Raw genomic sequence first — 114,084 nt, 5'->3', positions numbered from 1 at the left:
GCACTGCTCGTTTATGGCGACGCGCCGGTCGATTACGCACCGTCGCTGGTGCTCGCTCAGGAGGCCTATGGCGCGCTCGCTGCGGAGCACCTCGTGCGGCTCGGGCACGGCGTGCTCTGCTACTTGCTTCCGGCCGCCCAAGAACTCGACAGCCTTTCCGCCGCTCGGTTTCGAGGAGCGGATGCCGTCGCGCGCGCGGCCGGCGCGCGACTCAAGGCGGTGCGGGCATCCGCGACGAGTACCTCGTTGCGGGACTGGGCGCACGGCTGGCGCTACGACGTGCAGGCGCCGACCGCTGTGATCGCCTACGACGACCGACACGCCGCCGCCGCGGTGCGGGCACTGACGGATGCCGGGGTGCATGTTCCCGCAGACGTTTCCGTCATCGGCGCGGGTGACGATCCGATCGCAAGCGAGTACTGCCCGCGCCTGAGTTCGGTCACCTTCTCGCCTGCACTGTTGGCCGCGTCGATCGGCGACGCCTTCACCGCGATGACCGCCGGCGAGCGCGTTGAACTCGTGCCGACGCCCGCGATGCACCTGTACGAGCGAGAGTCGACCGCGCCCGCTCCAGCTGTCTGAAGCCGGCCGCGTCATCCGCGAGCGCAGCGAGCAGCACGCCTGAACCGCTCGCGACTCGAATCAGCCGACAAGCTCTTCGAGCACCGACTCCAGCTGCGCGACCGCCCAGTCGATGTCGGCCGGATCGACCACGATCGGCGGCGATAGGCGGATCGTCGACTCGCCGACGGCCGTGGCCAGCAGCCCGCGGCGCGCCAGTCGTTCGCACACCTGGTCTGCGCTCGCCAGCAGTGGGTCGATGTCGACGCCGACCCACACGCCGACACCACGCACCGCGAGAACGCCACGCCCGACCAGTCGATCCAGTTCCGCGAGCATCCGGGTGCCGAGTAACTGCGCCCGCTCCTGCAACTCGCCCGTCTCGAGCAGTCCAACTACGGCACGCCCGATCGCCGCCGCCAGCGGGTTGCCACCGAACCCGCGGCCACGCCCGCCAACGCGGGCAATCGCGCCCAGAACGTCGCCGTCTCCCACGACGGCTGCTGCCGGGACGATCCCGCCGCCGAGCGCATTGCCGAGCAGATACAGATCGGGGACGACGTCGACCAGTTCGCAGGCGAACGTCTTTCCGGTGCGGCCGAGGCCGCTGTGCGTCTCGTCGGCAATCAGCAGCACGTCGAACCGTGTGGCCAGTTCACGCACAGCCGGAAGATAGGCGGCAGGCGGAACAACAATCCCCGCCTCCGCTCTGATCGGCTCGACCAGCACAGCGACCGTGTTCTCGTCGACTGCTGCCGCAATCGCGTCGGCGTCACCGTACGTAACCCGGCGGATGCCCGCACCCCCCACTTCGAGGCCGGCCACGATGACGTTCGCGCGATCGACGTCGATCCCCTTCACCCGTCGCCCCCACGACCGCACCGCTGCGACCGCAGCGGCAACCGCTTCCACGGCCGTTGCCATCGGTAACGCCAGTTCTTTGCCGGCGAGTGTTGCAAGGTCGTCGGCGAACAGGTCGAACTGCGCGTCCGGGAACGCGGTTCCCGTCAACGCGATACTGTCGAGCCGTTCATGTGCTGCCGCCAACAGAGCCGAGTTCGAATGGCCGAAGCTCACAGCGGAATTCAGAGCAAGGCAGTCTAGATAGCGTCTGCCGGAGGCATCCGTCGCCCACGCACCGTCTGCGGGGGTTGCGCCGATCGGCAGGTGGGTTGGCAGCAAATCGAGCGGCGTTCCACCCAGGTTCTCCCCGGGTCGGTCGTTGTTGTCCTCGCGTAGCGTGCGCATGGTCAGCGGCCCGTCAACATCACGTCAACGCCGCAGCTCAAGGGTGCAACACTTGACTCCACCGCCCCCAAGCAGCAATTCCGAGAGATTGACGCCGATCGGGTTGTAGCCGCGCTCGCGCAGCTGCGCCTCGAACCCGTTCGCACGGGAGGAGATCACCACGTTGTAGCCGTCACTGATCGAGTTCAGTCCGAGAACGGTCGAGTCCTCTTCGCTGACCAGAATCGCATCCGGATAGCGAGCTTCGAGGATCGCCAAGCTAGCCGCATCGAATGCGCTGGGCAGGTAGGCGATGTTCGCGTTCTCGGCACCGGTCACCGGATCCAGCACGGAGACCGCGGTGTCCAAGTGATAGAAGCTCGGATTGACGAGGCTCAGCGTGACGACCTCACGGTCGAAGACCCGCTCGACCTCGTCATGGCTCTCTGTGCTCGTGCGAAAGCCTGTGCCGGCCAGCACCGTGTTGCCGACAAGCAGAAAGTCACCTTCGCCCTCGTTCACGTGCTGCGGCTCCGTGACGTCGAAACCCTGAGCACGGAACCAGTCCATGAACGCAGGACCCTCCGGCTGTCGTTCCGGGTAGGCGAAGCTCGCCCCGTACACGCGGTTGTCGATCACGAACCCACCGTTTGCCGTGTAGACCATGTCGGGCAGACCCTCGATCTGGTCGATCAGGGTGACCTCGTGCCCGAGTTCACGATAGATGTCGTACAGCGACTGCCACTGCCGGACCGCGAGCGCGGTATCCGTTGGCACGGCCGGGTCCATCCATGGATTGATTCGGTAGGCGACGGTGAAGAAATCCGGGCGGCACATCAGATAGTGGCGCGTTGTGGCGGTATGGATCGCGTCTGCCGGAGAGGCCTCGTCAGCTGTGGTGGGAAGTGCGGACATGTTCCCAGTCTCGCACGCAGCTATCCGGTGATTCTCGGCTTCGTGCGCTGCTTTTTGGCGCGATTCGTCGCCTCTGCGCAAGGATCTCTCATAGGATGGCGATGTGGACAACCTCGATCGCAGCATCCTCGATCTCCTGCGACAGAACTCTCGCGCCGGTTACGGTGACATCGGGTCTGTTGTCGGGTTGTCGGCATCCGCGGTCAAGCGCAGGGTGGACCGCCTCGCTGCGGACGGGGTGATCCGCGGATTCACGATTCAGGTCGACCCCGCCGTTGACGGCATGGGCACCGAGGCGTATGTCGAATTGTTCTGCCGCGGCACGGTCGCGCCCGACGAATTGTTGCGCATCCTGTCCGCCGTGCCCGAGGTGGTCGACGCCGGCACCGTTACCGGCAGTGCGGATGCGATCGTGCACATTCGCTCGCGCGACATCGCGAGCCTCGAGGCGGCTCTCGAACGGGTGCGCCTCGCACCGAATGTCGACCACACCCGCAGCGCCATTGTGCTCTCACGACTAATCCACCGCACGCAGGAGTAGCGGCTCGTCACCGTCGCTGTGCTCGGTTTCAACGACGCGCTGGCTGGGGATACGCAGGCAACGCTCGGCTTGCGCAACGATGGTCCACAGGTGATATCCGTTGGATTCTGAGACGATATGAACGTGAAACTGCTCGTAGTAGAAGACGACGAAGATCTGGCCCGCCTCTTGAAACGCAGCCTGACGGCCGAGGGCTACGACGTGACGACCGTTGGCGACGGTATCCAAGCGATGATCGCCGTGCGCGACACCGACTTCGCGGCGGCGGCCGTCGACGTCATGTTGCCGGGCATGAGCGGCTTCGAATTCTGCAAGCACGTGCGGGAGGCCGGAAAGACCATGCCCGTGTTGATGCTCACGGCTCGGGATTCGATCGAGGATCGGGTGTACGGTCTCGACTCAGGGGCAGATGACTACCTCACGAAGCCATTCGCGTTCGCGGAGTTGAGCGCACGCATCCGGGCGCTGTTGCGTCGTGACCCCGCGACGGCTCGCCCGCATCTGACCATCGGCCAGCTCACGATTGACTCGCTGGAACATCGTGCACTGGTGAACGGCAAGGAGCTGCCGCTCAGCCCACGCGAGTTCACCCTGCTGCGACTGTTCGCCACCCACGCCGACGACACCCTCACGCGTACCACCATTCTCGAAGAGGTGTGGGGGTCGAGCGAGAATATCGGTCAGAACGTGATCGACCAATACGTCTCCTACCTGCGCAAAAAGCTCGACGCATCGGGCGCCGGTCTGCGCATCATCACGCTGCGCGGTCTCGGGTACCGCTTGACCGCGCTCGGCGCGTCGCCCGCCAACTAGTGAACGCTGCCACGCCGTGAACGCGTTCCGACGCCTGTCGATCTCGGCGCGCATCACGATCGGCAGCCTCATCGTGCTGATCGTCTTCGGCGCTGCGGCGGTCGTCGGGGTGCGCATGGGCGTCGCCGCTCTGCAGCACAATGCGACCGTGACGCTGCTGCAGCACGACGCTGCGCCGTTCGCGGAGACGCTTGAGAGCCATCCGACGCAAGCCATCGGCACCCCAGGCGAGAGTCAGGACATCGCGATCGTCGACCCGACCGGCGCGGTGCGACTGATGGCTCTTCCGCGCAGCTTGCGGCACCGGGTCGCCGAACTGGCAGCGGTGCGGGATAAACCGCAGGAGATCACCACTTCCAACGCCACCTATCTGGCCTTTGCGACGAGCACGCACACCCCGACTGGAACGTGGCAGGTCATCGCCGTGCGCAACGAGGACTCCAACGCTCTCGTGCTCGACCGGCTGAGCATTGCCCTGATCGTCGGTGCTGCTGTGCTCGTCGTGGCCTTCGGAATCGCATCATGGCTGCTGTCCCGCACCGCGCTGCGGCCCGTGAAGAACATGCAACGGCAAGCCGATCGGTTGTCTGCGAAACCCTCGGACGAGCTACTGCCTGTCGGTCCTGCCCGAGATGAACTGTCTGCCCTCGCCCTGACGCTCAACAGCCTGATCAGGCAGCTGCGGGCATCCGCCGATCGCGAAAAGCAGATGGTTTCGGATGCCAGTCACGAACTGCGAACACCGCTCGCCGTACTGCAGGGCGAGCTCGAACTTGCCGAACTCGACAGCGGGGATCCGGATGCGCTGCTGCACGACATCCGCTCCTCGCACGGCACCGTGCTGCGGCTGTCGCAACTCGCCAAGAACCTTCTGGAACTTTCACGGATCGAGGCAACTGCTTCGACCGGGCGCACCGCTTGGCGCGAACTGACCGACGAACTGGCCGACGCGATCGACCGTGCCCGCTCGCTCGAATCCGGCAGCCCGGGCGAGTCCGGCCCCGCGATCGATTTCGACTACGCGCCTCGGGACTCGTCCGATGCCGCTGTCGGGCTGTCTTCGAGCGACTTCGGGCGCATCCTGGACAATCTGCTCGGCAATGCGGTCGCCGCGATCGCGGATGCACGTGCCGCTGACGTCGGAGGCGATGCGTCCGGAGGCCATTCATCGCCGGGCGATGCGCCCGGGGGTAATACGTCCGGAGGCGATGCGTCAGGAGGCGCGGACCACGCGAGCGTGGCCGCCTCCATGACTCGCACAGCGGACCTGGTGCGACTGACCGTCGAAGACAGCGGACCCGGCATGCCGGAGGACTTCATTCCGGTCGCCTTAGACCGCTTCACCCGGGCGGATGCGTCGCGCGCCGCCCACAGCGGCGGCGGACTCGGCCTCGCGATCGTCAACGCGCTCGCGACCTCGGCCCACGGGACGGTGAGCCTGGCGAACGTTCCGAGCGGCGGCCTGCGCGTCACGATCGAGCTGCCCGTGGTGCCCGGTGCTGCACCGGACGTCGCGTCCTGAGTGCTGCGGGCTCCCGACCGGCGGATGCCCCACCTCGTTCGTCAACCGGTTCGCACGGTGGTGCTGTGCGCCCGTTTTTGCGGTGCGCGCAAATAGACCCTTGTGGCCGCGGACGAATCGCGCTACGTTAACCGAGGTTCATAGATCGCATCCACAGGAAGGGAGAACTGCCATGATGATCATCACTCGCGCAACGCCGGCATCGACGGTCGCAGCATCCTCCTGCGGAATTCGTTCGATCTGACTCCGGCGCTGCGGCGCTGACGTATCGCCACGCCTGAGCGCTGATTGCGTGATGGCCCCGGCGGCCGCGCCGCCTGTGGACACCGCATCGAAACGGTGCGCCTCCACGCTGCCGTAGCGCAACGCGCTATGGCAGACCAACTCGTCGCGATGCCACTACGGCGCGGTGTCGTCGGCGTGTGGGCGTCGGCCCTGCACACTTCCACCCCTTCTCCACCCGCAGTCGGAGGTACCGACAATGCCAACGCGCGACGATGAAATCACTCGACGTGCATCGCGCGGCATCCGGCGGAGGAATCGTCGAACAACGTGAGCCAGTTCTCCACGCCGAACTGTCCACACAGAACCCACCCCATCGAACGCTCCACACCGAACCCACCACACCGAACAGGATCATCATGAATACGCAACTCGTCGAGGCGCCCGTCGCCTCGACCACCGTTGAACGACAATCACCGGCGCGGCCGGTGCCCTCTCAAGTACTGCACCCTCCGAATACGCTCGAGCGCGTCGCCCTCCGGGTCGGCATCGCCTTGATCGTGTGGGGGCGCCGCCGGGCGCGCTTCGGCCCGACGAGGGACCAACTGGTACGTCGCCGCGCCACGATCAGCGCGCGCGAACGATTCGAGCGCGAACACGAACGCCGCTGGCACCTTGAAGGCCCGCGCCGTTGACTCGCGCCGCAACCGCGCCGCTCGACCGCTCGCCACTTCATAGTGCGCGAAGTGCTGTTTTGCCCGGGCAATCGAGCACTTCGCGCACTATGAAGGCGGCACGCCGTGCCACGCCCCTGGATACCAGTCCCCGTGGTCCTAGGACCACGGGGGACACTCGCGGCGCTAGCGCGATAGAGGGATCGTAGACACATGACATCGACACCCGCAGACAATCTCTCCAGCTCGACACTCCCGGGCGGCTCTTTCACGCTCGCCGCCGACCTCACCCTTACACGCATGGGTTACGGGGCGATGCAACTCGCCGGCCCGCGAGTATTCGGGCCGCCCGCCGATCGCGACGGCGCACGTGCTGTTCTGCGGGCGGCCGTCGAACTGGGGATCACCCACATCGACACCGCCGACTTCTACGGGCCATACGTGACCAACGAAATCATCAAGGAGGCGTTCTTCCCCTACCCGAGTGACCTTCACATCGTGACGAAGGTCGGTTCGCTGAGGGACGCAGGCGGCAACTGGAATCACGCGCGATCCCGCGAACAACTCCGCCAAGCGGTGCACGACAACCTCACGCGCCTCGGCCTGGACAGTCTCGATCTGGTCAACCTGCGCGTCGGCGGGTTCGCCGGCCCAACCCCGGGATCCATCGCCGAACCGTTCACCGTGTTGGCTGAACTGCGGCAGGAGGGCTTGATCCGGCATCTGGGTGTCAGCACGGTCAGCGCTGATCAAGTGGCCGAGGCGCAGGCGATCGCACCGGTCGTCTCGGTGCAGAACTTCTATAACATCGCCAACCGGCAGGACGACGCGCTGATCGACTCGCTCACCGAACAGGGGATCGCGTACGTACCGTACTTTCCGTTGGGCGGGTTCTCTCCATTGCAGTCCGACACCCTGAACCGGGTCGCCGATCGCCTTGGCGCTGCCCCGATGGGGGTGGCGTTGGCTTGGCTTCTGCAGCGCTCCCCCAACATCTTGCTCATCCCCGGCACGTCCTCGGTCGCGCACCTGCGCGAAAACGTCGCTGGCGCCGGAATTGAATTGACCGGCGAAGACGTTGCGGAGTTGGATTCCATCGCCGACTGATGCCGGCGCCCCGCTTGCCTGCCGCACCCTCTTGGTACATGATCGATACAAAGAAGGGGCGGCGAGATGGCTGAGCAGCCAACCCGAGGTAACGGATGTTGAGCATCGACCCTGGCTCTGCGACACCGCCGTTCGAGCAGTTGCGCATGCAGATCATCGAGGCGGTGCGTAACGGCGAACTCGTTGCAGGCGCACGCCTGCCGACGGTGCGCAAACTCGCAGATGACCTCGGGCTCGCCCCGAACACGGTCGCGCGCAGCTATCGCGAACTTGAACAAGGCGAGGTGATCGAGACGCGAGGCCGGCAAGGCTCGTTCATCGCGGCGACAGGAGATGTGACGCACCGGCAAGCGCAGGTGGCGGCATCCGCTTTCGCGCTGCGGATGTCTGAACTCGGCATCCCCACGGACGAGGCGACCAAGCTGGTCACCGCCGCGCTGCGGCATACGAGCGGCCCGCGATGACCGACACTGCGGCGCTCCCAGAGTTCAATGACCCGGGCGGCGAGGAAGTACCACTGCTCGGCGGCGACGTGACCGATGGGCTCGTGCGAGTCGGAGACACGGTGCGGCGCCCGCGCGGATCCGCGCCGTCTGCCGTGCCTCGCCTGCTGACCGCCCTCGCCTCGATCGGGTTCGCGGGTGCACCCCGCTACCTCGGCGTCGACGCACAGAATCGCGACGTACTGACGTATCTGACCGGCGAGGTGGCGGGGCGACCGTGGCCGGCCTGGGTGGCCGACGAGTCTCGTATCGCCAGTGTGGCGCGTTTGGTCCGCGCGTACGACGACGCTGTTGCGCCGCTCGGCGTACCAGAATGGGCGCGCGCAATGCGGATGCCAGACCCGCCAGGAACCCCGCCATCCATCGCAGGCACCCCCGTGCTCATCGGGCATCTGGACATCACGCCGGAGAACGTGGTTTTCACCAACGGCCGCGCGAGCGCACTCATCGACTTCGACCTGGCCCGCCCTGCGACTCGTGCCGAGGAGGTGTGCAACATGCTGCTCTGGTGGGGCGCATGGATGCCGCCTGCCGATCGCGAACCCGTGCTTCGCAACACGGATGCGAGCGCACGCGCGGCGGTCCTCGTGAATGCGTACCGGCTCGATCCCGCCGACCGTGCCCGCCTGGTCGCGCTGTCAATCAACGGCGCCGACCGGTCCTGGCACCTGATGAAGTATCGCAGCGAAACACTCGGAGGCGGTTGGCGCCGAATGTGGGATGCGGGCGTGGGCGAGCGCATCCGTCGCCGTCAGTTTTGGCTGGAACGCAACCGCTCCACGCTCGACGCCGCTGTGACGGCTACCCCTGCGGCAGAAGCACAGTAGCGACTGAGCACGTCACGGGGCAGGGGCGAGGCGGTCAGATGACGCCTTCACTCAGGTGCGTCGGGTTGCCGAAGCGGTGATTCGTGATCGAGATCGCCTGTTCGTGCACGAACGGCAGCAGCTCAACTCTGCCAGACGGCGTCACCGCGCCCGCATACACCGCGATGTCCGGCGTTCCGCGCAGCGCCCCGGCAAGGGCCAGCGGGTCTCCCCCGATCAGGCGGATGCGATGCACCTCACGTTCGACTCCCCCGATCACTGTTCGGCTCGGTGTGGCGCCGTTCAACGCAGCAGCACCAGCGCGACTCACGCCCGGGCCGGATGCCGCAACGCGGCCGAGCCACGTCGCATCCGATTCGACGACCACCGGAATGTCGCGCGAGCGCAACACCTGGCGGAGCGTGCTCGGCAGTTTCTGCGGTGCGCTCACGTCGAACGGCGACTTCACGACGGTCGCAGCCGCGAGAATGCGGAGCAGGTCGGGAAGCTCGGAGCCCTCGGACAGCCGGATGCTGACCGGCACCGGCCGGTAGCGGAACACATTGCGTTCCACGCCGAGCCCGGAGACGTCTTTCACCTGATTGAACTCGGTCGCGGCGGCGATCGCGTCGCTCAATGCCGAGCGGCGCACCCGATCGAAGTCCTCATAACTCATCGACGACTGACCGGATTCGATCAACTGTGTGACTCGTGCCTCGAGCCCGCGCAGATGCAGACTCGAACTGGAATGTCCGGTCTCCGGCAGCCACGAGCCCAGCCCGAACAGATAGTTGGGGCCGCCGGCTTTCGCTCCGGCGCCGACCGACGAGCGCTTCCAGCCGCCGAACGGCTGGCGTTGCACGATCGCACCGGTGATGCCGCGATTCACATAGAGGTTGCCGGCCTGAACCGTGGCGAGCCACAGAGCGAGTTCGTCGGAGTCGAGTGAGTGCAGCCCTGCAGTGAGTCCGTAGTCGACCGCGTTCTGATAGCGGATTGCCTCCGTCAGATTGCGAGCGTGCATGATCCCGAGCACAGGGCCGAAGAACTCGGTGAGGTGGAAGTAGGACCCGGGCTGCACACCGGTGCGCACGCCGGGCGACCATAGGCGGCCAGTCTCATCCAGCTGCCGAGGTGTGACCAGCCACTCCTCGCTGCCTCCGAGCGTGGTGAGCGCGTGCAGAAGCTTGCCGGACGCCGGCTCGATCAGCGGCCCCATCTGACTGAGGGCATCCTGCGGGTAGCCGACGTGCAGGCTGGTGACAGCGTCGACGAGCTGGTTGCGGAAACGCTCCGACTTCGCCACCGACCCGACCAGGATGACCAGGCTCGCAGCAGAGCACTTCTGGCCGGAATGCCCGAACGCACTCTTGACGATGTCGGCGACCGCAAGATCGTAGTCGGCGTTCGGTGTGACGATGATCGCGTTCTTGCCGCTGGTCTCGGCGAGCAGGGGAAGGTCCGGCCGCCAAGACCGAAACAGCTTCGCCGTCTCATACGCGCCGGTCAGAATGACACGGTCGACGCGAGGGTCTGAGATCAACTGCTGTCCGAGGGCTCCCTCGTCAACATCGACGAGCGCGAGCAACTCGCGGGCGATCCCGGCCTCCCACAGCGCTTCGACCATGATCGCCGCCGAGCGCTTCGCCTGTGGCGCAGGCTTGATGATCACGCCGCTTCCCGACGCGAGTGCGGCAAGCACGCTTCCGGCCGGAATTGCCACCGGGAAGTTCCAGGGCGGCGTCACCACGGTCAGCTTCGACGGCGAGAAAACGGCGCCCTGCACCGTGTCGAGCTCACGCGCCCGCGCCGCATAGTAGTGGGCGAAATCGACCGCTTCGCTGACCTCAACATCTGCCTCCGCGATGGTCTTTCCGGTCTCGGACGCCATCACCTCGATCAGACGATCACGGTTGGCGGAAAGCGCCAGCCCCGCCCGATCGAGCGCTGCCCCCCGGTCGACGCCGAGCCAGTAACCCCAGCGCTGGCCGGCATCGCGCACGCTAGCGATCACACGATCGAGCGCGGCGGCATCCGTTACGCCCGCGTTCAGAATCGTGGCCATCCCCAATTCGGATGTCGCCACCCGGCTCAGGATGCGACGCCCCCACGCGCGGTTCGCAGGCAGGGCGGGGTCGGTGTCCGCCTCGTTGCGGAAGCCATCGCGCTCGGTCCCTGAGCCTTCCCCGGTCTCTGAGCTTGCCGCGGTCCCTGCGCTTGCCGCGGTCCCTGAGCTTGCCGAAGGGCCTGAGCGGATCACCTGAACCATTTCCGTGAGAGGCGCACCGGTGTCGGCACCATCTGATCCGCCGGAACCGCCTCGCTGCAATCCCAGCACCGCAGCGGTCAGGCCATCCTCGGTTGAAGCGGGGTCGAGGAGGATGGGCGACGGGCGGAACAGTGTGGTGTCGGCGGCGTCCTGCCACTCGCGGCCGCGGTCCTGGGTGCGGTTCGGCAGAGGAGCGAGCCCGTGCGGGCCCTCATCCGCTTCGAATTCCGCGACCGACGCAAGAAAACGTTGCTTTTCGCGCTCGAACAGGGCCCGATTCTCGGTCAATTCGAACACCGCAGACATGAAGTTCTCGCTGCTGGCGTTCTCTTCCAGACGGCGAATCAAGTAGGAGATCGCGACGTCGAATTCGTGCGGGTGAACGACCGGTGTGTAGAGCAGGAGGCGGCCGACGGTGCGGGTGACGGCATCCGCTTGTTCTGTCGCCATGCCGAGGAGCATCTCGAATTCGACGCGATCCTCGACACCGCGCCGGGTGGCCAGGAGCCAGGCGAAGGCGACGTCGAACAGGTTGTGCCCCGCGATGCCGAGCTTCACCGCGTGCGTGTGATCGGGGGTGAGCGCCCAGTCGAGCACACGCTTGTAGTTGGCGTCGGTCGACTGTTTGCTGCCGTACGGCGCCTGCGGCCAGCCGTGCACGATCGCATCCACCCGCTCCATCGCGAGGTTCGCACCCTTGACCAGGCGTACCTTGATCGGCGCTCCTCCGCCTGCCCGGCGGGCCTGCGCCCACTCGGTGAGACCCTGCAGGGCATCCAGCGCGTCGGGCAGATAGGCCTGTAAGACGATGCCTGCCTCGAGCTGCTGCAATTGCGGCTGGCTCAGGATGCGCTGAAACACCGCGATGGTCAGGCCCAAGTCGTGGTATTCCTCCATGTCGAGGTTGATGAACTTGGTGGGGCGACTGGCAGCGGCCAGCTCGTACAGAGGAGTCAATCGTTCGACCACGCGCGTGACGGCCTCGTCGAACGACCACATCGACAGTTGGCTGGCGATCGAAGAAACTTTGATCGACACGTAGTCGACGTCGTCCCGGCTCAACAGGGTACGGGTGCCGTCGAGGCGGCGGGCCGCCTCCTTCTCGCCGAGCACCGCCTCGCCGAGCAGGTTGAGGTTCAGGCGCGGACCGGGCGCACCACCCGAGCCGGTCGCTGAGCTTGTCGAGCCGGTCGCTGAGCTTGTCGAGCCGGTCGCTGAGCTTGTCGAAGCGCGGAGCTGTGCGATGGCAGCACCGAGCTTGGCGGGAGTCGCATCTACGACGAGATGGCCGACCATTCGGCGAAGGACGGCGCGAGCGATCGGGATGACGATCCACGGCACGACTGGCCCGAAGACGCCGCCGAGCCAGATCGCGAAACGCATGTACCAGGGCAGGAACGCCGGCACCTTCTTCGCGATGCGCTGCAGGTTGTACCCGGCGACGAACAAATCCTGTGGCCGGGCTACGCCGTCCACGAAACCGACGGCGAAATCCAGCCCGTTCGGGTCTTTCAGCACGCCGGCAAGCCGTTCAGCGGCCCGGTCGACGGTGGTGCGCTTGCCGTCTTCGCCGACCGTGCCGGTGCCTGATGCCAGCCATTGTTCGACCAGTGCGATTGCAGCGATGGAAAGTTCTGACGGGCGTGTTTCAGCTCCGGCGGATGGCGGGGTCATATTTCGAGGATATGCGGTGAGTTGCGCATTTTAACGGGTTTCAGCGCAAGAGTTCGCTGCATCCTCCCGCGAATGTGCAGCACCCTTGCGCTACGGCGCCGTGGATCACCCAGCGTGAGGGCGAGTGACGGCGCCGCAGCGCGCTGGATCAGGCGCGAGCCACCCGCTTGGATGCATCGCCCCCGTCGCCGATGTACTGCGAACCGCCAAAGCCGACGATGAGGTAGCCGATGATCGACAGCAGCCACAGCATGAAGAAGCTGAACGCCCCGCCCCTGCCGAATGCACGGCCGACGCCGAGCGCAACGATGATCGCCATGACGATGTTCGCAATCGGAATGAAGTACAAAATGACCAGCGCGCCGTGGTATCCGGCGATCTTGACCAGCAGATAGATGTTGTAGATGGGAATGATCGCGCCCCAGCCAGGACGGCCGGCCTTGGTGAAAACAGGCCACAGGGCAATGATCGAAATGATCCACCCGAGCAGCCCGCCGATGATCGACGCCGTCGGGTTGAACGCTGTCGTCTGGGTGGCGATCAGGCCGGTGAGCACGTGGAGCTCGAACATGGTGTCCTTTCAGGAAGAATACTGTAAGCCCGAAGGATATTGGCTTGGTGGTGCCATTTCACGGTTTTACGGCAGCGACACGCCTAAATCGGTGAATTCACACCCAAACGGGTGACGAGTCGACTGTCGTTTGCGACGTATGTGCGGTGCGCGTGCAGCGCGCCGCTCACATCATCGTGTCGAGGATGCCGGTGAGCTGCTCGAATGTCGTCATCGGGTTCACGATGGCGAACCGGGTGTTCGGCCGGCCCTGATGTGAGCTCGGGGTGACGAACGCGAGTTGCTCCGCAAGGAGCCGCGCGGACCAAGCGGCATAGTCGTCGCGCGTCCAGCCGTCGCGTTCGAACACCACCACAGACAGTTGCGGCGGGCGCACGAGACGAAAGCCCTCTCGCGACTCGATCTCCCTCGCGATGTCCTGTGCGAGCGAGATCGACGCACCGATCGCCTGGCGGTACGCGTTCTCGCCATAGGTTGCGAGCGAGAACCAGAGCGGAAGCCCGCGCGCCCGGCGCGTCAGTTGCACCGCGTAGTCCGACGGGCTCCATTCGGCCGCGTCGGTGAGGGTGTCCAGATATTCGGCGTGCTGCGTGTGGGCGTGGCGGCCCGCCTCAGGGTCGCGGTAGATGAGCGCGCAGGCGTCAAAGGGTGCGAACAGCCATTTATGCGGGTCGACGATCACCGAGTCGGCGTGTTCGACACCGGCGAAACGGTGCCGAACCAACGGCGAGAGCATCCCGGTGAGCCCGTACGCACCATCCACGTGCAGCCAGAAGTCGAAGTCGCCTTTCAAGGCTGCGATCGAAGCGATGTCGTCGACGATTCCGAAGTTCGTCGATCCTGCTGTCGCGACGACCGCGAAGATGGATGCTCCGCCCTCCTCGAGCGCTGCCTGCACGTTGTCACCGCTCAGCATTCCGCCCGCCGACGGGGACACCGGCACAACGTCGACATCCATCACCCGCGCCGCCGACGCGATCGACGAGTGCGCCTCGGCGCTGCAGACGATCTTCCAGCGCGCGGGCAGCTTCGCGCCGACACTCTCCCGCTGCGATCGCGCGTGATCACGTGCCGCGACCAGGGCGGAGAGGTTGCCCAGCGTGCCACCCTGAACGAAGACCCCGCCGGCAGTGGCGGGCAGCCCGAACTCACGCGCCAACCAGGCAAGCACCTCGTTCTCGGCGAACACAGCGCCGGAGCCTTCCAGCCAGGAGCCCGCATAGAGCGCACTTGCCGAGACCACGAGGTCGAAGGCTGTGGCTGCCTTGGTCGGCGCGGTCGGAATGAACGACAGATATTGCGGATGATCCGTGGTGATGCACGCGGGCGCCAGCACGTTTTCGAAGAGGGCGAGGGCGCGCTCGGCACCGAGGCCGTCTTCGCAGATCGAGCCCGATGCCTGCTGCCTCAACTCGCCTTCCGAGAGTGGTTTGTCGAGCTGCGTGTCGCTGCTGAGGATGCGACGCCGCGAATAGTCGAGCACCAGATCGACCAGCGCCGTTGTCTCGCCCGATACTTCGTGCATCCGTTTCGGTGACTGCTGGCTCATATTCCGAGGATATGCGCTCACCTCGCGCACTTTCTCGGGGTTTTGCGCAAGAGATCGCCGCATCCGCCCGCCAGAAAGCAGAAGCCTTGCGCCTGCGCCGCGTAGGCTCCTGCCATGACGGATGCGCAGGCGCCAGTAAGTCCCACCCACGATGTCGTGATCGTCGGCGGCGGGCACAACGGGCTGACGGCGGCTGCCTACCTGGCGAAGGCCGGCAAGAGCGTGATTGTTCTCGAGCGACTGGATGCCGTCGGCGGCGCCGCGGTCAGCGCGCAGCTGTTCGACGGGGTCGAGGCGTGGCTGTCCCGATACTCGTATCTGGTCAGCCTGCTGCCGCAGCGTATCATCGACGACCTGGGCCTGGACATCCGCCTGGCTCGGCGGCGCTACTCTTCGTACACGCCAGTGCCAGGCGATGCGGATGGCCGCGGCCTGCTCATCGACAACGAGAACGCCGCGGCGACCGCGGAATCGTTCACTCAGATCGGGGCAGGCGCGGATGCCGGCCCGTTCTCTCTGTTCTACGAGCATTGCGCCCGGCTCACGCGAGCGCTGTGGCCGACGCTGACGGAGCCGCTGCTGACTCGCAGCGAGGCGCACACGCTCGTCGCGGATGATGCTGTTTGGCAGGCCATGATCGAGCGGCCGATCGGCGAGATCATCGAGAGCCAGCTTGCCGATGACCTCGTGCGCGGTGTCGTGTTGACGGATGCCCTGATCGGCACGTTCGCACGTGCCGGCGACCAGTCGCTCGACCAGAATCGTTGCTTCCTCTATCACCTGATCGGCGGCGGCACCGGCCGCTGGGACGTGCCGATCGGCGGCATGGGCGCGGTCACGACCGAGCTCGCCCGGGCAGCGCGAGATGCCGGCGCCCGCATCGTCACGCGCGCCGAGGTCACGAGCGTCTCGCCGACCGGCGAGGTGTACTACCGGCGTGGTGAGCACGAACGGGTGGTTGTCGGTGCCTGGGTGCTCGCGAACGTCGCACCGTATCAGTTGGAACAACTGTTGACACCCGCTGGTCGAGTAGCGAGCGAGGAACGAGCACGCGTATCGAGACCAACACTCCCCGAGACCACCGTGCCGGATCTCGATACGGGTCTCGATACGGGTCTCGATACGGGTCTCGATACGGGTCTCGATACGCTCGCTGACGCTCGCTACTCGACCACCGTCTTTAATGCTCGCGACTCGACCACCGTCTTTGGCACTCGCTACTCGACCACCGTCTTTGGCGCTCGCGACTCGACCGACGAAACACCGGAGGGCGCCCAGGTCAAGGTGAATCTGGCGGTGAGGCGCCTGCCGAGGCTGCGCGATGCATCCGTTGACCCGGCAGCGGCGTTCGGCGGCACATTCCATATCAATGAGGGCTACCACCAGCTCGAAAAGGCACACAGGGATGCTGAACTCGGCATCATCCCCGATCCCTTGCCCTGCGAGATCTACTGCCACACGCTGGCCGACTCGACGATCCTCGACCCGGAGCTCGCTGCATCCGGAGCCCACACACTCACCGTGTTCGGCCTGCACACGCCGCATCGCTGGCTGACCGCCGAGAACAACGACGAGATGCGACGCAGGTTGCAAGCCGCGGTACTGACGTCGCTGAACTCAGTGCTCGCCGAGCCGATCGAGGATCTACTGCTGACGGATGCACATGGCGCGGCGTGCATCGAGACTAAGACGACGCTCGACATCGAAAACGCGCTCCGGATGCCCGGAGGCAACATCTTCCACGGCCCGCTGTCCTGGCCGTTCGTGGAGGACGATGCCGAGTTGCGCACGCCGGCCGAGCGCTGGGGGGTCGCGACGCGGCATCCGCAGATCTTGGTGTGCGGGTCAGGTGCGCGGCGCGGCGGCGCGGTCAGCGGTCTCGGCGGTCACAATGCGGCGATGGCCGTGCTGGAGAGCGACTGACAGCCCGCGGTCGGGCAGAAAAGTAGAATTGGGTGATGACTGCTCGAACCCGCGGCATCCTGATCGATGAAGAGAGCCTCGGTGAAGCGTGGCTCGCCGCCGCGGCACGCATTCTCGAGCACGGTAGAGAGACACACTACGACGCGCTGCCGATCCGAGAGCTCGAGCAGGTCACCATCGAGGTTGCCGAGCCGGACCCGAATGATGCCATTATCGCGGAGCTTGCGGACCCGGAGCGACTGGCGTGGATGCACGCGAACTTCACCGATCACTCGTTGGTTTCGGAACTCGGCGACGCCGCCAGCTACGCGAGCCGCTTGCATGACTACGGTCGAACCGGCCGCGACCAGGTCGCCTGGGTCATCGATCGGCTCCGGTCGGATGCGGCATCCCGATCCGCGACGATCAGCACCTTCGAACCGCTCACCGATACCAGCTACGTCCCGTGTGTGAGCATGCTCGACTTCTGGCTGCCCGATGGCTCACTGGAACTCATCGCCTACTGTCACAGCATCGACTTCGGCACCAAGGGCTACGGGAATTTGGTGGAGCTGGCTGCCCTGCAGTGCGAAGTCGCTCGAGCCGTGGACGCTCCGGTCGGCCGACTGACGATGATCGTGAAGTCCGCACACGTTTACGCGACGGAGTATGACTCGATGCGCTCCACGCAGGCCGAGTTGTACACAGCGCTCGGCGCCCGGCCACGGGATTGATAGCGCGATTGCGGGGCGGCCGCGCACTGCTCGTCGTCGGTGTGCTGCAGGCTGGCCCCTTGCGGTTCACCGCGCTGCAGCACCGCGTGCGCGGCATCTCCCAACGGATGCTCACCCTCACCCTCAGGCAACTCGAGCGAGACGGCCTCGCCTCTCGAACCAGCTTTCCCGAGTCCCCGCCGCGCGTCGAGTACGAACTCACCCCGCTCGGACATACTCTCATCGAGCCCGTGCTCGGGCTGGCCGCGCGGACGAGCGTTCACGGCGGCACAATTGAAGCGAACAGGGCGGCCTTTGACGAGGCCCGTGAGGAGGCGTGACATGAAGCGCGAACACGTTCGACACGAATTGACCGTGCGGCACCTTCGGGTGCTCGCGCGGCGCGAACTGACGCCGAGCATGGTCAGGATCACGCTGGGCGGCACCGGGCAGGGCGGCGCCCAGCAGGCCGACGGCGCCGAGCTGGCTGGCGCTGACGGCCTCGACGGGTTTGCCAGCCTCGGCCCGAGCGATCACGTCAAAGTCTTCTTTCCCGACCCGGCGACCGGGATCGTGACGGCACCGTCCATCAGCGCCGACGGCGTGCACCGGCCCACAGACGGCATCGTCATCTCGCGTGACTACACGCCGCGAGCATTCCGTGCGGCCGCCGACGGTGTGCCCGCGGAACTCGACGTCGACTTCGTGCTGCATGGGGCGCCCGGTAGTCGCGCGGAGGCGGAAACGGCAGACGGCGGGCCGGCATCGGCTTGGGCGGCCGCGGCATCCGTTGGTGATCCGTTGGCGATTGCGGGACCGCGCGGTTCGCGCCTCGCGCCGGATGACGCCGCTCACGCCGTGCTCATCGCCGACGAGACCGCACTGCCCGCTTTCTCGCGCTGGCTCGAGCTTCTACCGGCGACCACGCGGATCACGGCCATCCTGGACGTGGCCAACGAGGACACAGAGCACTATCTGACCGACGCGCAGCGAGCGCGCGCATCCATCGAGTGGACTTATCGCGAAGACGGCTCAGGTCAGTTGGAGGAGTCGGTGCGTTCGCTCGGCCCGATCGATAGCGACACCTATGTCTGGGCGGCCGGCGAGGCGACGACCCTGGTGCCGGTTCGACGTCATCTGCGGCGCACACTCGGCCTCGACCATGATCAGTTGACCGTTGAGGGCTATTGGCGGCGCGGCATCACGAATCTCGACCACCACGCACCGATCGACCCGAGCGACCCGGACTGAGTTAGCCGGATCGAGTTAGCCGGATCGAGTAAGCCGGATCGAGCGAGCCGGATCGAGCATAAGCGCAGCACAACCGAAAGGGCACCACGATGGTGAATCTGATAGTCGGCACCGACAGTGACGACGTCGGCGTCGATGTAACACTCTCGGCCGAGCGGTTCAACCGGCACACCTTCTGGTGCGGCCAGAGCGGCTCGGGCAAGACCTACGCTTTGGGGGTCGTGCTTGAGCAGTTGATACTCCAGACAGAACTTCCCCTGCTCATCTTTGATCCGAACGCAGACTTCACACGTATGAATCGCCCGCGCCGCAGCGCGAATGCGGATGCTGCTGGGGCCTTCACCGAATCTGATATCCGGGTTTTTCACTCGACCAGTAAGGATGCGCCGCAGCTGCGCACGCGATTCATCGATTTGTCGGCCGCCTCAAAGGCAGCCGTTCTTCAGCTCGACCCGATCGCGGATGCAGATGAGTACAACGTTCTCCTCCATGCCGACGTCGATGTGTTGCGGTTCGACGGCTCGAACTTTCTCGCGACGCTGCGTGATTCCGGCGATCCCGGAAAGCAGCGTCTCGCCACGCGGGTCGAGAACCTCCAGGTGCTCGACTGGGAACTCTGGTCACGAGGTGGCGATTCCGTTACGGACACCATCGATGAGCGGCCGCGCGCCACGGTTCTCGACCTCGGCGGCTTCTCGCACCCTGCCGAGCCCAAGGTTGCTGCGCTCAGTGTGCTGGAGCATCTGTGGGCCAACCGCGAAAAGCGACGACCTCTGCTCATCGTGATCGACGAAGCCCACAACCTCTGCCCGCCGAACCCGACCACGCGGGTCGAGCGAGCGGTCACAGAGCTGCTCGTTCAGATCGCCGCCGAGGGTCGAAAGTTCGGGTTGTGGCTGCTGCTTTCGACGCAGCGGCCGACCAAGATCCACCCGAACGTGCTGTCGCAGTGCGACAACCTGTGCCTGATGCGCATGAATGCACCGCGCGACCTTGCCGAACTCGCCGACGTGTTCGGATTTGTGCCTGAGGAGTTGTTCGAACGATCCCCAGAGTTCCACCAGGGTCAGGCGCTCTTCGCCGGCGGTTTCATCCAGGCACCGACGATCGCGCAGATGGGTGGGCGCATCACCGAGGAGGGCGGCGCAGACGTTCAAGTGCCGATGCGAGCGGCAGTTCGCTAGAACGTGGGCAGCCGTTCTTTAGAACGTGAACAGCGGCCCGAGAATGAGCAACGCGATCACCAGCAGAACGATGATGCCGCCGACCGCGCCAATGGTCTTCGCGGACAGTCTTGCGACACCGAATCCGACGAAGAACGGGAGCGCCGCGAGCAGCAGCGACAGAATCCACCAAAAGGCGAGGAAGCCGCCCCGTGATGCGTCGGCCAATCGGCCGCCGAACAGAGTTTGGGTGGCCGGATGTGTCGCAAACGACAGGCTGGCTGAGAGCGGGAAGGCGATGACGACGGCTGTGATCGTACCAGCAAGCATGCCCCAGACGCCTTGCTTTTCGTGCAGTGGGCCGCTGCCGCTTTCGGATCGAGATGTTTGCTTGCTCTTCGAACTCATTGCCCCATCCTAAGGGTTCGCTGAGGGTCGCGGGGGTGCTTGTGAGGCAGCCTCAATGCCACCGATGATCGGTTATCGCCGCGCGCGGACCGTGTCGCGGCGGCATGACTCCGCTGGCTCCGATGAGCCGCACCACGCGCTGTCGCTGGCCTTCCCACGGTGCGAGTAATTCGAGCATTCCGTCGTCGTCGGTCGCGCTGCCGGTGAGAGCGTAGCCGACGATCGACGCGAGGTGATAGTCGCCGACGCTGACGGCATCCGGATCGCCGTGCGCACGCTGCGCGGTCTCGGCCGCGGTCCACACACCAATGCCGTTGACCGAGCACAGGCGCGCCGCGACAATCGCACCGGGCAGCGGCGCGCCGTCGACGCGGTCGGCCGTGCGCTCCAGACCGGCTGCAACGCGCGCAGCGCTCACCAGAGTTCGCGAACGCTGCGGATCGACGCCGGCCCGATGCCACTCCCACGACGGGATGCGCCGCCAGGCCTCCGCGCTTGGAACTACCCTCATGTCGGCGGGTGCGGGCCCCGGGGCTACCGTGCCGTGCGCGCGCAGCAGCCTCACCCACGAGCGATACGCCTCCAGACTGGTGACCTTCTGCTCGATGATGGCGGGCGCAAGAGCCTCGAACACCCGCCGCGTGCGCGGCAGTCGCAGCCCTTCGGTGCGCCGCCGGGCCTCTGCCAAAAGAGGGTGCATCGACACGTCGAGCGCGCTCCAATCATCGGATGCGCCGAGCAGCTCGGGCAGGCAGTGCAGCGCCCACGGCGCCCCAGCCCCCCACGCGATCGCGTCAACTCCAGCGCGCGTCTGGGTCAAGCGCAGGGTCGCGGGTCCGGTCGGTGCGAGCAAGGTGCGCCAGAGGCCGGCGGCGTCCCACCTGGACGTCGGGTCGTGCGGTCCGCGGCCAAGGATGCCGAGCGTGAGTCGCAGCTCGACCGGTTCGCGCGGCGTGTAACTGCAGCGCAGCGGCGCAGAGTCACGTGACGCGGCCTCGGGTGCGGGCACGACCTCCGTCGCATCCGCCAGTTGCACGTCCATGGCACCGAAGCTTACGTGAGCGCACCGACTCCGCCCGCCACCTCCACCAGGGTCAGCCCTGAGATCTACCCTGAATCAGCCTTTCGGTCGTTGCCGAGTGTCGGAGGCGCCCCGTAAGGTCTCACCATGACAAATTCGACCGCTCTATCCCCCGCGTCCATTGCGTCACTTCCCATTGCCACCCTGCGCACAGCTGTCGCGGGCCCCGTCTTCGTTCGCGGCGACGACGGCCTCGCCTCCGAGATCGCAGCCTTCAATACCGCTATTACTCACGATCCGGATGTCGTCGTCGGCGTCGCATCGGAGGCCGACGTCGCGCATGCGGTGCGCTTCGCCGCCACCCACGGTCTCCCGGTGCACATCCACGCGACCGGGCACGGCGCCTCCGCTCCGTTCGAGGGCGGAATGGTCATCTCGACCAGCCGGCTCGACACGGTGCTGGTGGACCAGAAGAAACGCCTGGCCGCGATTGGCGCCGGGGTGCGCTGGAAGCCGGTGATCGAAGCGGCCGCTCCGTTCGGTCTTGCGCCGATCACGGGCTCATCCGTGACGGTCGGCGCCGTCGGCTACACGCTCGGCGGCGGGCTCGGCCCGCTGGCGCGCAGCCACGGGTTCACGTCGGACTGGGTACGCGCCTTCCGTGTGGTGACGGCCGCCGGTGACATCGTCATCGCCGACGCAACCACGAACCCAGACCTGTTCTGGGCGTTGCGGGGCGGCAAGGGCGGTCTCGGTGTCGTCACGCAGATGACCTTGGAACTGGTGCCACTGCCCGACCTCTATGCGGGCAGTCTGATCTTCGACGGCGCTGAGAACATCGAGGCAGCGCTGCGGGTGTGGACTGAGTGGCTGACGGATGCGCCGGCGAACGTCACGACATCCGTCGCGCTGCTGAAGATGCCCGAGCTCGAGTTCATTCCTGCGCCGCTGCGCGGGCGGGATCTGCTCGGCTTGCGTTTCGCGTTCCCGGGCGTGGCAGCTGAGGGCGAACGACTGATCGCGCCGCTCCGCGATGCCGCGCCCGTCTACATCGACAATGTCGACGCCATGGCACCACGCGATGTCGGCATGATTCACAACGACCCGGAGGAGGGTGGACCCGGTTGGGAATACGCCGCGACACTGTCCGGGATCGATCAGGAGCTTGTCACCGATTTGCTGGAGCATCTCGGCCCGGACTCCAATTCGCCGTTTCTGTCTGCGGAGCTCCGACAGTTGGGAGGGCGCACGACTGTGGACGCCGATGTGCCGAGTGCCGTCGGCGGTCGCGGCGGCGGCCTGCTGCTGAGCCTGATCGCACTGGACCCGAGCAGGTTTGCCGCAGCCCCGGAGGTCGCCGCCTCGTTCACCTCCGCGGTGGCGCCGTGGCTGGCCGAGGTGACGAATGTGAACTTCCGCGGCGACACAAGCGAGCCCGACGTGTTCGCATCGTCCTGGCCGGTCGAGATCCACGACCGATTGCGTGCCGTGCGATCCGAATACGACCCGAACGGCGTCTTTGCATTCGGTCCCGCTTCGCCGGCCGAGTAGCCCGCGAGCGCAGCGAGCGCGCGTATCGAGACCCCGACAGGCCGACGCGGCGCACTCGGCCGCTGGCCCCTAACGAACCCAGACTCGCAGATCACCGAGCTCGCTGAAGCCGGCGCCGAGCGGTGCGATGAGGTCCGCGCCCGATTCGTAACCGACCAGTCCCAGACCCGGGAACAGGCGCGAGACCTGGTCCACGATGCCAGGCCAGACCGACTCTGTCGCAAACCCCTGCGTCGCGACCACATTGCTGACGCCGACGATGGCACCCGTATGGCTGAGCACGGCGCCGGCAGCGAGCGCACCGGCAGCGTCGGCGCGCAGCAGCACGATCCCGGGTTCGGTCAGCAGTGACTGTCGGAAGACGGCGCCTTGCGGATGCAGCGTGGCCCATGCGTGCAGGTCGTGCCGCTCGAGCACGCTCCACGACAGGCCCTCGATGGGACCGGCTTCGCGGTGGGCGTGCCGCCCGCTCTCCGCATGCTCCCGAGCGGGTGCGCGATAGATCCACCGGGCGTCGAGCAGCACGTCGAAGCCGTCGCCGCTGAGGTCGAGGGCCGCGAAACTGTCCTTCACGGAGCATCCGTCCGACGCGTCGATGCCGGTCAGCAGCTCTCGGCTGGCTGATCGTCGGAGCGTGACGGCATCCGGATACGTCGGCGGCGTACGCGACGCGGCGATCCAGGCATCCGCAGTGAAGCGCGAACGGATGCCGTGACTGCGCACCAGCGCCTCGCACCATTCCGCGTTGTCGCGTGCCGCCTGCTCGAGAAGGGGCACGCTACTGCCAGATGCTCGGCGCGGCGGCGCGAGTCGGCGGCAGCGCGGCATCCGCTCCCCACTGGGCAAGCCAGGCCGGCAGTTCGAGGTGGGCCGGATCGCTGCCGACTGCGGCGAGCAGGTCGGGCATTGGCACGGTGCCGCCCTTGCGGCTCAGGAAGCGCCCGCGAATGACGGCCTGTGCGTAGATCTCTCCGCCCACGACGGCGCGCTGCTCGACATACACGGCTTTGGCGTCGAAGCCGACGATGCGCGACTCGACGGTGAACCGTTGCCAGAGTGTCAGCGACTTGCGAAAGCTGATCGTTTCACTGACGACGACCGGGTACCAGCCGCGTTCTTTGAAGATCGCCCAGATGCCGCTGCGGGTCAGCATGTCGAACCGGCCGATGTCGAAGATCGACAGGTACACGCCGTTGTTCATGTGCCGGAGAATGTCGAGGTCGGTCGGCATCACCCGAAACCGGGTACGTGCGACGTCAAAGTGGCCGAGCCGGCGGCCGAAGCGCGAAATGAAGCCGTGGAGAATCGTTCGAAAGAGCATGTGCACCCGGCAATGCTAGCGAGCCGAACGGTGTGCGGCATCGGCGCTGTGGGGGTCCTACAGTCGGCCGCGCGAACGCCGGTTCATCTTGTCGAGTGCGTCCAAACGGTCGTTATGGATCGTGAAAAGGTGGCGCCCGCGTGCGTTTGGGCGCACTCGCCCGCGATCACGAAGGTCAGGCTACGAGGGGGCCGCTACGACAAGTGACGCTCGGCTGGACCGTTGTAGGCGGACAGCGGGCGAATGAGTGCATTCGCGGCGTACTGCTCCATGATGTGTGCGGTCCACCCGGTCACCCGGGCGGCCGCGAACAGCGGTGTGAACGTTGCGGTGTCGAATCCGATCAGGTTGTAGACCGGGCCGCTCGGGTAGTCGAGATTCGGCTTGATGTTCTTGCGCTCAGCCATCCCGCGCTCCAATGCGGTGTAGAGGGCAAGCAAGTCGGGGCGGTCATAGTGTTCGACGAGCTTGTCGAGGGATGCCTTCATCGTCGGCACCCGGGAGTCACCGTTCTTGTACACCCGGTGCCCGAAGCCCATGATCTTGCGCTTGTGCTCGAGTGCATCGTCGAGCCACGCGCCCACTCGGTCTGCGGCGCCGATCTCGTCGAACGCGTGCATCACAGCCTCGTTCGCGCCGCCATGCAGGGCTCCCTTCAACGCGCCGACCGCGCCGGTCACGGCCGAATACAGGTCGCTCAGAGTCGAGGCGATCACGCGCGCGGTGAACGTAGAGGCGTTGAACGAGTGCTCCGCATACAAGATGAGCGAGACCCGGAACACATCGGCGACGACATCATCGGCCTTCTCACCAAAGGTCATCCACAAGAAGTTGTGCGCGTAGTCCAGGTCGTCGCGCGGCTCCACGAGGTCGAGTCCGTGGCGGCGGCGCTGGTCGTATGCAACGATCGCCGGCAGCTGCGCAAAGAGGTGCACAGACTTGCGCAGGTTGTGCTCCTCGTCGTTCTTCTCAGCATCCGGATCGTTCGCCCCGATCACGCTGACGGCGGTGCGCACGACGTCCATCGGGTGGGCTGATGTCGGCAGCTCGTCGATGATGCGCCGCACATTGGCCGCGAGCGCGCGCTGGCTGTGCTCGAGGAGTTCGAACTCGGCCAGTTCGACATCCGTCGGCAATTCACCGTGCCAGAGAAGGTAAGCCACCTGTGCGAACGTGCAGTTCGCCGCGAGCTCCTGCACGGGGTACCCGCGATACAGCAGCGAATTCGTTTCGGGGTTGACGCTTGAGATCGCGGTCGAATCGACGACGACGCCAGCCAATCCTTTGCGGATCTGCGGTGCTTCGCTCTCGCTCATCGGGCGCTCCTTCGCGTTTGTATGTCCATCGTTTGTCCGTCTGTCTAACCTGCGCTCGGCTGCGTGAAAACCGGGCGGATGCCTGCAGTCGAGTATTGCATCTCGGAAGCGCGTGTCGCTATCCGGGTGCCGGGCCCGCCCGGGACACCGTGTCGCCGCACGGCTCGGCGTGCCGCTCGGCGCGCCGCTCCGCGCGCCGTCGTGCGCCGTCAGGTGCCGTGAGGTGCGAGGTCAGGTGCGAGGGCGCGCGCCGTCCCAGGTTTGGGACCCGATGACGGCGAGAAGCTGCAGCTTCTGGGCGCTTTCGCTGCCCGGGGTCGCCGTGAAGACGAGCAGAAACAGCCCTTGGTCCGGATCGCTCAGTGTCTGGCAGCTCAGTTCGAGAATGCCAAGTTCTTGGTGCTGGATTCGCTTGACCTGCGTGCCCTTCACCGCGACTTCGTGCTGACTCCAGATCACTGAGAACTCCGGGCTGACGCGCAGTAGCTCGTTCACGATGTCGCCGACTCTCGATCGACTGCCGGCTCGAGAATAGGCGGCGCGCAGGTCGGCGACAAACGTCCTGGCGCGCAATGGATGATCGGTCTCCGGATAGATGCTGCGGGAGGAGGCATCCATGAACCATCGGTAGACGGTGCTGCGGTTCAGACCCGTGTACCCGCGCTGATCGCCGAGCAGCGCGATCGCGAGCGGTGTTTGCAATAGCGTCTCGCCGATGTCGTTGATCACGAGAGCCGGTGTGTCTGTGAGTCGGTCGAAGATGCGCAGCATCCCGGGTGAGACGTGGTCCGACATGCCGACGCGCGCCGGAGCGGGGTGACCGGCGAGCCGGAAGAGGTGGTCGCGCTCATCGCGGGTGAGATGGAGGCCGCGGGCGATCGCCGCAACCATCTGTTCGGATGGCTGTGGCCCGCGGCGCTGTTCGAGGCGACTGTAATAGTCGGTGGACATCCCTGACAGCGACGCGACTTCCTCGCGGCGAAGGCCGCTTGTGCGCCGGCGCGGCCCTCGGCTCAGCCCGACGTCTTCGGGCTGCAGCGCTTCGCGCCGCTTGCGCAGAAAATCCGCCAGTTGTTCTCGATCCACCCGCCCATCCTTTCGCACCGACCCGGGTCGAACAAGGGAGCGCCAATCCGTGGATAACAGATCCGTGGATAACCGCGGCCTGAATGCGGCAGCCGGATCGCGGCATCGTTCATTCGTGGGCGGGCCGCCCGAGACATCGCAAACGTCGACTGTCGGCCCGACGAAACCGCACGGACGGAATCACCAGGAGGAAATGACATGACAACGCAAAGAATCGCACTTATTACGGGAGGCAATCGAGGCCTTGGCCGAGCATCCGCCATCGCTTTGGCGCGCAGCGGCGTCGACATCGTGCTGACCTACCGGTCGAATGCCCAAGAAGCAGCCGATGTGGTCGATTCGATCACGGCGCTGGGGCGGAGCGCATTCGCTCTCCGACTGGACACGACGGCATTCGCGGACTTCGACCGGTTCACCGCAGAACTCGGTGAGGCCTTGACGGCCGGCTGGGGTCGTGCTGATTTCGACATCCTCGTCAACAACGCCGGATTCGCGCTGCCGACGCCGCCCGGCGCCGCAACAGCCGACGCGATCGATCGGTTGATGGCCGTGCATTTCAAGGGCGTCGTGCTGCTGACGCAGAGCCTCGTTCCGCTCATCGTCGACGGTGGGCGCATCCTGAACGTGTCAACCGGGCTGACCCGGTTCTATGGTCAGGGTTTGTCGATGTACGCCGCCGCGAAGGGTGCCGTCGAGGTGTACACGCGGTATCTCGCCGAAGAGCTCGGCCCGCGCAGAATCTCGGTGAATGCGATCGCTCCAGGGGCCACGGCAACAGATTTCGGGGGCGGAATGGTGCGAGACAGCGACGCTGCACGTGCTGCATTGTCGTCGGTAACGGCGCGCGGTCGTGTCGGCGAAGCGGATGACATCGGTGGCGTCGTCGCCGCGCTCCTCGGTGAAGCGACGGGATGGATGACCGCGCAGCGCATCGAGGCATCCGGCGGTCAGCGACTCTGAGCGGCCGGGAACGGCGGGGAACGGCCGGGAACGGCGAGGAACGGCGAGGAACGGCGAGCGAGCCTATCGGGGCCCGGGAGCCCACTACCCGTCCGTGCTCGTCGAACAAAGCAACCCGCGCCCGCGGGAAATGAATGCCCGTTGTCGCTGTTTCAAATCCGCCTTATGTAAGGCGGACTTGAAACAGCAAAAAATGGGCACATCGCATCCGGGGCCGGTGGTTGCGGGTCAGCCGCGTGCACTCAGGTCGATCTGCACCGGATAGCCTGCCCTCAACGCGGCGACGGTCGACGGGGGCGTGATGACGTTGGCCGCTCCGCGCGCGGGTCGAGTGCGGTGCGCGGCGTAGCCGTTGTGGGTCCACTCCACCAATTCGTCACCGAGAACGAGGTGCGGCGCATCCTCGACGAGCGTGAATGTGCCATCCGGCAGGTCGTCCCATGGCAGCGAGTGGATGCGTCTGCGGTGCGTGCCGCGCACGATCCGCTCTGCGTGCAATTGGCGGTTCATTTCGGTCGCGGTCGGCGCCGCGACGCCGAGCCCATTCGCCCATGCGGTTCGGTAGGCCTGATAGTCGGCACGGCGGCACTCGGCACACGGTCGATGCCCCGCTGCGAATGAGACCGCCTCGTCGTGGAAGAACAGATACGTGTAGTGAGTCGGCTGCCACTGCTGATTCCAGCGTCCGCGAAACTCGAGCACACACGTGATCCACAGGTCACTCGCGTGGAATCGCACGATCTCATGCCCCGAATGGATGCGCCCGCGATTGCCCGTCCACGCACCGCGCAGCGGTATCGCGACGACATCGCCGAGCGGCGTTACGCGATTGCGTTCTGTCATCCGTCTGCTCCCATCCGTGCCGGACTCGCTCTCATCAGTGCCGGACCGCAAGTACCGGACCGCAAGTCCCGGACCACAAGTGCCGGACAACCTTTCATTCGCGCCGGAGGTTCATTGCCGCACGCGCTCCCATCTATCTGTTACAGACAATCAGTGCCTGACGCGATACGCGAGGTGAACAACACCGTTCCCGAAGCGATGCTCGTCTAACAACTCGAGCTCGAGCCTGATGTGATCGGGGATGAATCGCGTGCCACCGCCGACGGTCACAGGCGAAACGATTGTTCGAATCTCATCGACGAGCCCTGCACGCAGTGCGTGCACAGCCACGTGCGGACCTCCGATCGAAAGGTCGCGAGAAGAGGCATCCTTGAGGGCTTGCACGGCGGAGGGATCGAACGTGCGCTCGAGCCGCGTCCTCTCACTCGACACGGTTTGCAGTGTGCTCGAGTACACGATCTTTTCGGCGGCGCGCCACAGCTCGGCATAGTCCCTGATGAACGGCGGCATGCTTGCCGTGTCGACGGTCTCCCAGTAGACCATGACCTCATAGAGCCGTCTGCCGAACAAGTAGGTGCCGATTGGTCGCTCGAGGTCGTTCACGAATTTGTGAACCTCTTCGTCCGGCGCACTCCAATCGAACGCTCCGTTCTCATCGGCAATGTAGCCGTCGAGCGATGTGATGCCCGTGTAGATCAACTTCGCCACGTCCGCCTCGCTTTCGTCCATTGGATGTGCGCGTCAGGCTCGGGGCCGAATGGAGATTCAGCGCACGACAGCTAGTCCGGTTCCCTAGACCGTAAAACCAACCTCCGACAACGCACAACAACCAATCGCTCCAAAACTCACCCCTTTCGATATTTATAGAATATTTCTTCGGATTTGACTAGCCAGTGGTATATCTTCATTAGCTTTTATCTTCGATTTCGTGTTAGAATGGTCTCATGATATCGACATCGCAACAGGTTCGGGAGGCCGCCGAGCGCGTGGCAAACTCCCTTGCTGCCTGCGAAGATTCGCCGATGGATGCGCCGCCGTCGCTTCCGACCGTCGTGTCACGCTTCGACGATGACGACCTGCTCACCTTGCTCGCCGATGCTGCCGCATTGCGAGCGGAAGCAGATGCAATCATCGCTGCGGGCGCGGGCGTGGTCGCGAAACGATCTGAACGAGAGCTTGGCTACAACGGCCTCGCAGCACGCACCGGTCACCGCACCACCACTAACTTGGTGCGATTTGTCACCGGCTCGACCCGCTCGGAAGCGTGGCGCCAGGTGCATCTTGGCGAGGCGATGCGCGAATCGGATGCCGCGGCGCGACTGCTCGAAACCGATCCTGTCGTCGATTCGCCGGCGAATGTCACCGCAGGCACTGGTACTGATGAGGATTCGCCCGAGGCGCCGAGTGAACCAGCTGCGTCGGCCTCGCCCGAGTTGCCTTGGTTCGAGCCGATCACTCGTGCTGTGGCCGAACATCGCCTCAGCCCGGACGGCGCCTCAGCGCTCCTGCGCGGGCTGGGCCAGCCGACCGAAGACTGCGGCGCCGAGATGCTCCGCGAAGCCGCGCTCACACTGCTGTCGGATGCCGAGAACATCCACGCCGACGAGTTGAGCAAGCGCGCGCGGTGGCTGCGGGATCAACTCGATCCCGTCGGCGTCGCTCAACGCGCACAACGCCACTTCGATGACAGAAAGGCACGACTGGGTCGCAACGCGACCGGCGCGCGAACCGTGTGGCTAGAGTGCGATGACGAGTCCGGCGAATGGTTCGATACCATCGTCTCCTCTGGCATGCGTCCTCGAAGGGGTGGACCGCGATTCATCGACAAGGCCGAAGCCGAACAGGCAGAAGCTTTGAAGAACGATCCGCGCACCAACGATCAACTCGTCTTCGATCTGATCATCGGAACGTTGCGCACTGGAGCACTCGCGGATCCGACGGCCGTATTCGGTTCTCGCCAAGCGGGAGTACGCGTCGTCGTCACACAGGAAGAATTGAACAAGCGCGACGCACACGGCAACCTCACCGGTACCGGATTCTTCGAGGAAACCGGCGAGGCTGTTGCCCCGGCGACGCTAGAGCACCTGCTCTGCGACACCGGCGCCCGGCGGATTACCGTCGATAGTGAAGGAAATCCGCTCGATGTCGGTCGAGAGCAACGGTTGTTCACGGCCAAACAGCGGGTGGCGATGGCCATCCGAGACGGCGGATGCATGCATCCCGACTGCGACAGACCGCCCTCATATTCTGAGGCGCATCACATTGACCACTGGTTTGAACACCACGGCGCAACAGATATCAATGCGGGCATTTTGCTATGCCGTTATCACCATATGCTTTTGCACAACGAGCATTGGCGCATTCGGCGAGAGGGCACGGTGTTCTGGCTGCACCCGCCAGAAGGCGATCCGCGTGCGCCGATCCGACTCCGAAGTAAGGCCGCGTGGTGGCAGAGCGGACAGAAGAAGGCGAGCTGACCGACGCAGGCGAGATGCGCGGCGCTGGAGCTACACTCGCAACAACACCCATGCGCGACGGCCGGCCGACATCCACCACCTGCAACGATCGCCGCTCCACAGTCACCGCTACACAGTCACGTCGAAACTGTCAGGTTGAGACAGTCAGGTCGAGACTGTCACTGTGAGACTGCCACTTTGAGACAGTCACTTTGAAACAGTGAAGTTGAAGACCGACGTATCGAAGTGGTTGTAGCCCTCATAATCGATCAGGTCATACAAATCGGACCGATGCTGCATCTGGCCCAACTGAGACGTCAGCGCACCCTCAGAGTTCAGCGTGTCGAGAGCGCGCTCAGCCGCACCTATCGCCATCCGCAACAACGAAACCGGCCAGATCACAATATTGACGCCAATGTCGGCAAGTTGCGCAGTCGTGAACAACTCGCTCTTACCGAACTCCGTCATGTTCGCAAGGATCGGCACGTCGACGGCTGCCCGCACTGCCGCAAACTCTTCAAGCGTCGCCATGGCCTCGGGGAAGATCGCGTCGGCCCCGGCATCTACGAGTGCCTTGGCGCGGGTGATCGCCGCGTTGAGTCCGTCAACTGCGCGAATGTCCGTGCGCGCCATGATCAGCAGATTCGGGTCGCGGCGAGCATCCGCGGCCGCACGGATTCGCTTCAGCGCCGTCGACTCGTCGACCACCTGTTTTCCGTCCAAGTGACCGCACCGCTTGGGATTGACCTGATCCTCAATGTGCAGACCGGCGACGCCGGCATCCTCGAGTTCCTGCACGGTTCGAGCAACATTCATCGGCTCACCGAACCCGGTGTCCGCGTCGACCAGAGCGGGCAGATCGGTCATCCGGGCAATCTGAGCGGAACGACCGGCGACCTCCGTCAGCGTTGTCAGGCCAATGTCAGGCAGCCCGAGGTCCGCAGACAGGACTGCCCCCGAGATGTAAACGCCGTCAAAACCTTTGCGCTGAATCAAGCGCGCCGACAGCGGATTGAACGCCCCCGGAAACCGCAACAACTCCCCGCTGGCAAGCCGTTCGCGGAACGCGGCGCGCTTCGCCGCCACACGGGTCTGTGCATACAACATCAGAACAACCCCTTCGGACTCTCGACCGACGCAAGCACCCCGTGACGTGCCGCGAAGCTCAAACCAGCGAGCTCATCCGAGCCAAGCGACGGTAAACGCTGTGCGAAGTCGAGGAAACGCTCGATCTCCTGCTCCTCCAGCACATCGGACGCGAGCGTGCGGAACTTGGCGATGTAATCCGCCCGCGCGAACGGGCGAGCGCCGAGCGGATGTGCATCCGCCACCGCGATCTCGTCGATCAACTTCGAACCGTCAGCCATTGTGATTTCGACACGTCCGCCGAACGCTTTCTCCGCAGGATCGAGCGAGTGATAGCGGCGCGTCCACTCCGGGTCTTCCTCGGTGCTGACTTTGTGCCACAGCTCGACCGTGTCCGGTCGTGCGGCGCGCTCGGGCGCGTACGAACCGACGTGATCCCAGACGCCGTCCTGCAGGGCGACGGTAAAAATGTACGGAATCGAGTGATCGAGCGTCTCGCGCGACGCCGTCGGATCGTACTTCTGCGGATCGTTCGCACCCGAGCCGATCACGAAATGCGTGTGGTGCGAGGTGTGCAGCACGATGCTCGCGACGTTTTCCGGCTTGTCGAACAGCAGCGGATAGTCGTTGTGCAGTTTGCGGGCAAGGTCGATCCAGGCCTGCGCCTGATACTCGGCGGAGTGCTCCTTCGTGTAACTGTCGAGGATTGCGCGCTTGGCCTCACCGGTCTCGGGCAGCGGCACCTCGTACGAGCCGTCCGGCCCGTCGAGCAGCCACGCGATGACGCCGTCTTCTCCCTCCCAGATCGGGGTCGGGCTCGTTTCTCCACGCATTGCTCGGTCGACCGCCTCAATGGCCATCTTTCCGGCGAATGCTGGTGCGTATGCCTTCCAACTCGAGATCTCCCCCTTGCGCGACTGCCGGGTCGCGGTCGTGGTGTGCAACGCCTGACCGATGGCCTGGAAGATCGTTTCGGTCGGCAGCCCCAGCAGCGTTCCGATGCCCGCTGCTGCGCTCGGCCCGAGGTGGGCGACGTGGTCGATCTTGTGCTCGTGCAGGCTGATCGCTTTCGCGAGGTCGATCTGCACTTCGTACCCGGTTGCGATTCCGCGCACGAGGTCACGTCCGGTCAGACCGCGTTCTTTTGCGACGTGCTGCGCCACGGCTGTGATCGGCGGGATGTTATCGCCCGGGTGCGAGTACTCGGCTGCGAGGAAGGTGTCGTGATAGTCGAGTTCGCGTACGGCCACGCCGTTCGCCCAGGCGGCCCACTCGAGCGAGACGCGGCGGGCGGCATCCGTTCCGAAGACAGTGGAACCGCTGCCCCCGACCGATACCGGATGCGCCAGCGCTTGCGATCGTGCGGCCACAACCGGATGCCGCGTCAACGACGCCGCTGCGACCGCCGCGTTGTCGATGACGCGGTTGATCACCATTTCGGTGACCTCGTCGGTCACCTCAACCGGGTCGACGGCGACTTCGGCGAGTTGCCAGGCCAGTTGGCCCTCACGGCTCAGGTTCTCATCGCTGCGGTGCACCCGCAGGTAGTGGGTCTTCATCGTGTTCCTTTCGTGCGCCTGCGCGCGATGGTCGAACCAGCGGATGCGCCAATCGATGCGCCGTTGCGACGCACCGAATGAAGTAGGTTATCGAGGCTTTTCTTCAGGTGTACAGCGGTGGCCTGTGCTGCGAGCGTCTCATCAGAATCAACGATGGCCTGCACAATGAGTCTGTGCTCTGCAGCGGACTCGGCGAGTCGCTTCGGATTGTCGTGCGCGAGGCGACGCGCGCGCTCCAGATGAGCACGCAGACTTCGCAGTGCATTCAACAGGTAGGAGTTGGCTACAGCATCGTCGATCGCTGCATCGAGGCGCGCGACCAGGGCGTAGTAGTCGTCGTGCCCGGCGTCGGCGTTTGCAGTGTCGGCGGGTGCAGCGTAAGCGGGCGCAGCGTCAGCCAGTCCAGCGTCAGCCAGTCCAGCGTCGGCCAGGCTATCGCCGGCCAGACTATCGGCGGCCAGTCCGTCACCAAACACAGCAGCAGCCTGCCGCCCAAGCCGCTCGGACGCGTCATCGAAGTCGGAGAGGAGCTGCTCGAAGACGTGTGGCCCGCGCCGGCGTGCTGCCAACCGGCTCGCCTGAGTTTCCAAGGCTTCGCGCAGTTCGAACAATTCGACCAGATTGTCGGGTGAGACGGCCGTGACGACCCCCGCGCGACCATGGGCGGTGTCGACGAGCCCCTCAGCCGCAAGCCGGGTGATGGCCTCCCGTAACGGCGTACGCGAAATCCCCAGTCGCGCCGACTGTTCAGACTCGCCAAGAACGGTGCCCGGGGCCAGGCGCCAGCGAAGGATGTCCTCCCGGAGCGCCTCGTAGGCCTTGTCGCTGGCACGCACCGGTCCAGTCTACGCTGCATTGGCCCGCAGTTGTATACCCAGCATCCAAAACCATCACGTTAGACCGGCAAAAATCGCGTTCAGGTATACCGAGGGAGCTCAATCGCGCGGCCCGATCCGCAATTACGCAGCCCGGATCCCGATCAGCTCGGGTCGTCGAAGGCGGCCGTCGCGATCAGGAGGGCGCGTGCCAGCGTGTGATAGTGCAGGTTGAAGCCGAGCACGGCGGGCGTCGATTCCGAGTCGAGCTCGAGTTGCTCGACATCGACGGCGTGCACAGCGAAGATGTAGCGGTGTGTTCCCGTGCCCGCCGGCGGCTCAGCACCGGCGAACTCGCGGCGCCGATACTCGTTCTTGAGCGTGCGCGCGCGAGAGGAAAGTGCACCTCCGAGAGCGCCTGCACCCGTGTCAAGTGAGGTTACGGACGCGGGGATGTTGTAGGCAGCCCAATGCCAGAAGCCCGAGCCGGTCGGAGCATCCGCATCGAAGCAGGTGACCGCGAAGCTCCGGGTGGCTTGCGGAAAACCCGACCAACTCAACTGCGGAGAGAGATCCTCGCCGCCGGCGCCTGCACCGCGATGCGCAGCAGGCATCGGCTCGCCATGCACGATATCCGTGCTTCTCACCGTGAATGACGGTACGGAATCGAACTGCTCGTACGGGTTTATTTCGTCCATGACGGCTCCCTGGGTGACGTGTGCCTCCGAGCCTACGCGGGTCGCCCCGCCGGGTTGCCGAACGACCCAGCACCTGCATCATGTCGGCTGCGCTACCGCGGCCCGAGGCCGACCGTGCCGTCGAGCAGTTCGCGCGCCGCGTCGAGATGACCGGCGTGCCGGGCGGTCTCCTCAATCATGTGCAGCGCAACCCAGCGCAGATCGCTGATGTCCTCGCCCTCCCACTCCTGGTTGTGCGTACCTTTCAGCGCGGCCCCCAGAGGGGTCGCGGCGAGGATCTCGTTCGAGAGTTCGCACTGCCGGCGGTAGTAGTCGAGCACGGCGACCGCGGAGTGATGCGTCGTGAACGGCGCATCCGGATCGCAAGGATCGTCATCGACGTCGGGCCAGGCGTACTCCGAGACCGCGCCGCAGGCCACGTCCTGAAACCAGTGCTGTTCCGCGTCGGCCAGGTGTTCGATCATGCCGAGCGGGGTCCAGCCAGAAGGCAGCACCTGTGTTGCAAGCTGCTCGTCGTCGAGACCGTCGACGATCGCGAGCACGCTGGAGCGTTGGGCATCGAGAAAATGTTGCAGCACCGCGATCTCGCGAGAGTCCTTCTCTACCATCCGCCCACGTTATGGCCGCGGCCAGCCACCCTGCAACCGGGCGCTCAGCTCAGCGAGCTCACACTGTGCGCGGCGGCCGAGCGACGCACGCGCTCCGGCAGCGAACGGATTGCCCAGCCCGTCACGCGCAGCATCGCCTCGGCCACGATCGCATTCGACATCTTCGACTTGCCGTGCACGCGCTCGATAAAAGTGATCGGCACTTCTGAGATCTTCAAGCCCGCCACCGCTGCGTGCCAGATCATGTCGATCTGAAAGCAGTAGCCCTGGCTCAGCACCGCGTCCAGATCGATCCGGCGGATCGCATCCGCTGTGAATGCGCGATAGCCGCCTGTGACGTCGCGTACGGGAACCCCCAGCGCGAACCGCGCATACATGCTGCCGCCACGCGACAGCACCTTGCGCTCGATCGGCCAGTTGACGACACCGCCGCCTTCGACCCAGCGCGAGCCGACGACGACGTCCGCGAATTGCAGCTGGTCGAGCAGCCGCGAAAGTTGCTCTGGCTGATGGGAGCCGTCCGCGTCCATCTCGACGAGTGCTTCATAATCGGCGGCGAGACCCCAGCGCATACCGTCGCGATACGCGGCACCGAGCCCCTCTTTGCCGGCGCGGTGCAGCACGTGCACCTGCGTGTCGGTCGCGGCAAGCGCATCCGCCAGTGCCCCCGTGCCGTCGGGTGAGTTGTCGTCGACTACCAGAACGGATGCCGTTGGCACCGCCGTGCGCACCCGGCCGACGATCCACTCGACATTGTCGCGCTCGTTGTAGGTGGGGATGATCACGAGGGTTCTCATGAGTAGCGGGGTCCTTTCATCCGAAGACCTTCTTATTGCAGCGGGTCGCGCTGAGCGTCTGGGGCGGAATCGGGGACTTCTGACTGAAGGTCTTCTCAGCGAGCACATTGCCGTCGCTGAGATTGACGGATGCCGCACCCCCGCTCAAGACGTTGCTTCCAGCACCCCGGATGCTTGACCTCCGACAGTCTGCGCCCGACATCAACACGGCTCTCGCGGACAACGCGCGAGGCGCCACGATCAAGCTCGTCGTCATCTGACGCGCGCGGTGGTCACGGGCGCCGTCGGTTGGTGCTTGCTCGGCCTCACCTGCTCGACCTGATCTGCTCACCCACGCCCGCTCGGCATCACTCGTCGAGTCGGGGCAAGATGTCACTGGTTCGCGGGCATCTGTAACATTTTGGCCCGACTGGATCTACTGCCCGATGCGGGCGGGCGCCCCGCGACTGCTGGTCGCCCACCGGCGCCTCCGCGTACGGCCGGGTTCGACGGGTTGGCGGCCCGGCACGGGTGCGCCACCGGTGCGCAGTTGATTGAGCGGGTCACCGGGGTGTCCTCGCGTACGGCGCGGCAACGGGTGCGGGTCGCCGCCCAGGCGGCAGCCCGGGTGTCGGATGTGGGGTTGCCGTTGCCAGCGTTGTTCCCGGCGACGCAGGCGGGTCTGGCCGGTGGGGTGACCGGCATCGATGCCGCCGACGCGATCACCAGCACCCTGAGAGTGCTGCCGGGCACGGTCCCGGTTCAGGCCCTCGAGGCGGCCGAGGCGACCCTGGTCGGCAACGCGATCGGCACCGAGGACACACCGCCGGTGTGCGCGGATTTGATCCGCGGGCAGGCGGCACTGTTCCGGGACCGGTTGGATGAAGACGGTATTCAGCCGCGTGAGGACCGGATGATGGCCAAACGCGGCATCCGCTTCTTCCGGCGACCTGACGGCATGTTGGGCGTCGACGGGGCACTGGTCCCGGCGCAGGAAGCGATCATCGTTCCGGTCTTCGACGCGTTCCTCTCACCCCGCACGGCCCCCGCGTTCCTGGCCGCGGCCGAAGACGGCGCACACGAGGCCGCCGACGGCATAGCCCGCGAGGGCGCAGCAGGTGACGAGGCGGCAGGCGGCGGCATCCAGCAGGTCACCGTCGACAGTGGTGGGCGGGTAATCGACCTGTCCTCCAAGGCCCGCTTCTTCACCCCGTCGCAACGCAAGGCGATGATCGCCCGTGACGGGCCGACCTGTGCCAAACCGGGGTGCAAGATCCCCGCGTACCTGGCTGAGGCCCACCATGTCATCCCGGACAGTGAGGGCGGACCCACAGAGGTAGACAACGGCTGTCTGTAATGCTGGTTCGATCATCGACTTGTCGAACACGGCGAATTCACCGTCAAAATGGTTCGCGGCAAACCCGTCTTCAGCCCACCCGGCTGGTACACCAAACGCGAATACCTACGACCACACCGCCACAACTGACCCGAATCATTGGATCGCTGATGCCTGCGCAGCGCACAAGGCGCGGACTATCAGGGCATTTACGAAGTCGGGGAATGCACCATCTTTTCCTCGCCAATCAACCACCGAAAACGTTCGAATCCACGACTTTGCCAAGGCCCTGGCCGACTAGCGCGGCGCGCGCGGCGACGCATACGGCCGAGTGGCCGTCAGGTCGGCGCTGATGCGTTCGGCGGCACGCTGCAGGTGCGGTAGCAGATCCTCGTGGATCGACTCGATCGTGCGACTGCTGGTCGAGGTCGACACATTGATCGCTGCCACCACCTCACTGCCGTGACGAATTGGAACTGCGATCGAACGCAGGCCCTCCTCAAGCTCCTGGTCAATGAGCGCCCAGCCGCGCTCTCGTACCTCAGCCAGGTCAGCAACGAGTTCGTCGTGGCTGCTGATCGTGTGCGAGGTGAGACGTGCGATGCCCACGTGGGCGAGGTAAGCATCCAGTCCGTCCTGATCCAGGGCGGCGAGCATCACGCGTCCCATTGAGGTCGCATACGCTGGAAATCGAGTGCCGATGTTGATGCGCACCGACATGATTCGCCGGGCAGGAACACGAGCCACGTACACGATGTCCGTGTCGTCGAGCACGGACAGCGATGTGGACTCGTGGATGATCGACGCCAACTCCTCGAGGTGCGGCTGCGCGATCTCAGGCAAAGACAGCGCAGACAGGTAACTGAAGCCGAGGCCCAGTACCTTCGCAGTGAGCGAGAACTGTCGGCCGTCGCTGCGCACATAGCCGAGCTCGACCAGTGTGAGCAGGAAGCGCCGACTCGTCGCCCTGGTCAGTCCGGCTCGGCGGGCGATATCGCTGAGCGTCATCTCGGGGTGGTCAACGTCGAAGGCGCGGATGACCGCCAACCCGCGCGCGAGCGATTGCACGAACTGACCGCTGGGTGACGGAGTCTCCTCTGCCGCAGGATCCACGTCGCTGGCTGGTTCGGTCATCTGAAGCCTGTCTTCCTCGGTATTCGGCGTGGGGCGCGCTGCTCGATTCCGTAGAACGCACGTGCGCTCTGCGAACACTCAATCCGTCGATGAGCGTAGCATTGCCGTCGCGGCGCCGCTGGCTACGGGGACGGCGAAAGCGAAAGGCCCGTCAATCGCTGCAGGTCCGCAAGTGTGGTGTCACCAAAGCTTTCGCGCACCGTGGCACCGTCCGGCCCGAGATCGAACACGGCGTAATCGGTGTAGACCGTGTTCACGCAGCCGATTCCGGTCAGCGGGTAGCTGCATTCCTCGACAAGTTTGCAGTGCCCGTTGCGGGTGAACAGTTCCATCATCACGTAGACGGATTTCGCACCGAGCGCCAGGTCCATGGCACCGCCGACCGCGGGAATTGCATCTTCGCCACCGGTGTGCCAATTCGCCAAGTCGCCCGAGGTGGATACCTGGAATGCGCCGAGTACGCAAATGTCGAGGTGCCCGCCGCGCATCATGCCGAACGAGTCGGCCTGATGAAAGTAGGACGCGCCCGGCAACTCGGTCACCGGGATCTTGCCCGCGTTGATCAGGTCATAGTCGATGTCATCGCCGTGTGCGACAGGCCCCATGCCGAGCATGCCGTTCTCTGTGTGCAGGATGATCTCACGATCACTCGGCAGATAGTCGGACACTGTCGTGGGCAAGCCGATTCCGAGATTGACGTATGAGCCTTCTGGGATGTCCTGCGCGACGCGGCGCGCCATCCGTTCGCGTGAGTACGGACCACGCTGCACCGGATGCTGCGCAGGCGCCGACTCCTCCTGCCGCGCCCGCGCCATCACTGCCCCTCCGTCGCCGGCGGAAGTTTGCCGCCCAGTTCGACGAGTCGGTTCACAAAAATACCGGGCGTTACGATCGCCTCAGGGTCCAGCATTCCGACCTCCTCGATTCGCTCCACCTGAACGATGGAAATGCACGCGGCGCTCGCCATCATCGGCGCGAAATTGCGTGCCGTCTTACGGTAGACAAGGTTGCCCAATCTGTCGCCGCGGTGCGCCTTGATCAGCGCGTAGTCGGCGGTCAGGGCGTTTTCCAGCACATAGTCGCGACCGCCGAACCGCCGCGTTTCCTTGCCCTCGGCGAGGAGGGTGCCGAATCCGGTCGGCGTGAAGAACGCCGCAATGTCAGCGCCGCCGGCCCGGATGCGTTCGGCCAGCGTCCCCTGCGGAACCAATTCGAGCTCGAGCTCACCCGCTCGATAGAGGCCGTCGAATACCTGCGAGTCCACCTGACGTGGGAATGAGCAGATGATCTTGCGCACGCGCCGCGCCGCGAGGAGCGCGGCGAGCCCGGTCGTGCCGTTGCCCGCATTGTTGTTGACGATGGTGAGGTTGCGCGCGCCCGTCTCCAACAACGCATCGATCAACTCGACCGGCTGCCCCGCGGTGCCGAAGCCGCCGATCATCACGGTCGAGCCGTCCGGGATGTCCCGCACGGCATCCGCTGCGCTGTCGAGGATCTTCGAGATCATGGCCCTGTCGTTTCGGTGGCGGTCGCTGGTGCTGCTTGCGCTTCGGATGCTTGCGGTTCGGATACTGGCGGGTCGGATGCTTGCGGTTCGGAGCCGGTCACGTTTCGCCCGCCTAGAACGGGTACCGTTCGATGTCGGTCTGCATGGTCACCCACTGCGTGTCGGTGAACGCCTCGATGTTCGCGTCAGCGCCGCCGAATCGTGACCCGGTTCCGGATGCCCCGACCCCGCCGAACGGGATCACCGGTTCGTCATCGACGGTCTGGTCGTTGATGTGCACGATTCCGCTGTGCATCCGGTCGGAGAGCGCGAGGCCGCGCAGCGCATCCTTGGTGAGGATGGCAAGGGACAGTCCGTATTCGCTCTGGTTGACGATGTCGACAGCCTCATCCAAGGATGAGAACTTCATGACGGGCGCGACTGGACCGAACACCTCCTGTTCGAACGCGGGCTGGTCCGGAGCGCTGTCCGCCAGCACGGTCGGCCGGTAGAACAGTCCCTCGTAGGTGCCGCCCGCGGTCAGGCGCGCACCGGCCGCGACACTGCCCGTGACGAGCGAATGGATGCGATCGCGCTGGCCGGCGTCAATGACCGGGCCGAGCGCGGCATCCGTCGTCGCCCCGTTGCCGACGGGAAGGCCGCTGGCGGTCGCCGACAGGCGCTCAACGTATTCGTCGTAGATGCTCTCATGCACCAGGTGACGGCCGGTGGTCATGCAGACCTGACCCTGATGCAGGAACGACCCCCACGCGCCGGCCGAAACCGCCTGCGGAACGTCGACGTCGTCGAGCACGAGCATGGCGTTGTTGCCGCCGAGCTCCAAGTGCACACGTTTGAGATGCCGGGCGCCGAGTTCGCCGATCGCTCGCCCGGCCTTGGTCGACCCTGTGAAAGAGATAACACGCACGACCGGGTGCTCGATCAGCGCGGTCGCCGGTTCGATCGCGCCCGGCAACACATGGAACAGGCCACTGGGCAGCCCGGCCTCCTCGAGGATGGCTGCGAAGACGAGCCCGCCGGAGACGGCGGTGCGCGGGTCGGGCTTCAGGATCACCGCATTGCCGAGCGCGAGTGCGGGCGCGACCGATCGCATCGAGAGGATCTGCGGAAAGTTGAATGGCGAAATCACCCCGACGACGCCGACCGGCAGCCGGCGCGCGAGACTCAGCCGCGGTTTAGCACTGCGCAGCAGTTGACCGTATGGCGTGAGCGCGAGGGCGGATGCCGCGTAGAACAGGCCCGAGACCATGTGCGTCTCGAACGCCGCCTTGCCCTTTGGCGAGCCCGCCTCGCGGATCAGCCAGTCGCTGAGCACGTCGTTGTGGGTCTCCATGAGATCGCCGGCGCGGCGCAGAACGGCTGCGCGTTCCTCGTAGCTTGTCGCCGCCCACGATTTCTGTGCCTCGGATGCCACTGCGACGGCTGTCGACACGTCCTCGGTGTTGGCGACGCCGAACCGGCCAATCGAACTCTCCGTGGCCGGCTCCACGATGTCGCGGCTGCCGCCCTTGCTGGCAGTCCAACCGGAGCTGTAGAGCCTCCCATCCCATTCGCTGGGCTCGAAGAACGTCATTATTCCTCCTTGTTGCGGCGCACGCTCAGTGCGTCACGACTTTGCTCGTATCCGCTCCGTGCGCAAGTGTACGCAGGGTGAACGCGTGTGCTTATCAAGAACATTACACGACGGATGTGCCGTGCCGCCAGGATTCCTCTGTGCGGTTACCGTCGAGACACGCTATATACCGAAATGCTGCTGAGTGTTACTGTCGCAATCAGAAGGTGCGATGGAGTACCGGAAAGTTGGCGGCAATGGGTGGCAGTGCAGATACCGATCGATTTGGTTCCAGCGGCCCACGCGCTAACGACGTGACCAACACAGGCCAACCGACACTGTTCACCGGCGGTGCGGTCTGGATGGGTCCTGGACATGCGGACGAATCCGCACTGCTCGTCTCAGGCGGCCGCATCGTCGCGATCGGTGAGGCGGCAACGCGCTCAGCGCTCGACCTGAATGCCGAGGTCGTCGACCTGGCGGGCGGATTCCTGATGCCGTCATTCGGTGACGGCCATGCGCATCCGCTCTTCGGCGGACTGGAAGACGTCGGACCCCACGTGCGTGACCGCACGAGTGTTGCAGAAATCGTGGCAGAAGTGAAGCGTTTCGCAGATGGCCACCCCGACCAGGATTGGATCATCGGCGCCTCCTACGACGGCAGCCTCGCACCAAGCGGCCTATTCGACGCCCGCTGGCTCGACGATGCGGTGGTCGACCGCCCGGTCGTTCTGCGCGCCTGGGACTACCACACCGTGTGGTGCAATTCACGTGCATTGGAACTCGCGGGAATCGACGAGAACACCGTGGATCCGGTGCTCGGCGAGATCCCGCGGCGGCCGGACGGCAGCCCGCTGGGGATTCTGCGCGAATGGGGCGCGGTCGAACTGGTCACGGCCATCTGGTCGGGCTACAGCCTGGATGACCGCGTGGAGGCCCTGCGGCGCGCCACCGCACACTACGCACGCCTTGGCATCACCTGGGTTCAGGATGCCTGGGTCGAGCCGACGGATGTCGCGGTGTATCTCGAGGCTGCACGCCGCGGCGCGCTGTCCACCCGGATCAATCTGGCCCTGCTCGCGGATCCGCGCCGCTTCCCGGCATCACTGGAGTGGATGCTCGAAGTACGGGCGCAGGTCGAGGAGCTCGACCATCCCCTGCTGACCGCCCACAGCGTGAAGTTCTTCGCAGACGGCGTCGTCGAGAACGAAACCGGCGCCTTGCTCGAGCCGTATTGCTCCGGCATGCACGACCACGGAATGCTGGTCTGGGAACCGCAGCACTTGGCGGAGTCGGTGCAGGCCGTCGATGCCGCCGGGTTCCAGCCGCACATTCACGCGATCGGCGACGCCGCCGTGCGCAGTGCGCTCGACGCGATCGAGTACGCAGAGCGGACCAATGGCGTCACGCAGCACCGCCCGGTCATCGCGCACGTTCAGCTCACCACTCCTGAGGACATCGCACAGTTCGACCGGCTCGGCGTGATCGCGAACATGCAACCGCTGTGGGCGCAACTCGACGCACTCATGACAGTGCTCACCGTGCCGCGGCTCGGACCCGAACGCACTGATCGGCAATACCAGATGCAGACGCTGTCCGATGCAGGTGTCACACTCGCATTCGGTTCGGACTGGCCATGTTCCTCGGCAGACCCGCGCGAGGGAATCGCCATCGCCGTCTCCCGCACCACGGCGGAGGGCGATCCTCCGGGCGGCTGGACGCCGCAGGAGAAGCTCAACATCGAGACGGCGCTCGCCGCATATTCCAGCGGCGTGGCGATCCAGGCATTCGGCGACCGCGCAGAAGCGACCTGGGGGCGGATCGAGGTCGGTTCCTCCGCCGACCTGGTGTGGCTCGAGCGCGATCCACGCCAGGTCGAGCCGGCAGAGCTGCCGAACATCGCCATCCGCGCAACGTATCTCGCCGGAACGGCGACCTACCGGGCGACGGATGCCGGCATCGCCAGTACCCGCCAGTAATCCGTTCACCCGCTGCCCGTTCAACCCGCTGTAGGAAGGTAACCCACATGTCAGTTCCAACCGGCCCCACCGGGGCCGAATCCACCGAAGAGGTAGTGATCGACGCCACGGCGGCCAATACGCAGCACGGCAGTTCCGAGGGGCACCTGCGGCGCGTGCTCGGCGTACCCTCTCTTGTGCTGTTCGGGCTCGTCTACATGGTTCCGCTCACCGTCTTCACGACATACGGCATCGTCACACAGATGACCGGAGGTCGACTGCCGACCGCGTATATCGTGACTCTGATTGCCATGGTGTTCACGGCGCGTTCATACGGGTTGATGTCCAAAGCGTTCCCCTTCGCCGGGTCTGCATACACCTACACGCAGCGCAGCTTCGGACCGGGAATCGGCTTCTTGGCGGGCTGGGCGCTGCTTCTGGACTATCTCTTCTTGCCGATGATCAACTATCTGGTGATCGGCATCTATCTGCAGGCCGCATTCCCCATCATTCCCGCGTGGATTTTCGTCCTCGTCACAATCGTGCTCGTTACGGTGCTCAACATCGTGGGAATCGTCTCTGTTGCGCGCACCAACTTTCTGATCATTGCGGTGCAGGCGATCTTCATTGTGGTTTTCATCACCCTCTCGGCGGGTTCCATCGCAAACCATACGCACGTCGACTTCTTCGCACCGTTCGTCGGGTCGGGGGATGCCGGCGGGTTCGGTACGATCCTTGCCGGCGCTGCGGTGCTGTGCTTGTCGTTCCTCGGATTCGACTCGGTGTCGACGCTGTCTGAGGAAGCGCGTGATCCGAAACGAACGGTGCCGAAGGCGATCATGTGGACGACGATCTCGGCCGGACTGTTGTTCGTGATCCTCGCCTACGTGTCCCTGCTGGTCGTGCCGACACACACTTTCAAGAATGTTGACTCGGCCGCTCTGGGCGTGATGACGACGGCGGGCGGCCAGTTCCTCGCGGCATTCTTCACAGCTGCGTACGTCGCGGGCGCGGCCGGGTCTGCGTTGACGTCACAGGCATCCGTATCGCGAATTCTGTACGCGATGGGGCGCGACGGTGTTCTTCCGAGACGTTTCTTCGGACAGATCAGCAAGAAATACGGCACGCCGGTTCTGGCGATCCTGGCGGTGTCCGTTGTGTCACTGCTCGCACTGGTCATCGATCTGACGCTGTTGGCCGAGATGATCAGTTTCGGCGCGCTGATCGCGTTCTCGGCGGTGAACCTGTCGGTGATCAAGCACTTCTTCAGGGATCTGAAGCTGCGGAAGGGTTCACACCTGTTCAACTATTTGATCGTGCCGGCGATTGGCTTCGGTCTCACAATCTGGTTGTGGACAAGTCTGTCGCCGTTCACCCTGATGATCGGCCTGATCTGGCTCGCCATCGGCTTCGGCTACCTGCTTTGGATCACACACGGCTTCCAGCGCAAGACCCCGATGCTGGACCTGAAAGAGTGAGAGTGCAGGCGGCGGGAACATAGTCGTACTGCCCGAACTAGCCGCGTTACCCACTTCCTGCCGGTGAGAAGTCTGCCGAGCTCGTCAAAACCCAAGCGGATACCGCGGTCAACCGCGTCTTCCTAGATCGCCGCGTATACCTGTACAGGCAATTCGGCGACTGAACAGCTCGGCAATCGGTCGGACGTGATCGGGAGCCCCGCGGGGCATCACCGTGAATGTCAGTCACTGGTACTGCCCATTTCCGCGTGCCGCCGATAGCCTGAAATCGACACACCCCGCTCCGGTGAAAGGACGGCCCCGCATGGCCAAAGTTCTCAGCGCTACCTGGATCGCCAAACCAGGCGAGGAAGAGACCGTGCGCGCCGCGCTCGAGCAGCTTGCCCCCGCCTCTCGCAGCGAGGAAGGCAACCTCTACTACCAGGTCTATCAGGATCCGGCGAAGCCCCGCGTGTTCCGAATCTTTGAAATCTACGCCGATGATGCCGCCCTTGCAGCGCACTCCGAATATGACCATTTCAAGACCTGGGGCCTCGGCCAGGCCATCCCCGCGCTCGAAGCGCGTCGCAAGGAGTTCTACGAGACCTTGGATTATTGACAGACCCGGACCGCTGAGCGATCGTCGCGAAGTGAGTTCGCCAGGCCGGAGTCAATTTTTGCTCATTGAGCCCACGCTACAACTGCGGATCCACCCCGCTGCGTGTGCGTACGCGGGCGCGGGGAACCGGAGGCAACTCGACGCCTGCGACCACGCGGTTCTCAATCGCGCCGATGCCCTCGATCTCCATCCGCACGACGTCGCCGGGTTGTAGCGGGGGCGGCGTCTGCATGCGGTTGCGTCCCCACGCTTCGAAGAGGCATCCGCCGCCTGCCGTGCCACTGCCCAGCACGTCGCCCGGCACGATCCGAGAGTCACGCGCGGCGTAAGCGACCAGTTCAGCGAACGGCCAGCCCATGTTCGAGAGCAGGTCGCGGCCGAACTCGACGCCGTTGATCGAGACCGACATGGCGATGGGTAGAAAGCCGTCCGCATCGTGCAGGGTTTCGAATTCGTCTGCGGTGACGATCCACGGGCCCAGAGTGTTCGCGAAGTCCTTGCCCTTGCACGGGCCGAGGTTCAGTCGTGTCTCGCGACGTTGCAGGTCACGAGCCGACCAGTCGTTGAGAATGGTGTAGCCGAAGATATGCTCGTGTGCCTCAGCCGGGGTGAGGTTGCGCCCATCGCTGGCGGCGACCGCACCGATGACGGCGGCCACCTCGAGCTCGAAGTCGAGAGCGCGACTGCCGGACGGTGCCGCGATCTCGTCGCCCGTCGCCCGCAGAGTGTGCGGGTTTGTGAAATAGAAGGTCGGCGCCTCGTACCACTCGGGGCGAACGTCGCGCGCACCGCTGGGTGCGCCCATGCTCACGCCCTCGACGTGTTGCTCGAAGGCGATGAAGTCCCGGATCGACGGCGGATGCAGCGGCGGCAACAGCGTCACGTGGCCGAGCGGAACGGATGCCGCGCCAGCCACGAGCGCGCGCCCGGCAGCGAGCGCATCCGCCAGTCCGCTCTGCACCAGGTCGAGCACGGTAGTGCCGGCAGGTAGCGCATAGGCGCGGTCGTCGCTGACGAAACCGGCGAATTGTGCACCGGTGTGCATCCAGGTTGCGATCTTCATCAGGGGCTCCCGTCCGTGCGCGCTCAGCCGAGGCTGGCTTTGATGTCCGTAATGCGCCGGTAAAGGCGTTGTGGGTGCTCGGGGATCGTAATGAATCCGTGGTGCGCATAGAAATCTGCGGCCGAATCGTCGATTGCGTCCACCACCACCAGTCGCGCAGCCGCCGACTCTCCCGCGAAGACAGCCTTACGGAGGGCTTCGGCCAGCAGCTGCGCGCCGAGACCCTCGCCTTGTCGGTCGAAGCGGACCGCGAGCCGGGCCAGTAGGACGACGCCGACCGGGTACGCAGGGAGGCCGCGCACGAGCTTGTCTGGAGCGTCGGCCCGCCTCACGGATCCCATGGTCAGGCTGAAGTAGCCGACGACTGAGTCGGCGTCCGCGAGCACGAATGTACGTGCGGAATCCACGCGCTGTGCTGCGAGAGCGTAGTTGATCAGCCAGGAGTCGAGAGGCTCGCGGCCGGACTCGAACCCCGAGAGGACATGGCTCCTACCGCAGCGTTCGAGCCGGCGGGGTCTCACTCTTCAGGTAACTTCGGGTGGCGCCGGAACAGTTCGGAGATCTCTGACACCGGCTCTGCGGGGCCGTCTAGCGCGCTGATGAATCGGTCGAACGCTGCATTCGACAAGGTAGTGTCGTGATGCCGCTCGACCACCGAGGCAGCGTGCGCGGTGGCAGTCGCAAGCACGAAGGACGTGACGGTGGTGTACTCGAGGTACGCGGCCTGCCGGATTAAGACGTCTTGTTCCGGCGTCACCCGAACCTCGATCCGGTGCCGTCTGGATGGCTTTTTCGCCATGTCACTCATGCCCACTATTGTACTTTGTCCGGACGAGGTCCGGACATCCTGAGCTGAGCACGTCTCCAAGTACCACTCAGGACGAATGCCAGCTGTGCTGCCGGATGCGCCCATGCTCACACCCTCAACGTGTTCCTCGAGGCGACGAAGTCCCGCATGGCGGATGGTGGATAGCCAATCAAGTCGTATCGCAGTGGGGCGAGGACGTCTTCCCGGGCGCGCGAGCACAGCGGATCGTTGATGAATGGTTTGCGGCCTTCGGGCAATAGGTCGCGTAGCCCGAACGCGACGATCAGCCACTTTGGGTTTTTGGGTTGGATCTTTTGGACTTTAGAGAAGCATGCGTTTGAAGTTTCAAAGTTTATGGCATTCTTTGGGACGCGCGAGCGGCGTTAGACAACGTATGCATGCATACGCGGCGCAGCCGCGGAAGGAGGGAGCGATCTTGCGAACGGTGAGGACTGGGTGGAAACTGTGTGATCGAAATTCACCAAAAGGTTGCCTTCGAGGCGGCACAGGCAACCCGGCGAGCCGAATTGGGTACGACACCGACTACCTGCGGGCCGGTGTGGAACACGGACGCCAGCTTGACACTACTGCAGCGCGCGACCCCTCAAACCCGCTCGAAGATCGCCGCGAGCCCTTGGCCGCCGGCGATGCACATCGTCTCCAGCAGGTAGCGGCCGCCGTCACGGTGCAACTGGCGTGCCCCGGTCGCGAGAATGCGCGCTCCTGTCGCCCCAACCGGATGCCCGAGCGAGATTCCGGACCCGTTCACGTTGGTCCGATCCCAGTCCTCGTCGACGAACGCCCACTTGCGGGTCACGGCCAGCACCTGCACGGCGAACGCCTCGTTCAACTCGATGAGATCCATGTCGGCCAGCGACAGCCGAGCCCGCGCCAGCGCCTTCGGCACGGCCACGACCGGCCCCAGACCCATGCGTGAGGGCTCGACGCCCCCGCGCGCCCAGGTGACCATACGCACCAGCGGGGTCAGGCCAAGCTCGACGGCGCGTTCCGCACTGGTCACCAGGCAGGCAGCCCCGGCGTCATTTTGCGCACTCGCATTGCCGGCTGTGACGGTGGCGGTCGGGTCCTTCTTCAACAGGGCGGGGCGCAGCGCGGCAAGGCCCTCCAGCGTGCTGTCCGGGCGCGGCGACTCGTCTTTGTCCACGATCGTGTCGCCCTTGCGGCCAGGCACCGTGACCGGAACGATCTCGTCGTCGAAGCGCCCCTGTGCCACCGCACGCGCGGCGCGCTGCTGCGAGCGCAACGCCAGGGCGTCCTGTTCTTCGCGGCTGATTGAGAAGTCGCGGCGCAGATTCTCCGCCGTTTCCAGCATGCCGTCCGGCACCGGATAGTTGCGGCCGCCTGCGGTCTCACGAGCGCGGCCCAGCGCGTCCCGCAGAAACACGCCAACGGTGCCCGAGATGCCCCACCGCGCATCGACTGTGTAGAGCGGCGCCTGACTCATCGAGTCGACACCGCCGGCGATCACGACGTCGCTGACACCGGTTTGCACTTGCATCGCCGCGTCCAGGATCGCCTGCAGGCCCGAGCCGCAGCGACGATCCAGCTGCAGGCCGCCCACGGTCACCGGCAGACCGGCATTCAGCGCCGCGACCCGCGCGATCGGCGCTGCCTCTGCGGACGGATAGCCCTGCCCGAAGATCACGTCGTCGACTGCAGCGCCGTCGATCCCGGTGCGTTTAACGAGCGCGCGGATCACCGTCGATGCCAAGTCGACCGGCGGCACCGTCTTGAACACGCCACCGAAACGCCCGATCGGCGTGCGCAGAGGTTCGCAGATGACGACGTCCCTCAACGGCTTGTTCATGGTCATGCGTCCTTTGTTCGGTTCGCTCGAATTTTCGGCCTCACTGTGCAGCGGGCTCCTCACTGCACTCGCTGGTCGAGTGGCGCCTGAGCACAGCGAATACGCGTATCGAGACCTCCGTATCGAGACTTCCCGAGATCGGCCTCCGAGGTCTCGATACGGTCGCAGAGCGACCTACTCGACCAGCGGGGCGCGCGCGACCTACTCGACCAGCAGGGCGCGCGCCACCTACTCGACCAGCGAGATGCGAGCTCATGAGTTGGCCTCGGCATCCGCATCCAACTGCGCGAAGACCTCCCGCGCGATCGCGAAGGCGGAGTTCGCGGCCGGAACCCCTGCATAGATCGCCACGTGCAGCAGCGTCTCGCTGATCTCGGCGCGCGTCAGCCCATTCGTCAGCGCACCCCGGATGTGCATCGCCACCTCATTGTCGTGCCCGCCGGAGACGAGTGCCGCGATGGTGATGAAACTCCGGGTACGCCGGTCGAGCCCGGGCCGGGTCCAGACATCACCCCACGCGTAGCGGGCGATGAAGTCCTGAAAGTCGGCGGTCTCCGGCGTGATCGCAGCGGTCGACGCGTCGACGTGCGCGTCGCCGAGCACGGCACGGCGCATCGCAGTGCCAGCCGCGTACGTTTCCTCGTTGGTGCGCGTGCGCGGTGGTTGCGTCGGTATATCCGCGGCAGCGCCCGCCGCAACATCGGCACCAGCGCTCGCAGCAGCATCCGCCGCAGTCCCGCTAGCAGCATCCGCATCCGCCCCGCCGATGTGCGCGAGCACTAGCGCCACCAGTTCGGCTGGGCGCTCTAACATCGGCAAGTGTGCGGCACCTGCGATCTCGCCATAACGCGCCCCGTGGATGCCGTCGGCCAGTTCCCGCAGCTTCGCCGGCGGCGCCGACTCATCCGCCTCGCCTGCGACGGCCAGTGTCCGCACGTCGATCTCGCCGAGCCGAGCAGTGACATCGTGACCGGCGAGCGCCTCGCAGCACAGAGCGTAGGATTCATCGTCGATCGTCAGGAGTGCGTTCAGCGCCGCGCCACCGGCATCCGGATCGCGTTCGAGAAAGCCGGGCGCGAACCAGCGCCGGGCGCTGCCCGCGACGACGGATGCCGTTCCGCTCGCACGCACTTGCGCTGCCCGTTCGATCCAACCGTGCGTTTCGCCGATCTTCGCCCCGGTGCAGATGGCGGTGAGGCTCAACAACCTCGACGGGTGCCGGAGCCCCAGTTGCAGCCCGACCGCACCACCGAGCGACACGCCTGCATAATGGAATGCGCCGCCTCCGACTTCGTCGACAAGGTCGACCACGGCATCCGCAAGATCCGCGACCGTGAACGGCTGTGTCGTCGCCGGACTGAAACCGTGCCCCGGCAAGTCGTAGCGCAGTACGCGATAGTGCTCGGACAGGGCATCGAGCACACCGGACCACAGTTCGCTCGTGGTGCCGAGTGACGGCCCCAGCACCAGTAGCTCGGCGTCGGGCGCGCCACTGCGCACTGGCGCGACCGAACAGCGAAGTGATGGGATGCTCATGAAAGTTCCGTCCTTTTCGTTGCGGCCCGTCCGGTGTCGGCATACACGGTGTCGGCCCGGTCGTGATCGGCCTCCTCGCGCCGCGTTTGGTCGCGCTGTGCGCGCTCCCGCGCCAGCACGGCATCGATCATCGGGCCGGAATTGCCGAGCGCGGCATCCGGATCGAAGGCATTCCACACCGCCGCGCGCAAAGTCTCCGGATGGCCATCGGCGACGAGGCGGGCGGACAGCACGACGCGCAGCGGCCGGTGCGTCGCGACGGACTCGCGTGCCGCCGCCTCGACGAGTTCGAACGCGGCCCGCTTGCCAAGCGCTTCGCCGAGGATCGTGCTAACGCGCTCACTGAAAATAAGACCATCAGTGAGCTCGAGGTTGGCGCGCATCCGCTCTGCATCGACGTCGAGGCGGGCCGCGAGCGAGGCTGCACTCTCCGTTGCGGCGACCGTGAGACTTCCCAGGTCGCGCAGCGTCGGCCACTCGGCATGCCACGCGCCGCTGGGCCGCTGGTCCTCGGCGAGCAGGCTGCCGTGCAGTGTGGACAACAGTCCCGGCGCGCGTCGGGCCGCCGCCACGACCAAGAACGCGGTCACCGGGTTGCGCTTGTGCGGCATAGCGGAGGAGCCGCCTTCGCCGTCGGCCAGCTGCTCGGACAGTTCGCCGATCTCGGTGCGCGCCAACACGGTCACGTCCAATGCGAATGCGCCGACCGCACCGGTCGCGCCCGCAAGGGCATCGCCGAGCTCGGTGATCGGCAGCCGATTCGCGTGCCACGGGATCACGGGCGCACGCAGGCCGAGCGTTGCAGCGTAACCGGCAATGATGGTGTCCACGACAATCTGTGGGTCAGCGCTGGGCTGCCGCGCGGCGACGATATCGCCGAGTACGGCCAGATTCCCGACGGCTCCGCCCAGCTGCACGGGTAGCGCGTCTCGCACCGCTTCAACACGCTCGCGTGCGGTGACCACAGCATCCAGCCAGCCGGCGACCACCAGCCCGAAGCTCGTCGGCGACGCCTGCTGACCAAGCGTGCGACCAGCCATGGGTGTCGTGCGATGCCGTGCGGCGAGCGCCGCGAGGGTGCCCGCGAGGTCTGCCAAGGCATCCGCCACCGCTGCGGTCACCCGGTGGGCAACGAGCATCGCGGCGGAGTCCAGGATGTCCTGGCTTGTTGCCCCGACGTGGATGTGATCGGATGCGCCGGCCCGGCGTTCCTCCGCCGCTCGCCCGAGCGCCTTCACCAGTGGCATGACCGGGTTGCCGCCCGCCCTGCCTGCTTCAGCGATCGCCACGAGGTCAAGCGTGCCTGCGTCGGACAAATCGTCGACGATCCCTCTCATCCACAACGGCACGAGCCCTGCCCGGATGAGCGCACGTGTCAGGCCGAGTTCTGCATCGACGAGCGCCTGTAGCCAGGCGAGATCACCGGTCAGGCGCCCGGCACCCGTGCCTTGGCTCAGCGGGTCGAGCAGCCCGGCCGTACGGCTTGACTCGAGCGCGGGGCTTCGTTTCGCGTCTCGCGTGGAATTGTTCTCCAGCTCAGGCATCGAAATCCAAGAAGACCGTCTCGCCGTCGCCCTGCAACCGGATGTCGAACCGGTACGAACGCTCACCGTCCGCGATCGCGACCAGGGTGGCCCGGCGCTCGGCCGGAACGGCGGCCAGCACGGCATCCGTTGCCTGCGCCTGCGCGTCCTCAGGGAAATATGCGCGCGTGAACAGATGGTGCAGGAGCCCACGGGCGAACACCGTGACAAGCACGTATGGTGCTGCGGCACCGACGGCCCCCGGCTTCACCGTGGTGAACAGGTAATGACCGGCAAGATTCGTTGCCGCCCTTCCGAAGCCTGTGAAGGTGTAACCATCACGATCCAGACTCCCCTGCTCGTGCGAAATGCGGCCGGCACCGTCCGCCTGCCAGAGCTCGATGAGCGCATCCGGAACCGGGGTTCCCTCACCGTCGTAGACGCTGCCATGCAGGCGGATCGCCTGCGCCAGTCGGGCGGGCACAAGTTCGGGCCCGCCGTGATACGGGAGCGCATTTCCGAAGAACGGCCCGACGGTCTGCGAGGGGGTTTGCGCGTAACGCGGCGTCGATTCCGAATCAGGCATGGTGGTCCTCGCTCTCCATCCACGTCGACCGCGGGCCGGTGAGCACAATATCCCACAGGTAGCCCAGTGAGAACTCTGGCGCACTCAGGTCGTGGTCGTAGCGGCCGATCAGCCGTTCGCGCGCGGCCGGGTCGGTGATCGACTGATAGATCGGATCGAGCGCGAACAGCGGGTCACCCGGAAAATACATCTGCGTCACCAAGCGTTGCGTGAACGCCGACCCGAACAACGAGAAGTGGATATGTGCAGGCCGCCACGCGTTGGTGTGATTCTTCCACGGGTACGGGCCCGGCTTGATCGTCGTGAACTGGTACTCCCCGCTCTCACCGGTGATCGCACGACCGACACCGGTGAAGTTCGGGTCGAGCGGCGCCGGATGCTGATCCCGCTTATGCACATATCTCCCGCCCGAATTCGCCTGCCAGATCTCGATCAGCTGGCTGCGCACCGGCCGGCCCTGGCCATCGAGCACCCGGCCGGAGACTGTGATGCGCACGCCGAGGGGTTCCCCGGAGTGCTGGATCGTCAGATCGCTTTCGAGCGGGTTGACATCGGTGTGGCCGAATGCGGGCGAGAAACGTTCGACCTCCTCCGGGTCCACCCGCACCAACTCGTGCGTCGGATGCCGCAGCACCGAACTGCGGTACGGCGCGTAGTCGCGACGCGGGTGCACCTCCGGCGTGCCCCCTGCCTCGACGGCGCGGCGGGCCTCATCTTCGATCGCGCGCATCTCAGCACTGATCTGCTGTTGAGTCGTCATTGCTACCTCTGTTCCTGGTCGTTGGTCGTCTAGCGAGGAACGACCGTATCGAGACCCCCACCCGTCGGTCGAGTAGGTCGCCCTGCGACCGTATCGAGACCCCCACTCGTTGGTCGAGTAGGTCGCCCTGCGACCGTATCGAGACCCCCACCCGTTGGTCGAGTAGGTCGCCCTGCGACCGTATCGAGACCCCCACTCGTTGGTCGAGTAGGTCGCCCTGCGACCGTATCGAGACCCCCACCCGGCGCACGACGTCTCGATACACTCGCTGGCGCTCGCTACTCGACCACCGATGGCAGTCACAGCGGCAACCCTGTGTATTGCTCGGCCAGTGAGCGCATGGCGTGCAGCGAGTGCGTCGTGTAATCCAGCTGTCCGAGCTGGCTGCGATAGTCGAATTGCAGCTCGTTCGTCTCGCCGTGGTGACGGTGCAGCATCCGCGTCATCCAGCGGGAGAACTGCTGGATACGCCACTGCCGGGCGAGGGCAGCATCGCTGTAACCGGTCAGAGCGGTGTCGTTCCCCGCGTAGTGCGCGATCAGCGCGTCGCTCAACATCGTCACATCGGCGATCGCCGAGTTGAGCCCCTTCGCGCCGGTCGGCGGCACGATGTGCCCGGCATCCCCGGCGAGGAATAGGTTGCCGTAGTTCAGCGACGACGCCACGAAACTGCGCATCGGCGTGATCGACTTCTCGGTCACCGGGCCTTCCTGGAGTGTCCAGCCCGGCACGCCGAGCCGGGCGTGCAGCGTGTCCCAGATTCGTGCATTCGGCCAGTCCTCGATGCGCTCGGTTGGGTCGACCTGCAGATACAGCCGCGAGACGTGCAGCGAGCGCATCGAGTGCATCGCGAAGCCGTCTTCGTGCAGGCAGTAGATCAACTCATCGGTCGAGGGCGCAACATTGGCGAGTATGCCGAGCCAGGCATATGGGTAATTCCTCTCGTACGAGGATCGCTCTGCGGCAGGAATCGCCGGGCGGCAGATGCCGTGCGATCCGTCCGCACCCACGATGAAATCGGCGTGCAACTCGTGCGCCTCGCCGTCGTGACGGAAGGTGACGCGAGGGTGCGCTGTCGCGATGTCGTGCACCGCGACATCCGCTGCCTCGAAGTAGATCGTGGAGCCGTCAGCCTCGTGCGCGTCGATGAGGTCGCGCACAACGGCCTGCTGGCCGTAGACCGTGACGGTGCGTCCGACGAGTTCGTTGAAGTCGACGTGATGGCGCTCGCCCGCGAACTGCAGGTAGATGCCATCGTGCACCAGGCCATCCGTCGCGACGCCGTCGCCGACGCCGAGCCGAGTGAGCGTCTCGACAGAACCCTGCTCGAGCACCCCGGCACGCACGCGGCCGTGAATGTACTCGACCGAGCGGTTCTCAACGATGACCGCATCGATGCCCGAGCGACGCAACGCCCACCCGAGCAGCAGGCCGGCTGGCCCGGCGCCGATGATGGCGACGCGCGTGGTTTCTGGAGACATTGGCTTCCTTGCATTGCATCCGGTTACAGCGGCCCCGGCGATCGCAATCTCGGCGACAGCTATTTGGGCAACAGCGAGGGCGTCTGTGTCTCGAGCATGCCGTGGAATGCAGCTCAGCGCGCCGCTCCTTCCACCCAGTGGAAGCGGATGAGACGTGACAGCGGATGCCGCGACGGAAGTGAATGCGCCGGCGCTCAGCTCGCCCGACGGTAGCCGAGCGCCCTGCTGACCCCTTGGGCGGCCGCGCGCACGGCACGTTCGTGGGCGGCATCCGGGGCGGGGGTCGTGTGCGTGACGATTGAGACGGCGGCCACGACCTGCCCGGTGCGGTCGCGGATCGGTGCGGCGATCGAACTGGACCCTGCGGTCATCTCCTCCCCCATGAAGGCGATCCCCTCGGCGCGCACGGCGGCGATGCGGCGGCGCAGCTGCTCCGGGGTGCTCACGGTGTCTGGCAGAAACCGCTGAAGCGGTGCCGCGAGATACGACTGAATGAGCTCGGGTGGCGCGAACGACAGCAGTACCATGCCGACGCCGGTCGCGTGCAGCGGCAGCCGGCCGCCGACTCGGGAGATGATGTGCACGGCTTGATGACCGGACAGTTTCTCCAGATACAGCGCGTCGTGTCCGTCGAGGATCGCCAGGTGCACGTGCTCCCGGGTGGCCTCGTAGAGGTCTTCCAGGTACGGCAGCGCGATGGTGCGCAAGTTGCGGGCCGTTGGGGTTTGCACACCGAGCTCCCACAGCCGCAGCCCCAAGCTGTAACGACCGTCTTCCTGGCGCGCCAGCCCACCCCAGGTCACCCATTCGGCGACCAGGCGATGGGTTGTCGACAGCGGCAGTCCGGCGCGGCGTGAGATCGCGGTGAGCGTCAACGCGGCGGCAGGCGCCGGCGCGCTGAACGCGTCGATGACGGCGAGCATCCGCGCCGCGACGGACCGATCGTCGTGCTGCGGGCTCGGGCCGTCGGCATCCGCCGGCCGTCGTGGCTTGCCTGACATTTGCACTCAACGGTAGCGGATGCCGCCCAAACGTCTGCTCGGGCCGGTCGAGGCGGCGACGGGTCGAGGCAGCGGCGCGCTGCGCAAGCGATTACGACAGCGGGATGACCAACTCGACTCCGTCCGCGGCAGCGGCTCGGGCGAGTGCGGCATCCGCTGTCGCGAGCGCGAGGTGACCGGAATAGGCCAACGCGAGGTAGCTCGCGTCGTACGCGGTCAGGTTTCGGCCGAGTGCGTCCAAGTGGTCGCATCCGGCGGCCATCGGGCCTCCATAGCAGCCATTCGGGCGCACTCGTCCGCTCGACAGGGGGAAGGGGGGAAGGCGGGAAGGCCGGAAGGCGGCACGCACGCGCGGCCGCCCGCGCCAACGGGCGCGTCACGTCGCGCAACAGCAGGAATATCTAGCGCAGCGCGCGCATTGCGACGATTATGAACAGCATGGATCCGGTCGCCACCATCGCCTGGATCGTGTCGTTCGTCGTGGTCACGGTCGCCATCACGGGCCTGTCGCGCCGCATCGGCTGGTCCGCTCCCGTCGCGCTCGTACTCGTCGGTGCGATCGCATCCTTCATCCCGGGCATTCCTCAGGTGCAAGTGCAGCCGCAGCTGATCCTCTACGGCCTGCTGCCGCCGTTGCTGTTCGCCGCGGCAATCCGCACCTCTTTTGCGGATGTCCGTGCTCGCCGCGACAGCATCCTACTTTTGTCGGTCGGGCTGGTGGCGTTCACCGTGATCGTGGTCGGCTTCGCGACCTGGCTCGTCGTGCCGGCGCTCACGCTCGCGGCCGCGTTCGCGTTCGGGGCGGTGGTCGCCCCGACAGATACCGTCGCGGTCACCGCCATCCTCGGTCGCCTTCACCTGCCGCGCCGACTCGTCACCGTGCTCGAAGGCGAGAGCCTGCTCAATGATGCGACGGCGCTGGTCGCGCTGAACGCATCCATTGTGGCGATCGCCGGGGTGCTCAACCCGTGGCTGATCGTCGGCGACTTCGCCCTGGCAGTCGTTGCCGGTCTGGTGGTTGGGCTTGCCGTCGGGCTCACCCTGGCCGCCATCCGACGCCAACTGCGCGCACCGGTGCTCGACACCAGCCTGTCACTGGTGACGCCGTACGTCGCCTTCATCATTGCGCAGTCGATCGGAGGCTCAGGGGTGCTTGCCGTCGTCGTCGCGGGCCTGTACCTCGGCTACCGCTCCCCGGCCATCCAATCGGCAGAAGCGCGGATCGCGGAGTCGATCAACTGGCGCACCATCCAGTTTCTGCTGGAGAACGCGGTGTTCTTGTTCATCGGGCTGGAACTGGCAAGCATTCTAACCGGCGCACTCAAGAGCGGATTCACGGTCGGCCAGGTCATCGTGATCTGCGTCGTCGTTCTGCTCGCGCTGATCGCCGCGCGCTTCGGCTGGATGGCCGCCATCACGACGCTTTACCGGCACGGGCCGCGCCGGCTGCGCGAGCGGGGATGGAGTTGGCGCACGAGCATCGCGGTGTCGTTCGCGGGCATCCGCGGGGTCGTGACGCTGGCAGCGGTGTTCCTGCTGCCGCCGCAGACGCCCTATCGAGCGTTCCTGCAATTCCTGGCGTTCGTCGTGGTCGTCGGCACTCTGCTCGAAGGTCTGGCGCTGCCGTGGATCATCCGCCGCCTGCGCCTGCCGTCGCCCGACAGCGCGCAGGAGGCGAGTGAAATGCAACGTCTACTCGCCGAGGCGCAGTCGGCCGGGCTCGATCAACTCGAACTCGATGTAACGGATGCCGACGACGACGCGGTCGTCAGCCGACTCCGCACGAATGAGGCATTCTTGCGCGACGCGCTGGAGAACCCGACATCGGATGGCGAGGAGCAGTCACCTGCTGCCTATCGCCGGCTGCGCCAATCCATGATTGCGGCGGAGCGGCGCGCCGTCGCCGCCGCCCACGCGGATGGCCGCTATCAGGCGGCATCGGTGCGCAGGGTCTCCGCGTTCCTCGATGCGGAGGAGGCCGCATTACGGATCTCCACGCCACTGGCGCCCGGCACCCCGCGCACCCCCAACGCGAAGCGCACACCGGGCACGCCTGGCGCACCTGGCACGGCTGGCACGACTGGCACGGCACAGGGTTCGCCGCTGCGTGAATCCGAAACCTAGGGCCAACCCCAAAACCTAGGGCGAACTGGGTACGCCGGGCTGCTCAACGGCGGCCCGGTCCGCCGCCCGTGCGGCTTTCCGGGCGGCGCGAGCACGCGCACGGCGGCCGTGCGGCAGTCGCGACCAGACCCGAGCACGTTCGCTGGACAGCGCCAGCATCACCAGGATGTCGAACGCGAGCCCGGGAAGGGTGGTGAACAACGTAATGCGGGGGCCGCCGTTAACGGCATCGACGAATGCGGCGATGATCACGATGGCGCCGAACACCATCGCTGCGATTCGTGCCCAGTTGCTGCCACGGAACACGAGGATGATCAACGCCAGGTAGATCAACACCGCACCGCCGGCAATGCCGACCACCACCGTGAGGATGAGTGCGGCAATCTGCTGCACCTCGTCTGGTGTGAGGCCGGAGACTTCGAGCTCAGACGACCGCACGAACTCGCCCCAGCCGACCAGGACGGACACGATGGCGATGATGCCGGCAAGTATCCGGAACAGCATGAGCAGTGAGCCGAAGATGATTTGAACGGGGCGCTTCGTGGTGGGATCAGCCGCCGGCGCGGCATCCGGATCAGTAGGCGGCACCGGCAGCGCCCTCAGGTCGATGACCGGCAGGTCGCCATCCGTCACGATGGTGTCGCCGCCGCCGTTGCGCGAGTGATAGCCGGTCGAGAAATCGCGGATGACGCGAACGTCGATCGCCTCATCAGAGGTGGTCAGCGTGTTCACGATGTGATCGCGCTCGATATCGGTGTTCGCATCGATCTTGTGGGTGATCTGCAGCGTGAAGAGCGAGAAGCCGACGCTGCGATCGAAGGTGCCGGCGGCCAGCCAGTCCGTCTGGTGGCCACCGGGCAGAAGCCAGCCGTCCGGGCAGCGCCAGAAGCGCACGTGGTGCCGTTTGGCCGGGTTGCCGAGCACTTCTTGCTGGTATGCGACATCCTGCTGCTTTTCGAACAGCATCAACGGACTGACCGGCGCCTCGTCATAGCTGCGGCGTGTGATCGTCGACGTGACGATGCGCCAACTCGAGGCGAAGGTGACGTCGTCGGCCCTGGTCCAGCCGGCGTCGCGCATCGCCAGATTCAGCTGTTCCTCACTGCCGAGCAACGCCAGGTTGATCGGGTCACCGAGCAGGCCGTCGCTGGTGCGGGCCCGGCCGATGAAGTAGTTCGGCACATACATTCTGGTCAGGATGCGATGCAGCCGCGGCAAGATCAGGTAGGCGAGCACCAGCCAGAACAGCACGAAGAACACGATCTGCCACCAGCCCCAGGAGAAGCTCTCCGAGAGCACAAGCCAGGCCAGCCAGATGGCGGCGGCCCCGGCGAAGATGAAGAACGCGTAGTCCAGGGCCACGTTGACCGACACGCGACCGCGCGGCAACGGAAGCGCGCTCACCTTCGTCGGCTCGGGCGCCGTCTGCTCGGACATGCCCTTATGTTATCGGCAGAGCTGGTTCGTTCAGCGGATGCCCGTGCTCACGCGACTGCGGCTGCCCGCTCGAGAGCGGCGAGCGATTTTGCGACATCCGCGGCATCCGTCGACCAGTTGCTGACCGAAATGCGCAGCACGTCCCGGTCGCGCCAGCGGGATCCGGACATCCAGGTGACGCCGCCTGCCAGCAGCCGTTCGGTTACCCGTTTTGTGCGCTCGTCTTCGCCGAAACTGACGCAGACCTGCGTGAACACGACGTCGTTGATGACCTCGGCGCCGGGGATGCGCGCAATGCCGTCGGCGAATGCAGTGGCATGCTCGGCGAACCGTTCGACGAGCGCGATCGTCCCGCGCCTGCCGAGGGAGCGCAGCGCCGCCCACACCGGCACGCCGCGAGCGCGGCGCGAGAACTCGGGAACGCGCTCGAACGGATCGCCGGGACCGGGGTCATCCGCCATCAAATAGCTCGCCTGCGTTCCGAACACCGTGCGCACCGTCTCTGGCCGGGCAACAATGGCGATGCCGCAGTCGTACGGCACATTGAGGGTCTTGTGCGCATCCGTCGTCCACGAGTCGGCCGCCTCGACGCCGGCGAGACTGAGCCGGTCACGCAGGCGAGGGCTGGCGGCCGCCCAGAGCCCGAACGCGCCGTCGACGTGCACCCACGCTCCGCGTTCATGCGCGACCTCGATCGCCTCAGCCATCGGATCGAACGCGCCGGAATGCACGTTGCCCGCCTGCAGGCACACGATCGCCGGACCACCGGCAGTTGCGGCGCCGCTGGCGGTCCCGCCGTCCATCGCCTCGGCGAGCGCGGCGGGCAGGATGCGTCCCTGGTCGTCGGCCGCGACGGCAATCGGCGCGCCCAACCCGAGATAGTTCAGTGCCAAGTCGATCGACGTGTGACGGTCGGCACCGACGAACACGCGGAGGCGAGGCGCCCCGGTCAGCCCGTCGGCCGCCACGTTCCAGCCCGCTCGCGCCAGCACCTCCTGCCGCGCAGCTGCGAGCCCGACGAAGTTGGACATGGTGGCGCCGGTGGTGAAGCCCACGTCGCATCCGCTTGGGAGTCCGAGCAGGTCGAGCAGCCACCCGGCTGCCGCTTCCTCGGCAGCGACGACAGCGGGCGTCGCGAAGCGCAACGCTGCGTTCTGGTCCCAAGCGGTCACAAGCCAGTCCGCGCCGAGGGCGGCCGGCAGCGTTCCGCCGGTCACCCAGCCGTAGAAGCGGCCGGACTGCATCGCCATCAACCCCGGTTCGGCCAGCGTTGCAAGCTCATCGACGACGGTCGCGGCATCCGTTGGTTCGTCGGGGAGTGCCCCGCCGAATGCGTCGCGAAGCTCGCCTGCGCGCATCCGGGGCGGCACGGGCCGCGCGCCTACGGTTGCGAGCCAGCGCAGCGCAGCGCATGCGCCTGCGCTACTTCGATGGCCGCATCGTACGCATCCGGTTTGGTCGACATGGGTTCATGCTAGCCGCGACGCTATTGACGCCGGCCCGGACCTTGCACGATAAACCGGACGAAAATCGCCTGCGAGTCCGGGCAGCGTCCAAAGCCCAGGCGCGCGTTCAGCCATAACCGGCAAGCCTGTCTCGACACCGGCCGCTCAGTTGCGTACTGTTCGTTCTAGCGCACTATCCATGTTGAGCAAGGGGCCAGGATGACGCAGGGCGTTCCGATCGAGTTTTCTGGCGTGACCAAGCGTTTCGGCGATGTTCAAGCTGTCTCCGACCTGAGCTTCACCGTCGAACCCGGGCGAGTCACCGGGTTCCTCGGACCGAACGGTGCAGGCAAAACCACCTCATTGCGGATGCTGCTCGGCCTCGTCACACCCACCAGCGGCACAGCCACCTTCGGCGGAACACGCTACCGCGATCTGCCCTCCCCGCTGACCACTGTCGGAGCCGCGCTCGAAGCCGCCAGTTTCCACCCCGGTCGCACGGCGCACAGCCACCTCGCCGTGTATGCGACGGCGGCACGCCTCGACCAGGCTCGCGTGCCCGCCGTGTTGAAGAAAGTCGGCCTGGCCGACTACGGCAACCGCCGGGTCGGCGGCTATTCGCTCGGCATGCGACAACGGCTCGGGCTCGCCTTCACGCTGCTCGGTGACCCCGGCGTGCTCGTGCTGGACGAACCCATCAACGGGCTCGACCCAGAAGGCATCAAATGGATCCGCACCTTCCTCCGCGAGCTCGCCGCAGAAGGCCGCACCATCCTCGTCAGTTCCCATCTGCTCTCCGAGGTGCAACAGAGCGTTGACGAGGTCGTCATAATCGCGAAGGGCGAACTCGTGCACCGCGGGTCGCTCGAGACGCTGGAAAACGCCGACAACATCCAGGTGATCGTCGAGTCGCCGAACCGCGACGCACTCGAATCCGCGCTCCGCGCCGCGAACCTGAACTTCACGGTTGTGCGCAGCGGGCTGCTCGTCAGCGGAGCCGAAACCGCGCAGATCGGGCACGTGGCGTTCGTTGCCGGCGTGGAGTTGAGCGCGCTGCATCGACAGAAATCCGGTCTCGAAGAGACCTTCCTCTCCCTCGTCGGAGAGGGGGATTCGCTGTGAGCGCCTTCTTCGCCGGCCTGAAAGCCGAGTTCGCCAAGGTGCTGACGACGCGCATGTGGTGGATCCTCGCCATTGTGCTGTTCGCCTACATCGCGCTGATCTCCGGCGGCCTCGGCGCGCTATTCGGAGCGATCAGCACCGGCAAGATCACGCCGCGAGGCGGGGGCGGAGGCGGCCTCCCGCATTTCGGGGCGCTCGCACCGCTGATCTACAGTTTCGCCACGTCGGTCGGCTATGTGTTCCCGGTGTTGCTCGGCGCGTTGGCGACGACCGGCGAATTTCGGCACCAGACGTTGACACCGACATTCCTCACCAACCCGCGGCGCGAGCAGGTGCTCGAAGCCAAGAGCCTGTCGTCGCTGGTCGTCGGTGTGGCCTATGGCGTCGTGGCTCTGCTCGCATCCGTCGGCGCCGGATCGGCCGCACTCTCGATCTTCGGCATCGACACAGCGCTCGGCGACAGCAACACCTGGGCGCTGTTCGGCCGTGCGCTGATCGCGATGGCGCTTTGGGCGGCGATCGGCGTCGGGCTCGGCACCCTCATCCCGAACCAGACCGCGGCGATCGTCATCATCCTGGCATTCACGCAGTTCGTCGAACCGCTGCTGCGTCTTGCCGCATCGTTCTCCGATGTGACCGCCTCGATTGGTAAATTCCTGCCCGGTGCCTCCAGCGATGCACTGGTCGGCTTCAGCTTCTTCACCATCCAAACTCCGGATGCTCAATCCCTCGACTGGTGGCAGGGCGGCCTCGTGCTGCTCGGCTACGCGCTCATCCTGACGGTCATCGGCTACTACACAACCTGGCGCAAGGATGTGACATAGGTCACACGAGCGTTGCTGGTCTTGACGAGCGTTGCCGAAATTGATGAGCGTGTATGCCTGGGCGCACACGCTCGTCCGATTCACACACGCTCGTCAAGTAAGCACACGCTGGTCAAGTAGGCACGCGCTCGCTCGGACGACGACAGTGCTGGCTAATCTGAAGCCATGACCTTTCGCGCGATTGTCATCGATCAAGTCCGAGACGGCTCTCGCATCACAGAACACTCGGCAAGGCTCCGTGAGCTGACCGACGACGAGCTGATGCCCGGGGACGTCACGATCGATGTCAGCCACTCCGGAATCAACTTCAAAGACGGCCTCGCACTTGCAGGCAAACCCGGCGTCGTCAGCACCTCTCCGCTGATCCCCGGCATCGACTTGGTCGGCACGGTCACCGCATCCGACGACCCACGCTGGCAACCCGGCGAAATCGTTATTCTCAACGGCGACGGCATCGGCGAACGTCACCACGGCGGGCTCGCCGAGCGCGCTCGCGTGCGGGGCGACGCACTCGTTGCACTTCCGGAGGGGATCAGCCCCGCCCGCGCCGCTGCGATCGGCACCGCAGGATTCACCGCCATGCTCTGCGTGCTTGCACTCGACCGCAACGGTGTGACTCCGGATTCCGGCGACATCCTCGTCACCGGTGCAGCAGGCGGTGTCGGCTCGGTCGCCATCGCGCTGTTGAGTCGCCGCGGTTACCGGGTGACCGCTTCGAGCGGGCGCGCCGAAGCAGAGGCTCCTTACCTGATCGACCTGGGTGCCTCCGCCATCTTCGATCGAACCGAGCTCGGCGAACCGGGCCGACCGATGCAGAAGCAGCGCTGGGCCGGCGCGATCGACTCGGTCGGCAGCGCCACACTTGCGAACGTGCTCGCCCAGACCAACTACGGCGGCGTGGTCGCCGCGTGCGGCCTCGCGCAGGGCGCCGACCTGCCCGCTACCGTGCTGCCGTTCATCCTGCGCGCGGTCACCCTGGCCGGCGTCAACTCGGTTGATGCTCCGCTGCCACTCCGGCAGCAGGCCTGGGCTGCGTTGGCCGCAGAGCTCGACCTTGAACTGCTGGACAAGCTGTCGACCACCATCCCCCTTTCGGATGCCTTCGGCCGGGCCGAGGACATCCTGGCCGGTCGCGTGCGCGGACGAACCGTTGTGGACGTGTGCGCCTGAGTACAGGCAACACCGCACCAATAGCACGCACGGATCGGTCTTGGCGCAATAGGCTGACCGCATGATCATCATCGCGGTACTGATCATCGCCCTGGCGGCAGCGTTGCACGTCGGTATCTTCCTGATGGAAAGCGTCGGCTGGTCGCGCCCCGCCGTGTGGAAGCGATTCGGCGTCGCCAACCAAGAGGCCGCCGAGATCACGAAGCCGCTCGCCTACAATCAGGGTTTCTACAACCTGTTCCTCGCGATCGGCGCGATCGTCGGCGTGATCCTGTTCGGTTTCAACATGCACGACGCCGGAATGGCATTGATCGTGTTCACAATGGCGAGCATGACGCTGGCCGCGCTCGTGCTCATCACCACAGGCAGGGGCTACGTTCGGGCGGCTTTGATTCAAGGCATCCTGCCGCTGGCCGGTCTGGTGCTGATATTCCTCTCCTGAGTTCTGTTGGCCCCGGAGCACGGCGAGGTTTCGAGACGGCCGCGGGCGGCCTCCTCAACCACCGGGTAGGAGACGGCCCTTCGGCAAGCTCAGGGACCGGGCGGCCTCCTCAACCACCGGGCAGCAGGCGGCCCTTCGGCACGCTCAGGGACCGGGCGGCCTCCTCAACCACCGGGCAGCAGGTCGTCGGCGAGGTGCTCCGGAACGAAGCCGCGGCCGACGATTCGGGCGGCCAGCCGCTGCACGACGGGCATCGCTGCGGCGAGCGCAACGCCGGTGGCGCGCGGAACCGGATCGGGCAGGATGGCGCCCCCACCCGGTTTTGCGAAACTGTCGTGCGCTGCGATCTGGAGAGCTTGCATGCGCCGCACCGCACGCATCCGCCGATCTTGGATACCTGCACAATCTTGGTCGATTGCCGCCGCGCTCGCGCCGAATCGCAGGGGGCGCACGAGCGCGTTCGCTGCGGCAACGGCATCCTGAATCGCATAGTTGACGCCGACGCCGAACGCCGGTGACATCGCGTGCGCCGCATCGCCGATCAGCAGCATGCCCGGCAGGTGCCACGTGGCCAGGCGGTTGATCTGCACCGAAAGCGGCTTGACCTGATCCCAGCGCGTGATCGTGCCGAGCACGGATTCGAGGAACGGTGCTGCGGAGCTGACCGCGGCACGGAAGGCCGCGAGGCCGCTCTGCCGCAGAGCGTCGAATCCACCCTTCGGGATCACGAAGCCGATCTGCAGATAGTCACCGCGCGGGATTGTGATGAGCAACGCAGCCTCATCAAGGTAGGCGAGCGTGTCCGGCATCACAACATCGGGCTTCGGCACTCGAAACCAGAGCACGTCGACGGGCGCACCGAAATCCTTCGGCACAAGCCCGGCCGCATCGCGCAGCGTCGACGAGCGACCATCGCACGCGACGGTGAGCCGCGCGCGGATCTCCAGCGGGCCATCCGGATCAGTGGCTGTGACTCCAGCGATGACACCGCCGGTGCCCGCATCCCGGATGAGACCGGTCACCTCGGTCTGCATCAGCAGGCGGAAGCCGGGATACGCCGCGGCCTTGCCGGTGAGGAAGTTCAGGAAGTCCCACTGCGGCATGAGAACGAGAAAGTTGTCTGGCGCGGGCAGGCGGCGAAAGTCGATCGGATGCAGTCGGTGGCCGTTGACGACCGCATCGAGAGTAGTCACCTCGTTGTGCGGCAGCGCGAGGAATTCACGCCGCCAGCCGAGCTCACCGAGCAGGCCGAGCGTGGACGGATGGATGGTGTCGCCGCGGAAGTCACGGAAGAAGTCGGCGTGCTTCTCCAACACAGCGACCTTGAGGCCGGCGCGCGCCAGCAGCAGGCCGAGCATGATGCCGGCAGGGCCACCGCCTGCGATGCAGCAGTCCACTTCAAGTTGTTTCATCAGACCGCCGATCGCTGGTGGCAGGAATCTCGTGGCAGGAATTCAGAACGTCGCGTCGGCTTCAGCAGCCTCGGGATCAGACGGGTCGATTCGCAGGGCTTCGACGAGTCCTGCGGCGTGCGGTGTCGAGACGATAATCCGCGCAAATCGGCCGTCGCCGGTGTCGGCGGTCGGCTCCAGATCGATCACGACGGCTGAGCGCTGTTTGCCCTTGACGAGAAGAAAGTCCGTGCCGCCGTGGAACTTCCAGCAGCCGATCGCAAGTGCCAGCGGAACGTTCGTGCCGGGGGACGGGACGCCTCGAATCCACACCCACGGATCTTCGGTAATCTGAGTCGAGCGGATGTCCTCGCGCGCCACAACGAGATCGCTCGCGCGTAGCGCAAGCACCTTCTCTGCTCTCGTCAGGTGGATCTCGAGCCTGTCGCGATGCACGTGGAGATCGGCCATGACACTAGTCTGCCTGGTTTCGCCTCAGCAGGCGCTGGCGAATGGCCACAAAGCGGTAACCGTTTGTTCACGGTCTTCACAACATTTCGTGACCATCCCGTGATCGGCATGTATCTTGTTCTCGTGGCAACCCAACGGCGCACTCCCGGTTCGCAGACTTCACTTCGTGAAGCCAACCGTGGCCGAATCGTCGATGCCGTCAAGAAACACGGTGGGTTGACACAGGTCGAATTGGCCGGGACCACAGGACTTTCGCCTGCGACCGTGTCGAACATCGTGAAGGAACTGGTCGGGGTCGGCACCCTTCACACGGCACCGAGCACGCGTAGCGGCAGACGCGCCCAATACGTGACACTCGCCCATGCGCTCGGCTTGGTCGTCGGCGTGCATTTTTCGACGCGGCACATGCGTATCGCACTCACCGATGTGACCCACACGATTCTTGCCGAACAGCATATGCCGCTCGCCCGTGATCACCGTGCAGACAACGAGCTGGACAAGACTGCGCTGCTGATCGCGGACCTGCTCGAGTCGGTCGACGCACACCTCGATGACGTGCTCGCAGTCGGCATCGCCCTGCCGGCTCCGCTCAGTCGAGCGAACGGCACGACTGCCCGCAGCGGCATCATGCGAGGCTGGGACGGAGTCAATGTCGCCGAGGTGATGCGGGCGCGAATTCAGCGCCCGGTGTTCGTCGACAACTCGTCGAACCTCGCCGCGCTGGCCGAACTTCGACTGGGCGCCGCCCGCGGAAAGTCGGATTTCGTGCTGGTTGACGTCGGCGATGGCATCGGATCCGGCATCGTGATCGGTGGTCGCGTCATCCGGGGGCACAGCGGCGCGGCAGGCGAGTTCGGCCACATGACGATCCGTGAGGGTGGCCCGCTGTGCCGATGCGGCAATCGCGGTTGCCTCGAGGCGATCGCTGGAGGGCCTGCGATCATCGAGAAGCTGCGCGAACAGCATCCGAGTTTCAAATTGAGCGATCTCGTCGTGCGCGCGATGTCCGGCGACTCCGAATGCATCAGGGCCATCGCCGATGCTGGGAGGCATATCGGTGTGGCAGCCGGCAACCTGTGCAACCTGCTCGACCCGGAGCGAATCGTCATCGGCGGTGAACTCGCCCGCGCCGGAGAAATCCTGCTCGGGCCGCTTCGATACGCCGTCGAACATGCCCTCGTCGTCGGCTTCGAGGCAATGCCGGACATTGTGCAGACCCAGCTCGGCGACCGCGCAGCCACTATGGGTGCTGTGCTGCACGCGATCGATCAGATCGCCATCGGAGCCGACTGACAGGTCGCGGCCTTCAAAAGTCGCAACCAGCTTGTTACCAAAACCTTGAGTTCAAGACTTGACGCCAAGTCAGTGAACTGTCATGCTCATGCCAGCCGCCAAAGTGGGCGGAATTCGAATCGGAGGTTTCTCAATGAAGATCGCCACCACGAGAGCGGTCATCGCCACGGCCGCGATCCTGCTCACAGCCGGCACACTCACAGCATGTTCCAACGCAACCGGATCAGGATCCGGTTCCACGAGCACGGCGGGTGCATCGACGGCGAAGATCGGCCTGCTCCTGCCTGACTCCGTGACAGCGCGGTACGCAAACGCAGACCGGCCGTACTTCACCGCGAAGATCAAGGCTCTCTGCTCCGGCTGCTCGGTTCTGTACGCGAATGCAGACGCGGATGCGGCCAAGCAGCAGCAGCAGGCGGAGTCGATGCTCACGCAGGGTGCCAAGGTGCTCGTCATCAGCGCGCAGGACGGCAAGGCAGCGGCCACCATCGTCAGCGAGGCAAAGGCCAAGAACGTGCCGGTCATTTCATATGACCGACTGATCGACAGCCCCGACTCGGCCGCATACATCTCGTTCGACAATGAGAAGGTCGGCGAGCTGCAGGGCACGGCGCTGGTCACCAAATTGAAGTCCGACGGCGTCGCCCCCGGTGACGGCGGCATCCTGATGGTCAACGGCTCGCCGACGGACAATAACGCAACGTTGTTCAAGGCTGGTGCGCACAAGATGATCGACCCGAGCGGTTACAAGGTACTCGCCGAGTACTCCACGCCGGATTGGGATCCCGCCCAGGCTCAGAACTGGGTCGCAGGCCAGATCTCACAGTTCGGTGCCAAGATCAAGGGCGTGTACGCGGCCAACGACGGCACCGGCGGCGGCGCGATCGCGGCACTGCAGGCTGCCGGAGTCAAGCCGGTTCCCCCGGTGACCGGTCAGGACGCTCAGCTCACGGGCATCCAGAACATCCTTGCTGGAACGCAGTACATGACGGTCTACAAGGCGATCAAGCCCGAGGCGGAGCAGGCGGCACAAATGGCCATCGACCTCGTCAACGGCAAGAAGCTCAACACGACTGCAACGGTTAACACGGCCAGTGGAGCGGCGATCCCGTCGGTTCTGCTGACACCGGTGGCCGTCACCGTCGACAATATCGAGAGCACGGTCGTCAAGGACGGCTTCCTCACGGCAGCGCAGATCTGCACCGCGGCATACCAGGCCGCGTGCACGGCGCACGGCATCAAGTAGTCAAAAAGCCGACGCACCCGGCCGGAAGCCGCAATGGCTTCCGGCCGGGTCTACCTTCGCTTTAGGCACGCAGTTGTTCACGCGAAGCAATTCAAAGGAGAAATCGTGACGATGGAAGCCTCTGCCGGTTCGACGGCAACACTCGAGGGCGAGCCCGTGCTGTCCTTGCGAGGCGTATCCAAGGGTTTCGGTGCCGTGCAAGCGCTCACCGATATTGACCTTGACATCTACCCCCGCGAAGTTGTCGCCATCGTCGGCGACAACGGTGCAGGCAAATCGACCCTGGTCAAGGTGCTGGCCGGAGTGCACGCGCAGGATTCCGGCACCATCACGTTCGAGGGCAACCCGGTCGACATCCCCTCACCGTCGGCCGCCCAAGCGCTGGGCATTGCCACCGTGTTCCAGGACCTCGCACTGTGCGACAACCTCGACGTGGTTTCCAACCTCTTTCTCGGCCGTGAAATCACCCACGGAACGCTCAATGAGGAAGAGATGGAAAAGCGCTCGTGGGAGCTGCTGCGGCAACTTTCTGCGAAGATTCCGTCCGTGCGCATCGCCGTTGCATCGCTATCAGGTGGGCAGCGCCAGACGGTCGCGATCGCCCGATCACTGGTCGGCAACCCCAGTGTCATCCTGCTCGATGAGCCAACGGCCGCGCTTGGCGTCGCACAGACGGCCGAGGTGCTCAACCTCGTCGAGCGGCTTCGCGAAAACGGTCTCGGCGTCGTGCTGATCAGCCACAACATGGCGGACGTGCAGGCGGTCGCCGACCGCGTCGTTGTGCTGCGGCTCGGCCGCAACAACGGCGTCTTCCGGGTGCCCGACGTGAGCTACGAAGACATCATCGCTGCGATCACCGGCGCGACAGACAATGCGGTGACCCGCCGTGAGGCACACGTCGCCGAATCCCAACTCGCCGATTCCAATCGTGCCGCGCCAGCGGTGTCGGGCGGCAATCTCTCCACCACCGATCTTCCCGCCAGCGATTCGAACCCGGCGAAACCGTCCGAGGAGGGCACACACGCATGACACAGTCACAGCCCACAACAGAGACTCCCGCCATGGTCGCTGCTGACCTGCAAGATGAACGGCTGATCCGTTCAGAAGGCATCCGCGGCATGTTGCAATCGATGCGCCTGCGCGTACGGGGAGGCGACCTCGGCTCGTGGCCCGTGGTGATCGGTTTGGTCGTCATCTGGGCGATCTTCCAGATCCTGAATCCGATTTTCCTGTCGGCAGACAACCTGATCAACCTCAGCAAGCAGTGCGCTGCAATCGGAACGATTTCGATCGGCGTTGTGCTCGTGCTGCTACTCGGCGAAATCGACCTGTCCGTCGGTTCGGTCGCCGGTGTGGCCTCAGCCATTCTGGGCATCGGCATGATCAATCTGCATTGGCCGATCATCGTCGCGATCCTCGTCGCTCTGGCTGCCGGCGTTCTGATCGGCCTGCTGTACGGCGTGCTGCTGACCCGGTTCGGCGTACCGAGCTTCGTGAGCACCTTGGCCGGGTTACTCGGGTTTCTCGGGTTACAACTCTGGATTCTCGGCCCTCTTGGCTCGGTCAACATTCCGTTCACCAGCTGGATCGTGCAGTTCGCGAACGGCTGGTTCCTGCCACCGTGGGCCGCGTACACCATTGCAATACTCGCCGGGGTAGGCGTCTTGGTCTCTGACCTGCGACGCGCCGGTCGCCGATCCCGCGCAGGGCTGTCGACTGGATCACGCACCTTTACCTATGTCAAGGCGATTGTGCTGGCGGCGGTATTGGTCGCGATCGCGGCGTATTTCGCGACCGACCGCGGCACCAGCGTGATGTTCGTCTTCTTCATTCTGCTGGTCATTGTGATGAACTTCTTTCTCACCCGCACCCGGTGGGGCCGCGCGGTCTTCGCGGTCGGCGGCAATGAGGAAGCCGCGCGCCGAGCCGGCATCAAGGTCAACCGCATATACATGTCGGTCTTCGTCCTGTGTTCGATGTTCGCCATCACCGGTGGCATCCTGCTGACCGCGACGCTGTCCTCGGCAAGTTCGCAGTCCGGAACTGGGGACGTGAACTTGAACGCGATCGCCGCTGCGGTCATCGGTGGAACGAGCCTGTTCGGTGGTCGAGGCAGCGCCTGGGCGGCCCTCCTCGGCATCGTCGTCATCCAGTCGATCTCGAGCGGTTTGACGCTGCTGAGCCTGGATGCGTCGGTGCGCTTCATGATCACCGGCGCCGTGCTGCTGCTCGCAGTCGTCATCGACTCGCTGTCGAGGCGATCTCGCGCGAGCCACGGCCAGGCTTAGCTGCGCTGACAGTGTCCGTTTCGGACGAGAGTGCCCGCAACGCGAGGCGCTCTCGTCCGACATGGACACTCTCGCGGCTGAAATCTGGGCGCGCGCCAACGAGTGATAGTCGTTGGGACGAGTGATGGTGCCGCGGCGGCATCATTCGTCCGGAAGACTATCGCTGGGCTCAGGCAGGGCGTCCTCAGGCAGGGCGAGCGGATGCCGCAGCTCGCGCCGCCGCCGGTAGCGCATCCAAAATGCGGGTCACCGCCGCGTCATCGTGCGCAGCCGTCACAAACCAGGCCTCGAACACGCTCGGCGGCAGGGCAACACCCGCGTCGAGCATCGCGTGGAAGAACGGGCCGTAGCGGAACGCATCCTGCGCCTGAACCCCGGCGTAATCGACTGCTGCCTGCTCGGAGAACTGCACGCTGAACAGGTTGCCCGCATGCGACATGTGGTGTGCAACGCCGGCGGCGCTCAGTGCATCCGAGGTGGCCGCGGAGATCACGGCGGCGACGGCGTTCAACCGCGCATACACCCCAGCATCCGCCGCCGTCAGCGTCGCGATTCCCGCGGCCACTGCCAACGGGTTGCCCGACAGTGTGCCCGCCTGATACACCGGCCCGACGGGCGCCAAGTACTCCATGATCTCGCGGCGACCGCCGAGCGCCGCCAAAGGCATCCCACCGCCGACGACCTTGCCGAAGGTGACGATATCGGGCAGATACGGCATGGGCCCGATACGCTGGGGCTCACCGTCTGGTCCGGGCTGCGAGAATTCGCGCACCTCGTCAATTCCAAGGTGCTGCCACGCCCACATCTCCAGGCCCCACCAGCCGGCAGGTCCGACTCGGAAGCCGGTGAGTACCTCATCGAGGATCACGAGTGCCCCGTTCTCATGCGCCGTCGTCACCAAGAACTCGTTGAACCCAGGCTCCGGGTGCACGACCCCCATGTTCGCCGCGGCAGCCTCGACGATGACCGCCGCAACGTCCGGCCCGTGCGCTGCGAACACGGCCTGCACAGCCGACCGATCGTTGTACGGAATCACCAGCGTCTGCGCAGCTGTCTCGGCCGTCACCCCGGCGGATGCCGGCAGCGCCAACGTGGCCAGCCCACTACCGGCATCGGCGAGCAGCCCGTCGGAGTGTCCGTGATAGTGGCCGGCAAACTTGACGATTAACGTTCGGCCGGTGAAGCCGCGTGCGAGCCGAATCGCCGTCATCGTCGCCTCGGTGCCGGTCGAAACGAGCCGCAACTCGTCAACCAGGCTCAGGTCGTTCGGCAAATCGGTCAGCAGTTCGCCGAGCGTTCGCGCGGTCGTACCCCCCGGCACCTCCGGCAACGCACGGTCACTGCCGCCCAGGCTGCCCCAGCGCGGCCCGGTGAGCCGATCGATCACGAGCTCGGCCAACTCGGTTTCGCCCGGCGTCGATGCACCGAACGACAGCCCGCGAGCGGCGGCATCCTGCACCGCTGCCACGACGGCCGGATGCGCGTGGCCGAGAATTGCGGGACCCCACGACGCGACGAGGTCCACATAGTCGCGCCCGTCGGCATCCGTAATGTATGGACCGCGCGCGGAGACGATGAAGCGCGGCGTGCCGCCGACCGACCGATAGGCCCGCACGGGCGAGTTGACGCCGCCGGGGATCACGTGCTGTGCACGGGCGAAAAGCTCGTCGTTGGCACTCATTTCAGGTCCTCCGCCCTTCGGCTTCGCTCAGGGACCGGCCTTCGGCTTCGCGGTTCCTGAGAGGGCCCGGTCCCTGAGCTTGCCGAAGGGCGGCCGTCTCGAAGGGCAGGGAACGACAGAAGCTCGGGAGACGTCGCCAACTCCAGTGCCCAATAGGTGAGGATCGCGTCCGCGCCCGCACGCTTGATGCCGATCAGCGACTCCGTGATCGCGCGCTCCCGGTCGATCCAACCGTGAGCCGCGGCGGCCTCGATCATCGCGTATTCGCCCGAGACCTGGTATGCCCAAACCGGCACATCACTCATCGCGGCGACATCCGCGAGAACGTCGAGGTAACTCATCGCCGGCTTGACCATCAGGATGTCCGCGCCCTCCTCGAGATCGAGCCGCGCCTCGCGCAGCCCCTCGCGCCGGTTCGCCGGATCCTGCTGATAGCTGCGGCGATCGCCGGCGAGCTGCGAATCGACGGCCTCGCGGAACGGCCCGTAGAAACTCGATGCATACTTCGCGGCGTAGGCGAGAATCGCGGTGTCGATGTGGCCGGACGCGTCGAGCGCGTCGCGCACGGCGGCGACTTGGCCGTCCATCATGCCGGAGAGCCCGAGCAGGTGAGAACCGGCATCCGCTTGTGCAATCGCCATGGCGCGGTAGCGCTCGAGGGTGGCGTCGTTGTCGACGACCACGTTCCCTGAGTGTGTCGCCTGCCCTGAGGAGGTCCCGGTCCCTGAGCTTGCCGAAGGGCGACCGTCTCGAAGGGGAGGGCGCAGCACCCCGCAGTGCCCGTGGTCGGTGAACTCGTCAAGACACAGGTCGGTCTGCACGACGATCGCGTTGCCGACCTCCGCGATCACGGCGCGCGTTGCAACGTTCAGGATGCCGTCGGGCTCGCTTGCAGCGCTCCCGATCGCGTCGCGCGTCTCGGGCACGCCGAAGAGCATGATGCCGCCCAGGCCGGCGGTCGCAGCATCCGCAGCCACGCGCCGCAGCGAATCGAGGCTGTGCTGAACGACGCCCGGCATCGGCTGCAACGGGAGCGGCTCGGTGAGACCCTCGCGCACGAACACAGGCAGAATCAGTTCCGCCGGGTGCAGGCGCGTCTCTGCGGTGAGGCGGCGCATCGCTGCGGTGGTGCGAAGTCGGCGGGGTCGAACGGTCGGATGGAGAATGTCACTCACTTGAATCAGCCTACGCCGCCCGGTTGGTCGAGTAGCCCGCGAGCATCCCATCGTTGGTCGAGTGGCCCGCGAGCGTCCCTTCGTTGGTCGAGTAGCCCGCGAGCGCAGCGAGCAGGCGTATCGAGACCCCTGCTCCAGCGGTCGAGGGTCTCGATACGCTCGCTGACGCTCGCTACTCGACCACCGGGGTGCTGGCGCTCGCTACTCGACCACCGCGGGACGCTAGTGTGCGTGCGCTGCTGCCGCGATCGCGTCGATCAGTGACCCGGCACTGCGTTCGGCCGCGACGACGTCGACGCGCAGGCCGACTGCGGCGGCGTCTTTCGCCGTACGCGGACCGATCGCGGCGACCAGGGTGCTCTCCGGCACCGGCCCCAACTGCGTCTGCACCTGCTCTGCGACGCTCCCCGATGTGACGAGAATCGCCTGAATGCGACCCTCGGCGACATCGCGCACGACCTGATCTCGCACCGGAACGCCAACCGTTCGATATGCGACGACCGATGACACGTTGTGCCCGATCCGCTTGAGCCCCTCTGTCAGGAGCGGCTTCGCGATCGCCGAGCGAAGCGTCAGGATGTGCAGCGGCACAATACCGTGCGTGGCCGCCTCCCACTCCGTGAGCAACCCGCGTGCGGAATTGTCCTCGGCCGGAACAAGATCCACCTTGTATCCTGCCGCGATCAGTGCGGCCGCCGTCGTCTCGCCCACCACGGCAATGCGCGTCGTTGCCGGCACCACGGCGCGCCAGGCGGACAGCACGTCGACGGTCGTCGCACTCGTGATCGTCATCCAGTCGAACGCGCCGGAGGCGAGCGCATTCAACGCCGCCTGCAGCGCTGGAGCATCGTCGGTCGGTGCGAAGTTGATCATCGCCGCGACGACAGGAGACGCGCCACGCTCCCTCAGCGCGGCCGCGACGGAATCACCCCACGGCCCGCCGCGCGGTACGAGCACGCGCCAGCCGGCCAACGGTTTTTGCGCATTACGGACGGTCGGCACCGGCCCGGTCGCGGCAGAATGCCCGCGACATCCCGAACTTTGCTCGTCATACTCGGTCATGATCATGACGCGTTGCCCGGTGTGCCAGGCGCACTCGGCGGCCTCGGCGCGCTCGATAGCGACGGGGCCAATTCACCAGCGCCTGCCTCAAGCAACTCAGCGACGACCCGCTCAGACACCTCACGGGCGGTATCCAGAAGCGCAGTCAACGTCGTTGCGTCGGGCGTCGCAGCGTGCGAACTGGTGATCCGCTGCGTGCCATCCGGTTTGTACACGGTGGCCGTGAGAAAGAACAGGCCGTCGTCGAATTGCGCGGTCGTGCCGATCGGCGCGGAGCATCCGGCGTCCAATCCGGCCAGCACGAGCCGCTCTGCGCTCGCGCACGCGTTCGTCGTCACATGATTGACGGATGCCAACGCCGCCGCGAGCGCGCCTCGACCGTGGGCGTCGGCGTCTCGCACCTCGATCGCCAGCGCGCCCTGCCCCGGCGCGGTCGGCCAGTCGGAGAGCGAGAACATGTCCGTTGCAGCCTCAGCTCGGCCAAGCCGGCCGAGCCCGGCAGCGGCGAGGATGATCGCGTCGAGGGCATCGGCATCCGTCGCATCGACACCGAAAACGCGATTCAGCCGGGTGTCGACGTTGCCGCGGATGTCGATGACCTCGACATCCGGTCGCGCCTGCCGCAGCTGGGCGATGCGCCGAGGCGAGCCGGTGCCGACCCGGGCACCGCTCGGGAGTGTGTGCAGTGTCAATGTGTCGCGAGCGCAGAGCACATCGCGGGCATCCGCTCGGCGAGGGATCGCGCCGATCGTGAGACCGGGAACCGCCACCGTCGGCAGATCCTTGAGCGAGTGCACGACGGCGTCGCAGCGCCCGTCCAACAGCGCATCGCGCAGGGCACTCGCGAACACACCGGTTCCACCCAGTGCCGAAAGGGACTCGCGCGAGGTGTCCCCGTGCGTTGTGACTGTGACGATCTCGACCTCGAGACCGGATGCCGCGCCCAGGGACTTCGCGATCGCGCGCGTCTGCGCGAGCGCCAGCTCGCTTCCGCGGGTACCGATGCGCAGCGCATTCGTCATCGTGCTCGGGACTCCTCACGAGCACCGACGCTCGCCTGGTCCGGCCAGGGGCCGAGAGGAGTCAGGCGTGCGCGGTCGGCATCGGGCACGTCGTTCAGCCGTTCGAGAATCAGATCCACGAGACCGGCGACGAACGCGGGGTGCGTGCCGGGTGTCGGCACCCTCTCGGCGAGAATGCCGTGCCGTGTTGCAGTGGCTTTGGCCTCATTGTCAAGATCCCAGAGCACTTCCATGTGGTCGCTGACGAAGCCGAACGGCACGATGATGACGGCCCTCACTTGCCCGCCAGCCGCGAGCTCGTCGATCGCGTCATTGATGTCCGGTTCAAGCCACGGCGTTTGCGGCGACCCCGACCGCGACTGGTAGACGAGCGAATACGGCAGCCCCGGCGCGGCTTCACGGGCGATGACCTCTGCCACCGCACGATGCTGGGCGACGTAAGCGCCGCCCGGCCCGAACTCAGTAGCAGCGGACTCTGCACCGGATGCGTCTGCCGCCGTGGTCGGGATCGAGTGCGTCACGAACAGGAGGTGCAGGGAATCGCGGGCAACAGCATCCGCACTGCTGGGAGAGGCACTGCTGGGAGGGGCAGTGCTGGGAGGGGCACTGCTGGGAGGGGCAGTGCTGGGAGGGGCACTGAGCCGTTCGAGCGCCGCACGCACGCCCTCGATGAAGGGTGTGACGAAGCCGGGGTGGTCGAAGTATTCGCGGACGCGATCGATGGTGACGCCCCGCGCGTCACCGCTTACCTCGACGTCGGCGAGCGCCTGTTCGAAGTCTTCGCGGTACTGACCGACGCCGGAGTATGACGTGTACGCGCTCGTGACAACGGCCAGCAGCCGGTCATCGCCTGCGGCGTGAGCGGCGCGCACCGTGTCCGCGAAGTACGGCGCCCAATTGCGATTGCCCCAGTACACCGGGAGGTCGATTCCGCGCCGCGCCAGTTCGGTTTCGAGAGCGGCCTTCAACGCACGGTTCTGCGCGTTGATCGGGCTGACACCGCCGAAGTGGCGGTAGTGCGTTGCGACTTCTTCGAGGCGCTCATCCGGAATGCCGCGCCCTCGAGTCACATTGCGCAGGAACGGGATGACGTCATCCTGCCCTTCGGGCCCGCCGAAGCTGGCCAGCAGAATCGCATCGAAATCCGTCACTGCAGCACCCCCCGGCACTGCGCCACCCAGATGAAGCCGGCCAGCAGGATCGCATCGAAATCCGTCACTGCAGAATCTCCGGGATCTCCGCCGTCTCGACGCGGCGCCCCGTGAAGAACGGGATCTCTTCGCGCACGTGCAGTCGGGCGTCCACAGCGCGCAGGTCGCGCATCAGATCGACGAGGTCGGTCAGCTCATCCGACTCCAACGGCACGATCCACTCGTAGTCGCCGAGCGCGAACGCCGCAACCGTGTTCGAGAGCACCGAGCGATACGCGGCACCGCGCCTGCCGTGCTCGGAGAGCATTCGGCTGCGATCCTCGGGCGCAAGCAGGTACCAGTCGTACGAACGCACGAACGGGTAGACGGCCAGCCAGCCTTTCGGTTCGGTGTCGCGCAGGAAAGCCGGAACGTGCGACTTGTTGAACTCGGCCCCCCTGTGCACGCCCATCGCGTTCCAGACCGGCAGAAGCGACTTGAGCAGCTGCGCGCGGCGCAGCTGGCGGATCGCCCACTGCAGCGTCTCGGGAACAGGGCCGTGCAGCCACACCATCAGGTCGGCGTCAGCCCGCAGGCCGGAAACATCGTAAAAGCCGCGGATGCTCACACCCTCGTCTTCAACGGAACGCACGATGGCGTTCAGTTGCGCGACGGCCTCGGGCACATCGCTCCCGTCGAGATCGTCGGGGTTCGACGGGTCGCGACGGAACACGGCCCAGAGGGTGTATCCATCGGGTTGTTCAATTGGGGCGCTGGGAGTCTGTGGTGCAGATGCTGCCTCGGCGGCAGCCGGGTTCGTCATACCTGACAGTCTCTCTCTAGATCGTCGTGAGAGCAAAAGCGCTACCTGCGACACACAGGTTGGCAGGAAGGACGGCACACGGGCCGGCACGCGGCGCGCCGGATCACGTGGTCGCTTGCCGCCGCACCGCGCCGCGGCGCGACCCGCGCAACTCCGATGGTTCGGCTATGCACTGGCTGCACCTCGCCCGAGAATAAACCGGCGTGTCACGGTGTTGTAACGGTTGTGAAGACTCAACAAAACCGGGCGGCGACTGCCGCCCCACACCAGGCACGCGCCGGCGCGCATGTCGATGAGTCGGTATTGCGCGCTCTGGAAGCAGACTCCCGCCTCCTTGTCGCATTCCCATGGGCGAGGACCCTGAGCCGCGAAGAGCGCGCTGAGTTCGCGGACCAGTTGGCCCATCATCCGACCGAGATGACAAACAGCGCCATCGAGGAGCTGCTGGTCACGTGGCATGCGCGCGCGGACGCAGCGCGAACGCGCCATGTGACCGGGCTCGAGACGAGGCGCGCCGCTTAATCGGCGCGCTTCAGTACCGGCGCGCTTCGGTATTGGCGCGCTTCGGTATTGGCGCGCTTCAGTATTGGCGCGCTTCAGTATTGGCGCGCCGGAATGGCACGCCGCAGACCGAAACGGCCTACGCCGCGGGCGTCGCCAGTACCTCGTCGAGTGCTGCGGCCGCGTCGCCGCCCGAACCTTTGAGCGCGAGCGCAAGCTCGGATTCGAGGATCTGACGTGCCTTGAGCAGCATCCGCTTCTCACCGGCGGAAACGCCGCCGCTGTTCTCGCGACGCCACAGGTCGCGCACAACCTCCGCGACTCGGATGACACTGCCGCTGGCCATTTTCTCCTGGTTCGCCTTGTAGCGGCGGGACCAGTTCGTGGGCTCCTCGACGACGTCTGCGCGCAGCACGCCGTAGACCTCTGAGACGCCCTCACTGTCGATCACGTCACGCACACCGACCAGTTCGAAGTTATCGACAGGCAGCTGAATGGTCAGTTCACTGGTGTGAACGTGCAGCGTGATGTATGTCTTCTCCTCGCCCTTGACCTTCTTGATCGCCTTGCCCGTGACGGTCACAGCACCGTGATGCGGGTAGACCAGAGTTTCACCAATTTCGAGAATCATGCATCTTCACTTTCGTTGTTTCGGTCGTCGACACGGGATCGCCGCGTCGAAGATTGTGGGCCGATCGCTACGCGCTCGGCGGTAGAAGCCGAGGCGGCAACAGCCATGGCGGCAACATGGCCACAAGTTGTTCCACGAGTTCGTCGTCGGACATGCTGAGGGAACCGTCGAGCCATTCGCGGATCAGCGCGATCGCGCCACCCGCTGCGTATGCAGCGACCGCGTCGAGCCGCACGTCCCGCGGCTTCGCCATGGGCTCAGCGATCGTGAGCACGAGCGCGCGGGCCTGGGCGGCGACGGCGTCGTCGTAGGCCTTGCGCATCGGCGCCAATGTCAACGTGCTCTGGTAGACGGAATAGTGATCGACGATGTGGGCAACCAACTGGCGGTAACCGCGTCGCGCAGTCTGATCGGATGCCTCACCGGCGATCCGCAAATCGGCGCCGGACACACTGGGCTCCGTGAATGTAGCCTGCAGAAAGGCGACAGCCAATTCGTCGACGTCGCTGAAATGCGCATAAAACGTGCTGCGACTGATCTCTGCAACACGCACGATGTCACTCACGTTCAAGGTGTCCGACTTCGACGCCTCCGACTTCGACGCGTCTGACTTTGACGCATTCGAGTTCGTCGATTCCGAGTGTTCAGACGCCAGCGTCTGCACGGCACTGAAGATCTGGTCTCTGGTGCGCTGCGCACGAGGGTCACCAGACGGCCGCTCCACCAGACGGAGTTTTCCCCGAGATGAGGGCACAGAAGAACGATTCACTGCATTCATTCTATCACATTTCGCACACGTGTGCGAGAAATGCCCCGACGGCCGTGATGTGCCCGCGCGGTGCGCCACTCGCGGCGTCGTGCGCCACTTCAACCGGCGCATGGCGCACGAAGTAGCGCACGATGTGGCGAAGCCGACGCGGCTGGCCCGACACGACACGCGTCAGCGGTTGCGCAGCCTGCTTACCGCAATCCAGGTCGCAGCGCCGACAGCGGCGACCGCGACAACCGCAACCGCCACGGATGCCAGTGGGTAGTCTTCGCGCAACACCCGAAGCGCGCGCTTTGCGCGCCGTGGGAGATTCGCTTTGTCTTCGATGGCGTTCAGGGCCTCGACGAGTTCGGCACGCGTCCGTTGCACTTCGCTCACTCGATCAGCGGTCATATTTGCCCATCCCCTTGATCGCGTTGAGGTCTTCCTTCACGCTGGCGACGGTTTCCGGCGGCACCAGCGGAGGGATCTTCTTGAACGATGACATCGCGATGAGCACCAGAACAACGACGATCACCAATAAGGCGCCCGCGACGATCAACGCCGCAAGCCACCCCGGGAACACGACGGCTAGCCCAAGCACGGCCGCAGCGATCAGCACGGCGAGCGTGAAGAAAAGCAGCAACAGAGCAACTGCGACAAGGCCTATGCCGATACCGGCATGTATCGCCTTCTTCTTCAGCGCTGCGGTGAATTGGGTCAATTCGGCCTTGGCCAAGGCGATGAACAGCCCGGGCAGCTCGCGAATCAGTGCGACAAGTGAGCGCGAACCCTTGCGGGGTTCATTCAGCGGTCCTGGGTCTGCCGTCATGTCTCTCACCGTTCTTTCGGCGTTGCTCACATCTCCGCGTCGGCAGGCGGGGTCTTCTTCGCTGCAGGTTTCCGCCCCGTAGGCTTCTTCGCTGCGGGCTTCTTCGCGGAGGTCGTTGCCGCCGATCCTGCGGATTCCGGCCCTGTCGAACCTGCGCCGGTCGAACCCGCGCCTGTCGAATCTGGCCGGGGTGCCGCGTCTTTGGTCAGTCCGGAGACCGTCGTAAATACTTTCTTCGCTCCGTTGAGCAGTGCGCCCGGAACTTCTCCGACGCGTTGCGCCGCGAAGTCTTGTACCTGCTGCACCTGGTTCTGCACGCCGTCGGTCTCCCAGACCGCCTGGGCCGCGCTCTTAATCTGTTCGTATCGCTTGCGCCCGGCGCGTGCACCGAACACGTAGCCGACTGCCGCCCCCGCGACGAAGAGAAGCTTGCCCTTCATTGTGACCCCGATCGTCAGTCCATTTCGGTCAGTAACCTCCAGCGTAGCCCCCGGACCCGGGCTGCCGCCTCCTTCGCATCCGGAACGACTGATGCCAATCCCGTGCCCGCCAGCCATGACCCGGCGACCTCGAGTCCGGCGACCGCCGCAACACTCGCGCGCACAGCCGCGACCCTGTCCCGTTGCCCAATCACGGCATGCGGAAGTGCCGAAACCCAGCGCGTGCGCGCGAACCCGGCCAACGCGGATGCCCGCAGCGGCATATTGAGGAGCACCGACGCATCTCGGAGCGCCAGTTCACGAAACTCCGCATCGCTCAGGTCAACCGTCGAGTCGGGCTGTTCGATGTTCGGCGCCGAGCCGACACGCCCATATGACAGCCTGACAACCTGCCGTCCGGGTGCTCTTCGCCCGGCAAGCTCGGCGAGCCAGGGCCACTTCGCGGTCGCGTGCGTCAGTGCCTTTGCGCGAACGTCCGCTTCAGCGGCGACGAGCACGCCGCTCCCGCGCGGTGCCGCATCGAGAGCGGGCTCATCGAGCACCAACGTGGCCAGCTCGATTGGCGTGCCACGCGGCCATTCCAGGTCGGCAAGCCCAGCCAAGTCCGCGAGCCCGGCCAGATCGGGCCGCCCAGCCAGGTCGGGCCGCCCAGCCAGCTCGGCCAATCCAGCGGTGCCGTCAGATGCGCCAACTGCGCCGGATGCTGCACCATGCAACAGCCCGAGCGCCTCCGCGGCCGGTGTTGCGAGCACCACTACGTCGGCCGACAGGGCCTCGCCATCGGCCAGCTCCACTCGCCACCGTGCTGGCCGCTCGCGCTCGGAAGCGAGATCGCTCGGCCCCTCGACACGCCCAGCGAATGCTGACTCTATGCGCTCCGAGTCCCTGGCGGGCGCGGGTTCGTCGGCTGGCGACCGAGCACTCGTCACCTGCTCGGTCGGCAGTTCCGCACGCGCGGACACCGCCCCAATCGCGGCCACCCGCGCGCCGGTGCGGAGCTCTGCGCCGCGAGCGCGCGCATCCGCTTCGAGGGTCTCGACAAGCAGGAACATTCCGCCGCGCAATCCGGCAACGGCCGCACCCGGTTTCGCAGCGCCCGGTTTCGAGGTACCCGGATTCGTCGCGCCCGGATTCGTCGCGCCCGGTTTCGAGGCATCCTGCTCGGCCGCAGCGGATCGAGCGGCGGCCGAGCGGAGCTCCGTGACGGCGCCGGAGAGCGAGCCGGTGCGCGTCAGTGCCTGGTTGAGGCCGGGCGCGGCTGCCGCGACGTCGAGCTGATCCGGGTCGGCCGAGTACACGCCCGTGGTGACCGGCGCGACGAGTTTCTCGAGCACGGCGGAGCCCATCCGTCGCCGCACGAGTCTGCCGAAGTTCTGGTCGTGCCCGATTTTCATCACCGGCATTAGCCGGTCGAGGTATGCGCGCAATGCGCCACGCCAGCCGATGGCGGCGATGACATCCGTGGCGAGCGGCGACCCCGGCACGCCGAGCAGGCTGCCTGCCGGCAAAGGCGCTGCTCTGTCGCGCAGTTGCAGCCAGGCTCCGGCCGGGTTCGGGCTCTCGACTTTGTCTCCGAGGCCGAGTTCTTCGAGCAGTGCAGCGACGTGCCCGCCGCGCGTCGCGAAGCTCTCGGCCCCTGTATCGATGGGCAGACCGGCCACCGTGGCGCGGGCGACGGTGCCGCCTAAGTCTTCGGATGCCTCAACCACCGTCACCCGGAACCCCGGCCGCGCACATTCGCGCGCAACGACCAGGCCTGCGACTCCGCCGCCGATGATCACGACTCGCGTCTCCGGCTCGGTGAGTGCTCGATCCAGCGGTTCGCTCACGCGCCGGCCTCGCCGAGCCGGTCAGCGCCGCCGGCCTCGCCGAGCCGGTGAGCCCCGCCGGCCTCACCGGCCGTGCCGGCCCCACCAGCCTCGCCGAGGCCGTGCACGAACTCGACAAGCCGCGTCAGCACGGCCGGATCGGTCTGCGGCGGAACCCCGTGGCCCAGATTGAGCACGTGCGATGGCGCGTTCGCACCGCGGGCCAGCACGTCGCGCACGTGTGCCTCGAGAACGGGCCACGGTGCATCCAGCATCGCGGGGTCGATGTTTCCCTGCAGCGGAACGACGTGGCCGAGCCGCCGACTGGCCTCGTCGAGCGGAATCCGGTAGTCGATGCCCACCACATCTGCGCCGATCTCGTGCATGGCTTTCAGCAGCTCGCCGGTGCCGACCCCGAAGTGCACGACCGGCACGTTGCGTTGCGTGCGAGCAGCACCGTCCGCGCCGCTGTCGCTCGGCACACCATAGGTGAGCCCGCGCACCGGCCGCACGGCCCGAGCGGATGCCGGTGCCACCGACCGCGCATAATCCTCCAGTGAGAGCGACCCGGCCCACGAGTCGAACAGTTGAGCCGCACTGGCACCGGCGAGCACCTGCACACGCAGGAACGCCCCCGTGGTGTCTGCCGCCCACTGCATGAGAGCGTGCCAGGCATCCGGTTCGGCGTGCATGAGGGTGCGCGCGCGGATGTGATCCTTCGATGGCCCGCCTTCAACGAGATAGGCCGCGAGGGTGAACGGTGCACCTGCGAAGCCGATCAGCGGGGTGTCGCCCGCCCCGAGTTCGGCGAGCAGCCGCACCGCTTCGCGCACGCCGGCCTCGACCGGTGCAAGCGCGGCGGGGTCGAGCGTGGGTAGGGCGGCGACATCCGCCGCGGTGCGAATCGGATGGCTGAAGACCGGCCCGGTGCCGGGCACGATCTCGACCTCGACGCCGGCAAGCCGCAACGGAACGACGATATCGCTGAAGAAGATCGCCGCGTCGACGCCGTGTCTGCGCACGGGTTGCACGGTGATCTCGGCTGCGAGCTGCGGATCGAGACACGCCTCGAGCATGCTGCTGCCGACGCGCAGTTCCCGGTATTCAGGCAGCGAGCGGCCGGCCTGCCGCATGAACCACACCGGAGTGATCGGCGTGCGCTCTCCCTGATATGCGCGCACCAGGCGCGTTTGCGCAGTGCGCCCTGAAACGAGCGGATGCGCCGGGTCGAGTTCGCGCGGATTGTCGGGGCGTCGAGATGTCACGGTTTGATTCTGTCAGCCTCCGGCTGTGTGCGCGCTGCCGCACGCACGGGCCTACCGCCGGATTCCCCGTCGTTCCCTGCGCCAGGCCGACGCTCCCGCGCCGTGTGCGAAGCACATCCGCCGCGCCGCGATGACGCTGCCATGCTGCCAGCGGCCGTCAGGCGGGTCGGGCGGCTGGTAGAACGAATCGGCGTTGTGTGGGATGTGGCGCACGAAGACGCCGTGTACGGCACCTTCGTCAACGTCGAGGATGGGCATTTATGCGGCGGGAACTTACGCGGCGGGCGCTTCCTCGAGCGCGGCGACAAGGCGGGAGACGCTGCGGTAGTCCCCGTCGCGAATCGCATCCACTGGTCGCGGGTCGTCAAGGCGGGCGATGGGCTTGATCAGCCAGATCGGGATGTAGCTGGTGTGCATCACCTGGGCAAGCCGCTCTAGCAAAGCAGTGAGTTCTAGTGCACGGATGGCATCGCCCGCAGGCGCGCGGGGACGACGAACCATACACAGCGACACGGTAGCCGAACCGTACTCACGAGCGCTGACTGGATACCTGCTTAGCGCACAGTTCCAGCAGCGAAGTTGTCGGGTGCGGGGATATTCCAGTCGATCGCGGCTTGTCTTCCCTGTGGGATGGCGAGGTCGAGGAGTCCTGGGAATCGGGCATCGAGGTCGTCGCGGCGCAATCGATTGAGTTTGCGTGTTCCTTCCACTCGTTGCCGAATGACTCCCGCTTCACGAAGGGTGCGGAAGTGGCCGCTTTGCGTGGACTTGCTGATCGGCAATTCGAACGCGGAGCATGCCAGTTCCCCACTCGGCCCGCAATCTGCGAGCCGGGCGATGATCACCAATCTCATCGGATCGCTAACGGCCGCCGCGACATCGACGAACCGCAACTCGTCGCGTTCGGGGTGCGTCAGGTCGGTGGCTGTTCGACTGGCCATGCTCCCTATGCTACTCCAATGTTCACAATTTCCGAACATCATGATATGTTCGCAAATGTCGAACATGCAGTTGGGAAAGGTTGGTCATGCGCAGGACCGGATTGTCACAGCGCTGGAAGTTCTGGGGAGTCGCGTACACGTCGGTGGTCTTATCTGCCGGCAGCAACCTGCCCACGCCCCTGTACCGAAGTTACGAGACAGCGTTCGGATTCACGCCGCTGATGGTCACGCTAATCTTCGCCGTCTACGTGGCCGCCTTGATCCCCTCGCTTCTGCTGATCGGCCCGCTGTCCGACGCGGTGGGACGCCGTCCTGTACTGCTGGCCGCCGTGCTGCTGGCCGCAGCCGGTTCGGCCATCTTCGCCCTGGCGGCCGGTACCTGGTGGCTTTTCGGCGCACGAATTCTGCAGGGCGTCGCCCTGGGGGCGGCCTCCGGGGCGCTGATCGCCGCCCTCGTCGACCTAGAACCGACCGGCGACCGGCGCAAGGCTGCCCTCATCTCCACCGTAGGCACCGTCTGCGGCCTCGGAGCCGGCCCGCTTCTGGCCGGCTGGCTGGCCCAATACGCTTCGTACCCGCTGGTGTTGCCATATGCCGTAGAAATCGTCTTACTCGTCCCCGCTGCCGCCGTGATTCTGACCCTGCCCAACAAACAGGAACGCGGACGGTGGCATCCGACCCGCCCGCACATCCCGGCAGCGCTACGCCCGGTCTTCGCCACCAGCGGAGTCGTCAGCTTTTTCGCCTTCACTGTCCTGGCACTCTTCCTCACCCTGATCCCCAGCTACATCGCTACTGTCGCCAGAAGCAGCAACCTGCTGCTGGGCGGAGCCGCCGTCGCGCTCATGCTGGCCTGCTCGGCCTGTGCGCAACTCATCGGATACAGGCGTCCGCCCCACAAACTCGAAACTGTCGGCCTGCCGATCCTCGCCGCAGGTCTGCTCGCCCTGACATCAGCAGGATTCACCTCATCACTGCTCTTGTTTGTCCTTGCCATTTCGCTGGCCGGAATAGGGCAAGGACTGGCGTATCTCGGGGGGCTGACAGCGGTCAATCAGGTGGCACCGGCCCACCGGCATGCGGAGGTCCTCTCCAGCTTCTACATCATCATCTACCTCGGCGTCGGGCTGCCGGTCATCGGCGTCGGATTCCTGGCGACCCGAATCCCGCTCACCACCACCGTCGAGCTATCCGCTGTCCTCATCGCTTTCGCCTGCCTGATTCTTCTCACGCTCACAGCCCACCGCCAATCCAAGAAAGCTCCAAACACCAAAAAACGGTCATCGACAACGGCAATCTGAGAACCACAATCTGGTCATCACCATTTGGCCATCTACCTAGGTGAGCTGTTAGATCGAGAGGTGGGCATGTAACGCCGGGTCGTATGGTTCTTTCCTTGTTGCGGCCGTCGCTGGCCGCTTTGCGAAGCGGATGCGCTCGAACGCGGTCTGGAGACTGATTGCGTGGTTCATGAAGTGTGCCCAGCCCTCGAAGTGCAACGGGATGACCAGTCACCAGCAACAACGTGGCACCATTCTCTCCGAAGCCGGCAAGATACCCGACGAGAGACCTGCCCGTTAGCCGAGAGATCGTGAACGGCCCGTCTCGTGTCTGCCGGTTCGCATACGGTTGATTGATGGCAAGCGTTTTAATGGTCAGCGGCAGCGTGCGTGATGGCTCAGTCAACTCGGCAGTGATCGCGACAGCAGCCGAGTTGTTGCCAGCCGACGTGGCGGCCATTCGAACAGACGGAGCAAACGTCCCATTGGGCCATACTTCACGAACGTAAGCGGAAGCCGGTCCATCTGCCCCGTCACAAACCAGCCATGCCTCGTGTCGTATGTATGACACCAGGAACAATGACGGGAGCAGGGTGTGGTATAACACAAGGTGATCGCGGTCGGGTGCGGATTTGCCGGAGTTATCGCCGCGAACCGTTTGGCCTCGGGGGCTACGGAGGGTCACATGAACGTCGTGTTGATCAATCCGCGGGACGTGTTCGTGGAAGGCATCCGGCTGCATGAGTTCGCTGCGGGGTCTCGCGCCCGCCTTCGAGTCGGACTACAACGACTCGGCGCGACCATTCATTAGCATGCGACCGTTTCTCCAGCGCCTGATCTCGCCGGCGAGCTGGGAGTGCACGAGGTGGTGTGGTGCGCGGGATTCACTTCGCGGACGATGGGCCGGCGCACCGGCTCCCGCCACCCCGGAACCCGAGAAACCGAATGTGAGGGGATGAGCAAAGACACCGACTTCCATGCCCATCGGCGCGCGACCAGGTGCGCTCCCGTCGACGATCGCACAGAGTGGACCCCAATGAACACGCTCAGATCGTCAAACGATTCGTGATCGCCGCGACGACCGGCGATATCCAAGCACTTATCAACCTCATCGACCCCGACGTGATCTTGATAAGTGACGGCGGAGGCAAAGCCAGGGCGGCCCGGGTGCCGTGAACGTGGCGGAATCGATGCAGTTCGCAGGAGGAACCGTAATCGGCGCAGCTTCGATGCCCGTGGCGATAGGAACCCCGCGTCTCGGACGTTCGCTGAAGTCACACGTGGAAGCGGTACCGCATCCATTCGAGAGAGTCACGTCGTACACGCTTGAGTTGCTCAGCCAGCTCGTAGCGAGAGATCTGCTCTTCTCGATTGACGGGCGGTTCTTTTGATCGAGGGTGCAATCGACCAACCAGCCGCCGAAGCACCACCAATACGGCAATCACGAGCGGAACCACCAAGTGCCATCCGGCAAATGGAACCGTCACCGCCAACATAATGACCGCGATGACAGCTACAAGTCGCTTGGTGCCGGTAAAGATTCTGATGGCTGCGGCAGATCCAAGGAGATAGGTCGTGAGCACGAGCACGGAGGGGATGAACACGATATCGTCCGTTCCCCAATCGAAGACCGCAGAACCGATCAGTCCCGCTGCACCGATGCCGCCAACTGCGAGGATGGCGATTCCGGGCACGCCGTTCTTGTTCTGCCGAGCAAGGCGTCGAGGTGCCCAGCCATCGCGGCCGAGTGCGTACCCCAGACGAGATACTGAAGCAACAAACGCGTTCGTTGTGCCTAGGCAGATTACGACCGCGCAGATGGCGACGACGGCGACGGCCGACAGCCCAAGACCATGTTGGATGATGGCACCGAGCGATACACGGTCGAGTGCCCGCGTGCCATAGCTTCCGGTGCCGACCACGGCGAAAGCGACACTCAGGTAGAGCGCGGTGACGATGACGATGGTCAAGAGTGTTGCAAGCGGGAGCGTGCGACGGACGTTTCGGAACTCGGCGGACAGGTGCGCGATGGCCTCCCAGCCAGCGAACGCGAAGAAGAGAATAATGACGGCTTGCCCGATCCCCGCTACGCCATTCGGGGTGAACCGTGAGAATGTCGTGAGTTCGATCTGCGGGAGTGCGACCAGGATCACCGCGATCAGTATTGTGGCGACACCAAGGGCAAGCCCGATCTGCACACGAGCACTGATCTTCATCCCTGCGAGATTTGCGAGTACGGCGATGAGGAGCACTCCGGCCGCGAACGCTGGCGCCCATCGTTGATCGAGCCCGACCGCAGCGGCGACGTAGTACCCAGCAGTGAGCGGCACAATGGTTTGACCCACTGAGCCGGCGATGAAGTACCACCACCCGGTGACACCACCGGCCGCGGTGCCGAATGCGCGAGCCGTGTAAGTGGCGACGCCTCCTGCGTCGGGAAAGTGGGAGGCGAGCGCTGCGAAGGTGAACGCGAGGGGCACCCCCATCAGCGCACTGAACAGCCACGCGAGGAGCGAGGCGGGGCCTGCAAGTGAAGCTGCTTGCCCGGGCAACACGAGTACGCCAGCTCCGAGAATGGCACACACATACAAGGCGACGCCCTGCCAGAGACCGATCGTTCCGGTCGGAGCCCCATCAGTAGGCGAGTGCGCTGAGGATGTCGTGTCAGAAGTCATGCCCTCATTCGATCGCTGTCGCATGATCCTGACGAGTGGCATAGTAGACGCCATGCGCAACAAAACAGACATGCATCGTGTCGCACTTGCAGTGATGCCCGGCGCACCAATCTTCGAACTCGCCGTGCCCTGCGAAGTGTTCGGGATCGCCCGACCGGAGCTGTCTGATCCTTGGTATGAGTTCAAGGTCTGCGCGGGCGTCCCGAAGACCCGGATCGCGGGAGGCTTCGTCACCGAAACCGAGGCCACGTTGGACGATCTGGTGCTCGCAGACACCGTGATCATTCCCGCCTGCACCAACGTCCACGAACACCAGCCAGCCGCGCTCGTAGAAGCCGTGCGCGAAGCGCACAAGCGTGGTGCGAGGATCGCCTCGATTTGCTCCGGCGCGTTCGTCCTCGCGGAGGCTGGACTGCTCGACGGTCGGCGCGCCACAACCCACTGGATGCACGCTCAAGAGCTGGCCCGCCGTTATCCGCGTGTCAACGTCGATGCGACCGTGATCTACGCCGAAGATAACGGTATTCACACCTCTGCCGGTACGGCGGCGGCGATCGACCTCTGCCTAGAGTTGGTTCGGCAAGATCGCGGCACTGCCGTCGCCAATGCCCTTGCCCGACGCATGGTGACACCGCCCCACCGCACTGCTGATCAGGCCCAGTACATGCTTGCTCCTGTTGAAGCGCGTGAGGCCACGCCTCTGTCTGTAGTCACCGAATGGGCGCTGCAACACCTCGCAGAACCGATCCGTCTGCGAGAACTGGCCGCACAAGCCCACCTGAGCGAGCGGCAGCTCACGCGCCGATTCCTCAACACCTGCGGGCAGACTCCCGGCGAGTGGCTGGTGCGCGAACGACTCCGACGCGCCCAAGAACTGCTTGAACGCACCGAACTGACCGTGGATATGATCGCCGCCGAATGCGGGTTCAGCACAGCCGCAGGCCTCCGTGCTGCTTTCAACCGCCACCTGCACACCTCGCCCAGCGACTACCGCAACGCTTGGGCGTCATGACCAAGGACTGAAACATCACGACTGTGGTAGTGCGCACAGCTCGCGCCGCGAAAAGTGCTGGCGAAAGCGCTAAGCAAGCCTTAGGCCGGGCAATCGCGGTGGAGTTATCCACGGCGTACATCGTTGATCACTATCGATGACCCCGCCAATTCGACGAGGTCACCACGATCGATGTCGTTGACAGCACGGATCCCGCTCCTCGAGCTCTCGCCCGGCCGCATCGCTATCGATCGCGAGAAAATCCAGCGCGTAAGGATCCCGAGTGATCTGGTGGGCGAGGACCGGTGTGCTCCAACCACGGTCAATCCAACGGCGAGACCAGCACCTCGAACGGGGCCACCGCAACGATGCCGGAATGCGCGACGGCACGCGCGAGGTGCGCGTCGACGGTGACGAAGGCATCCGCCTGCAATTGGGCGACGGCGACGTACTCGGCCGCGCCCGCCGTGTCGTCCCAGTCGAGTTGCGCAGCAATGTGCCAGGCGGTCGCGCGCGACACTCGGTCGCCGAGCAAGCGGATGCGCATGGTCGTGATTCCGTCAAGCTGTGCGCGAGCGTCGCTCTCGCTCAGGTCGCCCGAGCGGACGGCACGATACAAGATGGAAAGCGCGTCCGAGCGCAGCCGATTCGGGGCAACGAGTTGGTGTTCCCGAGGCACGGCAACGCCTTCACGCACCATTCGGATCGCGGTGACAACATCGATCGCGTATCGCGTCATGAGCACATTGTGCACCGCGGATTGCGCACGCGAGCGCATTGCTCACTACAGCAACGTGTGCGCCTCGGTGAATTGTGCGCCCGAGGCCCGCGCCCAGCCGGGTCCGTAACCGTGACATCACGATTCGAGGTCGGCGCCGCGCAAGCGTAGGCTTCCCTTCGTGCTTGTCTGCTTCACCTCGAATCATCACACCGCCCGATTCGACCTCCTCGAACGGCTCGAGCGGCACGCCGGTGCGATCACCGATGCACTGAGTACCCAGCGCCCTGAACTAATCTCCGGCAGCGTCGTGCTCGCCACCTGCAACCGCTTCGAGGCGTACCTCGACATCGACGAACCGCTCACCGCAGCGCGCGCAGTTGCGGTCGAAACCCTGATCGATGCGATCAGCTCCGCGTCCCAGATCGATCAAGACGAGTTGCGCGCGGCCAGCACCGTGATCTGCGACCGTGGCGTCGCCGAGCATTTGTTCGCCGTCTCGAGCGGCCTGGAATCCATCGTCGTCGGGGAGGGCGAGATCGCCGGCCAGGTGCGCCGCGCCCTGCATGCGGCACGCGCAGCCGGCACGGTAACCCGCGACCTCGATCGCCTGTTCCAAACCGCCGCCCGCACCTCCCGCGGGGTGAAGAACAACACCGGCATCGCCAGCGCCGGCCGCTCAATCGTGCGTCTCGCCCTGGAACTCGCCGCAAGCCGCATCACGGATTGGGCGCAAGCCCGCGTGCTCCTCGTGGGTACCGGCGCGTATGCCGGAGCGAGCTTGGCCGCGCTGCGCGACCGCGGTGCAACAGACATTCGCGTCTTTTCACGCACAGGGCGCGCTGCCACGTTCGCAACGAGCCACGGCATCGCTGCGGTGCCGACCACCGGTCTTGCGGATGCCGTCGCCTCCTCCGACCTGGTCGTCACGTGCAGCGTCGCCCCCACCGTGATTCTCGACCGAGCGACGCTGGATGCCGCGATGCAGCTGCCCGGCGCGCTACAGCGCCGATTGATCATCGACCTCGGCCTGCCTCGCAACGTGGATCCGGCCGTTGCCCGCGTGGCCGGCGTCGAATTGCTCGACCTGGAGACCATCAGCCTGCACGCGCCGCTGAAGGAACTCGGCGCAGAGGCGGATGCCCGTGCCATCGTCGGTCAGGCAGCCGCGGCATTCGCAGCGCAGACCGCCGAGCAGCAAGTCGAACCGGCACTCGTGGCGTTGCGCTCACACGTGTTCGGGGTGCTCGACGCTGAAATCGACCGTTTGCGCGCCCATCACGATAGCGAAACCGCCGACACGGCGCAGACTGAGGCGGCGCTGCGCCACCTGGTCGGGGTCCTGCTGCACACGCCATCCGTTCGAGCACGAGAGCTGGCGAGGAACGGAGAAGCCGACACCTTCATCTCCGGAGCGAACGCCGTCTTCGGCGTCGCGATCGAGCCCGAGTCGGCAACTGGCGCTGGGCGCTTGCGGGCGGTCGAAAGTGGTCAAGAGGCCTCGTAGAAAGCGGTACCCTCGAACCACGCCTTTCGGTGTTGAGTTAACCACTATTGCTGATGCGAGAGGACGGCGCGGCGATGTCCGACACAACGACGCAGACAAGAGAGCGGGCCGACGGCTCCCTCCCGTATCTTCCCAGTGAACTGATCACTAAGCGGTTGGTCCTTCGTCCGTTGACCAAGGACGACCTCGATTCGATGCACGCCGAGTACCAGAAGCGCAAGGCCGTTGTGCGCTACCTGCGCTGGGAGGTGCACGACCACGATGAGCCGTCGCGCAACCTCGTGAAGCGTCTGGCTATGGACCAGCTCACCCATGACGGTGACGGGCTCATCTACGCCGTCGAGCTGCCCGACGCAGCCGGTGAGGGCGAGAATGGCCGGGCAATCGGCGACGTCAGCGTGTTTCTGAAGAGCAAGGCGGATGCGCAGTTCGAAGTCGGTTGGGTCTTTCACCCTGCGGCTCACGGACACGGGTTCGCCACAGAGGCTGCGCACGCGCTGCTCGATCTGTGCTTCAACACACTCGGTGCACACCGGGTCTTCGCAGAGCTCGATGCCAGGAATGAGGCATCCGCTCGGCTGTGCGAACTCGTCGGGATGCGCCAAGAGGCATTGCTGCGCGAACGCGAACTCGTCGACGGTGAGTGGCACGACATGGCGATCTACGCGGTGCTCGACTCGGAGTACAAGCCTCCGGCGATCGAGTAGAGCCGAGGACCAACGCACGAGGTCTCGATACGCGTGCTCGTCCCTCGCGCGCTACTCGACCACCACCACGGTGGTCGACGGTCCCTGAGCTTGCCGAAGGGCGAGCGTATCGAGACCCGCGACTAATAGCCTTGCGGCTGAGTGAATAGCCCTTTCGGGTCATACTTCTGCGCGATCTGCTTCAGACGCGTAGCGTTGTCGCCGAAATACGCTGCCGACGGGTTCGCCAGCGTCGCGTCCGCATAGTTGACATAGGCGCTCTGCCCCCAGTACGGCGTCATCGCCGTGCGGAATCCGCGCACGTAGTCGAAGTACGGCGCCGGGTCCGCGCCGACCGCGAAGGTCGACGTGTACTGCACCGTCATCAGTGCCTTGCGATGAACGAAGGCGGTGGCGTCCGGGGCGAGGGATGCGACAGCGCCGCCGAGCGCATCCATCGAGATCCCGCCTTCCGTCAGGCCGGGCACGGCCTGCGCCGTCTGCACCTGAGCGATCAACGCTGCGATACCGGCACTGGTCAACGGCTGGTAGGCAACGTGCGACGTGTTGGCGAACGGTTCGCGGGTCAGTGCGCCACCTGGAGCCGTGTTGCACTGCGTGACCGGCGTATTCGCGCAGCCTGCGTAACGCATCATCGCGTCGAGGTAGCTGCGCGTGTTGACGTCCTTCTCGGTCAGCGCTCCGTCGATTGCTGCAAGGAACGGCGCAAACTGCGCATCGAGCGCACCGGGGTCCCCGATCCAGGTGCCCGACATCGAGATGCCCGGTCCGCCGGAGTGGCTCTGCCCGCCGAGCAGTTTGAGCGTTGCCCACAGCTTCGGGTCTGCAGCCGGGGCCCAATTCTGCCACGCCGCAATGACGGATGCCGCCGACGCCATCGACCAGCTCAGGTAGAACATCGTCACCTGCGGTGCCGGCCGGGTGCTGAAGGTGAGCGAGGTGACGACTCCGAGATGCCCGCCGCCACCGCCGCGGCACGCCCAGTACAGGTCGGAGTCTGTGCTCGAGTTCACCGTGCGGATCGTGCCGTCAGCCGTGACGATCTGCGCAGCGGTCAGCGCATCGCAGGTCAGGCCGTATGCGCGCACGAGCACACCGACGCCGCCGCCCAGCGTCAAACCGGCCGCGCCGACCGTGGCGCATGAGCCGCCTGCGAGCGCCCTGCCTGCGTTGCCGAGTGTCGAATACACCTCTGCGAGGGATGCGCCGGCACCCACCGTTGCGGTTCCGTCCGCCGCAACGGTCACCTGATTCAGACCGCTGGTGTCGATCACAAGCGACGATGGCATTCCGGTTCCGGATGCCCCGCCCGACGACCAACCGGGGTAGCTGTGGCCGCCGGCTCGCAGCGCGAGCGGCACCCGGTACTTCGTGGCGAATGCCAGCGCCGAGGCGACATCCGCCGCGGCCGCCGCGCTCAGAACGGCCAGCGGTTGCGCGTTGTCGTAGCTCGGGTTCTGCGTGAGCTTGGCCTGATCATATCCGCTCTGCCCCGGCCGAAACAGCTTTCCGGTGATCGAGCCGGCGAGCGCAGTCCAGTCGGGTGGGCCGACGGGGGTCACCGTCGGAGTCGGCGTGTATGCGGGATTCGCCGGAGCACATCCGCTTAAAAGCAGCCCGGCAGCGCCTGCAGCGCCCAGCGCGAGAACCCTCCGGCGAGAAAGCTCAGTCATGTCGCCATGTTAGCGGCCGACAAGAAGGGCAAGAGGTGGAGCGAGTGGCAGGAGTTGAACACTGCATCTTCGACCGGGAAGGCCGACATTCTGACGTTGAACCACACTCGCACGCTGTGTTGCGCTCTCAGGCTAGCGCCAGACACCACACTTTGACAAACTTTGCAGAACAACTCCCGCCGCCGATCACCCGGCGACGTGTCGCACGTGATCTTCGCAGCCGCACCGGAAGTGCCATTTCGGGGTCATCGGTCCGTCGCTCACGCTCGATGCGCGGTCGCACGGTAATACTGGACCATGACGTCCGTCACGGCGCTGCGCACGTCCATCGCCGCGCGCAGCTACCTGGTTGCGGATCTCACTGCCACCGCCCTCTTCGGGTTCGAAGGGGCGGCTGCCGGTGCTCGTTCGGGGCTGGATCTGCTCGGAATACTCGTCGTCGGATTCTCCACGGCTCTCGTCGGCGGAATCATCCGCGATGTGCTGCTTGGCGACGTACCGCCTGCCGCTCTGCGATCGCCTTCACGCATCGTCGCAGCGTTCGCGGGAAGCCTCGTGGCTTTCATCGTGTTCGCGCTCGTGCCGGACGTACCGTCGTGGCTGCTGACCGTTCCGGATGCCGCGGCGCTGGCCCTCTTCGCCGTTACAGGTGCCGAGAAGGCCTGGGCGCACGGCTCCAACCTGTGGGTCGTCGTGGCGCTGGGGACGATCACCGGCGTCGGAGGCGGCGTCGTGCGAGACATGCTCTTGAACCGGCTCCCCACTGTGCTCACAGGGAACGTCTACGCAACGGCAGCGATCGCCGGTTCGCTCGTTGTCGGCGTCGCGCTGCGATTCAAGGTTCCACCGACGGCGGCGATGACCGCCGGCTTCGTCGTCTGCTTCGGCATTCGCCTGCTCGCCGTTGCTTTCGATTTGCAGCTACCCACTCTGCGGTGAGTCGCCGCCGCTACGCGCCCTTCAATTGGTCAGCCAAGTAGGCGTGCAGCCCATCGATGGCGATGCGCTCCTGCTTCATCGTGTCGCGGTCCCGCACGGTAACCGCGCTGTCCTCGAGGGAGTCGAAGTCGACGGTCACGCAGAACGGCGTGCCGATCTCGTCTTGGCGACGATAGCGCCGACCGATCGCGCCGGAGTCATCGAAGTCGACGTTCCAACTCGCGCGCAGCTCGTCGGCAAGTCGCCGAGCCGTCGGCGACAGTGCCTCGTTGCGGGACAGAGGCAGCACGGCTACCTTCACCGGAGCCAGTCGCGGATCCAGGTGCAGCACCGTGCGCTTGTCAACGCCGCCCTTGGCGTTCGGCACTTCTTCCTCCTCATACGCGTCTACAAGGAAGGCCATCAGCGCACGTGTCAATCCGAACGACGGCTCGATCACGTAGGGGATGTAGCGCTCGTTCTTCTGCTGGTCGAAGTAGCTGAGATCTTTGCCGGATGACTCGGCGTGCACCTTGACGTCGTAGTCGGTGCGGTTCGCAACGCCCATCAGTTCGCCCCACTCGCCGCCTGTGAAGTTGAACCGGTACTCGATATCGACAGTGCGTTTCGAGTAGTGCGCGAGTTTGTCTTTCGGGTGCTCGAACCAGCGAATGTTTTCTGCCGTCATTCCCAAGTCGATGAACCATTTCCAGCACAGCTCCATCCAGGTTTCTTGCCACTGGTCGTCTGTGCCGGGCTCCACGAAGAATTCGATCTCCATCTGCTCGAACTCTCGAGTGCGGAAGATGAAGTTGCCGGGCGTGATCTCGTTGCGGAACGCCTTTCCGATCTGGCCGATGCCGAAGGGCGGCTTCTTACGCGAGGTCTGCAGCACCGTGTTGAAGTTCGTGAAGATCCCCTGCGCCGTTTCAGGCCGCAGGTAGTGCAGCCCCGACTCGTCGTCGACCACCCCGAGATACGTCTTCATCAGGCCGGAGAACTGCTTGATCTCGGTCCACTGGCCCACCTTGTCCGGATGCTCAGGGTCAGCTATGTCCGCCAGGCCATTGGCGGGCGGGTGGCCATGCTCGGCCTCATACGCCTCGAACAAGTGGTCGGCTCGATATCGCTTGTGGGTGATGAGCGACTCAGTCAGTGGGTCGCTGAAAACCTTCACGTGACCCGACGCCTCCCAGACCGGGGTGGGCAGTATCACGGCGGAATCGAGCCCGACCATGTCACCGCGGCCACGCACGAAGGTGTTCCACCACTGACGCTTGATGTTCTCCTTCAGCTCAACCCCCAGCGGGCCGTAATCCCAAGCCGATCGCGTGCCCCCGTAAATATCACCCGAGGGAAACACGAAACCGCGGTGCTGCGCGAGCGTGATGACGGAGTCGAGACGTGACTGGTCGGCCATAGTTCTCCAATGATCCGGACGAAAGCAGGGGATGCCCACTGCGCACAATCCTACTGATCGGACCGAATTTCGTTTTCGACGACCGCACGAGTGCACGGCGCGCACCGGGTGTCATTGTCTCAGAACGGCGTCGGCCGATATATTGGTGCGAGGGCGGTTCGTCGAGCCAACCCCAGTTAAGGAATTGACGTGACCAATGCGCTGCTCTCGATCAACATCGTCAACACTCCCCTGCTCGCGACCTTCTACGTTCTGAGCATCGCCGCTGTCCTGTACCTGATCATCCGGCGGCCGACCGCACGGTGGATCGCGACGGCGCTGGTCGGTATTCTGGCGGGAGCGGTCATCGGCGCGGTCACCGTGCTCCTGGTCGACGTGCTCGACGCATTCGGAATGCCGCTGCCGTTCACCGCAGACGTCTGGATCATCGCGACGTTCGCCGCCGTCGGTCTCGCGATCGTCAACCTCTGGTCTTCCCGTTGGTGGCGCAAGGTGATCGCCGCGATCTCGATCGTGCTGCTGGTGATCACAGGCACGCTTGGGGTCAATGCGTTCTTCGGGCTGAACCAGACCGTCGGGTCGCTGTTCGGAATCGCGAGCGGCGATGCGATCAATGTGGGCCCGCACACCAATACGCCGAGCGCTCAGCCGACGGGCCCCCTGTATGCGCGCTGGCATCCGCCAGCAAACATGCCCAAGACCGGCAAGGTCGGCCTGCTGACGGGTAAAGACGCAATCCCGAACACACTGTCGCACTTCCCCGCCCGTGATGCTTCGCTCTACCTTCCGCCGGCAGCCCAGGTCGCGAACGCACCCGCGCTTCCGCTGGTCGTGTTGATGATGGGCTACCCAGGCAACCCTGACCCGAGCTTCATCGCAGCCGTGCTCGACAAGTACGCTGCCGCGCACGAGGGGTTGGCTCCTATCGCGATCGTGGCAGATCAGATCACCGGCGCGAATATCGATCCGGCGTGCACCGATTCGCCCAAGCTCGGCAACGCCCAGACCTACATCAACGAAGACGTCGTCAACTGGGCCAAATCCCACCTGAACATCTTGTCGTCACCCCAGTACTGGACGATCGCGGGCTACTCGAACGGCGGAGCATGCGCGTTCAAGTTCGCCGCACAGTCTCCGACGCTCTGGGGCAACGCTCTGGTGATCTCCGGTGACGAGTTCCCCGGCGTCGAGATCCAGGCGCAAACAATCCGAGACGCGTTCGGGGGCAACCAGGCGGCGTTCGACGCGGCCAAGCCGACAAGCATCCTGAAGGCTCACCCCGGCGCCTACACGAAGTCGCTGGCGATTTTCACGGTCGGCGGCAACGATCCTGGTTTCATCCCCGGAGTTGAACGCAACGCGAAGGCGGCGGAGGCGGCCGGATTCGCCACCACCTACTACGTCGTGCCCGGCGCGGGCCACGTCGTCGACGCATTGAACGGCGGCCTGGAGAAGGGCTTCGAGGTGCTGTACCCGCGACTGGGCCTCAGCAAGTGATGCACCAGCATGTCATCGAGGAACCAGCACATATCGAGGAACAATGAGGGATCATGACGACCACGCAACAGGATGATGTGACGGTAGCAAGCGGCCGCAAACGCCGCGGCGTCGTCATCCGCTATCTGCGCACGGCGCCGGCGAGCGTCGGGCTCGCGATCATCGTCATCATCACGTCGATCTTGACCGGCACGATGTTCGCGCCGTCGACTGCGCAGGGCAGCGACGCACTGCGCTGGGCAGCCGGCGTCACGAGCACGATCGATCAGGGCCAGTGGTGGACTCCGTTCACAAGCCTGTTTGTGCCGAACGATCTGTTCCAGCTCGTCGTGTGCGTCGTGTTCTCCCTGACGCTCTTCGCCCTGGCTGAACGCCTGCTCGGCACGGCGCGGGCGGTTATCGCTTTCGTCGCGACCGGCCTGGTAGGCGCTATCCTCGGCGTCTTCATTCAGTGGGGTGCTCTCGCGATCGGTGAACTCTGGGCGACGAACTCGTCGGTCGACCTGGTGCTGGATCCGACGGTCGGCATCATCGGAGCGTTGATCACGGCCAGCGCGTTCGCGCGGGCGCTGTGGCGACGACGGATCCGGGTAGTCACGTTCGCATTCGTCATCATGTTCGTGCTCTACAACGGCGACTCGGACAACTTCTATCGCCTGCTGGCGGCGGTGCTGGGCCTGTGGATGGGCTCATTCATGAGCCGCACACCATTGCACAGACCATGGCATCACAGTTCGCACGCTGAAACCCGCAACCTGGTGGCCATGATCGTCGCGGTGTCCGGATTCGGACCCCTGACCGCACTTTTCTCCGACAACGGCACCGGCCCGCTGTCGTTTATCAGCGACCTATTGCAACTTACTCACGCACGAGTGATTGTGCAGGCCTGCGCGATCCACTATTCCCCGTCGTGCGATCGCGAACTTACGCTGGTGAGCGCCCGGGGTCTCGGCCCGATCCTTCTCAGCCTGGTGCCGCTTGCTCTGCTCATCACAGCGGCGGTCGGGTTGAGAGTAGGCCGACGCTACGCATACGTGCTCGCAATCGTGGTGAACGCCGGGCTGTTCCTGCTCTCCGTGCTCACCGTCATCTTCGGAAACGTGACCCTGGAAGCGGACACACCTCGCGAGTACGTGCAGCAGTACGAGACTCTGCTCTGGGTGCTTGCCGGTGCCCTCATACCCATCGCCGTGATGGTGCTCGTGATCATCAACCGACATCAATTTCTGAATCTGGCCCCCACTGCGGCCGTTCGTGAATACTGGACAACAATTATCGTGGCATTCGTCGTGCTCGTCGCCGCCTATCTGGTAGCCGGTGCGATCACGCTGAGCGGCTACGTGCCGCACGCCAGCTTCGGGGAGCTGCTGATCGATTCGGTACGACGATTCACACCGACTGGATTCGACAGCGGATTCGGCGCCGTGATCGTGCCGCAGGCATCCGTCACGCTGTTCATCTACCGCTGGGTCGGCCCGATCTTCTGGATCGTGTTCATCCTCGCGACACTCCGTCGGTATCGCACGACCTCGGTCGCACGACGCACCAGCACGGAAGGCAGGCGGTTCCGTGAGCTGCTCAAGCAGCACGGCGGCGGCACGCTCGGCTTCATGGGCACCTGGCCGGGAAACGTGTACTGGTTCAGCGACGACGCCGAGGCTGCCGTCGCCTACCGGGTGATCAACCGCATCGCGATCGCCCTCTCCGACCCGGTCTGCGCACCCGCTCGTGCAGCCCAGACAATCCGAGAGTTCGTCGCATACTGCGACGCACGCAGTTGGACTCCGGTTTTCTACAGCTTCCATGAGGAACACCTCCCGACGTTCACTGAACTGGGCTGGGACTCGATGTCCGTCGGCGAGGAGACGCTCATGCATCCGATCACGCTGGATATGGCAGGCAAGCCCTGGCAGAAGGTGCGCCAGGGTCTCAATCGTGGCATCAAGGAGAACATGACCACCCTGTGGACCACGTGGCATGACCTTCCGCTGCCGCTTGCGGCTCAGATCAACGCGATCAGCGAGCAGTGGGTGTCTGAGAAAGAGTTGCCTGAGATGGGCTTCACGCTGGGCGGCATGGAGGAACTGAAGGATCCTGATGTGCGATTGTTCCTTGCGATCGGCCCGGACGGCAGAATGCAGGCGATCACCAGTTGGCTGCCCAGCTACCGGGACGGCGAAGTGGTCGGCTGGACCATCGATTTCATGCGCCGTGGCGACGAGACGATACCGCTGATCATGGAGTACGTAATCGCCTCAGCCGCGCTGCACATGCAGAAAGAGGGAGTGGAGGTGCTCAGCCTGTCGGGTGCGCCGCTTGCGACCAAGCCGAGCACACCCGGCGGACCACCGGCCGAGGAGACGGCGATGACGCGCCTGCTCGAGTTTCTGGCGAAGACGCTGGAGCCCGCGTATGGCTTCTCGTCGCTGTTCAAATTCAAGAGCAAGTTCAATCCGACCTACGCGACGATGTACATGGCCTACCCTGACCCGGTCGCGCTGGCCGCCATCGGGTCGGCGATCGGCAAGGCGTATCTACCAGACGCATCCGCCGCGGAGTATCTGGCACTCGCGAAGACTCTGATGAGCCCCAGGAAATAGCCCTCGAGGAGACGAGTAGACAACGTGAGTACAGCTGGGATGAGACCAGACGGCATGAACCCGGGCAACGGGAATCCGAAGCCGCGGCGCACCGGTCTGATCATCACGATCGTCGCCCTCGCCGTTGTTCTGCTCGGATTGATCGTCGTTCTGGTGGTCGTATCGATGAACAACGCCGCGCCGGCGACCTCGCCGACCGGCACCCCGGTGACGAGCGCACCATCGACGCCGAGCTCATCGCCGACATCGACCGCGACAACCAGCCCCGCAGTCGCGCGCTGCACGGTCAGCCAGCTTTCGGTGACTCTCGGGCAGCCGAACGGCGCAGCAGGCAGCGAGCTCGTTCCGATCCTGTTCACCAACACCGGATCGACGCCGTGCGAACTCCACGGCTTCCCTGGCGTCTCCTTCGTCGGCGACGGCAACGGCACCCAGCTCGGTGCCGCTGCAGCCGAAGACAGCTCCGTGGCAATTGTGCAGAACACGCTGAAGCCGGGCGGCGTCGTTCACGCTCCGCTGAAGATCGTCAACGCGCAGCTGGAGAGCAACTGCACCGTCGTGCCTGCCGACGGGCTTCGGGTCTACCCGCCGCACTCCTTCGAGGCTGTGTTCGTGAAAACTACCGGCCTGTCGGCGTGCAGCAACAAGGATGTCTCGCTGCTGACCGTGCAACCGGTGCTGCCTGCCGGTTGAGGAACGAGCGCCAGCGAGTGTCTCGAAACCACGACTCAACGCGTCGGCCTCGGGCAGCGATCGAGCGGGCTACGCGACGCCGAGGTAGATCTCCTTGATCGCTGGGTTCGCCAGCAGTTCCTTGCCCGTGCCGGAGTAGGTGATCTCGCCGGTCTCCAGCGCGAACGCGCGGTGCGCCCTGTTCAAAGCCTGGTTCGCGTTCTGCTCGACGAGAAGCACCGTGGTGCCCTGCTCGTTGATCTCCGTGATGATCTTGAAGATCTGGCGGATGAACTGCGGCGCGAGCCCCATCGACGGCTCGTCCAGCAGAAGCAGTCGTGGCCGGGACATCAGCGCTCGCCCGATGGCCAGCATCTGCTGCTCACCTCCGGACATCGTGCCGCCAACCTGGGTGCGCCGCTCCTGCAATCGCGGAAACAGCGTGAACACACGTTCCAGATCATCGGTGACTCCCGTGCGGTCCTTGCGGCCGAACGTGCCCATGTCGAGGTTCTCCGCCACCGTCATGCCCGGGAAGATTCCCCGGCCCTCCGGCGCCTGTGAGATGCCGCGAACGACACGCAGATGCGCCTTGAGCTTGGTGATGTCCTCGCCGTCGAACGTGATCGAACCCGTCGACAGTGCGAGCAGCCCGGAGATCGTCTTCATCGTTGTTGTCTTGCCTGCGCCGTTCGCGCCGATCAGACTGACGATTTCGCCCTGGTTCACCGAGAACGAGATGTTGTTGAGCGCCCTGATGCGTCCGTAGTGCACCGAGACGTCTTTCAACTCAAGCAGAACGGTCGCAGGCGCACTCGACGCTGGCAAGTTCGACGCCGGCAAGTTCAACGCAGGAACAGTCGAATCAGGCAAATTCGTCATCGGGCACCCCCAGATAGGCCGCGATCACGGCCGGGTCTTCACGCACGACCTCGGGCGCGCCGTCCGCAATCTTCTTGCCGAATTCAAGCACAACAATGCGATCGGTCAGGCCCATCACCAGACGCATGTCATGCTCGATCAAGAGCACCGTGTAACCGTCTGCCCGGATCGCCCGGATGAGATCCATCAGGTCGTCCTTCTCGGCCGGGTTGAAGCCGGCAGCCGGCTCATCGAGGCAGAGCACCTTCGGGTCCGTCGCCAACGCCCGCGCGATCTCGAGCCGCCGCTGGTGACCGTACGGCAGGTGCCGCGACAACTGCTCGGCGCTGTCCGCGATGCCGACGAACTCGAGCAGGGCTAACGCACGATCGATCGCGGTGCTCTCCTCCCGATAGTGCCGGCGCGAGCGGATCAGCGCACCGGGAACGCTCGTCTTGTGCCGGGCATCCAGACCGACGACGACGTTCTCGAGCGCCGTCATCTCACCGAACAATCGGATGTTCTGGAACGTTCGCGCGAGACCGGCTCGAGTGATGTTGTGCTGCTTCTGGCCAACGAGCGACTTGCCTTCGAGCAGAATGTCGCCCTTGGTCGGCTTGTAGACGCCGGTCATCGCGTTGAAGCAGGTGGTCTTACCCGCGCCGTTCGGCCCGATCAGTCCGAGGATCTCGCCACGGTTGATCTGGAACGAGATGTCGTCAATCGCCACCAGCCCGCCGAATTTCATCGTGAGGTTCTTCACCTCGATGAGCGCCTCGCCGATCTCGACTCTGATTTCGCGCTCGGGAGCCGCTGCCTCCGCCACGTCGAGCTCCACCGGAATCTCCGTCATATCCGGTTCAGGTGCCGGCACTGCCTCGTGTTCCCGCGCGTCGTCGGCTGACTCGGTCATGCTTCACCTCCGTCACGCTTAACCTCTTGGGCGGAAACGGAACCAGTGCGCGGTGAAATCTTGCCACCCGCTCCACGTGCTTTCCGCAGTGCGGTCAGCCGCATGTGCGCTTCGCGCGCGTAGGTGAGCAAGTGCGCCTTGGCCGCGATCAGCCCCTGTGGCCGGAAGATCATCAGAATCACCAGCGCAATGCCGAAGATCCAATACTTGTAATCGGCGATCGCCGTGAAGCGCAACGGAATGTAGGCCACGATCGCGCCACCAAGCAGTGCTCCGACCTTGTTGCCCGAGCCACCAAGAATGACGGCGGCCACGAACAGAATCGAGGTCACCACGTCGAATTTCTGATTGTTCACGAAGCCGATCTGTCCGGCGAACAGTGCGCCAGACAGTCCGCCGATTCCGGCACCGATCGCGAACGCCCAGAGCTTGAACTTGAAGGTCGGCACGCCCATGATCTCGGCGGCGTCTTCGTCTTCACGGATCGCAATCCAGGAACGCCCGACTCGCGATCGCTCCAGGTTGCCGACGAGCAACAGGACGATGATGATAATGGTCAGCGTCAGCCAGTACCAGGGCGTGCCGTTCGAGTTCGAGAACAGCGGATGCGCCGTGGTTCCGCCGGGCGGACGCCCGACGTTCTGGAATCCAACCTGGCCCTTCGCCGCCGGGATGATTGTCGCCAGGATTCGGATGATCTCACCGAAGCCGAGCGTGACGATCGCCAGGTAATCGCCGCGCAGTCGGAGAACGGGCAGACCGAGCACCACACCGAACGTCATTGCCACCAGGATTGCAGCGGGCAGCACCCACAGATACGGGATGTGGATGAATGACGAGTCCGGGCTGGTCAGGAACGCAGCCGTGTACGAACCGATCGCAAAGAACGCGATATACCCCAAGTCGAGCAGCCCCGCGAACCCGATCACCACGTTCAGGCCGACAGCGACCAGGGCATAAATCGACATCTGGAAGCACGCGATCCCCCAGTCGTTACCCGGCTCCGTCGTGATCACCCACGGATTCGCGACCGGCAGCCAATACGCGGCGGCCACGACGATCAGAAGAATGAGCCACTGCTGCCAGCGCGGCATGCTGTCCCACTTGCTGCGCCAGCGCCCTTTCTTCAGTCGCTTCGGGATATTGACCGACTCGCTGTCGACGAATTGCTGATCCGACCGAGCGGTCGGCATCGGTGTTTGGGCGTCGCCGGAACTCATGCTCTGCTCCTTCCCAATGATTGGCCGAGAAGTCCACTCGGTCGCACGAGCAGCACCAGAACAAGAACGATGAACGCGATCACGTCGGTCCACTGCGAATCGCCCAGCAGCAGCTGCCCGTAGTTGCCGATCAACCCGAGCAGAAGACCGCCGAGCAGGGCGCCGCGTACGTTGCCGATGCCGCCGAGCACCGCTGCGGCGAACGCCTTGATCCCGAGTACGAATCCGCCGTTGTAGAGCACGCCGCTCGGCACCTTCATCACATAGAACAATGCAGCGGCCCCCGCGAGGATACCCCCGATCACGAACGTGATGATGATGATGCGTTCCTTGTTGACGCCCATGAGCGTCGCTGTATCCGGATCTTGAGCAACAGCGCGGATACCGCGACCGGTGCGGGTGCGTCGGATGAACTGGTCGGTGAAGACCATCATCGCGACCGCCGCGATGATGATGATCAACTGCTGACTGTCCACGATGGTGCCGAAGATGTCGAAGATCGGCGTCGGCACGAACATCGTCACGGCTGGCTCTGGGTTCGCACCGCGGACAATGAAGATGCTGTACTGAATCGCGAACGACGCGCCGATCGCGGTGATCAGGAATGCAAGCCGTGGCGCGTTGCGCCTGCGTAGCGGCCGGTAAGCGACGCGCTCCACGATCACCGCCGTCGCGGCCGACGCGATCATGCCCACGATCAATGCCAGTAGCAGATCGCCGACGATCGCCCCGAAGCCGAGGTTCGGTGTCGACGGCCCGAACCCGAGCGCGGTGAGCGTAACGACAACGCCGTAACAGCCCATGATGAACACTTCGGAGTGCGCGAAGTTGATCAGGCTCAGAACGCCGTAAACCAGCGTGTAACCGAGCGCCACGAGCGCGTAGATGGCTCCGAAGGTCAGCCCGTCGAAGGTCGCAGGCCAGAAGTTTTGGATGAGGCTAGGGACGTTGAAGGTGATCCAGCTGTTGTCGTCCATCGGGACGTTCGCCAGAAGTGTAAGGAGCATATGTGGTTCCGATGCCGGTCCTAGCCCGACGACGCCGTCAGGCTTGCCAGAAGTTGGTCAATACAGCAGTTGCTAATACAGCGGTTACTAATTCAGCGATTATTTGAAGCCGAGACAGATGTTGGGGGTGGCGCTGCGCCACCCCCAACGACTGTGCTACTTGATCGGGCCGAGTGGCACGATCGAACCGTTGTCCACCTTGTAGGCAAACACTGTAGGCGTTGCGAGCTCACCCTTCGAGTTCCACTTGTAGTGCTTGCTCAGACCATCCGCGTCGTAGTTTTTCACGAAGTCGAGCAGTTTGGCACGGTCAGCGTTGCCCTTGCCGATACCGGTGAGCAGAATCGTTGCCGCGTCGTAACCCTCAATGGAGTACGTTCCAGGGGCAGCACCGCCCGAGACGCCCGCGTAGGCATCCGAGAAGGACTTGATCAATTCACCCGGGATGCAGGGGCAGGTGAAGTACGCGTTGTTGGTCGCGGCCCCGCCCTGCTTGATGAACTGGTCGTCCTTGACGCCGTCGGGGCCGGCGAAGACTCCGGTGTAGCCCTTTGCCACCAGTTGCTGGTCGAACGGTGCGGCCTCAGCGTAGTAACCCGAGTAGTACACGGCGTCTGGCTTCGCGTTGATGATCTTGGAGACCACCGCCGAGAAGTCCTTCTGACCGGTTGTGACCTTGTCCGTACCGACGAGCTTCGATCCGAGCGCCGCCGTTGTGGTGCCGCCGAGGCCGATGCCGTAGTCCGAGTCGTCCTGCACGACGTAGACCTTGTTCAGCTTCAACATGCTGGTCAGCAGCGTTGCGGCCGCCGGACCCTGCACGGAGTCGTTACCCAGGCCGCGGAAGAAGGTCTTCCAACCGTTGTCGGTCAGCGTCGGGTTGGTGGCAGACGGCGTGATGTGGACCAGGTCGCCCTGGTCGAAGATGTTGCCGGTTGCCTTCGACTCGCCCGAGAACGGAAGACCGATGACTCCGATGATGTCGGGCTCGTTGACCGCCTGCGTCACCGGACCGGTTGCCTTGGTCGGGTCACCCTCAGTGTCGAACTTCTTGAAGTTGACCTGGCAGCCCGGGTTCGCCTTGTTCGCCTGGTTGACCGCCAGCTGCACGCCGTTGTAGATATTGATGCCCAGCTGAGCGTTCGGGCCGGTCTCAGCGCCGATATAGGCGATGGTCAACCCTGACGGGCACTTGGCGTTGCCGTCGCCAGCCGGAAGGACTGCATCCTTCGGCACCTCAACTGACGTCATTACCGGCAGATTCACCGCGTTGGCGGCGGCTGTCGAAGTCGTCGACGTTGACGGCTGATTGGCACATCCTGCCACCATAAATGCCACGGAAGCCGCTATCGCGACCACACCCAGCACACGTTTGCGTACCATCCTGTACCCCTTTGTTTCCATAGCGCTGCCGGCTGGTGCGCCGGCAGCGTCGCTCTTGCGCTATGCGCGACAGTAACCGACAAATGCATCATCTGGAAACCCCTTTAGGTCACGACTCGGCATTTATTTCTCAACTCGACGATTACGTGCGCGAGATGAGCATAGCGCGATTGAAACCGTCGCCTAACGCCGCTTAATGCACGTATTCGAGCAAGTCGAGACCGACGGTGCGCATACCGTCGAGCACGGTGAGCCGCGTTTGAAGCTCGGAATCGTCGAAATACATCGACACGGCGTACGTAACGCCGGCACGCGGCCCGCGCAGCACACCGACCTCGCTGCGCACGCTCACATCCGTGCCAGTCTTATTCACGAGCATGATGTTGTGTTCCGCTGTTCTGTGCGCGAGCGGGTCGAGGCCGAATGCGCTTGCGACCATCGACAAATCCGAGTTGAGCGAGAGCCAGGCGATGACCCGGCGGCTCGTGCCAGCGTCGACGATCTCCCCACGGGCAAGCGCGGACAACAGCCAGGTCAGCTCGTTCGCACTGCCGACCGAGAGGTGAGGTGCGTCATCCGGACCCCGATGGTCGCGCACCAGGTCGAGCAGTGCGGTGCGGGTGAGGCCGAGTTGTTCCGTGCGCCGGCTCACCGCATCCAACCCGACTTTGCGCAGCAGAACATTGGTGGCGAGATTGTCGCTGCTCGCGCCGATCAGCGCAGCAAGATCGGCGAGCGGAAGGGCGGGTGCTGCCAGGTGTTGCCAGATTCCGGAGTCGCCGACGGCATCCTCGGCGGTCCGTTCGATGATCGTCAGCCCGCTGGCCTCCTGCGCCTCGATGCGGGCCGCCACTTCCACCAGAAGCAGGATCTTGCCGATCGACGCCGTCGGCATGATGACGTGATCGTCGACCGAGAAGAGCACTTCGCCGGTCGTCAGATCGGTGGCGCGAGCGGACACCTGAACACCACCCAGGGCGAGGTCACCGAGCGCCGCGAACCCGCGCTCGAAACTCTGCCCACGCGACGCCCCGCGATGCTTTCCACGATGCACGGCACCGTGCCGTGCACGGCGTTGCAAATCCTGGGCTGGGATCGTCACGACTCGGGTCATTCCTCTGGTTCGGATAGCGCTGCCGCTCCCCCAGTCCACGGCACCGCTGCTGACCATCAAAGCACGTGAATGCAAAAGTGGGCGCACCAACTCACAGGTTCACTGCGACGGCGCGTCGCTCGTCTCACCAGATCGTCACTCGCTGCGCCGGATCCAACCACAGCGCATCCGACTCGCTCACTCCGAAGGTCGTATAAAACTCATCGATGTTGCGCACGATCTGGTTGCAGCGGAACTCGTTCGGCGAGTGCGGATCGATCGCAAGTAGGCGCACGACCTCCTCATCGCGCCCCTTCTGCTGCCACGCCTGTGCCCAGGACAGAAAGAACCGTTCCGCCCCGGTGAGACCGTCGATGACGGGTGGCTCCTTGCCGGCCAGTGACAGGAGGTAGGCCTTCCAGGCGATCGCCAGGCCGCCGAGGTCGCCGATGTTCTCGCCGATCGTCAGCGCGCCGTTGACGTGATGATCGGGAACTTGCAGCGGTGCCAGATCGTCATATTGCGCGATCAACGTCGCCGTGCGATCCTCGAACGCGGCACGATCGGCGAACGTCCACCAATCGGTCAGGCGGCCGTCGCCGTCGTATTTGGACCCTTGGTCGTCGAAGCCGTGGCCGATCTCGTGGCCGATCACAGCGCCGATGGCACCGTAGTTCGCCGCGTCATCGCGATCGGCATCGAAGAACGGGAACTGCAGTATCGCCGCGGGGAACACGATCTCGTTGAAACCGGGGTTGTAGTAGGCGTTGATGGTCTGTGGTGTCATGAACCACTCGGTGCGATCGATCGGTTTGCCAATCTTGCCAAGTTCTCGATTGAACTCGAAGCGAGAACTCGCTCGAACATTGGCGAGCAAGTCGCTCGGATCGATCTCAAGGGCGTCGTAGTCACGCCACTTCTCGGGGTAGCCGACCTTCGGTGTGAACTTGTTCAGCTTCTCCTCGGCGCGGGCACGAGTGCCTTCCCCCATCCAATCCAGAGTGCGGATGCTCTGCCGGTAGGCCTCGACGAGGTTGCCTACCAGCGCATCCATCCGCTCCTTCGCCTCGGGCGGGAAGTGGGTTTGAACATACACGCGCCCGACAGCCTCGCCCATCGCACCCTCGACCAGTGAGACACCGCGCTTCCAGCGCTCGCGGATCAGCGGGGTTCCGGTCAGCGTGCGGCCGTAGAAGTCGAAGTTGGCCTCGACGAACTCACCTGAGAGGTACGGGGCGGCGCGGTGGACGATCTGCCATGCCAGCCAGTCTTTCCAGGCCGTGAGACGATCCTTCGTGAGCAGTGCCGCCAACCCGGCCGTGAAGCTCGGCTGGCGCAGCACGAGCTCGTCCAGCGCATGCTCCGGGCCGCCGAGCGCAGCGCGCCACAGGTTCAAGTCGGGGCCGACAGTTGCAGGGCCGCCGGCCGCCGCGCCGCGCGCAGCCGCCGAACCCGCTGACGATGACCCCATTCCCGGCACCAACGGGAACCCCGGCGTGGAACGACGTTCTGGTACCCACCGCGGTTCGGGCAAGGGGTCGACGTGCAGCCCGGCCGGCCCGGCGGGCAATCGGGTCGCTGCACCGCTCGACCTGCCCGCGAATAAAGAGACCGCTTCAGACCAGCTGAACAGGTTGTACGTCTTCTCGCTGTCCCGGCTCTTCACGTTGTCCCAGTGCCGAGCGGCGATCGCGGTTTCGAGATCGAACACGTTCTGCGCGCGACGCGCGGCATCCGAGATACCGGCGAGTTCGAACATCCGCTGTACGTGGTTCAAATACGCCTCGCGCACGCGCGCGAACTTCTCCTCGCGGTAGTAGCTTTCATCGGGCAGCGAGATGCCACCCTGCTCCGCGAAGACCAGATAACGATCGGGATTGCCGGGATCGTTGTCGACGAACAACTGGTAGAAGCCGCTCACGCCGTGCCGTTCGAGCTTTCCGATCACCTCGAGCAGATGCGGGATCGAGTCGACGTTGTCTGCAAACGCAAGCGAGCCCGCGATCGGTGTCGCACCGAGCCTCTCGATGCGCTCGGTGTCCATGAAACTGGTGTACAGGTCGCCGATCTTGCGCTGTTCCGTTCCCTCGGGAGCGGTCTGCGCCTCTTCGATGATGGTGCGAACTGCAAGCTCTGCTTCGTCGGCGAGCACATGGAACGAGCCGTACCGGGCTTTGTCCTGAGGGATCTCCGTGCGCGCCAGCCAGCGGCCATTCACATGGCGGAACAGGTCGTCTTGCGGTCGAATCGTCGGGTCGAGCTCCGACGTGTCAATACCGGATTTATCGAGACCGGAAGGTTCGCCGCCGGATGCAGCTGCGCCGGTTGCGCGTGCAGAGTCAGTCATGCTGCCAGCCTATTCGACGGCATCACGATAGTCCCATGCCCGTGAGTGTCCTCACAGCGGCAGACACCCTCTATTTCAGGCCCCAGGATCAAGCCGACTCAACGCGGGAGGAGGGCGCACGCTCGATCGGCGACCGCTCAGCGCTCGTCACGCTGCTCCTCTTCCCACTCGACGAGGAGCTCTGGAAGTCGGCGTCGCAGAAATTTGTAGAAGTCGTCCATCTCCTTCAGGCGCAGAGCGGCTGGTTCATCAGGCGCACCTGCTGCAGCGATACCGATGGGAACAATCGCCGTGAACGCGTCATAGTAGCGGGTTTGAGTCAGCGTGTTCGTGTACCAAGAGTGCTGCGGCAATTCGTACCGATCGCGGCGACTGCCGGGCTGCGACACCCGGCGCACCATCGCGAGCGTATGGAGATAGCGCACGGCACCCGAGATCGCCGCAGCACTCGCGTCGAGCCGGTCGGCCAGCTCCCTTGCCGTGAACCCGCCAGTCTCAGAAATCATCAGCATCATCAATACGCGGCCAGGCATCCGCGGAAAACCGGCGCCGGCAAGGAGGGAAGCAGAACGCTCGGCGAACTCGTTCAGCGCTTGCTCGTCCCGTGCCATGCTGCCTCCCTACGTATGCTTAGTCTGCCCTGATCCGGCGTCTACCCGACTACTATCCGACCGCGACATCACGCTGGCGAACCAGAACTGCTGTGAGAACGCCAACCACGATCACGATCGCGGCCATCCGCCAGAACCCGCTGAAGTCGGCGTTCGCCATCGGCAGGGCCGGCGTGTGCTCGGCCGGAGAGATGTTGCGCACCCAATCCGGCAGCTTCAGAAGCCCACCAAATTGTCCGAGGAACGCGCCGAGCGCCAGCATGGCCCAGCCGATGCCGATCGTCAGCCGCGGAATGACCGCGAAGACCAGCCCGAGCACGCTCAGGTAGATCAGCACAGCGGGCAGCTGCACGAGTGCCGTACCCACACTCTGGCCGAAGATCGCCGGGTCGACGCCCTTGTTTGCTGCGAGCACTCCACCGGTGACCGCGCCGCTGACGGCGAGGATGACGGCCGCCGACACCACGCCGATCACCCAGAAGCCCAGGAACCAGCGGATGCGGCCGACTCGCGTCGCCAGGACGACCTCCGTCGTTCCCGCCGCCTCATCCTGGCGCATTCGCATGATGATCTGGAGCACGCTGCCCGCTACCAGAATCGCGATGAATGCCATCATGGCTGCAACGAACTGCTGCAGGATTCCGCCGGAACCGCCCGGCGAAATCGAGCTGATCGCCGTGGTGACCGTTGAATTGCTCTTCAGCAATTTGATCACGGCGCCACCGAGGCCACCGGCGACGAACGCGAGCACCAATGCTCCGATCCCCCAGCCGATGATCGAACCGCGTGACAGGCGCCAGGCGAGGCCAAGTGGGCCGCGCAGGATCGGGGATGCCGTCGCACGGCCGCTCCGTGCCGCGATGAGCCCAGCGCCGGTGTCTCGCACCGCCTGGAGCACGAGGGTGACCACGACGAGCACCGCGCACAACGCTACGCAGAGCAGCGCGACCCACCACGCATTGTCGGTGTACGGGTTCGTTTTCTGCGCCCAGCCGATCGGCGACAGCCAGCTGACCCAGGTGCTGGTCGTGTGCAGTCCATCCGCAGACACGGTGCCGGACGCATCAGCGATTCCGCGCACGAGGTAGGCGATTCCGACGAGCGCGGCCGCGCATCCGTTCGCTGCTCGTGACGTCGAGAACACCTGAGCGCACAGCAGCCCAATGCCGAGGAACGCGATGCCGACAGCGCCGAGCGCCCACGCGAACGTGACGGAGCCCGCGACGTCGAAACCGCTTGCGATCAACCCGAGGAAGACGAGCACCATGACGGCCACATTGGCGATCACCCCTTCGATCACCGTGGCGATGGTCGGGGCGAACCGGCCCGCCGAGGTTGCCGCGATGAGCTCAGCGCGACCGGACTCCTCATCGGCTCGTGAGTGCCGAACGGCGAGGAAGGTGCTCATCAGCCCCGCGAGAACCGCCAGGTACGTCAGACCGTCGAACACGAAAAAGGCACCGGTGCTCGCGCCAGCTGCAACCCCACGGAAGGCGAGTAGTGCCGGCGTGGCCGTCGCGAGCTTCACAACGGAGATGCGCTCGGCCTCCGTTCCGAATTCGCTGGCGACGGCGGCCGCGGTGAACACCGTCATGAGCGCAATCGCCAGCACCCAGACCGTCAGCTGCACCCGGTCGCGGCGCAGCCTCAGCCGTAGCAGACTGCCGATGGCGGTCATCGTGCCGACACCTCCTCCAGCGAGCTCTCGGATGCCGCCAGCTCGTCTCCGTAGTGCCGCAGGAAGAGTTCCTCGAGGGAGGGCGGTGCGACCGTCAGCCCCTGAACGTTCAACCGTGCCAGCTGCGGCAGCACGTCGTTGATCTTGTCGCTGTCGACCGTGAAGGCCACTCGTCCCGCACTCGTCGACAGATCGTTCGCCTGCGAAATCGTCGCGAGCCCCGCATCCGTCATGCCGGCGCTCGAGAACGTGAACTCGGTGCGAGTGAGGTGCCGCAGTTCAGCGAGCGAGCCGGATTCGACGATAGTGCCGTTTCGGATGATGCTGACCCGGTCGCACAGCGCTTCGACCTCGGACAGGATGTG

108 protein-coding genes, 1 tRNA gene and 1 pseudogene (2 of these 110 only partly in view) are annotated in these 114,084 nt (G+C 65.1%); 40 read left to right on the top strand and 70 right to left on the bottom strand.

The genetic code is table 11. The features are described from left to right. Positions 1-582: the 3' portion of a LacI family DNA-binding transcriptional regulator gene (locus QU604_RS01115; RefSeq protein WP_308466954.1), read on the top strand. 447 nt of this gene lie to the left of the window's left edge; the window shows 582 of its 1,029 coding nt (coding positions 448-1,029); the start codon falls outside the window, past its left edge; the stop codon is at positions 580-582. A gap of 60 nt (positions 583-642) precedes the next feature. On the opposite strand, the gene QU604_RS01110 is transcribed toward QU604_RS01115, so the two are convergent. Both QU604_RS01110 and ddaH read right to left on the bottom strand, forming a co-directional pair. After that, positions 643-1,809, bottom strand: coding sequence for an aminotransferase class III-fold pyridoxal phosphate-dependent enzyme (locus QU604_RS01110; RefSeq protein WP_308466953.1), 1,167 nt, complete (start codon positions 1,807-1,809; stop codon positions 643-645). Positions 1,810-1,833: 24 nt separating this feature from the next. After that, positions 1,834-2,703: a dimethylargininase gene (gene ddaH / locus QU604_RS01105; RefSeq protein ID WP_345784274.1), complete on the bottom strand. Its 870-nt coding sequence runs from the start codon at positions 2,701-2,703 to the stop codon at positions 1,834-1,836. A 103-nt stretch (positions 2,704-2,806) separates the two neighbouring features. On the opposite strand from ddaH, the gene QU604_RS01100 reads away from it, so the two are divergent. The 7 genes from QU604_RS01100 to QU604_RS01070 all read left to right on the top strand — a co-directional run bounded on the left by QU604_RS01100 (position 2,807) and on the right by QU604_RS01070 (position 8,912). Continuing rightward, a complete protein-coding gene (locus tag QU604_RS01100) occupies positions 2,807-3,244 on the top strand; it encodes an Lrp/AsnC family transcriptional regulator (protein ID WP_308466952.1) in 438 nt (145 codons plus the stop codon). Between the two features lie 123 nt (positions 3,245-3,367). Further along, positions 3,368-4,057, top strand: coding sequence for a response regulator transcription factor (locus QU604_RS01095; RefSeq protein WP_308466951.1), 690 nt, complete (start codon positions 3,368-3,370; stop codon positions 4,055-4,057). Positions 4,058-4,073: 16 nt separating this feature from the next. Beyond that, positions 4,074-5,579, top strand: a complete 1,506-nt coding sequence (locus QU604_RS01090; protein WP_308466950.1) for a sensor histidine kinase — start codon at positions 4,074-4,076, stop codon at positions 5,577-5,579. A 497-nt stretch (positions 5,580-6,076) separates the two neighbouring features. Beyond that, on the top strand, positions 6,077-6,496 hold the full coding sequence (locus QU604_RS01085) for a hypothetical protein (protein ID WP_308466949.1): 420 nt from the start codon (positions 6,077-6,079) through the stop codon (positions 6,494-6,496). Positions 6,497-6,688: 192 nt separating this feature from the next. Further along, positions 6,689-7,582 (top strand): aldo/keto reductase family oxidoreductase, encoded by an 894-nt coding sequence (locus QU604_RS01080; RefSeq protein ID WP_308466948.1) that lies wholly within the window; start codon positions 6,689-6,691, stop codon positions 7,580-7,582. Positions 7,583-7,677: 95 nt separating this feature from the next. After that, on the top strand, positions 7,678-8,046 hold the full coding sequence (locus QU604_RS01075) for a GntR family transcriptional regulator (protein ID WP_308466947.1): 369 nt from the start codon (positions 7,678-7,680) through the stop codon (positions 8,044-8,046). Continuing rightward, entirely contained in the window at positions 8,043-8,912 is an 870-nt protein-coding gene (locus QU604_RS01070) for a phosphotransferase (protein WP_308466946.1), read from the top strand. The genes QU604_RS01075 and QU604_RS01070 overlap by 4 nt, the downstream gene beginning before the upstream one ends. A 34-nt stretch (positions 8,913-8,946) precedes the next feature. Here the strand turns inward: QU604_RS01070 and QU604_RS01065 are convergent, their stop codons facing one another. The 3 genes from QU604_RS01065 to QU604_RS01055 all read right to left on the bottom strand — a co-directional run bounded on the left by QU604_RS01065 (position 8,947) and on the right by QU604_RS01055 (position 14,954). Next, positions 8,947-12,834 (bottom strand): proline dehydrogenase family protein, encoded by a 3,888-nt coding sequence (locus tag QU604_RS01065; RefSeq protein WP_308466945.1) that lies wholly within the window; start codon positions 12,832-12,834, stop codon positions 8,947-8,949. Positions 12,835-12,982: 148 nt separating this feature from the next. After that, positions 12,983-13,405: a DUF5684 domain-containing protein gene (locus tag QU604_RS01060; RefSeq protein WP_308466944.1), complete on the bottom strand. Its 423-nt coding sequence runs from the start codon at positions 13,403-13,405 to the stop codon at positions 12,983-12,985. 166 nt (positions 13,406-13,571) lie between these two features. After that, positions 13,572-14,954 (bottom strand): pyridoxal phosphate-dependent decarboxylase family protein, encoded by a 1,383-nt coding sequence (locus QU604_RS01055; protein ID WP_308466943.1) that lies wholly within the window; start codon positions 14,952-14,954, stop codon positions 13,572-13,574. 114 nt (positions 14,955-15,068) lie between these two features. Between QU604_RS01055 and QU604_RS01050 the strand changes: the two genes are divergently transcribed. The 5 genes from QU604_RS01050 to QU604_RS01030 all read left to right on the top strand — a co-directional run bounded on the left by QU604_RS01050 (position 15,069) and on the right by QU604_RS01030 (position 20,004). Then, a complete protein-coding gene (locus tag QU604_RS01050) occupies positions 15,069-16,877 on the top strand; it encodes a phytoene desaturase family protein (RefSeq protein ID WP_308466942.1) in 1,809 nt (602 codons plus the stop codon). 35 nt (positions 16,878-16,912) lie between these two features. Next, positions 16,913-17,590, top strand: coding sequence for a thymidylate synthase (locus QU604_RS01045; protein WP_308466941.1), 678 nt, complete (start codon positions 16,913-16,915; stop codon positions 17,588-17,590). 8 nt (positions 17,591-17,598) lie between these two features. Continuing rightward, on the top strand, positions 17,599-17,910 hold the full coding sequence (locus QU604_RS01040) for a winged helix-turn-helix transcriptional regulator (RefSeq protein WP_308466940.1): 312 nt from the start codon (positions 17,599-17,601) through the stop codon (positions 17,908-17,910). Position 17,911: 1 nt separating this feature from the next. Then, a complete protein-coding gene (locus tag QU604_RS01035; protein ID WP_308466939.1) occupies positions 17,912-18,820 on the top strand; it encodes a siderophore-interacting protein in 909 nt (302 codons plus the stop codon). Positions 18,821-18,909: 89 nt separating this feature from the next. After that, positions 18,910-20,004, top strand: coding sequence for an ATP-binding protein (locus tag QU604_RS01030; RefSeq protein WP_308466938.1), 1,095 nt, complete (start codon positions 18,910-18,912; stop codon positions 20,002-20,004). An 18-nt stretch (positions 20,005-20,022) separates the two neighbouring features. On the opposite strand, the gene QU604_RS01025 is transcribed toward QU604_RS01030, so the two are convergent. Together QU604_RS01025 and QU604_RS01020 are read right to left on the bottom strand one after the other, a co-directional pair. Continuing rightward, positions 20,023-20,391: a hypothetical protein gene (locus tag QU604_RS01025; RefSeq protein WP_308466937.1), complete on the bottom strand. Its 369-nt coding sequence runs from the start codon at positions 20,389-20,391 to the stop codon at positions 20,023-20,025. 52 nt (positions 20,392-20,443) lie between these two features. After that, positions 20,444-21,433: a DNA-3-methyladenine glycosylase family protein gene (locus QU604_RS01020; protein WP_409349988.1), complete on the bottom strand. Its 990-nt coding sequence runs from the start codon at positions 21,431-21,433 to the stop codon at positions 20,444-20,446. A 126-nt stretch (positions 21,434-21,559) separates the two neighbouring features. Here QU604_RS01020 and QU604_RS01015 point away from each other — a divergent pair, with 126 nt between their 5' ends. Beyond that, the gene (locus QU604_RS01015; protein ID WP_308466936.1) at positions 21,560-22,963 is read left to right on the top strand and encodes an FAD-binding oxidoreductase; all 1,404 of its coding nucleotides are present in this window, start codon (positions 21,560-21,562) and stop codon (positions 22,961-22,963) included. 69 nt (positions 22,964-23,032) lie between these two features. On the opposite strand, the gene QU604_RS01010 is transcribed toward QU604_RS01015, so the two are convergent. The 4 genes from QU604_RS01010 to QU604_RS00995 form a co-directional block, all read right to left on the bottom strand. Further along, the gene (locus QU604_RS01010) at positions 23,033-23,740 is read right to left on the bottom strand and encodes a hypothetical protein (protein ID WP_308466935.1); all 708 of its coding nucleotides are present in this window, start codon (positions 23,738-23,740) and stop codon (positions 23,033-23,035) included. A 1-nt stretch (position 23,741) separates the two neighbouring features. After that, a complete protein-coding gene (locus QU604_RS01005; protein WP_308466934.1) occupies positions 23,742-24,290 on the bottom strand; it encodes an acyl-CoA thioesterase in 549 nt (182 codons plus the stop codon). A gap of 188 nt (positions 24,291-24,478) precedes the next feature. Then, a complete protein-coding gene (locus tag QU604_RS01000; protein WP_308466933.1) occupies positions 24,479-25,600 on the bottom strand; it encodes a bifunctional 2-methylcitrate synthase/citrate synthase in 1,122 nt (373 codons plus the stop codon). A 231-nt stretch (positions 25,601-25,831) separates the two neighbouring features. After that, positions 25,832-26,686: a helix-turn-helix transcriptional regulator gene (locus QU604_RS00995; protein ID WP_308466932.1), complete on the bottom strand. Its 855-nt coding sequence runs from the start codon at positions 26,684-26,686 to the stop codon at positions 25,832-25,834. A 198-nt stretch (positions 26,687-26,884) separates the two neighbouring features. On the opposite strand from QU604_RS00995, the gene QU604_RS00990 reads away from it, so the two are divergent. Beyond that, positions 26,885-27,646, top strand: coding sequence for an SDR family NAD(P)-dependent oxidoreductase (locus tag QU604_RS00990; RefSeq protein ID WP_308466931.1), 762 nt, complete (start codon positions 26,885-26,887; stop codon positions 27,644-27,646). A gap of 228 nt (positions 27,647-27,874) precedes the next feature. On the opposite strand, the gene QU604_RS00985 is transcribed toward QU604_RS00990, so the two are convergent. Together QU604_RS00985 and QU604_RS00980 are read right to left on the bottom strand one after the other, a co-directional pair. Further along, positions 27,875-28,489: a hypothetical protein gene (locus QU604_RS00985; protein ID WP_308466930.1), complete on the bottom strand. Its 615-nt coding sequence runs from the start codon at positions 28,487-28,489 to the stop codon at positions 27,875-27,877. A 150-nt stretch (positions 28,490-28,639) separates the two neighbouring features. Continuing rightward, on the bottom strand, positions 28,640-29,197 hold the full coding sequence (locus QU604_RS00980) for a dihydrofolate reductase family protein (protein ID WP_308469011.1): 558 nt from the start codon (positions 29,195-29,197) through the stop codon (positions 28,640-28,642). A 236-nt stretch (positions 29,198-29,433) separates the two neighbouring features. On the opposite strand from QU604_RS00980, the gene QU604_RS00975 reads away from it, so the two are divergent. Next, a complete protein-coding gene (locus QU604_RS00975) occupies positions 29,434-30,966 on the top strand; it encodes an HNH endonuclease signature motif containing protein (RefSeq protein WP_308466929.1) in 1,533 nt (510 codons plus the stop codon). A gap of 186 nt (positions 30,967-31,152) precedes the next feature. Here the strand turns inward: QU604_RS00975 and prpB are convergent, their stop codons facing one another. The 7 genes from prpB to QU604_RS00940 all read right to left on the bottom strand — a co-directional run bounded on the left by prpB (position 31,153) and on the right by QU604_RS00940 (position 36,656). Then, positions 31,153-32,052 carry a methylisocitrate lyase gene (gene prpB / locus QU604_RS00970; protein WP_308466928.1) on the bottom strand — a complete coding sequence of 300 codons (900 nt, stop codon included), beginning with the start codon at positions 32,050-32,052 and terminating at the stop codon, positions 31,153-31,155. Further along, positions 32,052-33,590: an MmgE/PrpD family protein gene (locus QU604_RS00965; protein WP_308466927.1), complete on the bottom strand. Its 1,539-nt coding sequence runs from the start codon at positions 33,588-33,590 to the stop codon at positions 32,052-32,054. The genes prpB and QU604_RS00965 overlap by 1 nt, the downstream gene beginning before the upstream one ends. Next, complete coding sequence (locus tag QU604_RS00960) at positions 33,587-34,426, bottom strand: GntR family transcriptional regulator (RefSeq protein ID WP_308466926.1); 840 nt, start codon at positions 34,424-34,426, stop codon at positions 33,587-33,589. Before QU604_RS00960 ends, QU604_RS00965 begins: the two co-directional genes overlap by 4 nt. Before the next feature lie 143 nt (positions 34,427-34,569). Next, positions 34,570-35,103, bottom strand: coding sequence for a YbhB/YbcL family Raf kinase inhibitor-like protein (locus QU604_RS00955; RefSeq protein WP_308466925.1), 534 nt, complete (start codon positions 35,101-35,103; stop codon positions 34,570-34,572). Positions 35,104-35,195: 92 nt separating this feature from the next. Next, positions 35,196-35,711, bottom strand: a complete 516-nt coding sequence (locus tag QU604_RS00950) for a DinB family protein (RefSeq protein WP_308466924.1) — start codon at positions 35,709-35,711, stop codon at positions 35,196-35,198. Between the two features lie 44 nt (positions 35,712-35,755). Further along, complete coding sequence (locus tag QU604_RS00945) at positions 35,756-36,508, bottom strand: polyprenol monophosphomannose synthase (protein WP_308466923.1); 753 nt, start codon at positions 36,506-36,508, stop codon at positions 35,756-35,758. A gap of 16 nt (positions 36,509-36,524) precedes the next feature. Beyond that, positions 36,525-36,656: a hypothetical protein gene (locus QU604_RS00940; RefSeq protein WP_308466922.1), complete on the bottom strand. Its 132-nt coding sequence runs from the start codon at positions 36,654-36,656 to the stop codon at positions 36,525-36,527. Between the two features lie 252 nt (positions 36,657-36,908). Between QU604_RS00940 and QU604_RS00935 the strand changes: the two genes are divergently transcribed. Beyond that, positions 36,909-37,844, top strand: coding sequence for an HNH endonuclease signature motif containing protein (locus QU604_RS00935; RefSeq protein ID WP_308466921.1), 936 nt, complete (start codon positions 36,909-36,911; stop codon positions 37,842-37,844). Positions 37,845-38,120: 276 nt separating this feature from the next. Here QU604_RS00935 and QU604_RS00930 read toward each other — a convergent pair whose 3' ends face one another. From QU604_RS00930 to QU604_RS00915, 4 genes are all read right to left on the bottom strand, one after another. Next, on the bottom strand, positions 38,121-38,957 hold the full coding sequence (locus QU604_RS00930; protein WP_308466920.1) for an IclR family transcriptional regulator domain-containing protein: 837 nt from the start codon (positions 38,955-38,957) through the stop codon (positions 38,121-38,123). A gap of 122 nt (positions 38,958-39,079) precedes the next feature. Next, positions 39,080-39,697 carry a 3-oxoacid CoA-transferase subunit B gene (locus tag QU604_RS00925; RefSeq protein WP_308469010.1) on the bottom strand — a complete coding sequence of 206 codons (618 nt, stop codon included), beginning with the start codon at positions 39,695-39,697 and terminating at the stop codon, positions 39,080-39,082. 74 nt (positions 39,698-39,771) lie between these two features. Beyond that, positions 39,772-40,464 (bottom strand): 3-oxoacid CoA-transferase subunit A, encoded by a 693-nt coding sequence (locus tag QU604_RS00920; RefSeq protein ID WP_308466919.1) that lies wholly within the window; start codon positions 40,462-40,464, stop codon positions 39,772-39,774. A 112-nt stretch (positions 40,465-40,576) separates the two neighbouring features. Continuing rightward, positions 40,577-42,037 carry a benzaldehyde dehydrogenase gene (locus QU604_RS00915; RefSeq protein WP_308466918.1) on the bottom strand — a complete coding sequence of 487 codons (1,461 nt, stop codon included), beginning with the start codon at positions 42,035-42,037 and terminating at the stop codon, positions 40,577-40,579. 293 nt (positions 42,038-42,330) lie between these two features. Here QU604_RS00915 and QU604_RS00910 point away from each other — a divergent pair, with 293 nt between their 5' ends. The 3 genes from QU604_RS00910 to QU604_RS00900 all read left to right on the top strand — a co-directional run bounded on the left by QU604_RS00910 (position 42,331) and on the right by QU604_RS00900 (position 46,050). Then, positions 42,331-43,995, top strand: coding sequence for an amidohydrolase (locus QU604_RS00910; protein ID WP_308466917.1), 1,665 nt, complete (start codon positions 42,331-42,333; stop codon positions 43,993-43,995). A 47-nt stretch (positions 43,996-44,042) separates the two neighbouring features. Further along, positions 44,043-45,452: an APC family permease gene (locus tag QU604_RS00905; RefSeq protein WP_308466916.1), complete on the top strand. Its 1,410-nt coding sequence runs from the start codon at positions 44,043-44,045 to the stop codon at positions 45,450-45,452. A gap of 304 nt (positions 45,453-45,756) precedes the next feature. Then, the gene (locus QU604_RS00900; protein ID WP_308466915.1) at positions 45,757-46,050 is read left to right on the top strand and encodes a putative quinol monooxygenase; all 294 of its coding nucleotides are present in this window, start codon (positions 45,757-45,759) and stop codon (positions 46,048-46,050) included. 76 nt (positions 46,051-46,126) lie between these two features. Here QU604_RS00900 and QU604_RS00895 read toward each other — a convergent pair whose 3' ends face one another. The 11 genes from QU604_RS00895 to QU604_RS00845 all read right to left on the bottom strand — a co-directional run bounded on the left by QU604_RS00895 (position 46,127) and on the right by QU604_RS00845 (position 56,898). Beyond that, complete coding sequence (locus QU604_RS00895; protein ID WP_409349987.1) at positions 46,127-47,113, bottom strand: fumarylacetoacetate hydrolase family protein; 987 nt, start codon at positions 47,111-47,113, stop codon at positions 46,127-46,129. A 23-nt stretch (positions 47,114-47,136) separates the two neighbouring features. After that, positions 47,137-47,634: a GNAT family N-acetyltransferase gene (locus QU604_RS00890; protein WP_308466914.1), complete on the bottom strand. Its 498-nt coding sequence runs from the start codon at positions 47,632-47,634 to the stop codon at positions 47,137-47,139. Continuing rightward, entirely contained in the window at positions 47,631-47,921 is a 291-nt protein-coding gene (locus QU604_RS00885; protein ID WP_308466913.1) for a type II toxin-antitoxin system TacA family antitoxin, read from the bottom strand. The genes QU604_RS00890 and QU604_RS00885 overlap by 4 nt, the downstream gene beginning before the upstream one ends. 604 nt (positions 47,922-48,525) lie before the next feature. Beyond that, positions 48,526-49,755: an acetyl-CoA C-acetyltransferase gene (locus QU604_RS00880; RefSeq protein ID WP_308466912.1), complete on the bottom strand. Its 1,230-nt coding sequence runs from the start codon at positions 49,753-49,755 to the stop codon at positions 48,526-48,528. Between the two features lie 246 nt (positions 49,756-50,001). Beyond that, complete coding sequence (pcaDC, locus tag QU604_RS00875; RefSeq protein ID WP_308466911.1) at positions 50,002-51,285, bottom strand: bifunctional 3-oxoadipate enol-lactonase/4-carboxymuconolactone decarboxylase PcaDC; 1,284 nt, start codon at positions 51,283-51,285, stop codon at positions 50,002-50,004. Then, entirely contained in the window at positions 51,282-52,829 is a 1,548-nt protein-coding gene (locus QU604_RS00870; RefSeq protein WP_308466910.1) for a lyase family protein, read from the bottom strand. The genes pcaDC and QU604_RS00870 overlap by 4 nt, the downstream gene beginning before the upstream one ends. Then, complete coding sequence (pcaG, locus tag QU604_RS00865) at positions 52,822-53,394, bottom strand: protocatechuate 3,4-dioxygenase subunit alpha (RefSeq protein ID WP_308466909.1); 573 nt, start codon at positions 53,392-53,394, stop codon at positions 52,822-52,824. Before pcaG ends, QU604_RS00870 begins: the two co-directional genes overlap by 8 nt. Then, the gene (gene pcaH / locus QU604_RS00860; protein ID WP_308466908.1) at positions 53,387-54,154 is read right to left on the bottom strand and encodes a protocatechuate 3,4-dioxygenase subunit beta; all 768 of its coding nucleotides are present in this window, start codon (positions 54,152-54,154) and stop codon (positions 53,387-53,389) included. Before pcaH ends, pcaG begins: the two co-directional genes overlap by 8 nt. Positions 54,155-54,453: 299 nt before the next feature. Further along, positions 54,454-55,635, bottom strand: coding sequence for a 4-hydroxybenzoate 3-monooxygenase (locus tag QU604_RS00855; protein WP_308466907.1), 1,182 nt, complete (start codon positions 55,633-55,635; stop codon positions 54,454-54,456). A 194-nt stretch (positions 55,636-55,829) separates the two neighbouring features. After that, positions 55,830-56,636 carry an IclR family transcriptional regulator gene (locus QU604_RS00850; protein ID WP_308466906.1) on the bottom strand — a complete coding sequence of 269 codons (807 nt, stop codon included), beginning with the start codon at positions 56,634-56,636 and terminating at the stop codon, positions 55,830-55,832. A 91-nt stretch (positions 56,637-56,727) separates the two neighbouring features. Then, on the bottom strand, positions 56,728-56,898 hold the full coding sequence (locus QU604_RS00845; RefSeq protein WP_308466905.1) for a hypothetical protein: 171 nt from the start codon (positions 56,896-56,898) through the stop codon (positions 56,728-56,730). Positions 56,899-57,065: 167 nt separating this feature from the next. Between QU604_RS00845 and QU604_RS00840 the strand changes: the two genes are divergently transcribed. Continuing rightward, positions 57,066-58,760: a Na+/H+ antiporter gene (locus QU604_RS00840; protein WP_308466904.1), complete on the top strand. Its 1,695-nt coding sequence runs from the start codon at positions 57,066-57,068 to the stop codon at positions 58,758-58,760. A gap of 15 nt (positions 58,761-58,775) precedes the next feature. On the opposite strand, the gene QU604_RS00835 is transcribed toward QU604_RS00840, so the two are convergent. Then, complete coding sequence (locus QU604_RS00835) at positions 58,776-60,197, bottom strand: LssY C-terminal domain-containing protein (RefSeq protein WP_308466903.1); 1,422 nt, start codon at positions 60,195-60,197, stop codon at positions 58,776-58,778. Positions 60,198-60,244: 47 nt separating this feature from the next. Beyond that, positions 60,245-61,555, bottom strand: coding sequence for a pyridoxal phosphate-dependent decarboxylase family protein (locus QU604_RS00830; RefSeq protein WP_409349986.1), 1,311 nt, complete (start codon positions 61,553-61,555; stop codon positions 60,245-60,247). A gap of 306 nt (positions 61,556-61,861) precedes the next feature. Between QU604_RS00830 and QU604_RS00825 the strand changes: the two genes are divergently transcribed. The 4 genes from QU604_RS00825 to QU604_RS00810 all read left to right on the top strand — a co-directional run bounded on the left by QU604_RS00825 (position 61,862) and on the right by QU604_RS00810 (position 65,200). After that, positions 61,862-62,764: an ATP-binding cassette domain-containing protein gene (locus QU604_RS00825; RefSeq protein WP_308466902.1), complete on the top strand. Its 903-nt coding sequence runs from the start codon at positions 61,862-61,864 to the stop codon at positions 62,762-62,764. Further along, positions 62,761-63,588: an ABC-2 transporter permease gene (locus QU604_RS00820; RefSeq protein WP_308466901.1), complete on the top strand. Its 828-nt coding sequence runs from the start codon at positions 62,761-62,763 to the stop codon at positions 63,586-63,588. Before QU604_RS00825 ends, QU604_RS00820 begins: the two co-directional genes overlap by 4 nt. A gap of 165 nt (positions 63,589-63,753) precedes the next feature. Beyond that, complete coding sequence (gene acuI, locus QU604_RS00815; RefSeq protein WP_308466900.1) at positions 63,754-64,758, top strand: acrylyl-CoA reductase (NADPH); 1,005 nt, start codon at positions 63,754-63,756, stop codon at positions 64,756-64,758. Positions 64,759-64,819: 61 nt separating this feature from the next. Further along, entirely contained in the window at positions 64,820-65,200 is a 381-nt protein-coding gene (locus tag QU604_RS00810) for a DUF1304 domain-containing protein (RefSeq protein WP_308466899.1), read from the top strand. Between the two features lie 164 nt (positions 65,201-65,364). On the opposite strand, the gene QU604_RS00805 is transcribed toward QU604_RS00810, so the two are convergent. Beyond that, complete coding sequence (locus tag QU604_RS00805; protein WP_308466898.1) at positions 65,365-66,612, bottom strand: FAD-dependent oxidoreductase; 1,248 nt, start codon at positions 66,610-66,612, stop codon at positions 65,365-65,367. A 42-nt stretch (positions 66,613-66,654) separates the two neighbouring features. Then, complete coding sequence (locus QU604_RS00800; protein WP_308466897.1) at positions 66,655-67,062, bottom strand: hypothetical protein; 408 nt, start codon at positions 67,060-67,062, stop codon at positions 66,655-66,657. A 123-nt stretch (positions 67,063-67,185) separates the two neighbouring features. Between QU604_RS00800 and QU604_RS00795 the strand changes: the two genes are divergently transcribed. The 4 genes from QU604_RS00795 to QU604_RS00780 all read left to right on the top strand — a co-directional run bounded on the left by QU604_RS00795 (position 67,186) and on the right by QU604_RS00780 (position 71,889). Then, entirely contained in the window at positions 67,186-68,355 is a 1,170-nt protein-coding gene (locus QU604_RS00795; protein ID WP_308466896.1) for an ROK family transcriptional regulator, read from the top strand. 133 nt (positions 68,356-68,488) lie between these two features. Further along, positions 68,489-69,601 carry a sugar ABC transporter substrate-binding protein gene (locus QU604_RS00790; RefSeq protein WP_308466895.1) on the top strand — a complete coding sequence of 371 codons (1,113 nt, stop codon included), beginning with the start codon at positions 68,489-68,491 and terminating at the stop codon, positions 69,599-69,601. Positions 69,602-69,712: 111 nt separating this feature from the next. Continuing rightward, complete coding sequence (locus tag QU604_RS00785; RefSeq protein ID WP_308469008.1) at positions 69,713-70,630, top strand: ATP-binding cassette domain-containing protein; 918 nt, start codon at positions 69,713-69,715, stop codon at positions 70,628-70,630. After that, the gene (locus tag QU604_RS00780) at positions 70,627-71,889 is read left to right on the top strand and encodes a sugar ABC transporter permease (protein WP_308466894.1); all 1,263 of its coding nucleotides are present in this window, start codon (positions 70,627-70,629) and stop codon (positions 71,887-71,889) included. Before QU604_RS00785 ends, QU604_RS00780 begins: the two co-directional genes overlap by 4 nt. 184 nt (positions 71,890-72,073) lie before the next feature. On the opposite strand, the gene QU604_RS00775 is transcribed toward QU604_RS00780, so the two are convergent. From QU604_RS00775 to hemQ, 6 genes and pseudogenes are all read right to left on the bottom strand, one after another. Then, positions 72,074-73,570: a glutamate-1-semialdehyde 2,1-aminomutase gene (locus QU604_RS00775; protein ID WP_308466893.1), complete on the bottom strand. Its 1,497-nt coding sequence runs from the start codon at positions 73,568-73,570 to the stop codon at positions 72,074-72,076. 134 nt (positions 73,571-73,704) lie between these two features. After that, positions 73,705-74,736, bottom strand: a pseudogene (gene hemB, locus QU604_RS00770) (porphobilinogen synthase); the annotation flags it as partial. A 231-nt stretch (positions 74,737-74,967) separates the two neighbouring features. Continuing rightward, positions 74,968-75,807, bottom strand: coding sequence for a uroporphyrinogen-III synthase (locus QU604_RS00765; RefSeq protein WP_308466892.1), 840 nt, complete (start codon positions 75,805-75,807; stop codon positions 74,968-74,970). Positions 75,808-75,809: 2 nt separating this feature from the next. Then, positions 75,810-76,829, bottom strand: a complete 1,020-nt coding sequence (gene hemC / locus QU604_RS00760; protein WP_308466891.1) for a hydroxymethylbilane synthase — start codon at positions 76,827-76,829, stop codon at positions 75,810-75,812. Further along, entirely contained in the window at positions 76,826-78,010 is a 1,185-nt protein-coding gene (locus QU604_RS00755) for a ferrochelatase (protein ID WP_409350050.1), read from the bottom strand. Before QU604_RS00755 ends, hemC begins: the two co-directional genes overlap by 4 nt. A 34-nt stretch (positions 78,011-78,044) precedes the next feature. Continuing rightward, entirely contained in the window at positions 78,045-78,782 is a 738-nt protein-coding gene (hemQ, locus tag QU604_RS00750) for a hydrogen peroxide-dependent heme synthase (RefSeq protein ID WP_308466889.1), read from the bottom strand. 225 nt (positions 78,783-79,007) lie between these two features. On the opposite strand from hemQ, the gene QU604_RS00745 reads away from it, so the two are divergent. Then, positions 79,008-79,304: a hypothetical protein gene (locus QU604_RS00745; protein ID WP_308466888.1), complete on the top strand. Its 297-nt coding sequence runs from the start codon at positions 79,008-79,010 to the stop codon at positions 79,302-79,304. A 118-nt stretch (positions 79,305-79,422) separates the two neighbouring features. On the opposite strand, the gene QU604_RS00740 is transcribed toward QU604_RS00745, so the two are convergent. The 10 genes from QU604_RS00740 to QU604_RS00695 form a co-directional block, all read right to left on the bottom strand. Further along, the gene (locus QU604_RS00740) at positions 79,423-79,914 is read right to left on the bottom strand and encodes a CarD family transcriptional regulator (protein WP_308466887.1); all 492 of its coding nucleotides are present in this window, start codon (positions 79,912-79,914) and stop codon (positions 79,423-79,425) included. A gap of 67 nt (positions 79,915-79,981) precedes the next feature. Then, positions 79,982-80,638, bottom strand: coding sequence for a TetR/AcrR family transcriptional regulator (locus tag QU604_RS00735; RefSeq protein ID WP_308466886.1), 657 nt, complete (start codon positions 80,636-80,638; stop codon positions 79,982-79,984). A gap of 216 nt (positions 80,639-80,854) precedes the next feature. Then, positions 80,855-81,076, bottom strand: coding sequence for a hypothetical protein (locus QU604_RS00730; protein ID WP_308466885.1), 222 nt, complete (start codon positions 81,074-81,076; stop codon positions 80,855-80,857). Then, positions 81,066-81,494 carry a phage holin family protein gene (locus QU604_RS00725; RefSeq protein WP_308466884.1) on the bottom strand — a complete coding sequence of 143 codons (429 nt, stop codon included), beginning with the start codon at positions 81,492-81,494 and terminating at the stop codon, positions 81,066-81,068. Before QU604_RS00725 ends, QU604_RS00730 begins: the two co-directional genes overlap by 11 nt. Before the next feature lie 26 nt (positions 81,495-81,520). Continuing rightward, positions 81,521-81,934: a hypothetical protein gene (locus QU604_RS00720; RefSeq protein ID WP_308466883.1), complete on the bottom strand. Its 414-nt coding sequence runs from the start codon at positions 81,932-81,934 to the stop codon at positions 81,521-81,523. Positions 81,935-81,948: 14 nt separating this feature from the next. Continuing rightward, complete coding sequence (locus tag QU604_RS00715) at positions 81,949-83,763, bottom strand: protoporphyrinogen/coproporphyrinogen oxidase (protein WP_308466882.1); 1,815 nt, start codon at positions 83,761-83,763, stop codon at positions 81,949-81,951. Continuing rightward, positions 83,760-85,007 carry a uroporphyrinogen decarboxylase gene (gene hemE, locus QU604_RS00710; protein ID WP_308466881.1) on the bottom strand — a complete coding sequence of 416 codons (1,248 nt, stop codon included), beginning with the start codon at positions 85,005-85,007 and terminating at the stop codon, positions 83,760-83,762. The genes QU604_RS00715 and hemE overlap by 4 nt, the downstream gene beginning before the upstream one ends. Positions 85,008-85,058: 51 nt before the next feature. Then, positions 85,059-85,265, bottom strand: coding sequence for a hypothetical protein (locus QU604_RS00705; RefSeq protein WP_308466880.1), 207 nt, complete (start codon positions 85,263-85,265; stop codon positions 85,059-85,061). A gap of 15 nt (positions 85,266-85,280) precedes the next feature. Beyond that, positions 85,281-85,508: a hypothetical protein gene (locus QU604_RS00700; protein WP_308466879.1), complete on the bottom strand. Its 228-nt coding sequence runs from the start codon at positions 85,506-85,508 to the stop codon at positions 85,281-85,283. Between the two features lie 53 nt (positions 85,509-85,561). Beyond that, entirely contained in the window at positions 85,562-85,948 is a 387-nt protein-coding gene (locus tag QU604_RS00695; RefSeq protein ID WP_308466878.1) for an ArsR/SmtB family transcription factor, read from the bottom strand. Between the two features lie 86 nt (positions 85,949-86,034). Here QU604_RS00695 and QU604_RS00690 point away from each other — a divergent pair, with 86 nt between their 5' ends. From QU604_RS00690 to QU604_RS00680, 3 genes are all read left to right on the top strand, one after another. After that, entirely contained in the window at positions 86,035-87,249 is a 1,215-nt protein-coding gene (locus tag QU604_RS00690; RefSeq protein WP_308466877.1) for an MFS transporter, read from the top strand. A 664-nt stretch (positions 87,250-87,913) separates the two neighbouring features. Beyond that, positions 87,914-88,039, top strand: coding sequence for a hypothetical protein (locus tag QU604_RS00685; protein ID WP_308466876.1), 126 nt, complete (start codon positions 87,914-87,916; stop codon positions 88,037-88,039). A 215-nt stretch (positions 88,040-88,254) separates the two neighbouring features. After that, on the top strand, positions 88,255-88,404 hold the full coding sequence (locus tag QU604_RS00680; RefSeq protein WP_308466875.1) for a hypothetical protein: 150 nt from the start codon (positions 88,255-88,257) through the stop codon (positions 88,402-88,404). A 98-nt stretch (positions 88,405-88,502) separates the two neighbouring features. Here QU604_RS00680 and QU604_RS00675 read toward each other — a convergent pair whose 3' ends face one another. Further along, positions 88,503-89,903 carry an APC family permease gene (locus tag QU604_RS00675; RefSeq protein ID WP_308466874.1) on the bottom strand — a complete coding sequence of 467 codons (1,401 nt, stop codon included), beginning with the start codon at positions 89,901-89,903 and terminating at the stop codon, positions 88,503-88,505. A gap of 52 nt (positions 89,904-89,955) precedes the next feature. Here QU604_RS00675 and QU604_RS00670 point away from each other — a divergent pair, with 52 nt between their 5' ends. Further along, entirely contained in the window at positions 89,956-90,915 is a 960-nt protein-coding gene (locus QU604_RS00670; protein ID WP_308466873.1) for a GlxA family transcriptional regulator, read from the top strand. A 301-nt stretch (positions 90,916-91,216) separates the two neighbouring features. Here the strand turns inward: QU604_RS00670 and QU604_RS00665 are convergent, their stop codons facing one another. After that, complete coding sequence (locus QU604_RS00665; protein ID WP_308466872.1) at positions 91,217-91,633, bottom strand: hypothetical protein; 417 nt, start codon at positions 91,631-91,633, stop codon at positions 91,217-91,219. A 160-nt stretch (positions 91,634-91,793) separates the two neighbouring features. On the opposite strand from QU604_RS00665, the gene QU604_RS00660 reads away from it, so the two are divergent. Both QU604_RS00660 and QU604_RS00655 read left to right on the top strand, forming a co-directional pair. Continuing rightward, complete coding sequence (locus QU604_RS00660) at positions 91,794-93,119, top strand: glutamyl-tRNA reductase (RefSeq protein ID WP_308466871.1); 1,326 nt, start codon at positions 91,794-91,796, stop codon at positions 93,117-93,119. 74 nt (positions 93,120-93,193) lie between these two features. Continuing rightward, complete coding sequence (locus QU604_RS00655; RefSeq protein ID WP_308466870.1) at positions 93,194-93,826, top strand: GNAT family N-acetyltransferase; 633 nt, start codon at positions 93,194-93,196, stop codon at positions 93,824-93,826. A 122-nt stretch (positions 93,827-93,948) separates the two neighbouring features. On the opposite strand, the gene QU604_RS00650 is transcribed toward QU604_RS00655, so the two are convergent. Further along, positions 93,949-95,499 carry an FAD-binding oxidoreductase gene (locus QU604_RS00650; protein ID WP_308466869.1) on the bottom strand — a complete coding sequence of 517 codons (1,551 nt, stop codon included), beginning with the start codon at positions 95,497-95,499 and terminating at the stop codon, positions 93,949-93,951. Between the two features lie 36 nt (positions 95,500-95,535). Then, a tRNA-Gly gene (locus QU604_RS00645) sits at positions 95,536-95,610 on the bottom strand. Between the two features lie 186 nt (positions 95,611-95,796). Between QU604_RS00645 and QU604_RS00640 the strand changes: the two genes are divergently transcribed. Next, on the top strand, positions 95,797-96,438 hold the full coding sequence (locus QU604_RS00640) for a trimeric intracellular cation channel family protein (protein ID WP_308466868.1): 642 nt from the start codon (positions 95,797-95,799) through the stop codon (positions 96,436-96,438). Positions 96,439-96,448: 10 nt separating this feature from the next. Here the strand turns inward: QU604_RS00640 and QU604_RS00635 are convergent, their stop codons facing one another. Further along, positions 96,449-97,837 (bottom strand): glycine--tRNA ligase, encoded by a 1,389-nt coding sequence (locus tag QU604_RS00635; protein ID WP_308466867.1) that lies wholly within the window; start codon positions 97,835-97,837, stop codon positions 96,449-96,451. Between the two features lie 189 nt (positions 97,838-98,026). Between QU604_RS00635 and QU604_RS00630 the strand changes: the two genes are divergently transcribed. Genes QU604_RS00630 through QU604_RS00620 form a run of 3 tightly spaced genes read left to right on the top strand, consistent with a single transcriptional unit; the run spans position 98,027 to position 102,627 of the window. Continuing rightward, positions 98,027-99,334: an alpha/beta hydrolase gene (locus QU604_RS00630; protein WP_308466866.1), complete on the top strand. Its 1,308-nt coding sequence runs from the start codon at positions 98,027-98,029 to the stop codon at positions 99,332-99,334. A gap of 53 nt (positions 99,335-99,387) precedes the next feature. Further along, positions 99,388-101,934 carry a phosphatidylglycerol lysyltransferase domain-containing protein gene (locus QU604_RS00625; protein WP_308466865.1) on the top strand — a complete coding sequence of 849 codons (2,547 nt, stop codon included), beginning with the start codon at positions 99,388-99,390 and terminating at the stop codon, positions 101,932-101,934. A 24-nt stretch (positions 101,935-101,958) separates the two neighbouring features. Next, entirely contained in the window at positions 101,959-102,627 is a 669-nt protein-coding gene (locus QU604_RS00620) for a DUF4232 domain-containing protein (protein ID WP_308466864.1), read from the top strand. 69 nt (positions 102,628-102,696) lie between these two features. Here QU604_RS00620 and QU604_RS00615 read toward each other — a convergent pair whose 3' ends face one another. From QU604_RS00615 to QU604_RS00570, 10 genes are all read right to left on the bottom strand, one after another. Then, positions 102,697-103,488 carry an ABC transporter ATP-binding protein gene (locus tag QU604_RS00615; protein WP_308466863.1) on the bottom strand — a complete coding sequence of 264 codons (792 nt, stop codon included), beginning with the start codon at positions 103,486-103,488 and terminating at the stop codon, positions 102,697-102,699. After that, positions 103,472-104,320, bottom strand: a complete 849-nt coding sequence (locus QU604_RS00610) for an ABC transporter ATP-binding protein (protein WP_409350048.1) — start codon at positions 104,318-104,320, stop codon at positions 103,472-103,474. Before QU604_RS00610 ends, QU604_RS00615 begins: the two co-directional genes overlap by 17 nt. A 56-nt stretch (positions 104,321-104,376) precedes the next feature. Continuing rightward, the gene (locus QU604_RS00605; protein WP_409350047.1) at positions 104,377-105,474 is read right to left on the bottom strand and encodes a branched-chain amino acid ABC transporter permease; all 1,098 of its coding nucleotides are present in this window, start codon (positions 105,472-105,474) and stop codon (positions 104,377-104,379) included. A gap of 122 nt (positions 105,475-105,596) precedes the next feature. Continuing rightward, positions 105,597-106,607, bottom strand: coding sequence for a branched-chain amino acid ABC transporter permease (locus QU604_RS00600; RefSeq protein ID WP_308466860.1), 1,011 nt, complete (start codon positions 106,605-106,607; stop codon positions 105,597-105,599). 156 nt (positions 106,608-106,763) lie between these two features. Then, positions 106,764-107,858 (bottom strand): branched-chain amino acid ABC transporter substrate-binding protein, encoded by a 1,095-nt coding sequence (locus tag QU604_RS00595; protein WP_308466859.1) that lies wholly within the window; start codon positions 107,856-107,858, stop codon positions 106,764-106,766. 325 nt (positions 107,859-108,183) lie between these two features. Then, positions 108,184-109,092, bottom strand: coding sequence for a serine hydrolase (locus QU604_RS00590; RefSeq protein WP_308466858.1), 909 nt, complete (start codon positions 109,090-109,092; stop codon positions 108,184-108,186). Positions 109,093-109,228: 136 nt separating this feature from the next. Then, a complete protein-coding gene (locus tag QU604_RS00585) occupies positions 109,229-111,430 on the bottom strand; it encodes a M13 family metallopeptidase (RefSeq protein WP_308466857.1) in 2,202 nt (733 codons plus the stop codon). Between the two features lie 137 nt (positions 111,431-111,567). Further along, a complete protein-coding gene (locus tag QU604_RS00580; protein WP_308466856.1) occupies positions 111,568-112,041 on the bottom strand; it encodes a GbsR/MarR family transcriptional regulator in 474 nt (157 codons plus the stop codon). 52 nt (positions 112,042-112,093) lie between these two features. Next, on the bottom strand, positions 112,094-113,719 hold the full coding sequence (locus QU604_RS00575; protein ID WP_308466855.1) for an ABC transporter permease: 1,626 nt from the start codon (positions 113,717-113,719) through the stop codon (positions 112,094-112,096). Continuing rightward, positions 113,716-114,084: the end of an ABC transporter ATP-binding protein gene (locus QU604_RS00570; protein WP_308469006.1), read on the bottom strand. Its footprint extends 576 nt past the window's final position; only the last 369 of its 945 coding nucleotides appear in the window; the start codon falls outside the window, past its right edge; it ends in the stop codon at positions 113,716-113,718. Before QU604_RS00570 ends, QU604_RS00575 begins: the two co-directional genes overlap by 4 nt.

This window comes from Rathayibacter sp. SW19, from assembly GCF_030866825.1.
GTDB lineage: Bacteria > Actinomycetota > Actinomycetes > Actinomycetales > Microbacteriaceae > Rathayibacter_A > Rathayibacter_A soli.
This window is presented reverse-complemented; position numbering and strand designations above follow the sequence as displayed.

What these genes read in the sequence shown, in the direction of transcription:
- QU604_RS01080 (WP_308466948.1), top strand. Translation starts at nt 6,689, where the DNA reads ATGACATCGACACCCGCAGACAATCTCTCCAGCTCGACACTCCCGGGC.
- prpB (WP_308466928.1), bottom strand. Translation starts at nt 32,052, where the DNA reads ATGTTGTATGCACAGACCCGTGTGGCGGCGAAGCGCGCCGCGTTCCGC.
- QU604_RS01110 (WP_308466953.1), bottom strand. Translation starts at nt 1,809, where the DNA reads ATGCGCACGCTACGCGAGGACAACAACGACCGACCCGGGGAGAACCTG.
- QU604_RS00610 (WP_409350048.1), bottom strand. Translation starts at nt 104,320, where the DNA reads ATGACGGAGATTCCGGTGGAGCTCGACGTGGCGGAGGCAGCGGCTCCC.
- QU604_RS01030 (WP_308466938.1), top strand. Translation starts at nt 18,910, where the DNA reads ATGGTGAATCTGATAGTCGGCACCGACAGTGACGACGTCGGCGTCGAT.
- QU604_RS01075 (WP_308466947.1), top strand. Translation starts at nt 7,678, where the DNA reads ATGTTGAGCATCGACCCTGGCTCTGCGACACCGCCGTTCGAGCAGTTG.
- pcaH (WP_308466908.1), bottom strand. Translation starts at nt 54,154, where the DNA reads ATGACGACTCAACAGCAGATCAGTGCTGAGATGCGCGCGATCGAAGAT.
- QU604_RS01065 (WP_308466945.1), bottom strand. Translation starts at nt 12,834, where the DNA reads ATGACCCCGCCATCCGCCGGAGCTGAAACACGCCCGTCAGAACTTTCC.
- QU604_RS00955 (WP_308466925.1), bottom strand. Translation starts at nt 35,103, where the DNA reads ATGGACGAAATAAACCCGTACGAGCAGTTCGATTCCGTACCGTCATTC.
- QU604_RS00990 (WP_308466931.1), top strand. Translation starts at nt 26,885, where the DNA reads ATGACAACGCAAAGAATCGCACTTATTACGGGAGGCAATCGAGGCCTT.
- QU604_RS00965 (WP_308466927.1), bottom strand. Translation starts at nt 33,590, where the DNA reads ATGAAGACCCACTACCTGCGGGTGCACCGCAGCGATGAGAACCTGAGC.
- QU604_RS00945 (WP_308466923.1), bottom strand. Translation starts at nt 36,508, where the DNA reads ATGAGAACCCTCGTGATCATCCCCACCTACAACGAGCGCGACAATGTC.
- QU604_RS01085 (WP_308466949.1), top strand. Translation starts at nt 6,077, where the DNA reads ATGAAATCACTCGACGTGCATCGCGCGGCATCCGGCGGAGGAATCGTC.
- QU604_RS00685 (WP_308466876.1), top strand. Translation starts at nt 87,914, where the DNA reads ATGAACGTCGTGTTGATCAATCCGCGGGACGTGTTCGTGGAAGGCATC.
- QU604_RS00700 (WP_308466879.1), bottom strand. Translation starts at nt 85,508, where the DNA reads ATGGTTCGTCGTCCCCGCGCGCCTGCGGGCGATGCCATCCGTGCACTA.
- hemC (WP_308466891.1), bottom strand. Translation starts at nt 76,829, where the DNA reads ATGACGAATGCGCTGCGCATCGGTACCCGCGGAAGCGAGCTGGCGCTC.
- QU604_RS00920 (WP_308466919.1), bottom strand. Translation starts at nt 40,464, where the DNA reads ATGATCTCGAAGATCCTCGACAGCGCAGCGGATGCCGTGCGGGACATC.
- QU604_RS00925 (WP_308469010.1), bottom strand. Translation starts at nt 39,697, where the DNA reads ATGGCGCGCCGCGTCGCGCAGGACATCCCAGAAGGCTCATACGTCAAT.
- QU604_RS01055 (WP_308466943.1), bottom strand. Translation starts at nt 14,954, where the DNA reads ATGAGCCAGCAGTCACCGAAACGGATGCACGAAGTATCGGGCGAGACA.
- QU604_RS00720 (WP_308466883.1), bottom strand. Translation starts at nt 81,934, where the DNA reads ATGAAGGGCAAGCTTCTCTTCGTCGCGGGGGCGGCAGTCGGCTACGTG.
- QU604_RS00725 (WP_308466884.1), bottom strand. Translation starts at nt 81,494, where the DNA reads ATGACGGCAGACCCAGGACCGCTGAATGAACCCCGCAAGGGTTCGCGC.
- QU604_RS00855 (WP_308466907.1), bottom strand. Translation starts at nt 55,635, where the DNA reads ATGTCTCCAGAAACCACGCGCGTCGCCATCATCGGCGCCGGGCCAGCC.
- ddaH (WP_345784274.1), bottom strand. Translation starts at nt 2,703, where the DNA reads ATGTCCGCACTTCCCACCACAGCTGACGAGGCCTCTCCGGCAGACGCG.
- QU604_RS00705 (WP_308466880.1), bottom strand. Translation starts at nt 85,265, where the DNA reads ATGCCCATCCTCGACGTTGACGAAGGTGCCGTACACGGCGTCTTCGTG.
- QU604_RS00930 (WP_308466920.1), bottom strand. Translation starts at nt 38,957, where the DNA reads ATGACCGAACCAGCCAGCGACGTGGATCCTGCGGCAGAGGAGACTCCG.
- QU604_RS00885 (WP_308466913.1), bottom strand. Translation starts at nt 47,921, where the DNA reads ATGAGTGACATGGCGAAAAAGCCATCCAGACGGCACCGGATCGAGGTT.
- QU604_RS00575 (WP_308466855.1), bottom strand. Translation starts at nt 113,719, where the DNA reads ATGACCGCCATCGGCAGTCTGCTACGGCTGAGGCTGCGCCGCGACCGG.
- QU604_RS00640 (WP_308466868.1), top strand. Translation starts at nt 95,797, where the DNA reads ATGACGTCCGTCACGGCGCTGCGCACGTCCATCGCCGCGCGCAGCTAC.
- QU604_RS00730 (WP_308466885.1), bottom strand. Translation starts at nt 81,076, where the DNA reads ATGACCGCTGATCGAGTGAGCGAAGTGCAACGGACGCGTGCCGAACTC.
- QU604_RS00600 (WP_308466860.1), bottom strand. Translation starts at nt 106,607, where the DNA reads ATGCTCCTTACACTTCTGGCGAACGTCCCGATGGACGACAACAGCTGG.
- QU604_RS00810 (WP_308466899.1), top strand. Translation starts at nt 64,820, where the DNA reads ATGATCATCATCGCGGTACTGATCATCGCCCTGGCGGCAGCGTTGCAC.
- QU604_RS00695 (WP_308466878.1), bottom strand. Translation starts at nt 85,948, where the DNA reads ATGGCCAGTCGAACAGCCACCGACCTGACGCACCCCGAACGCGACGAG.
- QU604_RS00775 (WP_308466893.1), bottom strand. Translation starts at nt 73,570, where the DNA reads ATGAGTGCCAACGACGAGCTTTTCGCCCGTGCACAGCACGTGATCCCC.
- QU604_RS00825 (WP_308466902.1), top strand. Translation starts at nt 61,862, where the DNA reads ATGACGCAGGGCGTTCCGATCGAGTTTTCTGGCGTGACCAAGCGTTTC.
- QU604_RS00985 (WP_308466930.1), bottom strand. Translation starts at nt 28,489, where the DNA reads ATGACAGAACGCAATCGCGTAACGCCGCTCGGCGATGTCGTCGCGATA.
- QU604_RS00840 (WP_308466904.1), top strand. Translation starts at nt 57,066, where the DNA reads ATGAACAGCATGGATCCGGTCGCCACCATCGCCTGGATCGTGTCGTTC.
- QU604_RS00905 (WP_308466916.1), top strand. Translation starts at nt 44,043, where the DNA reads ATGTCAGTTCCAACCGGCCCCACCGGGGCCGAATCCACCGAAGAGGTA.
- QU604_RS00670 (WP_308466873.1), top strand. Translation starts at nt 89,956, where the DNA reads ATGCGCAACAAAACAGACATGCATCGTGTCGCACTTGCAGTGATGCCC.
- QU604_RS00740 (WP_308466887.1), bottom strand. Translation starts at nt 79,914, where the DNA reads ATGATTCTCGAAATTGGTGAAACTCTGGTCTACCCGCATCACGGTGCT.
- QU604_RS01015 (WP_308466936.1), top strand. Translation starts at nt 21,560, where the DNA reads ATGACAAATTCGACCGCTCTATCCCCCGCGTCCATTGCGTCACTTCCC.
- QU604_RS00635 (WP_308466867.1), bottom strand. Translation starts at nt 97,837, where the DNA reads ATGGCCGACCAGTCACGTCTCGACTCCGTCATCACGCTCGCGCAGCAC.
- QU604_RS00625 (WP_308466865.1), top strand. Translation starts at nt 99,388, where the DNA reads ATGACGACCACGCAACAGGATGATGTGACGGTAGCAAGCGGCCGCAAA.
- QU604_RS00790 (WP_308466895.1), top strand. Translation starts at nt 68,489, where the DNA reads ATGAAGATCGCCACCACGAGAGCGGTCATCGCCACGGCCGCGATCCTG.
- QU604_RS00975 (WP_308466929.1), top strand. Translation starts at nt 29,434, where the DNA reads ATGATATCGACATCGCAACAGGTTCGGGAGGCCGCCGAGCGCGTGGCA.
- QU604_RS00765 (WP_308466892.1), bottom strand. Translation starts at nt 75,807, where the DNA reads ATGACCGAGTATGACGAGCAAAGTTCGGGATGTCGCGGGCATTCTGCC.
- QU604_RS01035 (WP_308466939.1), top strand. Translation starts at nt 17,912, where the DNA reads ATGAAGCGCGAACACGTTCGACACGAATTGACCGTGCGGCACCTTCGG.
- QU604_RS00655 (WP_308466870.1), top strand. Translation starts at nt 93,194, where the DNA reads ATGTCCGACACAACGACGCAGACAAGAGAGCGGGCCGACGGCTCCCTC.
- QU604_RS00665 (WP_308466872.1), bottom strand. Translation starts at nt 91,633, where the DNA reads ATGACGCGATACGCGATCGATGTTGTCACCGCGATCCGAATGGTGCGT.
- QU604_RS00835 (WP_308466903.1), bottom strand. Translation starts at nt 60,197, where the DNA reads ATGTCCGAGCAGACGGCGCCCGAGCCGACGAAGGTGAGCGCGCTTCCG.
- QU604_RS00870 (WP_308466910.1), bottom strand. Translation starts at nt 52,829, where the DNA reads ATGCCTGAGCTGGAGAACAATTCCACGCGAGACGCGAAACGAAGCCCC.
- acuI (WP_308466900.1), top strand. Translation starts at nt 63,754, where the DNA reads ATGACCTTTCGCGCGATTGTCATCGATCAAGTCCGAGACGGCTCTCGC.
- hemQ (WP_308466889.1), bottom strand. Translation starts at nt 78,782, where the DNA reads ATGACGAACCCGGCTGCCGCCGAGGCAGCATCTGCACCACAGACTCCC.
- QU604_RS00915 (WP_308466918.1), bottom strand. Translation starts at nt 42,037, where the DNA reads ATGACGTTCTTCGAGCCCAGCGAATGGGATGGGAGGCTCTACAGCTCC.
- QU604_RS00900 (WP_308466915.1), top strand. Translation starts at nt 45,757, where the DNA reads ATGGCCAAAGTTCTCAGCGCTACCTGGATCGCCAAACCAGGCGAGGAA.
- QU604_RS01070 (WP_308466946.1), top strand. Translation starts at nt 8,043, where the DNA reads ATGACCGACACTGCGGCGCTCCCAGAGTTCAATGACCCGGGCGGCGAG.
- QU604_RS00780 (WP_308466894.1), top strand. Translation starts at nt 70,627, where the DNA reads ATGACACAGTCACAGCCCACAACAGAGACTCCCGCCATGGTCGCTGCT.
- QU604_RS01045 (WP_308466941.1), top strand. Translation starts at nt 16,913, where the DNA reads ATGACTGCTCGAACCCGCGGCATCCTGATCGATGAAGAGAGCCTCGGT.
- QU604_RS00585 (WP_308466857.1), bottom strand. Translation starts at nt 111,430, where the DNA reads ATGACTGACTCTGCACGCGCAACCGGCGCAGCTGCATCCGGCGGCGAA.
- QU604_RS00895 (WP_409349987.1), bottom strand. Translation starts at nt 47,113, where the DNA reads ATGAAGATCGCAACCTGGATGCACACCGGTGCACAATTCGCCGGTTTC.
- QU604_RS00595 (WP_308466859.1), bottom strand. Translation starts at nt 107,858, where the DNA reads ATGACGTCAGTTGAGGTGCCGAAGGATGCAGTCCTTCCGGCTGGCGAC.
- QU604_RS01060 (WP_308466944.1), bottom strand. Translation starts at nt 13,405, where the DNA reads ATGTTCGAGCTCCACGTGCTCACCGGCCTGATCGCCACCCAGACGACA.
- QU604_RS00800 (WP_308466897.1), bottom strand. Translation starts at nt 67,062, where the DNA reads ATGGCCGATCTCCACGTGCATCGCGACAGGCTCGAGATCCACCTGACG.
- QU604_RS01020 (WP_409349988.1), bottom strand. Translation starts at nt 21,433, where the DNA reads ATGGACGTGCAACTGGCGGATGCGACGGAGGTCGTGCCCGCACCCGAG.
- QU604_RS00880 (WP_308466912.1), bottom strand. Translation starts at nt 49,755, where the DNA reads ATGACCATGAACAAGCCGTTGAGGGACGTCGTCATCTGCGAACCTCTG.
- QU604_RS00650 (WP_308466869.1), bottom strand. Translation starts at nt 95,499, where the DNA reads ATGACTGAGCTTTCTCGCCGGAGGGTTCTCGCGCTGGGCGCTGCAGGC.
- QU604_RS00950 (WP_308466924.1), bottom strand. Translation starts at nt 35,711, where the DNA reads ATGGTAGAGAAGGACTCTCGCGAGATCGCGGTGCTGCAACATTTTCTC.
- pcaDC (WP_308466911.1), bottom strand. Translation starts at nt 51,285, where the DNA reads ATGAGCATCCCATCACTTCGCTGTTCGGTCGCGCCAGTGCGCAGTGGC.
- QU604_RS00805 (WP_308466898.1), bottom strand. Translation starts at nt 66,612, where the DNA reads ATGAAACAACTTGAAGTGGACTGCTGCATCGCAGGCGGTGGCCCTGCC.
- QU604_RS00845 (WP_308466905.1), bottom strand. Translation starts at nt 56,898, where the DNA reads ATGGCCGCCGGATGCGACCACTTGGACGCACTCGGCCGAAACCTGACC.
- QU604_RS00690 (WP_308466877.1), top strand. Translation starts at nt 86,035, where the DNA reads ATGCGCAGGACCGGATTGTCACAGCGCTGGAAGTTCTGGGGAGTCGCG.
- QU604_RS00605 (WP_409350047.1), bottom strand. Translation starts at nt 105,474, where the DNA reads ATGCCGCGCTGGCAGCAGTGGCTCATTCTTCTGATCGTCGTGGCCGCC.
- QU604_RS00580 (WP_308466856.1), bottom strand. Translation starts at nt 112,041, where the DNA reads ATGGCACGGGACGAGCAAGCGCTGAACGAGTTCGCCGAGCGTTCTGCT.
- QU604_RS01025 (WP_308466937.1), bottom strand. Translation starts at nt 20,391, where the DNA reads ATGAGTTCGAAGAGCAAGCAAACATCTCGATCCGAAAGCGGCAGCGGC.
- QU604_RS01000 (WP_308466933.1), bottom strand. Translation starts at nt 25,600, where the DNA reads ATGAGCGAGAGCGAAGCACCGCAGATCCGCAAAGGATTGGCTGGCGTC.
- QU604_RS00615 (WP_308466863.1), bottom strand. Translation starts at nt 103,488, where the DNA reads ATGACGAATTTGCCTGATTCGACTGTTCCTGCGTTGAACTTGCCGGCG.
- QU604_RS00785 (WP_308469008.1), top strand. Translation starts at nt 69,713, where the DNA reads ATGGAAGCCTCTGCCGGTTCGACGGCAACACTCGAGGGCGAGCCCGTG.
- QU604_RS01050 (WP_308466942.1), top strand. Translation starts at nt 15,069, where the DNA reads ATGACGGATGCGCAGGCGCCAGTAAGTCCCACCCACGATGTCGTGATC.
- QU604_RS00675 (WP_308466874.1), bottom strand. Translation starts at nt 89,903, where the DNA reads ATGACTTCTGACACGACATCCTCAGCGCACTCGCCTACTGATGGGGCT.
- QU604_RS00850 (WP_308466906.1), bottom strand. Translation starts at nt 56,636, where the DNA reads ATGTCAGGCAAGCCACGACGGCCGGCGGATGCCGACGGCCCGAGCCCG.
- QU604_RS00830 (WP_409349986.1), bottom strand. Translation starts at nt 61,555, where the DNA reads ATGCGCGCAGGCGAGCTTCGCGACGCATTCGGCGGGGCACTCCCCGAC.
- pcaG (WP_308466909.1), bottom strand. Translation starts at nt 53,394, where the DNA reads ATGCCTGATTCGGAATCGACGCCGCGTTACGCGCAAACCCCCTCGCAG.